126 protein-coding genes, 4 tRNA genes and 1 pseudogene (1 of these 131 running past the window's edge) are annotated in these 109,391 nt (G+C 67.9%); 64 read left to right on the forward strand and 67 right to left on the reverse strand.

Annotation, left to right across the window (positions count from 1 at the left end):
* The coding region (locus ACZYYX_RS21440; RefSeq protein ID WP_463816648.1) for a BatC protein at positions 1–200 on the reverse strand (200 nt) is incomplete at its 3' end.
* A gap of 232 nt (positions 201–432) precedes the next feature.
* On the opposite strand from ACZYYX_RS21440, the gene ACZYYX_RS21445 reads away from it, so the two are divergent.
* Together ACZYYX_RS21445 and ACZYYX_RS21450 are read left to right on the forward strand one after the other, a co-directional pair.
* Positions 433–1,704 carry a L,D-transpeptidase gene (locus ACZYYX_RS21445; protein WP_463816649.1) on the forward strand — a complete coding sequence of 424 codons (1,272 nt, stop codon included), beginning with the start codon at positions 433–435 and terminating at the stop codon, positions 1,702–1,704.
* An 82-nt stretch (positions 1,705–1,786) separates the two neighbouring features.
* Positions 1,787–2,260, forward strand: a complete 474-nt coding sequence (locus ACZYYX_RS21450) for a DinB family protein (RefSeq protein WP_463816650.1) — start codon at positions 1,787–1,789, stop codon at positions 2,258–2,260.
* Positions 2,261–2,280: 20 nt separating this feature from the next.
* Here the strand turns inward: ACZYYX_RS21450 and ACZYYX_RS21455 are convergent, their stop codons facing one another.
* Positions 2,281–2,976 (reverse strand): FadR/GntR family transcriptional regulator, encoded by a 696-nt coding sequence (locus tag ACZYYX_RS21455; protein WP_463816651.1) that lies wholly within the window; start codon positions 2,974–2,976, stop codon positions 2,281–2,283.
* 152 nt (positions 2,977–3,128) lie between these two features.
* Here ACZYYX_RS21455 and ACZYYX_RS21460 point away from each other — a divergent pair, with 152 nt between their 5' ends.
* From ACZYYX_RS21460 to ACZYYX_RS21480, 5 genes and pseudogenes are all read left to right on the forward strand, one after another.
* Entirely contained in the window at positions 3,129–4,505 is a 1,377-nt protein-coding gene (locus ACZYYX_RS21460) for an SLC13 family permease (protein ID WP_463816652.1), read from the forward strand.
* Positions 4,506–4,688: 183 nt separating this feature from the next.
* Positions 4,689–5,900 (forward strand): CaiB/BaiF CoA transferase family protein, encoded by a 1,212-nt coding sequence (locus ACZYYX_RS21465; RefSeq protein WP_463816653.1) that lies wholly within the window; start codon positions 4,689–4,691, stop codon positions 5,898–5,900.
* Positions 5,897–7,408: a carboxyl transferase domain-containing protein gene (locus tag ACZYYX_RS21470; protein ID WP_463816654.1), complete on the forward strand. Its 1,512-nt coding sequence runs from the start codon at positions 5,897–5,899 to the stop codon at positions 7,406–7,408. The genes ACZYYX_RS21465 and ACZYYX_RS21470 overlap by 4 nt, the downstream gene beginning before the upstream one ends.
* A gap of 12 nt (positions 7,409–7,420) precedes the next feature.
* Positions 7,421–8,248, forward strand: a pseudogene (locus tag ACZYYX_RS21475) (citrate/2-methylcitrate synthase); the annotation flags it as partial.
* Positions 8,236–8,619 (forward strand): hypothetical protein, encoded by a 384-nt coding sequence (locus ACZYYX_RS21480; RefSeq protein ID WP_463816655.1) that lies wholly within the window; start codon positions 8,236–8,238, stop codon positions 8,617–8,619. The pseudogene ACZYYX_RS21475 and the gene ACZYYX_RS21480, both read left to right, overlap by 13 nt.
* Before the next feature lie 308 nt (positions 8,620–8,927).
* On the opposite strand, the gene ACZYYX_RS21485 is transcribed toward ACZYYX_RS21480, so the two are convergent.
* A tRNA-Val gene (locus ACZYYX_RS21485) sits at positions 8,928–9,002 on the reverse strand.
* A 558-nt stretch (positions 9,003–9,560) separates the two neighbouring features.
* Here ACZYYX_RS21485 and ACZYYX_RS21490 point away from each other — a divergent pair.
* From ACZYYX_RS21490 to ACZYYX_RS21520, 7 genes are all read left to right on the forward strand, one after another.
* Positions 9,561–9,633 (forward strand) — tRNA-Gly (locus ACZYYX_RS21490).
* Between the two features lie 28 nt (positions 9,634–9,661).
* Positions 9,662–9,735, forward strand: a tRNA-Cys gene (locus ACZYYX_RS21495).
* 11 nt (positions 9,736–9,746) lie between these two features.
* Positions 9,747–9,821 (forward strand) — tRNA-Val (locus tag ACZYYX_RS21500).
* Between the two features lie 104 nt (positions 9,822–9,925).
* Positions 9,926–10,123, forward strand: coding sequence for a zinc finger domain-containing protein (locus ACZYYX_RS21505; protein WP_463816656.1), 198 nt, complete (start codon positions 9,926–9,928; stop codon positions 10,121–10,123).
* Complete coding sequence (locus ACZYYX_RS21510) at positions 10,120–10,596, forward strand: hypothetical protein (protein WP_463816657.1); 477 nt, start codon at positions 10,120–10,122, stop codon at positions 10,594–10,596. Before ACZYYX_RS21505 ends, ACZYYX_RS21510 begins: the two co-directional genes overlap by 4 nt.
* Before the next feature lie 572 nt (positions 10,597–11,168).
* Positions 11,169–11,378, forward strand: a complete 210-nt coding sequence (locus tag ACZYYX_RS21515; protein WP_463816658.1) for a hypothetical protein — start codon at positions 11,169–11,171, stop codon at positions 11,376–11,378.
* Between the two features lie 11 nt (positions 11,379–11,389).
* Entirely contained in the window at positions 11,390–11,668 is a 279-nt protein-coding gene (locus tag ACZYYX_RS21520) for a hypothetical protein (protein WP_463816659.1), read from the forward strand.
* Positions 11,669–11,705: 37 nt separating this feature from the next.
* On the opposite strand, the gene ACZYYX_RS21525 is transcribed toward ACZYYX_RS21520, so the two are convergent.
* Positions 11,706–11,978 carry a hypothetical protein gene (locus ACZYYX_RS21525; protein ID WP_463816660.1) on the reverse strand — a complete coding sequence of 91 codons (273 nt, stop codon included), beginning with the start codon at positions 11,976–11,978 and terminating at the stop codon, positions 11,706–11,708.
* A gap of 122 nt (positions 11,979–12,100) precedes the next feature.
* Positions 12,101–12,301, reverse strand: coding sequence for a hypothetical protein (locus tag ACZYYX_RS21530; RefSeq protein ID WP_463816661.1), 201 nt, complete (start codon positions 12,299–12,301; stop codon positions 12,101–12,103).
* A gap of 426 nt (positions 12,302–12,727) precedes the next feature.
* On the opposite strand from ACZYYX_RS21530, the gene ACZYYX_RS21535 reads away from it, so the two are divergent.
* Both ACZYYX_RS21535 and ACZYYX_RS21540 read left to right on the forward strand, forming a co-directional pair.
* Positions 12,728–12,994: a CDGP domain-containing protein gene (locus ACZYYX_RS21535; protein WP_463816662.1), complete on the forward strand. Its 267-nt coding sequence runs from the start codon at positions 12,728–12,730 to the stop codon at positions 12,992–12,994.
* On the forward strand, positions 12,991–13,434 hold the full coding sequence (locus ACZYYX_RS21540; RefSeq protein WP_463816663.1) for a hypothetical protein: 444 nt from the start codon (positions 12,991–12,993) through the stop codon (positions 13,432–13,434). The genes ACZYYX_RS21535 and ACZYYX_RS21540 overlap by 4 nt, the downstream gene beginning before the upstream one ends.
* Before the next feature lie 92 nt (positions 13,435–13,526).
* Here ACZYYX_RS21540 and ACZYYX_RS21545 read toward each other — a convergent pair whose 3' ends face one another.
* The 14 genes from ACZYYX_RS21545 to ACZYYX_RS21610 all read right to left on the reverse strand — a co-directional run bounded on the left by ACZYYX_RS21545 (position 13,527) and on the right by ACZYYX_RS21610 (position 22,452).
* Positions 13,527–14,144: a DUF732 domain-containing protein gene (locus tag ACZYYX_RS21545; protein WP_463816664.1), complete on the reverse strand. Its 618-nt coding sequence runs from the start codon at positions 14,142–14,144 to the stop codon at positions 13,527–13,529.
* 225 nt (positions 14,145–14,369) lie between these two features.
* Positions 14,370–14,843 (reverse strand): hypothetical protein, encoded by a 474-nt coding sequence (locus ACZYYX_RS21550; RefSeq protein WP_463816665.1) that lies wholly within the window; start codon positions 14,841–14,843, stop codon positions 14,370–14,372.
* An 8-nt stretch (positions 14,844–14,851) separates the two neighbouring features.
* Positions 14,852–15,733, reverse strand: a complete 882-nt coding sequence (locus tag ACZYYX_RS21555; protein WP_463816666.1) for a major capsid protein — start codon at positions 15,731–15,733, stop codon at positions 14,852–14,854.
* A gap of 13 nt (positions 15,734–15,746) precedes the next feature.
* A complete protein-coding gene (locus tag ACZYYX_RS21560; RefSeq protein WP_463816667.1) occupies positions 15,747–16,124 on the reverse strand; it encodes a DUF2190 family protein in 378 nt (125 codons plus the stop codon).
* A gap of 2 nt (positions 16,125–16,126) precedes the next feature.
* The gene (locus ACZYYX_RS21565) at positions 16,127–16,735 is read right to left on the reverse strand and encodes a head maturation protease, ClpP-related (protein WP_463816668.1); all 609 of its coding nucleotides are present in this window, start codon (positions 16,733–16,735) and stop codon (positions 16,127–16,129) included.
* A gap of 2 nt (positions 16,736–16,737) precedes the next feature.
* Positions 16,738–17,133 carry a helix-turn-helix domain-containing protein gene (locus ACZYYX_RS21570; protein ID WP_463816669.1) on the reverse strand — a complete coding sequence of 132 codons (396 nt, stop codon included), beginning with the start codon at positions 17,131–17,133 and terminating at the stop codon, positions 16,738–16,740.
* Complete coding sequence (locus ACZYYX_RS21575; protein WP_463816670.1) at positions 17,130–17,372, reverse strand: hypothetical protein; 243 nt, start codon at positions 17,370–17,372, stop codon at positions 17,130–17,132. The genes ACZYYX_RS21570 and ACZYYX_RS21575 overlap by 4 nt, the downstream gene beginning before the upstream one ends.
* A gap of 485 nt (positions 17,373–17,857) precedes the next feature.
* The gene (locus ACZYYX_RS21580) at positions 17,858–18,262 is read right to left on the reverse strand and encodes a hypothetical protein (RefSeq protein ID WP_463816672.1); all 405 of its coding nucleotides are present in this window, start codon (positions 18,260–18,262) and stop codon (positions 17,858–17,860) included.
* A gap of 112 nt (positions 18,263–18,374) precedes the next feature.
* Positions 18,375–19,403: an AAA family ATPase gene (locus ACZYYX_RS21585; RefSeq protein WP_463816673.1), complete on the reverse strand. Its 1,029-nt coding sequence runs from the start codon at positions 19,401–19,403 to the stop codon at positions 18,375–18,377.
* Positions 19,400–19,954: a hypothetical protein gene (locus ACZYYX_RS21590; RefSeq protein WP_463816674.1), complete on the reverse strand. Its 555-nt coding sequence runs from the start codon at positions 19,952–19,954 to the stop codon at positions 19,400–19,402. Before ACZYYX_RS21590 ends, ACZYYX_RS21585 begins: the two co-directional genes overlap by 4 nt.
* The gene (locus ACZYYX_RS21595) at positions 19,951–20,130 is read right to left on the reverse strand and encodes an excisionase family DNA-binding protein (protein ID WP_463816675.1); all 180 of its coding nucleotides are present in this window, start codon (positions 20,128–20,130) and stop codon (positions 19,951–19,953) included. Before ACZYYX_RS21595 ends, ACZYYX_RS21590 begins: the two co-directional genes overlap by 4 nt.
* Before the next feature lie 114 nt (positions 20,131–20,244).
* Positions 20,245–20,649, reverse strand: coding sequence for a hypothetical protein (locus ACZYYX_RS21600; RefSeq protein WP_463816676.1), 405 nt, complete (start codon positions 20,647–20,649; stop codon positions 20,245–20,247).
* 107 nt (positions 20,650–20,756) lie between these two features.
* A complete protein-coding gene (locus ACZYYX_RS21605; RefSeq protein ID WP_463816677.1) occupies positions 20,757–21,881 on the reverse strand; it encodes a tyrosine-type recombinase/integrase in 1,125 nt (374 codons plus the stop codon).
* A 208-nt stretch (positions 21,882–22,089) separates the two neighbouring features.
* Positions 22,090–22,452: a hypothetical protein gene (locus ACZYYX_RS21610; protein WP_463816678.1), complete on the reverse strand. Its 363-nt coding sequence runs from the start codon at positions 22,450–22,452 to the stop codon at positions 22,090–22,092.
* Between the two features lie 401 nt (positions 22,453–22,853).
* Between ACZYYX_RS21610 and ACZYYX_RS21615 the strand changes: the two genes are divergently transcribed.
* The 4 genes from ACZYYX_RS21615 (at position 22,854) to ACZYYX_RS21630 (ending at position 24,415) form a co-directional block, all read left to right on the forward strand.
* On the forward strand, positions 22,854–23,099 hold the full coding sequence (locus ACZYYX_RS21615; protein WP_463816680.1) for a hypothetical protein: 246 nt from the start codon (positions 22,854–22,856) through the stop codon (positions 23,097–23,099).
* 48 nt (positions 23,100–23,147) lie between these two features.
* Positions 23,148–23,441 (forward strand): hypothetical protein, encoded by a 294-nt coding sequence (locus ACZYYX_RS21620; protein ID WP_463817170.1) that lies wholly within the window; start codon positions 23,148–23,150, stop codon positions 23,439–23,441.
* A gap of 104 nt (positions 23,442–23,545) precedes the next feature.
* Positions 23,546–23,746 (forward strand): three-helix bundle dimerization domain-containing protein, encoded by a 201-nt coding sequence (locus ACZYYX_RS21625; RefSeq protein ID WP_463816681.1) that lies wholly within the window; start codon positions 23,546–23,548, stop codon positions 23,744–23,746.
* Between the two features lie 243 nt (positions 23,747–23,989).
* Positions 23,990–24,415: a hypothetical protein gene (locus tag ACZYYX_RS21630; RefSeq protein ID WP_463816682.1), complete on the forward strand. Its 426-nt coding sequence runs from the start codon at positions 23,990–23,992 to the stop codon at positions 24,413–24,415.
* On the opposite strand, the gene ACZYYX_RS21635 is transcribed toward ACZYYX_RS21630, so the two are convergent.
* The gene (locus ACZYYX_RS21635; RefSeq protein ID WP_335331548.1) at positions 24,408–24,770 is read right to left on the reverse strand and encodes a helix-turn-helix transcriptional regulator; all 363 of its coding nucleotides are present in this window, start codon (positions 24,768–24,770) and stop codon (positions 24,408–24,410) included. The genes ACZYYX_RS21630 and ACZYYX_RS21635 overlap by 8 nt on opposite strands.
* A 76-nt stretch (positions 24,771–24,846) precedes the next feature.
* Here ACZYYX_RS21635 and ACZYYX_RS21640 point away from each other — a divergent pair, with 76 nt between their 5' ends.
* The 4 genes from ACZYYX_RS21640 (at position 24,847) to ACZYYX_RS21655 (ending at position 27,170) form a co-directional block, all read left to right on the forward strand.
* Entirely contained in the window at positions 24,847–25,332 is a 486-nt protein-coding gene (locus ACZYYX_RS21640; RefSeq protein ID WP_463816683.1) for an SRPBCC family protein, read from the forward strand.
* Between the two features lie 31 nt (positions 25,333–25,363).
* Entirely contained in the window at positions 25,364–26,083 is a 720-nt protein-coding gene (locus tag ACZYYX_RS21645) for a Clp protease N-terminal domain-containing protein (protein WP_463816684.1), read from the forward strand.
* Positions 26,084–26,151: 68 nt separating this feature from the next.
* On the forward strand, positions 26,152–26,649 hold the full coding sequence (locus ACZYYX_RS21650; protein WP_463816685.1) for a hypothetical protein: 498 nt from the start codon (positions 26,152–26,154) through the stop codon (positions 26,647–26,649).
* Positions 26,634–27,170, forward strand: a complete 537-nt coding sequence (locus ACZYYX_RS21655; RefSeq protein WP_463816686.1) for a GNAT family N-acetyltransferase — start codon at positions 26,634–26,636, stop codon at positions 27,168–27,170. Before ACZYYX_RS21650 ends, ACZYYX_RS21655 begins: the two co-directional genes overlap by 16 nt.
* Here ACZYYX_RS21655 and zapE read toward each other — a convergent pair.
* Entirely contained in the window at positions 27,146–28,207 is a 1,062-nt protein-coding gene (gene zapE / locus ACZYYX_RS21660) for a cell division protein ZapE (RefSeq protein ID WP_463816687.1), read from the reverse strand. The two genes, ACZYYX_RS21655 and zapE, sit on opposite strands and share 25 nt — an antisense overlap.
* Positions 28,208–28,253: 46 nt before the next feature.
* Here zapE and ACZYYX_RS21665 point away from each other — a divergent pair, with 46 nt between their 5' ends.
* The 4 genes from ACZYYX_RS21665 to msrB are packed head-to-tail and all read left to right on the forward strand — an operon-like array spanning position 28,254 to position 32,316.
* Positions 28,254–29,027, forward strand: a complete 774-nt coding sequence (locus ACZYYX_RS21665; protein ID WP_463816688.1) for a pyrimidine reductase family protein — start codon at positions 28,254–28,256, stop codon at positions 29,025–29,027.
* A 23-nt stretch (positions 29,028–29,050) separates the two neighbouring features.
* Positions 29,051–30,601 (forward strand): alpha/beta fold hydrolase, encoded by a 1,551-nt coding sequence (locus ACZYYX_RS21670; RefSeq protein WP_463817172.1) that lies wholly within the window; start codon positions 29,051–29,053, stop codon positions 30,599–30,601.
* Between the two features lie 37 nt (positions 30,602–30,638).
* The gene (gene aftC, locus ACZYYX_RS21675; RefSeq protein WP_463816689.1) at positions 30,639–31,895 is read left to right on the forward strand and encodes an arabinofuranan 3-O-arabinosyltransferase; all 1,257 of its coding nucleotides are present in this window, start codon (positions 30,639–30,641) and stop codon (positions 31,893–31,895) included.
* Positions 31,896–31,905: 10 nt separating this feature from the next.
* The gene (gene msrB / locus ACZYYX_RS21680; RefSeq protein WP_463816690.1) at positions 31,906–32,316 is read left to right on the forward strand and encodes a peptide-methionine (R)-S-oxide reductase MsrB; all 411 of its coding nucleotides are present in this window, start codon (positions 31,906–31,908) and stop codon (positions 32,314–32,316) included.
* Here msrB and ACZYYX_RS21685 read toward each other — a convergent pair.
* The 4 genes from ACZYYX_RS21685 to hemE all read right to left on the reverse strand — a co-directional run bounded on the left by ACZYYX_RS21685 (position 32,310) and on the right by hemE (position 37,389).
* Complete coding sequence (locus tag ACZYYX_RS21685; RefSeq protein WP_463816691.1) at positions 32,310–34,076, reverse strand: EAL domain-containing protein; 1,767 nt, start codon at positions 34,074–34,076, stop codon at positions 32,310–32,312. The two genes, msrB and ACZYYX_RS21685, sit on opposite strands and share 7 nt — an antisense overlap.
* Positions 34,077–34,260: 184 nt before the next feature.
* Positions 34,261–34,965: a hydrogen peroxide-dependent heme synthase gene (gene hemQ, locus ACZYYX_RS21690; RefSeq protein WP_463816692.1), complete on the reverse strand. Its 705-nt coding sequence runs from the start codon at positions 34,963–34,965 to the stop codon at positions 34,261–34,263.
* 22 nt (positions 34,966–34,987) lie between these two features.
* Positions 34,988–36,328, reverse strand: coding sequence for a protoporphyrinogen oxidase (locus ACZYYX_RS21695; protein WP_463816693.1), 1,341 nt, complete (start codon positions 36,326–36,328; stop codon positions 34,988–34,990).
* Positions 36,325–37,389 carry a uroporphyrinogen decarboxylase gene (gene hemE / locus ACZYYX_RS21700; RefSeq protein ID WP_463817173.1) on the reverse strand — a complete coding sequence of 355 codons (1,065 nt, stop codon included), beginning with the start codon at positions 37,387–37,389 and terminating at the stop codon, positions 36,325–36,327. Before hemE ends, ACZYYX_RS21695 begins: the two co-directional genes overlap by 4 nt.
* 130 nt (positions 37,390–37,519) lie before the next feature.
* Here hemE and ACZYYX_RS21705 point away from each other — a divergent pair, with 130 nt between their 5' ends.
* Entirely contained in the window at positions 37,520–38,056 is a 537-nt protein-coding gene (locus ACZYYX_RS21705; protein WP_463817174.1) for a DUF3000 domain-containing protein, read from the forward strand.
* A 4-nt stretch (positions 38,057–38,060) separates the two neighbouring features.
* Complete coding sequence (locus ACZYYX_RS21710) at positions 38,061–39,344, forward strand: HRDC domain-containing protein (protein ID WP_463816694.1); 1,284 nt, start codon at positions 38,061–38,063, stop codon at positions 39,342–39,344.
* 13 nt (positions 39,345–39,357) lie between these two features.
* On the opposite strand, the gene dxs is transcribed toward ACZYYX_RS21710, so the two are convergent.
* From dxs to ACZYYX_RS21730, 4 genes are all read right to left on the reverse strand, one after another.
* The gene (gene dxs / locus ACZYYX_RS21715) at positions 39,358–41,271 is read right to left on the reverse strand and encodes a 1-deoxy-D-xylulose-5-phosphate synthase (protein ID WP_463816695.1); all 1,914 of its coding nucleotides are present in this window, start codon (positions 41,269–41,271) and stop codon (positions 39,358–39,360) included.
* A gap of 28 nt (positions 41,272–41,299) precedes the next feature.
* On the reverse strand, positions 41,300–42,631 hold the full coding sequence (gene nhaA / locus ACZYYX_RS21720) for a Na+/H+ antiporter NhaA (protein ID WP_463816696.1): 1,332 nt from the start codon (positions 42,629–42,631) through the stop codon (positions 41,300–41,302).
* 67 nt (positions 42,632–42,698) lie between these two features.
* Positions 42,699–43,904 (reverse strand): class I SAM-dependent RNA methyltransferase, encoded by a 1,206-nt coding sequence (locus ACZYYX_RS21725; protein WP_463816697.1) that lies wholly within the window; start codon positions 43,902–43,904, stop codon positions 42,699–42,701.
* A complete protein-coding gene (locus ACZYYX_RS21730) occupies positions 43,901–45,895 on the reverse strand; it encodes an APC family permease (protein ID WP_463816698.1) in 1,995 nt (664 codons plus the stop codon). Before ACZYYX_RS21730 ends, ACZYYX_RS21725 begins: the two co-directional genes overlap by 4 nt.
* Positions 45,896–46,013: 118 nt before the next feature.
* Here ACZYYX_RS21730 and ACZYYX_RS21735 point away from each other — a divergent pair, with 118 nt between their 5' ends.
* Positions 46,014–46,685: a potassium channel family protein gene (locus ACZYYX_RS21735; RefSeq protein WP_463816699.1), complete on the forward strand. Its 672-nt coding sequence runs from the start codon at positions 46,014–46,016 to the stop codon at positions 46,683–46,685.
* Positions 46,686–46,689: 4 nt separating this feature from the next.
* Complete coding sequence (locus ACZYYX_RS21740) at positions 46,690–47,355, forward strand: potassium channel family protein (protein ID WP_463816700.1); 666 nt, start codon at positions 46,690–46,692, stop codon at positions 47,353–47,355.
* A 6-nt stretch (positions 47,356–47,361) separates the two neighbouring features.
* Here the strand turns inward: ACZYYX_RS21740 and ACZYYX_RS21745 are convergent, their stop codons facing one another.
* Positions 47,362–48,111, reverse strand: coding sequence for a DUF3159 domain-containing protein (locus tag ACZYYX_RS21745; protein ID WP_463816701.1), 750 nt, complete (start codon positions 48,109–48,111; stop codon positions 47,362–47,364).
* Positions 48,108–48,479 carry an OB-fold nucleic acid binding domain-containing protein gene (locus ACZYYX_RS21750; protein ID WP_046366313.1) on the reverse strand — a complete coding sequence of 124 codons (372 nt, stop codon included), beginning with the start codon at positions 48,477–48,479 and terminating at the stop codon, positions 48,108–48,110. The genes ACZYYX_RS21745 and ACZYYX_RS21750 overlap by 4 nt, the downstream gene beginning before the upstream one ends.
* Positions 48,480–48,614: 135 nt before the next feature.
* Between ACZYYX_RS21750 and ACZYYX_RS21755 the strand changes: the two genes are divergently transcribed.
* Positions 48,615–49,325 (forward strand): alpha/beta hydrolase, encoded by a 711-nt coding sequence (locus ACZYYX_RS21755; RefSeq protein ID WP_463816702.1) that lies wholly within the window; start codon positions 48,615–48,617, stop codon positions 49,323–49,325.
* 14 nt (positions 49,326–49,339) lie between these two features.
* On the opposite strand, the gene ACZYYX_RS21760 is transcribed toward ACZYYX_RS21755, so the two are convergent.
* Both ACZYYX_RS21760 and dut read right to left on the reverse strand, forming a co-directional pair.
* Positions 49,340–50,080, reverse strand: a complete 741-nt coding sequence (locus ACZYYX_RS21760; RefSeq protein WP_463816703.1) for a DUF3710 domain-containing protein — start codon at positions 50,078–50,080, stop codon at positions 49,340–49,342.
* Between the two features lie 2 nt (positions 50,081–50,082).
* Positions 50,083–50,547 carry a dUTP diphosphatase gene (gene dut / locus ACZYYX_RS21765; RefSeq protein ID WP_463816704.1) on the reverse strand — a complete coding sequence of 155 codons (465 nt, stop codon included), beginning with the start codon at positions 50,545–50,547 and terminating at the stop codon, positions 50,083–50,085.
* A gap of 25 nt (positions 50,548–50,572) precedes the next feature.
* Between dut and ACZYYX_RS21770 the strand changes: the two genes are divergently transcribed.
* Positions 50,573–51,052, forward strand: coding sequence for a DUF3093 domain-containing protein (locus ACZYYX_RS21770; RefSeq protein WP_463816705.1), 480 nt, complete (start codon positions 50,573–50,575; stop codon positions 51,050–51,052).
* Positions 51,053–51,091: 39 nt separating this feature from the next.
* On the opposite strand, the gene ACZYYX_RS21775 is transcribed toward ACZYYX_RS21770, so the two are convergent.
* Positions 51,092–51,394 carry a DUF4193 domain-containing protein gene (locus ACZYYX_RS21775; protein ID WP_043408120.1) on the reverse strand — a complete coding sequence of 101 codons (303 nt, stop codon included), beginning with the start codon at positions 51,392–51,394 and terminating at the stop codon, positions 51,092–51,094.
* A gap of 180 nt (positions 51,395–51,574) precedes the next feature.
* Here ACZYYX_RS21775 and cei point away from each other — a divergent pair, with 180 nt between their 5' ends.
* Positions 51,575–52,231: an envelope integrity protein Cei gene (cei, locus tag ACZYYX_RS21780; RefSeq protein WP_463816706.1), complete on the forward strand. Its 657-nt coding sequence runs from the start codon at positions 51,575–51,577 to the stop codon at positions 52,229–52,231.
* Between the two features lie 2 nt (positions 52,232–52,233).
* Here the strand turns inward: cei and ACZYYX_RS21785 are convergent, their stop codons facing one another.
* Positions 52,234–53,094 carry an inositol monophosphatase family protein gene (locus ACZYYX_RS21785; RefSeq protein ID WP_463816707.1) on the reverse strand — a complete coding sequence of 287 codons (861 nt, stop codon included), beginning with the start codon at positions 53,092–53,094 and terminating at the stop codon, positions 52,234–52,236.
* Positions 53,095–53,219: 125 nt separating this feature from the next.
* On the opposite strand from ACZYYX_RS21785, the gene ppgK reads away from it, so the two are divergent.
* The 3 genes from ppgK to ACZYYX_RS21800 all read left to right on the forward strand — a co-directional run bounded on the left by ppgK (position 53,220) and on the right by ACZYYX_RS21800 (position 56,790).
* On the forward strand, positions 53,220–54,023 hold the full coding sequence (ppgK, locus tag ACZYYX_RS21790; RefSeq protein ID WP_463816708.1) for a polyphosphate--glucose phosphotransferase: 804 nt from the start codon (positions 53,220–53,222) through the stop codon (positions 54,021–54,023).
* Between the two features lie 196 nt (positions 54,024–54,219).
* The gene (locus ACZYYX_RS21795; RefSeq protein ID WP_463816709.1) at positions 54,220–55,647 is read left to right on the forward strand and encodes an RNA polymerase sigma factor; all 1,428 of its coding nucleotides are present in this window, start codon (positions 54,220–54,222) and stop codon (positions 55,645–55,647) included.
* A 57-nt stretch (positions 55,648–55,704) separates the two neighbouring features.
* Positions 55,705–56,790 (forward strand): methyltransferase, encoded by a 1,086-nt coding sequence (locus ACZYYX_RS21800; RefSeq protein ID WP_463816710.1) that lies wholly within the window; start codon positions 55,705–55,707, stop codon positions 56,788–56,790.
* Positions 56,791–56,807: 17 nt separating this feature from the next.
* Here ACZYYX_RS21800 and ACZYYX_RS21805 read toward each other — a convergent pair whose 3' ends face one another.
* A complete protein-coding gene (locus tag ACZYYX_RS21805) occupies positions 56,808–58,484 on the reverse strand; it encodes a hypothetical protein (protein WP_463816711.1) in 1,677 nt (558 codons plus the stop codon).
* A 108-nt stretch (positions 58,485–58,592) separates the two neighbouring features.
* Between ACZYYX_RS21805 and ACZYYX_RS21810 the strand changes: the two genes are divergently transcribed.
* Entirely contained in the window at positions 58,593–58,997 is a 405-nt protein-coding gene (locus ACZYYX_RS21810) for a RidA family protein (RefSeq protein ID WP_463816712.1), read from the forward strand.
* Here the strand turns inward: ACZYYX_RS21810 and ACZYYX_RS21815 are convergent.
* Positions 58,946–59,317, reverse strand: a complete 372-nt coding sequence (locus tag ACZYYX_RS21815; RefSeq protein WP_463816713.1) for a DUF952 domain-containing protein — start codon at positions 59,315–59,317, stop codon at positions 58,946–58,948. The two genes, ACZYYX_RS21810 and ACZYYX_RS21815, sit on opposite strands and share 52 nt — an antisense overlap.
* A 132-nt stretch (positions 59,318–59,449) precedes the next feature.
* Here ACZYYX_RS21815 and ACZYYX_RS21820 point away from each other — a divergent pair, with 132 nt between their 5' ends.
* Both ACZYYX_RS21820 and ACZYYX_RS21825 read left to right on the forward strand, forming a co-directional pair.
* On the forward strand, positions 59,450–59,641 hold the full coding sequence (locus ACZYYX_RS21820) for a DUF7455 domain-containing protein (protein ID WP_221359708.1): 192 nt from the start codon (positions 59,450–59,452) through the stop codon (positions 59,639–59,641).
* Positions 59,642–59,668: 27 nt separating this feature from the next.
* On the forward strand, positions 59,669–60,676 hold the full coding sequence (locus tag ACZYYX_RS21825) for a YihY/virulence factor BrkB family protein (RefSeq protein ID WP_463816714.1): 1,008 nt from the start codon (positions 59,669–59,671) through the stop codon (positions 60,674–60,676).
* Here ACZYYX_RS21825 and ACZYYX_RS21830 read toward each other — a convergent pair.
* On the reverse strand, positions 60,666–60,902 hold the full coding sequence (locus ACZYYX_RS21830; protein ID WP_463816715.1) for a DUF3039 domain-containing protein: 237 nt from the start codon (positions 60,900–60,902) through the stop codon (positions 60,666–60,668). The genes ACZYYX_RS21825 and ACZYYX_RS21830 overlap by 11 nt on opposite strands.
* Before the next feature lie 59 nt (positions 60,903–60,961).
* Here ACZYYX_RS21830 and ACZYYX_RS21835 point away from each other — a divergent pair, with 59 nt between their 5' ends.
* From ACZYYX_RS21835 to ACZYYX_RS21845, 3 genes are all read left to right on the forward strand, one after another.
* Entirely contained in the window at positions 60,962–61,381 is a 420-nt protein-coding gene (locus ACZYYX_RS21835; protein ID WP_463816716.1) for a DUF3099 domain-containing protein, read from the forward strand.
* Positions 61,382–61,528: 147 nt separating this feature from the next.
* On the forward strand, positions 61,529–62,488 hold the full coding sequence (sigB, locus tag ACZYYX_RS21840; RefSeq protein ID WP_463816717.1) for a sigma-70 family RNA polymerase sigma factor SigB: 960 nt from the start codon (positions 61,529–61,531) through the stop codon (positions 62,486–62,488).
* A gap of 140 nt (positions 62,489–62,628) precedes the next feature.
* Complete coding sequence (locus ACZYYX_RS21845; RefSeq protein ID WP_335331584.1) at positions 62,629–63,318, forward strand: metal-dependent transcriptional regulator; 690 nt, start codon at positions 62,629–62,631, stop codon at positions 63,316–63,318.
* 5 nt (positions 63,319–63,323) lie between these two features.
* On the opposite strand, the gene ACZYYX_RS21850 is transcribed toward ACZYYX_RS21845, so the two are convergent.
* Positions 63,324–64,373, reverse strand: a complete 1,050-nt coding sequence (locus tag ACZYYX_RS21850; protein ID WP_463816719.1) for a DUF4192 domain-containing protein — start codon at positions 64,371–64,373, stop codon at positions 63,324–63,326.
* Positions 64,374–64,544: 171 nt separating this feature from the next.
* Between ACZYYX_RS21850 and sthA the strand changes: the two genes are divergently transcribed.
* Positions 64,545–65,951, forward strand: coding sequence for a Si-specific NAD(P)(+) transhydrogenase (gene sthA / locus ACZYYX_RS21855; RefSeq protein WP_463817175.1), 1,407 nt, complete (start codon positions 64,545–64,547; stop codon positions 65,949–65,951).
* A gap of 2 nt (positions 65,952–65,953) precedes the next feature.
* Here the strand turns inward: sthA and ACZYYX_RS21860 are convergent, their stop codons facing one another.
* Positions 65,954–66,754, reverse strand: a complete 801-nt coding sequence (locus ACZYYX_RS21860) for a trypsin-like serine peptidase (protein ID WP_463816720.1) — start codon at positions 66,752–66,754, stop codon at positions 65,954–65,956.
* A 200-nt stretch (positions 66,755–66,954) separates the two neighbouring features.
* Between ACZYYX_RS21860 and ACZYYX_RS21865 the strand changes: the two genes are divergently transcribed.
* The 3 genes from ACZYYX_RS21865 (at position 66,955) to ACZYYX_RS21875 (ending at position 69,771) form a co-directional block, all read left to right on the forward strand.
* The gene (locus ACZYYX_RS21865; protein ID WP_463816721.1) at positions 66,955–67,944 is read left to right on the forward strand and encodes a proteasome assembly chaperone family protein; all 990 of its coding nucleotides are present in this window, start codon (positions 66,955–66,957) and stop codon (positions 67,942–67,944) included.
* 85 nt (positions 67,945–68,029) lie between these two features.
* Positions 68,030–69,052 (forward strand): alpha/beta fold hydrolase, encoded by a 1,023-nt coding sequence (locus ACZYYX_RS21870; RefSeq protein WP_463816722.1) that lies wholly within the window; start codon positions 68,030–68,032, stop codon positions 69,050–69,052.
* A gap of 26 nt (positions 69,053–69,078) precedes the next feature.
* The gene (locus tag ACZYYX_RS21875; protein WP_463816723.1) at positions 69,079–69,771 is read left to right on the forward strand and encodes a PhzF family phenazine biosynthesis protein; all 693 of its coding nucleotides are present in this window, start codon (positions 69,079–69,081) and stop codon (positions 69,769–69,771) included.
* Between the two features lie 6 nt (positions 69,772–69,777).
* On the opposite strand, the gene nrdR is transcribed toward ACZYYX_RS21875, so the two are convergent.
* Positions 69,778–70,242, reverse strand: coding sequence for a transcriptional regulator NrdR (gene nrdR / locus ACZYYX_RS21880; RefSeq protein ID WP_463817176.1), 465 nt, complete (start codon positions 70,240–70,242; stop codon positions 69,778–69,780).
* Between the two features lie 157 nt (positions 70,243–70,399).
* Positions 70,400–70,888: a LysM peptidoglycan-binding domain-containing protein gene (locus ACZYYX_RS21885; protein WP_463816724.1), complete on the reverse strand. Its 489-nt coding sequence runs from the start codon at positions 70,886–70,888 to the stop codon at positions 70,400–70,402.
* A 208-nt stretch (positions 70,889–71,096) separates the two neighbouring features.
* Between ACZYYX_RS21885 and lexA the strand changes: the two genes are divergently transcribed.
* Positions 71,097–71,804: a transcriptional repressor LexA gene (lexA, locus tag ACZYYX_RS21890; protein WP_463816725.1), complete on the forward strand. Its 708-nt coding sequence runs from the start codon at positions 71,097–71,099 to the stop codon at positions 71,802–71,804.
* A 20-nt stretch (positions 71,805–71,824) separates the two neighbouring features.
* On the opposite strand, the gene ACZYYX_RS21895 is transcribed toward lexA, so the two are convergent.
* Positions 71,825–73,996, reverse strand: a complete 2,172-nt coding sequence (locus tag ACZYYX_RS21895) for a sunset domain-containing protein (protein WP_463816726.1) — start codon at positions 73,994–73,996, stop codon at positions 71,825–71,827.
* 137 nt (positions 73,997–74,133) lie between these two features.
* Positions 74,134–75,309 (reverse strand): acyl-CoA dehydrogenase family protein, encoded by a 1,176-nt coding sequence (locus tag ACZYYX_RS21900; protein WP_463816728.1) that lies wholly within the window; start codon positions 75,307–75,309, stop codon positions 74,134–74,136.
* 121 nt (positions 75,310–75,430) lie between these two features.
* Here ACZYYX_RS21900 and ACZYYX_RS21905 point away from each other — a divergent pair, with 121 nt between their 5' ends.
* Complete coding sequence (locus tag ACZYYX_RS21905) at positions 75,431–77,710, forward strand: molybdopterin guanine dinucleotide-containing S/N-oxide reductase (protein WP_463816729.1); 2,280 nt, start codon at positions 75,431–75,433, stop codon at positions 77,708–77,710.
* Here ACZYYX_RS21905 and hflX read toward each other — a convergent pair.
* From hflX to ACZYYX_RS21930, 5 genes are read right to left on the reverse strand one after another with little or no spacing between them, the layout of a single operon-like run.
* Entirely contained in the window at positions 77,700–79,112 is a 1,413-nt protein-coding gene (gene hflX / locus ACZYYX_RS21910; RefSeq protein ID WP_463816730.1) for a GTPase HflX, read from the reverse strand. The two genes, ACZYYX_RS21905 and hflX, sit on opposite strands and share 11 nt — an antisense overlap.
* Before the next feature lie 45 nt (positions 79,113–79,157).
* Entirely contained in the window at positions 79,158–80,033 is an 876-nt protein-coding gene (gene dapF, locus ACZYYX_RS21915) for a diaminopimelate epimerase (RefSeq protein WP_463816731.1), read from the reverse strand.
* Positions 80,034–80,037: 4 nt separating this feature from the next.
* A complete protein-coding gene (miaA, locus tag ACZYYX_RS21920) occupies positions 80,038–80,952 on the reverse strand; it encodes a tRNA (adenosine(37)-N6)-dimethylallyltransferase MiaA (protein ID WP_463816732.1) in 915 nt (304 codons plus the stop codon).
* A complete protein-coding gene (locus tag ACZYYX_RS21925) occupies positions 80,949–81,635 on the reverse strand; it encodes a class III extradiol ring-cleavage dioxygenase family protein (RefSeq protein WP_463816733.1) in 687 nt (228 codons plus the stop codon). The genes miaA and ACZYYX_RS21925 overlap by 4 nt, the downstream gene beginning before the upstream one ends.
* Before the next feature lie 24 nt (positions 81,636–81,659).
* Positions 81,660–82,535: a DMT family transporter gene (locus ACZYYX_RS21930; RefSeq protein WP_463816734.1), complete on the reverse strand. Its 876-nt coding sequence runs from the start codon at positions 82,533–82,535 to the stop codon at positions 81,660–81,662.
* Between the two features lie 172 nt (positions 82,536–82,707).
* Between ACZYYX_RS21930 and ACZYYX_RS21935 the strand changes: the two genes are divergently transcribed.
* Positions 82,708–84,090 (forward strand): DUF349 domain-containing protein, encoded by a 1,383-nt coding sequence (locus ACZYYX_RS21935; protein ID WP_463816735.1) that lies wholly within the window; start codon positions 82,708–82,710, stop codon positions 84,088–84,090.
* Between the two features lie 13 nt (positions 84,091–84,103).
* Here the strand turns inward: ACZYYX_RS21935 and ACZYYX_RS21940 are convergent, their stop codons facing one another.
* A complete protein-coding gene (locus ACZYYX_RS21940; protein ID WP_463816736.1) occupies positions 84,104–84,703 on the reverse strand; it encodes an Rv2732c family membrane protein in 600 nt (199 codons plus the stop codon).
* Positions 84,691–86,235, reverse strand: a complete 1,545-nt coding sequence (gene miaB / locus ACZYYX_RS21945; protein ID WP_463816737.1) for a tRNA (N6-isopentenyl adenosine(37)-C2)-methylthiotransferase MiaB — start codon at positions 86,233–86,235, stop codon at positions 84,691–84,693. Before miaB ends, ACZYYX_RS21940 begins: the two co-directional genes overlap by 13 nt.
* 122 nt (positions 86,236–86,357) lie before the next feature.
* On the opposite strand from miaB, the gene ACZYYX_RS21950 reads away from it, so the two are divergent.
* The 6 genes from ACZYYX_RS21950 to ACZYYX_RS21975 all read left to right on the forward strand — a co-directional run bounded on the left by ACZYYX_RS21950 (position 86,358) and on the right by ACZYYX_RS21975 (position 90,276).
* Complete coding sequence (locus ACZYYX_RS21950; RefSeq protein ID WP_463817178.1) at positions 86,358–87,086, forward strand: amino acid ABC transporter ATP-binding protein; 729 nt, start codon at positions 86,358–86,360, stop codon at positions 87,084–87,086.
* 21 nt (positions 87,087–87,107) lie between these two features.
* Positions 87,108–87,932: a glutamate ABC transporter substrate-binding protein gene (locus ACZYYX_RS21955; protein ID WP_463816738.1), complete on the forward strand. Its 825-nt coding sequence runs from the start codon at positions 87,108–87,110 to the stop codon at positions 87,930–87,932.
* A gap of 20 nt (positions 87,933–87,952) precedes the next feature.
* Positions 87,953–88,633 (forward strand): amino acid ABC transporter permease, encoded by a 681-nt coding sequence (locus ACZYYX_RS21960; protein ID WP_463816739.1) that lies wholly within the window; start codon positions 87,953–87,955, stop codon positions 88,631–88,633.
* A 91-nt stretch (positions 88,634–88,724) separates the two neighbouring features.
* The gene (locus ACZYYX_RS21965) at positions 88,725–89,603 is read left to right on the forward strand and encodes an amino acid ABC transporter permease (protein WP_463816740.1); all 879 of its coding nucleotides are present in this window, start codon (positions 88,725–88,727) and stop codon (positions 89,601–89,603) included.
* Positions 89,600–90,001 carry a DUF1622 domain-containing protein gene (locus tag ACZYYX_RS21970; protein WP_111511110.1) on the forward strand — a complete coding sequence of 134 codons (402 nt, stop codon included), beginning with the start codon at positions 89,600–89,602 and terminating at the stop codon, positions 89,999–90,001. The genes ACZYYX_RS21965 and ACZYYX_RS21970 overlap by 4 nt, the downstream gene beginning before the upstream one ends.
* Complete coding sequence (locus ACZYYX_RS21975) at positions 89,998–90,276, forward strand: hypothetical protein (protein WP_463816741.1); 279 nt, start codon at positions 89,998–90,000, stop codon at positions 90,274–90,276. Before ACZYYX_RS21970 ends, ACZYYX_RS21975 begins: the two co-directional genes overlap by 4 nt.
* Here the strand turns inward: ACZYYX_RS21975 and ACZYYX_RS21980 are convergent.
* From ACZYYX_RS21980 to ACZYYX_RS22005, 6 genes are read right to left on the reverse strand one after another with little or no spacing between them, the layout of a single operon-like run.
* Entirely contained in the window at positions 90,263–91,039 is a 777-nt protein-coding gene (locus ACZYYX_RS21980) for a CbtA family protein (RefSeq protein ID WP_463816742.1), read from the reverse strand. The two genes, ACZYYX_RS21975 and ACZYYX_RS21980, sit on opposite strands and share 14 nt — an antisense overlap.
* The gene (locus ACZYYX_RS21985) at positions 91,030–91,248 is read right to left on the reverse strand and encodes a CbtB domain-containing protein (RefSeq protein ID WP_463816743.1); all 219 of its coding nucleotides are present in this window, start codon (positions 91,246–91,248) and stop codon (positions 91,030–91,032) included. The genes ACZYYX_RS21980 and ACZYYX_RS21985 overlap by 10 nt, the downstream gene beginning before the upstream one ends.
* Before the next feature lie 13 nt (positions 91,249–91,261).
* Positions 91,262–91,567 (reverse strand): nitrile hydratase accessory protein, encoded by a 306-nt coding sequence (locus ACZYYX_RS21990; RefSeq protein ID WP_463816745.1) that lies wholly within the window; start codon positions 91,565–91,567, stop codon positions 91,262–91,264.
* The gene (gene nthA, locus ACZYYX_RS21995) at positions 91,564–92,184 is read right to left on the reverse strand and encodes a nitrile hydratase subunit alpha (protein WP_463816746.1); all 621 of its coding nucleotides are present in this window, start codon (positions 92,182–92,184) and stop codon (positions 91,564–91,566) included. The genes ACZYYX_RS21990 and nthA overlap by 4 nt, the downstream gene beginning before the upstream one ends.
* On the reverse strand, positions 92,181–92,915 hold the full coding sequence (gene nthB, locus ACZYYX_RS22000; protein WP_463816747.1) for a nitrile hydratase subunit beta: 735 nt from the start codon (positions 92,913–92,915) through the stop codon (positions 92,181–92,183). Before nthB ends, nthA begins: the two co-directional genes overlap by 4 nt.
* Complete coding sequence (locus ACZYYX_RS22005) at positions 92,915–93,448, reverse strand: DUF1097 domain-containing protein (protein WP_463816748.1); 534 nt, start codon at positions 93,446–93,448, stop codon at positions 92,915–92,917. Before ACZYYX_RS22005 ends, nthB begins: the two co-directional genes overlap by 1 nt.
* A 377-nt stretch (positions 93,449–93,825) precedes the next feature.
* Between ACZYYX_RS22005 and ACZYYX_RS22010 the strand changes: the two genes are divergently transcribed.
* Complete coding sequence (locus ACZYYX_RS22010) at positions 93,826–94,860, forward strand: GlxA family transcriptional regulator (RefSeq protein ID WP_463816749.1); 1,035 nt, start codon at positions 93,826–93,828, stop codon at positions 94,858–94,860.
* A 9-nt stretch (positions 94,861–94,869) separates the two neighbouring features.
* On the opposite strand, the gene recX is transcribed toward ACZYYX_RS22010, so the two are convergent.
* Positions 94,870–95,400 carry a recombination regulator RecX gene (recX, locus tag ACZYYX_RS22015; protein WP_463816750.1) on the reverse strand — a complete coding sequence of 177 codons (531 nt, stop codon included), beginning with the start codon at positions 95,398–95,400 and terminating at the stop codon, positions 94,870–94,872.
* On the reverse strand, positions 95,366–96,409 hold the full coding sequence (recA, locus tag ACZYYX_RS22020; RefSeq protein WP_463816751.1) for a recombinase RecA: 1,044 nt from the start codon (positions 96,407–96,409) through the stop codon (positions 95,366–95,368). The genes recX and recA overlap by 35 nt, the downstream gene beginning before the upstream one ends.
* A gap of 171 nt (positions 96,410–96,580) precedes the next feature.
* Here recA and ACZYYX_RS22025 point away from each other — a divergent pair, with 171 nt between their 5' ends.
* Positions 96,581–97,471 (forward strand): alpha/beta hydrolase, encoded by an 891-nt coding sequence (locus ACZYYX_RS22025; RefSeq protein ID WP_463816752.1) that lies wholly within the window; start codon positions 96,581–96,583, stop codon positions 97,469–97,471.
* Between the two features lie 22 nt (positions 97,472–97,493).
* On the opposite strand, the gene ACZYYX_RS22030 is transcribed toward ACZYYX_RS22025, so the two are convergent.
* A complete protein-coding gene (locus ACZYYX_RS22030) occupies positions 97,494–97,688 on the reverse strand; it encodes a DUF3046 domain-containing protein (protein WP_335331611.1) in 195 nt (64 codons plus the stop codon).
* A 9-nt stretch (positions 97,689–97,697) separates the two neighbouring features.
* Positions 97,698–98,870, reverse strand: a complete 1,173-nt coding sequence (locus tag ACZYYX_RS22035; RefSeq protein ID WP_463816753.1) for a glycosyltransferase — start codon at positions 98,868–98,870, stop codon at positions 97,698–97,700.
* 43 nt (positions 98,871–98,913) lie between these two features.
* On the opposite strand from ACZYYX_RS22035, the gene ACZYYX_RS22040 reads away from it, so the two are divergent.
* Positions 98,914–99,360 (forward strand): limonene-1,2-epoxide hydrolase family protein, encoded by a 447-nt coding sequence (locus tag ACZYYX_RS22040; protein ID WP_463816754.1) that lies wholly within the window; start codon positions 98,914–98,916, stop codon positions 99,358–99,360.
* Positions 99,361–99,364: 4 nt separating this feature from the next.
* Here the strand turns inward: ACZYYX_RS22040 and pspM are convergent, their stop codons facing one another.
* The 5 genes from pspM to pgsA form a co-directional block, all read right to left on the reverse strand.
* On the reverse strand, positions 99,365–100,180 hold the full coding sequence (pspM, locus tag ACZYYX_RS22045; protein WP_463816755.1) for a phage shock envelope stress response protein PspM: 816 nt from the start codon (positions 100,178–100,180) through the stop codon (positions 99,365–99,367).
* A gap of 18 nt (positions 100,181–100,198) precedes the next feature.
* Positions 100,199–101,020: a phage shock protein PspA gene (gene pspA, locus ACZYYX_RS22050; protein WP_463816756.1), complete on the reverse strand. Its 822-nt coding sequence runs from the start codon at positions 101,018–101,020 to the stop codon at positions 100,199–100,201.
* Between the two features lie 121 nt (positions 101,021–101,141).
* On the reverse strand, positions 101,142–101,462 hold the full coding sequence (clgR, locus tag ACZYYX_RS22055; protein ID WP_463816757.1) for a transcriptional regulator ClgR: 321 nt from the start codon (positions 101,460–101,462) through the stop codon (positions 101,142–101,144).
* Between the two features lie 122 nt (positions 101,463–101,584).
* Positions 101,585–102,103 (reverse strand): CinA family protein, encoded by a 519-nt coding sequence (locus ACZYYX_RS22060; protein WP_463816758.1) that lies wholly within the window; start codon positions 102,101–102,103, stop codon positions 101,585–101,587.
* Entirely contained in the window at positions 102,081–102,677 is a 597-nt protein-coding gene (gene pgsA / locus ACZYYX_RS22065) for a CDP-diacylglycerol--glycerol-3-phosphate 3-phosphatidyltransferase (RefSeq protein ID WP_463816759.1), read from the reverse strand. The genes ACZYYX_RS22060 and pgsA overlap by 23 nt, the downstream gene beginning before the upstream one ends.
* Positions 102,678–102,719: 42 nt before the next feature.
* Between pgsA and ACZYYX_RS22070 the strand changes: the two genes are divergently transcribed.
* Positions 102,720–103,229 carry an amino-acid N-acetyltransferase gene (locus ACZYYX_RS22070; protein WP_463816760.1) on the forward strand — a complete coding sequence of 170 codons (510 nt, stop codon included), beginning with the start codon at positions 102,720–102,722 and terminating at the stop codon, positions 103,227–103,229.
* An 81-nt stretch (positions 103,230–103,310) separates the two neighbouring features.
* On the opposite strand, the gene ACZYYX_RS22075 is transcribed toward ACZYYX_RS22070, so the two are convergent.
* Entirely contained in the window at positions 103,311–105,962 is a 2,652-nt protein-coding gene (locus ACZYYX_RS22075) for an FtsK/SpoIIIE family DNA translocase (RefSeq protein ID WP_463816761.1), read from the reverse strand.
* Positions 105,963–106,048: 86 nt separating this feature from the next.
* Between ACZYYX_RS22075 and ACZYYX_RS22080 the strand changes: the two genes are divergently transcribed.
* The 3 genes from ACZYYX_RS22080 to ACZYYX_RS22090 form a co-directional block, all read left to right on the forward strand.
* Positions 106,049–108,253: a SulP family inorganic anion transporter gene (locus tag ACZYYX_RS22080; protein ID WP_463816762.1), complete on the forward strand. Its 2,205-nt coding sequence runs from the start codon at positions 106,049–106,051 to the stop codon at positions 108,251–108,253.
* A gap of 69 nt (positions 108,254–108,322) precedes the next feature.
* Positions 108,323–108,637, forward strand: a complete 315-nt coding sequence (locus ACZYYX_RS22085; RefSeq protein WP_463816763.1) for a putative quinol monooxygenase — start codon at positions 108,323–108,325, stop codon at positions 108,635–108,637.
* Positions 108,638–108,639: 2 nt separating this feature from the next.
* A protein-coding gene (locus ACZYYX_RS22090) for a mycofactocin-coupled SDR family oxidoreductase (RefSeq protein ID WP_463816764.1) crosses the window boundary here: on the forward strand, positions 108,640–109,391 show its 5' portion. It continues 61 nt past the right edge of the window; 752 of the gene's 813 nt are visible here — the first part of the coding sequence; its start codon is at positions 108,640–108,642; the stop codon falls past the right edge of the window.

The raw sequence follows: 109,391 nt of genomic DNA on the forward strand, positions 1-109,391 counted from the left end.
CCGCCGTCAGCCGGACCTTCGCCGCCCGCGGTGCCGTCAGCGCCGCCGTCGTGACCGCCGGGATTCGAGCCGCCGTCAGCCGGACCTTCGCCGCCCGCGGTGCCGTCAGCGCCGCCGTCGTGACCGCCGGGATTCGAGCCGCCGTCAGCGGGCCCTTCGCCGCCGGATTCTGTGGTGATGTCGTCGTCATCGAGTGCCATTGTCGTCACCTTTCCGCGCCGCTGCGATGAGCCGCAGCCTACCGCGCGAGGCAGAGGTGCCCGCCCTGATCAGGAACCAAACACAGCGGTCGGGCACCGGAGATCACAGAGCGCGGCACACGGGGTAACGATCGGGGCGCGCTGCGCGCAAAGCGTCGGTGGCGCAGTAGGATCGGGCCATCGATCCGACGTGGGATCGCCCGGCCATTCGCCGATAAACACTGGAGAACGCTTGAGGTCTGATCGTCGTGCCCGCATTGCCTGTCTGGCAACTCTGCTCGCGGTGGTCGCCGCGTTCGGCATCGTCTCGTCGAGCTCGCAGCGCTGCAATGACGGATGTCAGGCTCTGGCCGCCGGCAGTTCCTCCGCGTTCGCCCCGCCCGCTCCCCCGTCGCCGACCGAACCGGCACGTCTGATCGTGACGCCCGGCGCCGGAGCCGAGGACGTCAAGCCCGATGCCCGGGTGCTCGTTGCTGCCGTCAGCGGGACGCTGGACAGCGTCACGATGGTCAACGACGCGGACAAAGAGATCCCGGGGGTACTGACCCCCGATGCGAAGGCGTGGAAGCCGACGGTGCAGCTCGGCTACGGCCGCACCTACACGATGACGATCAGCGGGCACGGCCCCGGCGGCATGCCGACCCGGCAGACGTCGAGCTTCAGCACGGTCGACCCCAGCGAGCAGACGTCGGTGTACCTGAACACGCCTGGCTACGCGCCGATCCAGGACGGTGGCACCTACGGGGTGGGGATGGTGATCGTGGCGCACTTCGACGAGAGCGTCGACAAGGCGGCCGCCGAACGGCAGCTGCGGGTGCGCACCGATCCGCCCGTACAGGGCAGCTGGTACTGGGTCGACGACCAGACCGCGCACTGGCGTCCGCAGCGCTACTACGCGCCGGGCACCAAGGTCAGCGTCGAGGCCGACATCTACGGCGACGAGCTGGGCGACGACCTGTACGGCGCGGAGGACCAGAAGGTGAGCTTCGTGATCGGCGACGCGCACGTCTCGATCGCCGACGACACCACCAAGCAGGTGAGTGTGTTCGACAACGGCAAACTGGTGCGCACGATGCCGACGTCGATGGGGATGGGCGGCACGGAGACCATCGGCGGGAACACGCTGTCGTTCTGGACGCCGCCCGGGGTCTACACGGTGATCGACAAGGCCAACCCGGTGATCATGGACTCCTCGACGTTCGGGCTGCCGGTCAACAGCCGGCTGGGCTATCGCGAGACCATCCCATGGGCGACGAAGATCAGCTCCGACGGGATCTACCTCCATCAGCTCAATTCGACGGTGTGGGCGCAGGGCAACACCGACACCAGCCACGGCTGCCTGAACCTCAACAGCGACAACGCGCAGTGGTTCTACTCGTTCTCCCAACCGGGCGATGTGGTCGAGGTGCGCAACACCGGCGGGCCGCCGCTGCGCCTCGATCAGAACGGCGACTGGACGCTGCCGTGGGCCGAATGGGTGAAGGGCAGCGCGCTCAAGCAGTAGCGGCCGGCTGCGCGAGCCTTGTGGGCCTTGCCAGAACAGCACGGTGTCACACGTGCTGGAACACCTGCGCCAGACTGGTTCCGTGCCGGCCCGACGACGCGATACCCCGCCACCGCGAACGGGCGGCGGTGAAATCGAGACGCTGCGCGGGTTCCTCGACTACCTGCGGTCCTCGATGGCGGCCAAGGTCGACGGAGCTCCGGAGCCGCAGGTGCGCACGGCGCTGGTGCCGTCGGGCACGAATCTGCTCGGTCTGCTCAACCACGTCACCTGGGTCGAACGCTGGATCTTCCTCGGCGACAACGTGACCGACTGGCCGTCGACGTTTCGCGCCGCTCCCGAGGACTCCGTGGCCGACGTCGTCGACCGTTACCGAAAGACTGTGCAGGAGGCCAACGCTGCGCTCGACAAGTGCACCGACCTCGCCGACCCGGTGCCGGGACGGGACTCGCCGACCGTGCGGTGGGCGCTCACCCACATGATCGAGGAGACCGGGCGCCACGCCGGTCACGCCGACATCCTGCGCGAGCTGATCGACGGTGCCACCGGGCGCTGACTGCGACCCTCGGCTCTCGGCTACTCGGCGGCGCGCAACAAGGCGACGTCGGACACCATCCTGATGTGATCGGCCATCGCGCGCGCTGCTTCGATGGAGTCCTGGCGCCGCACCGCTTCGGCGATCCGCTTGTGACCCTCGAGGGACGCGCGCGGACGGTCCTGCTGAGACAGCGATTCGATGCGCGTCTCACGCACCAGGCCCGAGATCTCATGCATCAGCTTGGCCAGGAGCGACGAGTGGGCGGCAGCGGTGATCGCCTCGTGGAACATCTCGTCGCCGACGACACCGCGCTCGCCTGAGCGGACCTCCTCGTCCATTCGCGCGATCGCGGCGTCGATAGCCGCCATTTCTTCGGCGGTACGGCGGAGGGCGGCGAGTCCGGCCAACTTCACTTCCAGCGCTTCGCGGGCCTCGATGATGTCGGGGATCCGGTCAGCGTGCTCACGCAGGGCTTTGATCGCCCGCTCCTCGGTGGGCCGACGGATCAGGATCGCCCCGTCACCGTGGCGGACCGACAGGACACCCTGGACCTCCAGGGCGACGAGCGCCTGGCTGAGCGAGGCGCGACTGACTCCGAGCTTGGCAGCGAGCTCGCGCTCCGCGGGCAACCGGTCACCGGGTTCCATGTCGTTGTCGGCCATGTACACACACAGTTGCTCGACGATCACCTCGTACAGTCGCGGCCGCGTGACAGGCCTCAGTTGCTCTACCACTGACTCACCTACTCTCTGGGCCACAGAATACTCCAAGGTGAAAGGGGGTTGGCGTAGGTCAGATCACACCAGGGCTTGACAGTGATCTACCCCACTGGTGTACTGGCTAAGCCAGTGAGCCACTGGTGACCCGTTCACATTCGGAGAGTGCCATGCCACTAGAGCTGATCCCGATCCTCGCCCTCGTCGCGATGTTCGTGGCTGCGACCCTTCTGCCGATCAACATGGGGACCCTCGGCTTCGTGGCCGCGTTCCTGGTCGGCACCATCGCCGTCGGGATGAACACCGACGACATCATTGCCGGTTTCCCCAGCGACCTGTTCCTGACATTGGTCGGCGTGACCTATTTGTTCGCGATCGCGCAGAACAACGGAACGGTCGACCTGATGGTTCGCGGAGCGCTTCAGCTCGTGCGAGGCCGGGTGGCCCTAATACCCTGGGTGATGTTTGGCATCACCGGGGTGCTGACCGCGCTCGGAGCCCTCGGGCCTGCCGCCGTCGCGATCATCGCGCCGATTGCCTTGACGTTCGCCCGGCAGTACAAGATCAACGCCCTGCTGATGGGCATGATGGTGATCCACGGCGCACAGGCAGGTGGCTTCTCCCCCATCAGCATCTACGGCGTGACGGTCAACAACATCGCCGCCAAGGCCGGCCTGGTCAACAGTCCGCTCACGCTGTTTCTCGGAAGCTTGTTCTTCAATGCCGGAATCGGCGTCCTCCTGTTCGTCTTCCTGGGCGGCAGAAAACTGATCGGGCGAACGATCCACGATGCTCACGACGATGACATCGCCCTGGGCAGCGGGACATCGGCGAAGACACCACAGGATCCGTCGAACACCCCGGTCTTCTCCGGGCATGGCACCAGCGCATCGACCAGCACCTTGGTTGCCCCGCCGAACTCCCCGACGAGCACGCTTCCGCGACATTCGGTGTCGTTCAACCAGGTGCTGACGCTGATCGGCCTCGGCGCGCTGGGCGTGTTCTCGCTCGTCCTCGACATCGACCTCGGGTTCGTGTCGATGACCGTCGCCGCGGTGCTCGCACTCGCATCCCCGAAAGCCCAGAAAGGCGCTGTCTCCCAGATCAGTTGGTCCACGGTCCTTCTGATCGGCGGAGTCCTCACCTTCGTCGGCGTGCTGCAGGAAGCGGGCAGCGTCGAATGGGTCGGCAACGGGGTCGCCAGCATCGGAATGCCCCTGCTGGTCGCGCTGCTGCTCTGCTATCTGGGCGCCATCGTGTCCGCCTTCGCATCCTCGGTCGCCATCCTCGGTGCGACGATCCCGCTTGCGGTGCCGCTACTTCTCGCCGGCGAGATCGGGCCCGTCGGAGTCATCGTCGCACTGGCCATCGCCTCGACAATCGTTGACGTCAGCCCGTTTTCGACGAACGGAGCGCTGGTCCTCGCGAACGCCCAGGGCGTCGACAGGGACAAGTTCTACAAACAGATCCTCAAATACAGCGCGATCGTCGTCGCCATCGGCCCACTCATCGCCTGGGCGGTGCTGGTCGTGCCCGGCTGGCTCTGACGTAGCGACATGTAGCGCCTGCGGTCTACGGACCGTGGGCGCTGCTTGTCGTCCGGGGACCGGCTCAGTGCCGTAAGTCACACGGCGCGAACCGAATTCAGCTGTTGACACTTCGCAGTGCCGACTGCTTTGCTCAATTGGCTAGTCCACTAGGACACCATTCCACTAGGCCTGAGGTGAACGATGACGAGAACGCCCTCCACGCAGCACACCGATGACGCAGCCGGACCCTTGCACGGCCTGGTCGTCGTCGACCTCACACGCGCCCTCGCCGGACCGCACGCGGCGATGATGCTCGGCGACCTCGGTGCGGACGTCATCAAGGTCGAACACCCGCAGGGCGGAGACGACACACGCGGCTGGGGGCCACCATTCGTCGAGCCTGACGATGCCGCAAGGGAATCCACCTACTTCCTGTGCGCGAACCGAAACAAGAAGTCCGTGACTCTGGACCTCAAGAACGACGCGGACAAGCTCGTCCTGGCAGACCTGCTGGCCCGAGCGGACGTCCTGATGGAGAACTTCCGCCCGGGAGTCCTGGACCGCCTCGGCTTCTCCCACGAGCGGCTCGAGGAGCTCAACCCTCGCCTCGTGATGCTGTCGATCAGCGGGTTCGGCCATGACGGACCCGAAGCGGGGCGCGCCGGCTACGACCAGATCGCCCAAGGCGAAGCCGGATTGATGTCCGTGACCGGTTCCGGCCCCCACGACAATCAGCGCGTAGGCGTTCCGATCGCGGATCTGCTGGCAGGGATGTACGGCGCCTTCGGCGTCCTCGCGGCACTGCAGGAACGCGAACGCACCGGCCGCGGCCAGGTCGTTCGGTCGTCACTGCTGGCGGCAGTCGTGGGAGTCCATGCTTTCCAGGGCACCAAGTGGACAGTCGAGGGACAGGTGGGAGAGGCGACCGGTAACCACCACCCGTCCATCTGCCCCTACGGCCTGTTCGACACCGCCGACGGGGCGGTTCAGATCGCCGTCGGCAGCGAGGGTCTGTGGCACCGCTTCTGCGCAGGATTCGGCCTCGACCCCACCACCCCAGGGATGGAGTCCAACCCGGACCGCGTCGCGAACCAGAAGAACGTCAATGAGCTTGTGCAGAGTGTGTTTTCACTCCACGCGACCGATGAGCTCCTGGATAAGCTCGACCAGATCGGTGTTCCCGCCGGCCGTATCCGCTCGATCCGCGAAGTCTACGAGTGGGAGCAGACCCGCTCGCAGGGGCTCGTCATCGACGTCGAGCACGCGACACTCGGCCACATCGCGTTGCCGGGCCCCCCGCTGCGGTTCTTCGAACCCGACGGCACGGAACGCACGCGCCGCGTGCACACTGCGCCGCCTGTACTCGGGGCCGACAACCACCTCGTCGATGCGCTGCGGAGGTCGGCATCGTGACCAGGGCGAGCGCGAACCGGCTGATCGAAACCCTCGCCGACACCGGCTCCTGGCTGTCGTGGGACGTCCCGGTGGTGGACCCACCGACCAATCCGGGCTACGCCGCGGAGCTGGCGCGGGCCAGAGCCAAAACCGGGCTGGACGAGGCCGTGCTCACCGGCGAAGCCACCATCCGCGGTCGACGCGTCGCAATGTTGCTGTGCGACTTCGGCTTTCTCGGTGGATCCATAGGCGTCGCCGCGGGCGAGAGACTCACTGCCGCGATCCGCCGCGCCACAGCCGAGCAACTGCCACTCATCGCGCTACCGACGTCGGGTGGCACCCGAATGCAGGAAGGCGCGAGGGCGTTCCTGCAGATGGTCAAGATCACCGCCGCTGTGGTGGACCACAAAGCCGCACATCTCCCCTACCTGGTCTACCTCCGGGATCCGACGACGGGCGGTGTGTTCGCATCCTGGGGCTCGCTCGGTCACGTCACGTTCGCCGAACCCGGTGCACTGGTCGGCTTTCTGGGTCCGCGCGTCTACGAGGCTCTGTACGGCAACCGCTTCCCCGTCGGCGTACAGACATCGGAGAATCTCTTCGCCTGCGGAATCATCGATGCCGTCGTCGCCATCGACGAACTCGGCGACATGGTCGATCGGGCGCTCGACATCATCGCCATCCCGAGCCGTGCCGCCACGCCACCCGCTGCGCCGTGGGCGGCGGCCGTCGACGTACCCGCATGGCAGTCCGTCATTGCGACGCGACGAGCCGACCGGCCGGGGGTTCGCGACCTGTTGCGCACCTCGGCATCGGATGTTCTGCCGCTCAACGGCACCGGACAGGGCGAGAATGATGCCGGATTGATGTTGGCGCTGACCAAGTTCGGCGAGTGGCCGTGTGTCCTGCTCGGTCAGGATCGGGCCGGGCAGACCGCCGAGGAGCCACTGGGTCCGGGGGCTCTGCGTCAGGCTCGCCGAGGGATGAAGCTGGCCGCAGAACTGGGCCTTCCACTGGTGACCGTCATCGACACAGCGGGTGCCGCACTCTCCCGGGAGGCCGAAGAAGGCGGCCTCGCCGGCGAGATCGCGCGGTGCATCGCCGAGATGATCGCCGTGGAGGTGCCCACGATTTCGCTGCTCCTCGGTCAGGGCACCGGAGGTGGCGCGCTGGCACTCCTACCGGCAGATCGTGTCCTCGCCGCGCAGCACGGCTGGTTGTCTCCGCTGCCGCCGGAGGGGGCCAGCGCGATCCTGCATCACGATGTCAGCAAGGCGCCCGAGATGGCGGCGCAGCAAGGAGTGCGGTCGGCGGATCTGTTGCGCTCCGGCATTATCGACCACGTCATCCCCGAATTCCCGGACGCCGCAGCAGAACCCGAGCAGTTCTGCCTCAGGGTCGGGACTGCGCTGCGCCACGAACTGGCGACCCTGTCCGGCGTCGACGACGCACTGCGCAGGTCCGAGCGCGCGCGACGATTCGAGCGGCTCGGCGAGGCCGGACCACTCCTCGCACGCGTCAGCTGACCTCGCACAGACATCGCCGAACCTGACCGCGAGGGCGGCGCGCTACGGTATCGGGGCGTCGACATCGACGAACTCGTTTCTCTCCGAGTCGGATTCGACGATGTGCGGGCGCTGCTCGTGGACGGTGAGTTCGGCAATCCGCTGCCTGCGGCCGACGTACTCGAGCTTCCCTTCTCGAGTTCGAACGTGTGCGCAGACTTCAATCGGGGCTGGCGATGCTGTCCGGGTCGTGGCACTTACGCCCTGTCCTGGATATCGACGATGCCACGGCCCGTGGCCATCTCGCGAGAACGTCGGCATGGCGCTCTCGATCGTCGCGCAGTCCGCGCGCGGGCCGTTCCTGCCGCCGGTGCCCAGCGCCTCCGTCGCCGCCTGTCCCACAGCTGCCGGCCAGTTCATGACGAGATGGCGAGGTGAACCCGACCCCAGGCACATCGAGGCGATCAACGCCTACCGGGTGTCGGCGCCATGTCCGGGCCGCTGCACGGGGGCGCGCCCGCCCGTGTTCTTCCGATGGTCCGCGAGGTCGAGCGGACCGGCGATCCGCGGGCGCTGGTCAGATCGATCCTCGACGGCGGGGATCGACTGATGGGTTTCGGCCATCGCGTGTACCGGGCCGAGGATCCACGCGCGCGAGTGTTGCGCGCAGCAGCTCACCGACTGGGCGCCCCGCGCTACGAGGCCGCTCAAGCCCTGGAACAGGCTGCGCTGCAGGAGCTCCGCGAACGACGTCCCGATCACCCGATCGAGACGAACGTGGAATTCTGGGCGGCGGTGGTCCTCGATTTCGCAGCAGTGCCGGCCCAGATGATGCCCGCGATGTTCACGTGCGCGCGCACTACACCGGACCGACGCCGCGGGCTGTCAGCACCGTCCAGGGATGGCGATCGATCAGGCCAACTGAGTCCAGTGACAACTACCCACGACCTACCCGACCCCGGGGATTCCGGCAGAAGCAGTCTGCAGGCCTGCTCAGTCAGCAGCAGCAGCGCGCCGAGGTACGCGACGCCGACCTGGATGCGCCCGTCGAAGCAGCGTTTCCTGCCGCCACCGCCGATCTGGACGTCATTCTGGTTGCAGATGTGTCGGCGGACGCCGATGAAGCGAGCAACGAGCCGCGCTTCGACGCCGAACTCGGCGACGAGATCGCACCATTCGCCGCGGTACCGCTGTGGTCTGAATCAGGGAGAGCTCCTCTATCGAAAACCTGACCGCGTCGGCGCGAGTCATCGCTGAGGCCGAAGCTCGGGGCGATACCCGTCGGCACAATGCTGCGCTGATCGTGTCCGACACCGAGGCGATGAAGGCAGCCATTGCGTTGTCCGACCTGCTCATCAAGCATCCACTGGTGAACGCAAGTTCCGTCGGCGCGAACTGGGCATAAGGACCGGGAACGCGCGGCGGTCCATCGACTCATTGGTTGAGGTCGGGATCATCGTCACGGGCCGGTCGTCGCCACCGATCCGACCGATAGGAGTGCCCGTGAACGGCCCGGGTCACCGTCTGCTCCGACATCTGGTGGTGGTCCCGGCTGGTTTCGAACCAGCGACCTTCCGCGTGTGAGGCGGACGCTCTCCCACTGAGCTACGAGACCGAAATCCGACGATCCGGACGGGGCAGAAGACTAACACGGGCGCTGGTGGACCCGAGAATCCGCCGGATTCGACGCCCGCGGTTGCAGGCACGTCCCAGCGTTCTCCCAGTTATCTTCGCCCTGGTAACAGTCATTTCCGGAGGGCTGAATGACGTTGTTGTCGACGACGGCGGCCCCGATTGCGGCTGCGACATCCGCGGGCGAGATTGGCCCCCTCCGCCTCGGCCCGCCAATTGCCCGGACTTCACCGACTACGGCCGAGGCATCTCGACAAGGCCCACCGGCCCGGCGTCTTTCGTATGCGCAAGCGACACCACCTTCGGCGGCGGAGCTTCCCTGCCCTGGCCAGTTTCGAAGGCCGGCGGCGGGATGAGTTGCGGCGGCGAGCCCTCGGGCATGCGGTGCTCCAACTCCGGCGGTCATGGATTCACGCCCTCCCGCCAGGGATACACCCTGTTCTGACGCCTGACGCGCCTGGAACGGGAGGGGATTTGTGTACGCCCAACTGCGTGGACTATCGTCGTGCATCGCGACGGGCGACGAAGTTGACCGTGGCACGCGGATGTAGCGCAGTTGGTAGCGCATCACCTTGCCAAGGTGAGGGTCGCGGGTTCGAATCCCGTCATCCGCTCGAAGGTGCACTGGCATCAAAGCCCAGCGGTGGAGTGGCCGAGTGGTGAGGCAACGGCCTGCAAAGCCGTGCACACGGGTTCGATTCCCGTCTCCACCTCCAAGAGGTTCCCGGCGCGATTAGCTCAGCGGGAGAGCGCTTCCCTGACACGGAAGAGGTCACTGGTTCAATCCCAGTATCGCGCACCACACTGACCAGCCTTTTTAGGTCAGATCGCGACCGGCATGCCAGACACATGCCAGACCGGAGCGGGCAGTCTCGTTCGTCGACTCGACGAGGAGAGAGGCTTTCCATGGCCGCGACCGAGCGCCGAGCGCCACTCGGCAACACCACTCCCACTCCAGAACCGGGCGCGCTTGCCGCGACCTGTCCGCTGTGCGACGCCAAACCCGGCGAGCCGTGCCAGGACGCGATCGGTGGATGGGTCCGACCCGTCAACCCCCACCACCCGCGCACCGCGGCGACCGTCGACCCGGCCGGTGACCAATGAGCGCCTCGACCGGAGGCGACGCCGCGAGCTGGCGTGATCTCGCCGACGCGCTGACTTCCCACCAGATCGCTGAGCTCGAGTACTGGGAGGCTCACCCCGAGATCCCACCCCGGACTGACGGCTCCTCGCCCTCGGCCAAAGACCACACACGAGCGCTGCTGTCCTTGGCCCGCGCGTACCTGAGCGAGAACGCGGCCGGCGCACTGTTCGCCGATGTCGCGCCGCCGCCAGATGAAGGCGTGCACTATCCGTGGGAGCACGACGGTGAGGGTCGGTGGTTCCGGTACTTCGCTGGCTCCGACCGGAAGGTCGGCCGCACCACCGTGATGATCAACGGCCTGCAGTACCAAGACGGCACGATCACGCGATCGATCTGCATCGATGGCGAAACGGAAAGCCTCGATGCGGCCACCGCGCGACGGGTGGCCGCCGCGATCGTCGAGGCCGCCGACGAGCTGGAGTGTCTGCAGTGACGCCGCGGCATGGGCGACTGCCCGCGACGGTCATCACCTGGGCGTCACGGATTGACGAGTACTCGACGTGGCAGTGTGGCCGGCGAGGTACTGCAGACTGTCTGTGCACTAGCGGTCTTGGACTGGGCCACGGCGCTATTACGGTGCGTTTGCCATCAGCTCGAGTAACGTGGGAGTCGACAGAGCGCCCATCCGGTAACCGGCCGGGTTCAATGGGCCTCACAGAAAGAGAAGCGCTATGCGCGAACAGTATGACGGTCACGCGGGTGGCCACTGCACGGACTGCGACAACACCGTGTCTCAGGGCATCTGTGATGCCTTTGGGATGGGCTTGTTGAAGTAGTCGGTTGTTGCTGGCCCCCCCTCCACATCGTGGTGGGGGGCCAGTTTCTTTCTGGGGCACCCGATGTCACTGCACCAAGACTGACCGACGAGATCCGAGCCGCGGCGATGGCGGCCGCGTTCTGGCGCCCATGGTGGCGTGTTGCCGACGAGAACTGTCGGTGACCCGTGCTGGACTTGGTACGGACCGACTGCGGATGGCGCGGCGGCCGCAACAGTGAGGAACCCTCATGAGTAGTTCCGGGAAGTTCGTCCCCAACAAAGCCGGCATGGCCAAGCTGCAGCGCGACCTTGAGAAGAAGTTCTCGGCGGGCATTCAGATCCCCTTGGGTGGATCTGAGGCCGACGCCGTGGCCGACGTGAAGAAGCAGATGAAGGGCATGGGCCTGACGCCGAATGACGCCGAGGTGCGCAAGATGGTGCGGAACGCGCGCAGCTAGGGGGCAGGCCAGTGAGCCACCATGACTGCATCGAGGATTGCGGCGGCACCAAGCAAGCAGAGGTCATCACGAAGGGCCGAATCGGACGGTTGATTCTTGCGGCCCTCGACGACGACGACGACGCGACCGGGAACATCGTCGCTGAGTTTGACGGGTGCTCGACATGCCTTCACCAGACGATGTTCGGCCTCGCCTACGCCGCCGCCGCTTCATACGAGACCAGGGTGGGCAAAGAGAACGCGATCCGTGTTGTCGAGAAACTGGTGGGCGAAACGCTCGACGAGTCCTAGCGCGTCGCCGTCTGTGCCGCGGTCGACTCTGTGGCAGTCATTCTGCCGGCGGTCGTCGTCGCTGTAGAAAGCCGTTGATGACCGGCGCGCACGCGCCAAGTCCGAATAGGCCGGCGCCCGACAGTGCCAGCCAAGGCGGGCTGAGGACGAATAAACACACCGCCGCAAGGACCACGCACACGGATGTCAAAAGCATCGCGTAGCGGAGACCCCAGAGATCGACCGAACGCGCGGTATTCACCTCGATCTCGTTGATCGTGCGGTCCGACGCCATGTTAGCGAGCGCGGCATCGGCCAGCTCGCGTGCCAAGCCTGGAACTATGCGGTCGTACTCGCCGAGCTGACTCGCCGGTGGAAGTGGGCCTTCGTGATACGAGAATCCGGGTAGAGCAAGTTGACCGGGGCCGGGCGTTGGCGCTCGCGGCAGGTCTACTACTTCTGCGTCTTGTATTTGCTGGGCGGGTTCTTCGCCATCTGCCCGCGCAGCGAGTTCCCGACTGCGCGCCAGCTGCGGGCCGCTCTCGTGCTGGAGTTGGTCCGAGCCCGCGCCACTGCCCTCTGGGTGCGGCTCGACCCGTTGATCGCTATCGCGTCGAGTCCCCGGCTCACCGCTTCGTTCGGCCGCGTCGTCATGATCCATAACCTACCCGTCCGGCGCCAGCCATAGTCTCTATGACTCTGACAACATTCGACGGGGGCGTGGCTATGCCGCACCCTGGTCGTATGGGGCATAGATTAGCGCCGCCGGCTGGCATCGGCCAGACCCACGCCGTTCGGTGCTTCAAAGCGCCTCGCTGAGCGGGTGCGGGCGTCACCATGCGGTCACTGCGGCACGAGCCCAGCTGTTCGTTGCCGTGCACACGTAGATGTAGCTCGCGTCGGCCGCACACTGGCCGGGTGTTCCAGCCGCGGCCGCGCTGGCGGGCACAGCAACCTTCACGCCGACCGGGTTGCCGTCGGCCTTGCGACGCCGGCGCCCGGGGCGGCGGTGATCCAACGCGGCGCAGGCAAACGGGTTTCGCCGACGTGCGCCATGTCGACGAGGGTAGGCTCCGCGACATGAGGGGGATTCTCAGTTTGCTCGCTGGTGCCTCTGGGGTGGCATCGCTAGGCCTCGCAGTCGCAGCGCCAGCGTCGGCAGGGTGTCAGACGCAACCATTCGCCATGTACTGCGATAGTCCAGCTCGCCCAGACGGGACCTGGGACCGGTGCCAGTCCACCTTCCAGGCCGGGGTGCCGTCGACGTACCGCTGCTACCCGATCGACCCGTCGCAGCCCTGGCCGATGTTTCCGCTCGGTCAGCCGCAGTACCGGATTACGCCGTGACGCAGCCGAAGCCGGTGAACCAACTGTGGACGCCGGAGGAAATTGCGGCCGTGCCGGACGCCCCGCCGCCGATCAGGTGGGCGTCGGTTGGTCGGATCGCTGTCGGCGTGGCGGCTGGGGTCATCGCTGCCGCACTCGTCGTGGTGCCGGCCGCGACGTGGTGGGAAGGGTTCAAGCGGCCCAGTAGTGACGGCCTGGCGTCGAAGGTCGCCGATTCGATCAGCGACAGCATGAACAGCGACGCGACGTATCAGAGCTACGGCGTCACTGTTCCAAACGTCACGCTCGTGCCGACGGGAGAGAACACGTACACCGGACAGGCAACGATCAAGCCGTCGAGCGGGGAATCTCACCAGGTGTCGGTGACGGTCATGTACGACGGCGAGTACTTGATGTGGGAGACCAAGCCTGGCGCGTTCGCGTGGCTGGGAGGCAACTAACCCGCCACTTCTTATGGCCGTTCGCGCGTCGCGGTGTCCATGCGCTGAGAGATGGCCTTGGGGTGACGACGATGTGCGTGCCGCACTGGGCGTCAACCGCAGTCTGGGTAGGTCTGCGTTGCAGCGTTCATGAACTGCATGGACTCCTGCGACGTGAAGCCGAGGTCGATCAGCTTGTAGTAGATCGTCTCGGGCGCCGTGTTCATCAAGAACTCCGCGCAGACTTGGCGTGCGCGCAACGTCATCAATGCCGGATCGCTAATACGCCAACCGGCAGTCGCGAGTCTGCGCAGGAACCGATCATCGAGCGCGGATATATCTGCGGCGGCCGGAGTAGTCGGCGCGAGGGTGCCCGCGGGTGGGACGTCGTTAAGCGCGGGCGGCTGACTGGCAACCGTCGGCACGGGCCGTGAGGTCGGGGTGGTGCGTGCGGATGGAGACGCCGCGATGGACGACGGCGGCGCAGCGACGACGGGACCGGTTGACGGACGCAGAACAAGGAGGGAAATCGCGACGGCCGCCGCCACGACCAGCGTGCTGCCCGCCACGACCAGCGCGGTGATTCGGCCCGGCGTCAGTCGCCGCGGCGGTTCCCAGTCGTCGCCGTCATCGAGCGACCAGGCGGTGTGCGCCTCGGTCTCGTCAACGGTCGCACCTAGTTCGGTGGGCGCTATACCCGTGGGTGCGTCGTCGCCGCCAGCTTCCCCCATGGGCAAATGTTAGGGGCCGGCGCGGGCGCCCATGAGCGATTCCGACTTGGAAAGCAGGCGGCACCGGCAAACAGCACGCCGCATTCGCGGCATCCCGAGCGCGCCTCCTTGCCGCAAGTTTTCACCTCGGGTAAAAAAGCTTCCTGATTGGCGGTCCGACCTGCACGCGGGGGTGGCCGCCGAGAATCTCAGGGCGGCCCCGTACCCGCCCCCGGCTGGAACGGGTCAGTAGAACCATTCCTCGCGCGGCTGCTGGCCTGGGGCCGAGTTGTCGACCCCGTGACCGATCTCCGACATCGGCACTGCGGTCTCAGGTGGCACGTTGGCGAGCACTTCACCCATACCTGCATCGGCGGCGATGAGACTGACCCAGTGGTCCTTGCGGGCGGGGGTGATCTTTCCTTGCGCGACGGCCTCGCTGACCGTGTCCTCAATCCGCTGCCGCTCGACGGCGGCCTTGATCCGACGGCCCTCAGAGGCGTCGGCGCGCAGCGCGGCCGCGGATTCGCTGTCGAGCACCTCGAGGCCAGCCTTCTCGGCCGCTGCGACGATCGCTGACGGCGCGGCGGCCGACAGAGCATCGGCGCCAGCGACGTCGACGACGGTCGCGATGACGGCTGCCGGGTCCACTGTGTCGACAGGGAGGCCGAGCGGAACGAGCAGTGCCGCGGCCTGTTCGTCGTTGAATGTGATTGCCATGGTTCCTCCTACCCGGCCAGGCCGGTGAGCTTCTTGGCGGCGAAGGGTCGATCGACGCCCATCGCCGGGACGACGTAGGCCTGCACCCACCATGAGCGAGTTGCCTTGTCTTCCCAGACGTCGAGTGTCAGCGGCGCCTCAAATCCGACGGTGCCGACGTTGCCCGACTCGATCGCCCAGCCGACGCCGGGAGTGATGCGCGGGTTGACGAACAGCCCGAGGCCGGCGCTGTCAAGCATGGCCTGCAGCTTGTCGCCGTAGGCCACGCGCAGCGAGTGCGCCTCGTTGGGGTGTAGCAGCAGCAGGTCATGTTTGACGCCGAGCTCCTGCAGGTCACTCGCGAGCTGGGCCGCCGAGAAGTCGGCGGTCGGCAGTTCACCCGATGGTGTCAGCGTGGTGGGATCGCCGACGGTGACCAGACCAGACCAGTCGTGCCCAGCCACCTGGTTCGCGCCGCTGATCGCGGCCTCGACAGTGGCCATGGATCGGACGTCGAGCTTGCGCGTGATGGTGTTACTCAGCTGGACGATCTGCTGATCCAAGTAGTTGACGTCGTTGCGGTTGATTTCCTCGACGCCGATCTGGAACTTGCCGCCCCAATCTTCGACCTTGGCCAGTGTGGGCTCCGGATCGACGCCCTCGACGATCTTGTATTCGGCTCGGGCATTGCGCTTTTCGATGTCGCTGGTGAAAAAGTCGCTCGCCTGGATGACCGAATAGAGCATGCCGCCGCCCATGATCGGCGCCCCGAGGTAGCGAAAGAACTTCGGGAGCAGGATCTGCGAGTCGGCGAGCTTGGCGATCCGCGCCCGCATGATGGTCGGCTGCTTGAGCGCGATGTCGACGGTGAGGCGCCGGCCGCTCAGCTCGGGGATGAGTGCGTTAGGCATGTGTGAGTCCTGTTCAGTAGAGCGCGATTTCGGCGACGGTGTTGTTCGACGCCCCGGTCAGTGCGTAGCCGACTGCGACACCGCTGGCTTTGGTGACGGCCCGGCCGGCAGTGCCCACCTCGACCTCGGCGAAGGCGGCGATGGTGCCGCCGGCGTCGACCTTGAGGACTCCGTCGCGGGCGACGGTCACGAGGTCACCGCTGGCGGCGTCGGTGGCCGCGACACCGAACACGCGGCCAGCGGCGGTGGCATGAGCGACGGACAGGTTGCCGCCGCTCGCGCGGTTACCGCTGATGGCGACGAATCGGCGGGCGGTCACCGCGGCGGTTGCCTCGGCGGTGATGTCCGCGCCGGGCGCGTAGACCCGCGGGTTGGGGATGGTGGTCGACATACTCAGCCTTTCTGCTGGGTCAGGATTCGGTGGGTGCGGCGACGTCGAGCACCGGCCACGGCGACGACAAGATCAAGACTGCTGCGCGATGCGCTCACGGACTCTCCACCGGCCTTGCGGCGGTCGAGGTCGACGCGATCGGCCAGGCCGGCGGCTACGGCGTCATCGGCGCTGTACCAGGTTTCGGCGATCATCGTCCGGCGCCAGTGCTCGGCGGTGTTGCCGGCGCGGTCGGCGTACACCTCGGCGATGGTCTGACTCAGCATGTCCAGGGTGCGCATGGCCGCACCCATGTCAGCAGCGTTGCCGATGGTGATGCCGCTGGCGTCGTGGATCATCATCTTGGCGTAGCGGTTGATGACGATCTCGTCGCCGGCCATGGCGATGAAACTCGCTGCCGAGCCGGCGAGCCCGTCGATGTAGACCGTGGTGCGCGCAGGGTGGCGGGCGATTGCGTTGTGGATCGCGATGCCATCGAAGACTGAGCCGCCCGGACTGTTGATGCGGACGTCGAGCTGCAGTACGCCAGCCATCGTGTCGAGCTGGTCAGCGATCGCCGCAGCGGTTACTCCGCCGTAGCCGATGCTGTCGTAGATCCGAAGCTCAGCCATGCTCAGCCCCGCTTGGCGGCCCGCTTTTCTGCCAGGGCGACAACGGAAGCCGCCGGATATACCCGCCGCCCTCCGGCACGATAGGACGGTATTCGGCCCCGGTTCGCGAGGTCACGGACATTGGACTGCGTGCAGCCGAGGATCTCAGCGGCTTCTCGGCTGTCCACCAGGTCATACTGGGCAATGTCGCCTGAATCCTGTTGTGCGTCAACTTTTCTTGCGCATACCGCAGTGTTTTCTTGCGCTATCGCAAGCTTTCCGGCCATTCGGCGTAGTCGCTCGATGAAATCGCTCAGTCGGGGTGTGGGGTGGCGGCCCTGCAGCAGTGCGTCGAGCGCGTCGAGCAGATAGCGCGCGTCATCGGGCGGAAGCAGCACTCCGCTGACACGCTCGATCACGCTGCCACTCCGAGCTTGCGAGCCAGCCGCGCGATCTCGTTGACGAGCCGATACCGCGGCCGCCGGCCGAACTCGTCCCGCACCAGGCGGAACTCATCGAGACTGTCGCCCCTGCTCAAGCCCTCGACACGCATCGCGGCGAGAATCGCCCGCGCCTGGTGGACATCGCCGTCAGACAGCGCTAGGAACCACTGGGCCGTTCGCCAACGAAGCAGCACGAGATCCTGGACGCTTCTCATCGCGGCGCCCCATCAGAATCGTTTGAGCCGCCGAAAAAATAAAATCGCGACCCCCCCGGCCGGGTCATGAGTCCCCCCCGGCCTTGATATTTCGAGCGGGGGGTCATCCGGTCACCACCCGGCAGAACGCACAGAGGCCGTCGGGTCCATCAGGAAGATCACGAACGCACTCCCGGCACAGCGGCCGGATCTCTGGCTCATCACTCATGCTGATCTCCTCGGCCGCCCAACAGGTTTCGGGCGGCTCAGTTGACCCGCCACCACGCCGTGGGGACGCTTGCTGCGGGGCAGGTTGTCGAACCATCGCTCGCAGGATGCGAGCGCGGGGCAGGTGCCGCACAGCGCTAGCGCCTGGCTGTGGCGAAGGGCGGCGTCGTCGGGGTCTTCGCCGCGGCGAGCCTCGTCGAACAGACCGTGTTGACCGCGGCATGCGGCACCGGGCAGCGAGGGCGCCAGTCCGATTGCGTCAAAGAGTGCTTGCGGGTTCATGCGGTTCTCATCACCCGGACATGGATCTCTTGCGTGTCGGGCGTCGTGCTGACCTCGTACAACCCGGGACACGGCTCGCCAGGGTCATGGCGCAGATTCCCCCGCCAGGACGCAGGAGCCTCGACCTCGGGAAGCGGATGCCAGACGTGCACGGTGATGAACCCGCGCTCAATCTCACTCGACGTCACAACCTGTCGGCCATCGCTGTAGCGGTTGAGATCACCGAACTGTGTCGCAAGGAATTCGACCGAATCGAAGATCTGGTCGAGCGCTTCGAGCTCATTGTCATGATCGCCTCCGCAGCCCGCTCCCCCAATGGCATCGGTGGCCCAGTCGGTTCTGTGCTTCAGGAGGGCGGCCGCGTACTTGAGTGCGTCTGCGGCTTTGAGTGGATTGCTCATCGGTTGTGCCTCTCTTCGGTGTTCATGTCTGTCCATGTCCACCCCTTAATAGAGGGGGGTGGACTGAACAATGGACGGGTGCATGTGGACAGTGGTGGACAGTGGACAGTGCTCATTTGCTGGCCGCCCGGTAGAGCGGGTATCGAAGATCGGCGTTGTCGGGCACAAGATCTCCGCATTTGACGAGGTCGTTGAAGGCTCGGACGAACGTGGCGTGTGCCATCCCTGCAACCTTCTCCAACTGGGCCCGAGTTGCTCCGGTCGCCTCGAAATACTGGACAAAGGTGGACATCAGCTTGTCTCCGCGCTCGGATTGTCCACCCCCTCGGTGGACAGATATCACGCAGCTTTCCGTGCCCTCGATAGGGTCGATTCGGAGCTCATGCTCGTCTCGCTTCGGGCCGTCCTTACGCTTCTCGCGATTGAGCGTGATGACCCCGCCATCGGCTGTCACGGAGTACACCGTGTCTGCGCCGGCCTCGAACACCGATGAGCCGCGAAAGGTCTTGCCGTCCTTGCCCGTGTGGTGCACACCGAGCACGACGCCGCGGCCCTCGCGCGTGTGCCGGCGCAGCCGATGCAGGACGTCGACCACCATGCCGCAGTCCTGAGCGCTATTCTCATCGCCACCGACCATGCAGCGCGCGAGCGTGTCGACGATCACGAGGCCATAGCCGTTGGCGGCAACGAGATCCTGCAGCTCGATCACGTCAGCCGATCGGGTCAAGTTGACCGGCTCGGGCAGCACGTCGAGAGCCTTCTGATCGGGAATGGCGGCCCCCCATCCCGTCTCCCATGCGTCGATGCGCTGCTTCATGCCGTGCGCGCCCTCCGCGGCCACGTACAGCACTCTGGCGCGGTCGACCGGGCGCCCCTGCCACCGCCGGCCAGTGGCGACGCTGGCGGCCCAATCGAGCGCGATGAACGACTTGCCGGTCCCCCACCGTCCGTAAAGCAGAGCGATAGTGCCTCGGTCCAACACATTGCCGATCAGCGGCTCAGGGTCGGGCAGATCCCGTAATGCAGCCCTGGACAGCAGCGCGGATTGCAGGCGGCCAGGGGTATCCATCTGGCGGACATCGTCGTAGCCGTCGTCGGGTGGCGGCTCGAATACCCGATCGTCGAACAGCTGCGCGCTCACCCGCTGACACCGCGCAGTCGTTCGAGCCGCGTCGCGCAGTCGCCGATTGTTCGCGCCAGCACCGAGACGTGCGACGAAAGCTCTGCCTCGGACGACTCACGCGCAGCCGTCTGCAGCGCGATTCCAGCCGACTCAATGCGCCGACGCAACGAGCGCGCTACAACGGCGCCGGCGTAGTGCCAGGCGGCCGCAGGATCGGCTCCCGACGTCGTGGCCGCCTGCAGTTGTCCTGCCACGCCGTTGTGCGCGCGCAGTCGGCCAGACCGCTCCAGTTCATCGAGCGTGAGCTGTGGCCCGTGCGGTTTGCGGACATCATTGAGACGACGGATCGCGCTGAGAACCTCTGCCAGCGAGACACTTTCAACGTCGTCGTCGTGCACCAGTGTCAGGACGCCAGCGGCATTGGCCGGTGTCGACCACAACAGCGCGCCGACCAGCAGCGCATCAATATTCACGTGCGGTCCGACCGGCGGAATCTGGCTTATGATGGCGGTATCGGTGATGCTGTGAGAGGGCCGGTCCTGTGGCGGGGCCGGCCTTTCGCCGTTCATGCGGCACCGCCGAAGGGCTTCATGGCCGCATCGATCTCATCGATGCGGAGCCGGACCAACCGCCGGCCAGATCTGTAGCCCCGCAGGCGGCCGTCCGCGATCATCTGGCGGATGGTTCTGTCCGTGCAGCCGAGGTACTCGGCAGCCTCGAGAATGGAAACGTAGCGATGTTGCATCGGTGCTCCCGGGCATAGTTCACTGCCCGGATCCGCATCCGGCTTGAAATGACGGGCGCACTGCGGCAAGCCCCGCGCATGATGATACATGCGGAAGGCGACGGACGCTGCTACCTAATAGTTGAACTTCGCGTTATTGAGAGCGAGGGCTGCCCGCAGACTTCGGAGCGTGAGCGTTGTTCCGCGTTCCGCTTTCGCCGCCGGCAGCTCCGCAAGCAGGTAGACCCATTCCGGCTGACCGGGCTTGATTGCGTTGGCGATAGATCTCTCGATCATCATCAGGATGAACTCAAGACGACGATAATCCGCCGCAACCTTGTTACCACAACGCTTTGTGCCGCAACGTATTTCGTGATGTTCGCGGAGAGCTGGCTTGTCACTGGGGTGATCGGGAGGATGCAGCGCAACGGCGTTGGGGGGTTCAGTTTCACCGCCGGCCAAGAACCACCAATCGTCAACTTCATTGCCCCGCAGGCTTGTTATGGTCACGTTGCGAATGCCGCGAACGGGCACGGGCACCCACACACCTTGGCTCTCCATCCATTGATAGCGCGCGACGAGACGCCCCGGGGGTTCCGCGCAGCTCTCGCAGCGTAGAAAGAAGTCGGTCGATACGTGGTACTCAGTCACGGCGCTCCCCCGTTCTCCGCGATCTTCGACAACAATGCGGCGATCTGCCGATCCCGTCCCTGGGCGGCATGCTGGTAGCGCATCGCGGCCTGCGGCGTCGAATGCCCAAGGCGGGCCATGAGTTCGGCGAGGCTTGCCCCTGTGGCTGCAGCCAGCACAGCACCGGAATGGCGTAGGTCGTGCCAGCGCAGATCCTCGCGGCCAGCGACGGCGCGAGCTCGATACCAGTGCCGATACAGGGTCGATGGCTGCAGGTGCCGGCCACTCTCGTTGGCGAACAAGAGGGCGTCACGCGCCCCGCCGACGAACTCCACGAGGTGACTTTCGATCTGCGGGATGATGTGCGGCGGGATGGCGACGTCGCGGATGCCGGCGTCAGACTTCGGCGTGGTGACGTCGAATGTGCCGCCGTTGGTTCGGACGGCCGCGCGGCGGATGCGGATCACCTCGTCGCTCAAATCGATGTCGTCGCGGCGCAGCTCGACCGTCTCTCCGAAGCGCAGCGCGCACCACGACGCCAGCGTGACCATGAGTTGCAGTCGCTCGGGCATGGCCGCAGTGACCGTCGCGAGCTCGTCGACCGAAGCTGGGCGAATCCTGTGAACTCGCTTGGCGCGGCCGGCGCCGGTGATCCGACAAGGGTTGGCGTCGATCAGCTCGTCATTGACCGCGCTGCCCATGATCGTGCGCAGTAGCGAGTAGGCGTGTGAGCGCAGCGTTGGACGATCCGTCAGTGTCGACCCGTACCACTCGCGCACATCCTTCGGCGTGATCCCGCCGAGCTGTCGGGCCCCGAATGCGTCGAGGAGGTGGTCGTCGAGCAGCGCCTGATAGTGCTCCCGCGTGCGCTGCTTGATCGGGCGCCCGGCGACCTGGCGGCCGGCCAGCCACGCGGCGGCGTACGCGCCGAACGTAATCTTCTCAGGCTTGGCGACGGCTGCCGGATTCCAGAGGCCGGCGTCGATCTCCCGGCGCCGGTCGGTCAGCCAGGCCTCGGCATCGATCCTCGACGCGAACGTCTTCGGCGCCTTGACGTAGCGGCCGTCAGGATCGGTGAATCGGACTTGGTAGCGACCGGACGGCAGCTTCCGGATATTGCCGAACGAGCGCTTCTCTGCCATTTCCAGGGACCACCCAGTATCGCGGTTGGCGTGCCAAATGTATGCCAAGTGAGCTTACGGCATATTCCGCTTGCCTCCGCATGACTCACGCGATACTGTGCGGAGTGTCGCCAGTTCAGAGGCTTTCTGCGCTGGTAAGACAACGAATCGACGAACTGCCAGAACGCCTACTTCAATCCCAGTATCGCGCACCACATTTCACAATCGGTCACAGGCCGATCTTGACCACCTGGACGTCGACAGTCTGATTGGTCTCAGGCTTGAACATCGTGCCGAACATCGTCGCGCCGTCGAACGAGAGCGTCAGGCCCTCCGACGTCACCCCACTCCACGTCCCGTTCTGCAGCCGCATGTCAGCCGTCCAGTCGCCCGCGTTGAACCTGACGCAATCGGGCCCACACGGCGACGTGAACACCCCTTGTTTGGCGCCATCGGCAACGGCGCCGCGACCATTGGTGACCGTGATGGAGTACGGCCCCTCCAACGTGTCGGCCGTCGCCACACCGGCCAGCCCGACGGCCGCGCCGATCACCGTCGCCGCCACGATGGCTCCCCGTGCGTTAGCTCCCATGATTGCCCCCTCGGTTGGACGCCGACGTCGTCGCCGGCGTTTGGCGTCAGTATCACCGCAGCGCAGGGGGATTTGCTGAGATTCGCCATAAATGGCGCGCACGGCCTAGCTCCTCTGTTTTTTGCCAACGGAACAACATGATGAAGGCCGTCGGATGCGTGAACGGCGCCGTAGCCACCGCACCCCCCGCTGCACCAGACATCTGTTGCTGCTAACCGGTGGCGCGGCACTATGCCAACGATTTCTGACACCCCGCTGTGAACTTCCCAAAGCCGATCGCGGCCACCAGTGGATCGACAGGCAATCAGGGTGGTTTCTCGAATGTTGGCTGCACATCATCGACGCCAGCACCTGCCGGGACCTCCGCTCGCCCGGCCGACACCATCGACCAGGAGAACGACATGCCGAACCGACTCATCGCCGCGACTGCCGGACTGCTCACCGGAGCAGCCATGCTCACCGCCTCCTTGAGCGGTGCCGCCATCTCACAAGCGTCCAGCGGCGTCGACCAGCAGGGCACCTACCCCAAGCCCGCCAGCTACGACGGAATCCAAGGCGGCGTAGCGCTGTGCAGCCAGCACGGCATCAAGATGCCGTGTGGGCCGAACTTCACGCCGGGCATCACGAAGTCCAACAACGAGGGCTGATGCCCCTTCTGCAGACCCATTGATCGAACATATGATCGAACGGTGGGTCTGCAACAGATCGGCCACGGCGGGCAGCCCCTGCGGACGGTGTTCCGCCGGGTGCACCCGCCTGTCGCCGTTTTGGTCGACCTCGTCGCGATGTTCCCGCGCGAACCCCACAGCGCCGGCCGCTACCACCCCCACGGACTCCAGATGGACACCATCGTCGAGGGTCGACTCTCCTGCTGGGGCCTCGGCGAACAAGGCGGCTGGTGGGGGCTGGTCACCTACTCCGTCAGCTTCGGCGGAGACAAGCAGACCGTGACCCACTGGGTGCCCGCCTGGGTGCTCAAGATGAAGTAGCCCTTTGATGTTCGCCACACATCCGCCCCGTTGTCCCAGCACAGCCATCTGAGAATGCCGTCGATCGATTGACGGTGGGCTATCCGCAGGACGAAGCTGAGTCGGTGATCGAGTTGAGTGAGCAGCAGATCATCGACCAGGTGGCCCAGCGTCTGGCCGATACCCACGCGTCGGTGGCACCAGACCGTGTGGCCGCGGTGGTGCACGAGGAGTACGCGCGGTTCACCGGTCGCCCCATCCGCGACTTCATCCCGCTGTTCGTCGAACGCAATGCCAAGGCAGAACTGAGCCGTCTCGGCTCCTGACACCCTGATCGTTATCGATTTTGCAGCAGAGATCTACCTTGCTATTAGGTCGCTCTCAGGTTCGGCTTTTACCGTCGTTCTCATCACGTTCTGACAAGACAACCCCGATACGCTCGGCCCGCCACCAACCCCCCTCAGGTGGCGGGCCGAGATCGTGTCCGGGCAGTCGAAACCCTCCGTCGCAGAGGCGCAACCGGATAGTGTTGGCGCTCCAGCAACCAACGGGCGACCAAAGGGTGGGACATGATTCGCGAGATGGCGGCTTCGACGCTGATCGGCCTGGCCACATTGGGCGCGGCACCCGTGGCCGCCGCCGACCCGGGTCCCATCTATTTCGACGAGCCGGGGCATTACGCCAACGACGTTCCCGGCATGCTCTACGACGCGCATCTGACGGCGCCCTGCACCAACATGGAACGCTTCACGTTCGGACGCGGACGCGGTGGCGAGGCAATGCAGTGCCGCTGGATCCCCAACCAGTGGCCGCCGGTGTACACCGGTTTCTGGCAGATCACCTACGACCTCAAGGGTGTGCAGGACATCGGGTCGCCGTGCCCCAATTCACAATCGGCCGCACAGGCCCCCGACGGGCGCCCGCTGGTGTGCATGGGCGCCCAGGGCTGGCAGGCCGGCATCTACAACCGCGCAGGCTTCACGCCGATCAACTAGCGGAACTGCGCAGCGTGCGGCTGGGCTCGGTACCGAAGATCTCCTTGTACGCGCTGCTGAACCGGCCGGGATGGGTGAACCCGCAGCGGCCGGCGATCGAGGTGACCGTGTCGCGGGCCGGGTCCGCCGATTTCAACTCGCGGTGAGCCCGCTCCAGACGAATCCGACGCAGGTATTCCAGCGGCGTCGTGCCCACATGCTCGCGAAACGCGTACTGGATCGCTCGCGGTGTCACATCGGCTGCCGCAGAGATGTCGCGGATCGTGATGTCGTACTGCGCGTTGTCGTGGATGAAGTCCAGGGCGCGGCGCAGCATCCGTGGGTGCTGTGTCTTGATCTTCTCGTCAGGGCGCATCTTCGGACGGGTTCCCGGACTTCCGCCAGAACGAAACTTCCGAGTGATTCACACCACTGCATGCCACGATCGACCCATGACTGACCGCATCGAAGTGTCCCGAACCATCGCCGCAGCTCCCGATGCTGTCTTCGCCGTGCTGTGCGACCCGCAAGGCCACGTCGCGATCGACGCCACCGGAATGCTGCAGGACGCCGACGGCGACCCGGTGCGCGCCGTCGGCGACACCTTCGTCGTGCACATGGACCGTGAGGCCCTCAACGACTTCCCCATGGGCCGCTACGACGTCACCGTCGAGATCGCGCAGTTCGAGCAGGACCGGCTGATCGCCTGGACCATCCTCGGACAGATCCGCCCCCAGATCGGCCACGTCTACGGCTATCGCCTCGAGCCGAACGGCGAGGACACGCTGGTCACCTCGTTCTACGACTGGTCGGCTATCGACCAGCAGTGGCGCGAGGCCGGGATCTTTCCGGTGGTGTCCGAGCTGGCGCTGCGGGGCACGTTGGGCATCCTCGATCGGACGGTCCGACGCGGATACCCCCGGTCAACTCAGGGTTGACGTCAGCCAAACGTCAACCTACGGTTGACGCATGCCCGACGCTCGCATCAACCACCCCGTCCGCCTCGACGACCTCATCGAGGCGATCACCCACGTCCACGACCAACCGCTTGACCAGCTGACCGACGCAGTGCTGGCCGCCGAAGCACTCGGTGAGGTCGCCGACCATCTGATCGGCCACTTCGTCGACCAGGCACGCCGGTCGGGCGCCTCGTGGACCGACATCGGCAAATGCATGGGCGTCACCAAGCAGGCCGCCCAGAAGCGCTTCGTTCCCAAGACCCCGACCGACGCCGCAGCGATGGACCCGAACGCCGGCTTCCAGCGCTTCACCCCACGCGCCCGCGCTGTCATCGTCGAAGCGCAGAACCGCGCCCACGCTGCCCGCAACGCCGAGATCGGTCCCGCGCACCTCGTGCTCGGCCTCGCCGCCGATCCGACCGGGCTCGCGGCCCGTCTGCTCGCCGACCAGGGCATCGACGCCCCGGCCATCACGAACGCGATCACCCTGCCCGAACCCGTCGACGCGGTACCGGCACTGATCCCCTTCGACGCTCGCGCCAAGAAGGCCCTCGAGTTGACGTTCCGGCAGGCACTGCGCCTCGGCCACAACTACATCGGCACCGAACACCTGCTGCTCGCGCTCTACGACGACGAGAGCGACGACGGCGTGCTGCACCGACTCGGCATCGACGTCGAGCGGTTCGAACGCGACCTGCGCGCGGCCCTGGAGGCCTTCACCGAGCCGTGAGCGGCGTATCCCGCCGACGGCCTGTGCCGGTGTGCGATCATGCCAGGACGTCTACGAGGGGATCGGACATGCGACGCTGGCTCGTCATCGTGCTCGCCGCCACCATGGGCATGCTGGGAGGCGTCCTCGCGCCCCCCGCCGGTGCCGCGGTGATCCCGATCGGACGGCTGGGCGACACGCTGCGTGTCGAGTTCGAAGGCCTCGTCGCCGACGTCGCGGTTCTCGGCGTCAACCCCTCACCGGTGCCGCCCGGCTTCGGCTATCCGCCGCGGGCCCCGCGGTACCAGGTGTACCGGGCCGATGTCACGATCACCCCGGTGAAGCTGCCCACCCCCTATGCGATGGGCATCACCTACGCGTTTCGCGGCGTGACCCCGACCGGCGACGCATACGAGCCCCGCAACAGCGACGCCCCCGACGCGCTGCAGTACGGCATGCAGAACGCGCAGGTCGGTCGCACGTTCACCGGTGGCGTGTGGTGGGACTGCTACCGGGACCTGGTGTCCAACGTCGTGCTGATCGACCGCATCACCGGCATCCGCCTGGCTCAGTGGAACGTCGCCTGAGCCTGCACATCGTCGCGGCCGACCCCGCCCGACTCGACGAACTCGTCGACGTCGCGGCACGCACCTTTCCGCTGGCCTGTCCCCCGTCGTGCACCGCAGACGACGTGGCCGCCTTCATCACCGAGAACCTCACCCCCGATCGCTTCGCCGCCTACCTGAGCGACCCCAACCGGACGGTGCTCACCGCCATCGAGGACGACCGGATTGTCGGTTACGCCATGCTGATCGGCGGCGTTCCCGACGATCCCGACGTCGTCGCCGCGGTGACCGCGCGCCCGACGATCGAACTGTCGAAGATGTACGTGCTGCCCGACGCGCACGGGGCCGGCGCCTCTGCAGCCCTGATGTCGGCCGCGCTGCACCACGCCGGCACAGCAGCCTCGGTGTGGCTCGGCGTCAATCAGAAAAACGTTCGCGCACAACGCTTTTACCGCAAGAACGGCTTCGAGGTCACCGGCACCAAGTCGTTCCGGCTGGGTGATCACATCGAAGCGGACTACGTGATGGTGCGCCCCGTCTGACCGGCGGCGGTCAGCGCCAGCAGTCGCGACGTCGCCCGCAGGTACTTCTTGCGGAAGCCGCCGGCCAGCATCTCTTCACTGAAGACGGTGTCGAGCTTGGCGCCGGACGCGACCACCGGGACACCGGCGTCGTAGAGCCGATCGGTCAGCGACACCAACCGCAGCGCGACGTTCTGGTCGTCGAGCGGATGCACACCCGTCAGGAACACCTCGGTGACGCCTTCGATCAGCGTCAGGTACCGCGACGGATGCATCGTCGCCAGATGTGCGCACAGCGCGTCGAAGTCGTCGAGCGTCGCGCCCGGCACCTCCGCGGCACGCTCGGTGACCTCGGCGTCGCTGAGCGGCTCGGGTGCGGGAGGCAGATCACGGTGCCGGTAGTCGGGGCCCTCGATACGCACTGTCGTGAACATCGCTGCGAGCGTGTTGATCTCGCGCAGGAAGTCCTGTGCGGCGAACCGGCCCTCGCCGAGCTGCTCGGGCAGCGTGTTCGACGTCGCCGCCACCGACACCCCCTTCTCGACCAGCGCGGAGAGCAGCCGGGAGATCAGCGTGGTGTTGCCGGGGTCGTCGAGCTCGAACTCGTCGATGCACAGCAGCGTGTAGTCGGCGAGTAACTCGATGCACTCGACGAATCCGAACACGCCCGCCAACTGAGTCAGCTCGCCGAAGGTCGCGAACGCCTTCTGCCCCTCGACCGCGTAATAGGACGAGGCGAGCAGATGGGTCTTGCCGACACCGAAGCCCCCGTCGAGATACACACCGACGCCGGGCAGCACCTCTCGCTTACCGAACAGCTTCTTCTTGCCTGCGCGACGCTGCACCGCCTGCTCGCAGAACTGGCGGCACGTCTGCACCGCGGACGCCTGCGTGGGCTCGCCGGGATCGGGCCGGTAGGTGTCGAAGCTGACGTCGGCGAATGTCGGCGGCGGAACCAGCTGGGCGACCAACCTCTCCGGGGTGACGCTGGGATGGCGGTCGGTCAGGTGCGAGACCTCACCGGAGTCGAGGCTGGACGTGGGGCTGGACCCGTGCATGCAGGCACCCTATCGGCGTGCTGAGATTCTGCGTATGGGCACCTGTATGGGCAATGACGCGGACGGGACACAGTTCACAGTGCTCGGCTCGGTAGACGCGATCGACCGCGCCGAGCTGATCACCCGGTACGCCTACCCCGGCGAGCGGTGGGTGCGGGCCAACATGATCGCCTCGGCCGACGGCGGAGCAACCAGCGCCGGCACGTCCGGGGGTCTCGGCGGCGCCGGAGACAAGGCCGTGTTCTCGGTGCTGCGCGAACTGGCCGACGTGATCCTCGTCGGCGCGGCGACGGTGCGTGCCGAGGACTACTCGGGGGTGTCCGTCACCGCCGAGCAGCGCGCGGCCCGCGAGGCCCGCGGTCAGGCCGCCGTCCCCCCGATCGCGATGCTCACCCGATCCGGCTCGGTCGACCCCGACGCGGCGATCTTCCAGCGCACCGAGGTGCCGCCGATCGTGTTCACCAGCGCGGCCGCCGCGCCCGAGACACAGCGCACGCTGGGCGATCTGGCCGAGGTGATCGACGTGTCCGGATCGGACCCCGAGTCGCTGGAGTTGTCGCAAGCGGTGAGCGTGCTCGCCGACCGCGGCTTGGGGCGAGTGCTCGCCGAGGGCGGGCCCGGGATCCTCGGCAGGCTGATCGCCGCCGACCTGCTCGACGAGTTGTGTCTGACCGTCGCGCCGGTGCTCGTCGGCGGAGCGGCCGGACGCATCGTCACCGGAGACGGCGACGAGCAGACCCCCCTGCGCCTGCTGCAGGTACTCACTGACGACGCCGGATACCTGTTCCTGCGCTACGCCCGCGCCGCCGAGGATCGGTGAGCGCCATCAGTACTGTGGTCGGCATGCGTCGATCGGTGCCGGCAGTGCTTGCGGTGACGGTGTCGTTGCTGACCGCGTGCTCCCCCGGGCTGGCCGCCAACCCGCGCTACGCCACCGATTCTGGGGCGACTCCGCAAGGTGCGGTGACGACCAGCGAGAAGCCGGCGGGGCCGCCTGCTATCGAAGTGCCGAAGAACGAGCTCTCGTGGCGTGACTGCACGTCGCGGGTGTTCAGCGAGGCCGCGGTCCAACCTCCCCCGGGAGTCACGCTGGACTGCGCCAGCTACGACGCCGACCTGGACCCGATCGCCGGGGCCACCGGGTCGGTCAGCATCGGCGTGGTGCGCGCCAAGTCAGCCCAGACTCCCGCCGACGCGGGTCCGCTGGTGATGACGACCGGCTCCGATCTGCCGTCCTCGGTGCAACTCCCGGCCTGGCTGGCGGGCGCAGGCACCGACGTGCTGGCCAAGCATCCCGTCGTCGCAGTCGATCGTCGCGGCATCGGCATGTCGGGCGCGCTGGACTGCCGCGACGTGTTCGACCGCCAGGAGATGTTCGAGCAGACCCAGTTCCAGTCGGGCGACGACCCGGTCGCCAACCTCGGCACGATCACGATGACCGCGACCACGAGCTGCACCGACACCATCGCCCCCGGCGACTCGGCCTACGACAACGCCCATGCCGCTGAGGACCTCGAGCGCCTGCGCACCACGTGGGACGTGCCAGCGCTGGCGCTCCTCGGCGTCGGGAACGGCGCGCAGGTGGCACTGGCCTACGCCGGTTCGCACCCCAACAAGGTCGCCCGCCTGGTGTTGGATTCGCCGCTGCCGCTGGGCATCTCGGCCGAGGCAGCGACAGAGCAGCGCGTCAAAGGTGAGCAGGCCGCGCTGGACGCATGGGCCACGCGGTGCGCGGCCAGCAACTGCCCGCTGCCCGATCCCAAGAACGCCGTCGACACGCTGCTGGCATCGGCCCGCGCCGGCAACGGACCCGGTGGGGCATCAGTGGCCGCGGTCGCCGACGCGATCGCCACGGCACTGGCGTTCCCCCAGGGCAATCGCGTGGACGCGGGCCGCGACCTCGCTCAGGCGATCGCCGACGCCAACGGCGGGGACACCAACGGGCTCAACAACCTGATCAACACCGCCGAGACGCTGCGCCAGACCGACGGGCAGTTCGTCAACTCCTGCAGCGACGCGTTGAACCGGCCCACCCCCGACCGGGTGCGCGAACTCGTCGTCGAATGGGGCAAGCGCTATCCGCAGTTCGGGACCGTCGGTGCGCTGGACATGGTGAAGTGCCTGAACTGGCCGAGTGGTACCGCGCCGAAGGAACCGCAGGGCCTGACCACGCCGACGCTGCTGCTGGGCGTGCAGAACGATCCCGTCGTCGGCAACGAGGGGGTCGCGGCCGTCGCCGCGACCGCGATCAACGCCGGTTCGACCAACAGGCGGGTGATCTGGCAGGGCATCGGTCACGGCGCGACCGTGTACTCGGCGTGCGCGCTGCCCCCGGTGCTCGGCTACCTCGACACCGGGACGCTGCCGGCCACCGACACGTACTGCCCGGCCTGACGCCACCCTCACCTGCCGCTACGGTACGGTGCCTGACGTGCGTGATCTTGTGGTGAAAGCGTTCAGGCCCCGCACCCCTGCACCCACCACCGCTGCCGTTCTGCGTTCGGTCCTCTGGCCGCTGGCGATCCTGTCGGTGATCCACCGCAGCTACGTGTTGGTGTTCAACCGCTACATCACCGACGACTTCGCCCCGGTGTACCGCGCCGTCATCAACTTCAAGTTCGGCTGGGACATCTACAACGAACACTTCGACTACGTCGACCCGCACTACCTGTATCCGCCGGGCGGCACGCTGATCATGGCGCCCTTCGGCTACCTGCCCGAAGTGGCGTCGCGGAACTGGTTCATCTTCTTCAACACCGTGGCCATCATCGCGGCCGGGTACCTTCTGCTGCGCCTGTTCGGCTACACGCTGAGCTCGGTCGCCGCGCCCGCTCTGCTGCTCGCGATGTTCTGCACCGAGTCCGTCACCAACACGCTGGTGTTCGGCAACATCAACGGTGTCATGCTGCTGCTCGAGGTGCTCTTCTTCCGCTGGCTGCTGGACGGCAATCGCAGCCACGAATGGTGGGCCGGGGTGAGCATCGGGCTGACGCTGGTGGTCAAACCACTGCTCGCGCCGGCGCTGCTGCTGCCGGTGCTCAACCGGCAGTGGCGGGTCCTGGTCACCGCGATCGCCGTACCGGTCGCGTTCAATCTCGCTGCCTGGCCGCTGATCTCGGACCCCATGAACTTCGTCACCCGCACGGTGCCGTACATCTTCTCCACCCGCGATTATTTCAACAGCTCGATTCTGGGTAACGGTCTCTATTTCGGGCTGCCGACGTGGCTGATCCTGACTCTGCGCGTCGTCTTCGCCGCACTCGGCGCAGCAGCGCTGTGGCTGTTGTACCGGTACTACCGCACCCGCGACCAGTTCTTCTGGATGCTGACCTCCTCGGGCGTCCTGCTCGTCACCTCGTGGCTGGTGCTCTCCCTCGGTCAGGGCTACTACTCGATCGCGCTGTTCCCGTTCCTGATGACCGTCGTGCTGCCGAACTCGGTACTGCGCAACTGGATCGCCTGGCTCGCTACCTACGGGTTCTTGACCATGGACCGCTGGCTGCTGTGGCAGCTTCCGTCGACCGGACGGGCGCTGGAGTACCTCAAGATCACCTACGGCTGGTCACTAATGGTGATCGTGGTGTTCTGCGTGCTGCTCTTCCGCTACCTGGATGCACGGCGCGACGGGAGGCTGGCCGACGGGATCGACCCGCCCTGGCTGCACCCCACCGCCCGGGCCGCTGAGTAGCCTGGTTCACATGACAGGCCCGAAGCTGCAGCTGACCGACGACCAGTGGCGCGAGCGGCTGAACCCTCAGGAGTTCGCCGTGCTGCGCCGTGCCGGCACCGAGCGTCCGTTCACCGGCGAATACACCGACACCAAGACCGAAGGTGTCTATCAGTGCCGCGCCTGCGGCGCAGAACTGTTCCGCAGCACCGAGAAGTTCGAATCCCATTGCGGCTGGCCGTCGTTCTTCGACCCGGCGGATTCCGACGCGGTGATCCTGCGCTCCGACGACTCGCTGGGCATGCACCGGGTCGAGGTGTTGTGCGCGAACTGCCACAGCCACCTCGGGCACGTCTTCGAAGGCGAGGGGTATCCGACCCCGACCGATCAGCGCTACTGCATCAACTCGGTCTCGCTGCGGCTGGTGCCCACCGATCAGTGATGCTCCGGCGTCAGCGTTCGTTCACGTCGCTGCGCCTCGAGCAGGGCCAACATCTCGGAACCCGGCATCGGCCGGCTGAAGTAGAAACCCTGCGCCACCCGGCAGCCGTACTGGCGTAACCGGTCGGCGATCTCGGCGCTCTCCACTCCCTCGGCCACCGGTGTGTGTCCGAGCGCGTGCGTCATCTCGATCACGGCGCGCACGATGGTCGCCGACGGTCCGTGCGTCAAGATCGGCGCGATGAACTCCCGGTCCAGCTTGACCTGGTCGACCGGAAAATCGCGCAGATACCACAGCGCCGAATATCCGCTGCCGAAGTCGTCGAGCGCGACCTGCACCCCCGCCGCGCGCAGCTTGTTCAGAGCCGTTCGTGTTCCCGGCATGTCGGCGAGCAGCCTGTCCTCGGTGATCTCGATGGTGAGCGCCTCCGGCGCAAGCCCGTGCCGCCGCAGCGCCTCGGAGATGCCAGCACTGATGGCTGGGTCGCTCACGACGGGTGCGAACACGTTCACCGCGACGGGAATCTCGAAGCCCTCGGCGTGCCAGATCGCCGCATCGGCGAGCGCCAGGTCGAGCACCGCCCTGGTCAGCGACGTCATCAGGTCGCACTTGTTCACCAACGGCAGGAACTGGTCGGGGTTGAGCAACCCCCGGCGGGGATGTGGCCAGCGGATGAGCGCCTCGGCGCCGATGATCTCCTCGGTGAATAGGTCGTACTGCGGCTGGTAGACCACGCGCAGTTCGCCGTGCTCGATGGCGTGTTCGAGCTCTACCAGGATCGGCGGCGGGCCGACGTCGCGACGGCCTGCGGCGATGTCGGCACGCAGCTTGCGGTTCTCCCCGAGGATCACGAACTGCCGGATCGTCACGGCGATCACGATGACGGCGACGGCCACGAACACCGGCCCCAACCCGGCGATCAGCACTGGCGTGCACAAAACCGCCGACAACAGCACCGGCACGTACGGCAGCCAGCCCGAGACCGCGGCCGGCTGCGCGCTGGGCACGTCGGAGCCCGTCCGCCGGGCGCGCAGCGCGGCGACCGCGATCAGGAGGAAACCCGTCGCCCAGCCGACCGACAGTTGATGCTGGTTGTCGTAGGTGCCCGTTGCGGTCAGATAGGCGAAAGCGACATCGGAGAACGCGACGCCGATCAAGCCCGCGGTCAGCAGCGCCATCTGCGCTTGCCGCATGCGAGGGGTCCGCATCAGCATCAGCCCCGCGATCGTCACCAACGCGATGTCGGTCACTGGGTACGACAGCGCCACGGCCACCGACAACACGTCGCTCTGCTGGGCGGTGTACACGGTCCGCAACCAGATGACCCAAGCGGCGCCGAAGATCGCGGCCGCGACGATGAGCCCGTCGATCACCACCCGCAGTTGCGTACCGGGCGGCGCCGCGGTCAGCAGGACGATCAGACACAACCCGGCACCCGCCAGGAACAACAGGTACCCGGCGTCGGCCCACGACGGAGTCGGAGCCTCGCCGAGAACGAGGTCGTAGTAGCTCCACACCACCTCGCCGGCGGCCCACCCCATCAGTCCGGCTGCCATGAACGCCCAGGCCGCACGATCAGGACCCCGCAGCGAGACTGCGGCCCATGCGGCACTGACCGCGGCGGTCAACGCGAAGACAGCCAAGCCGACATCGTCCACGGTGCGGATGAGGTCCGGGCCGCCCCACCCGGCCCACAACCACGCGCCGTAGGCGGCACCGACGATCAGCGCGACCGCCGCCACCCCCCTCGTTTTCGGCATGGACGGAATATAGCAATGGAATGCTGCGGGCAAAACCGATTCGCAGCAGTAAAGAGTCGTTTGCTAGGACGGCACTTTCCCGACAAATCGGGGTATAAAGACCCTACGACGTGGTTTTAGACGGATGTCAAGAATTTGCAAATGTCGAAAATACTTGACAGAAGTTTTCGTTGCCAGCAAAAACTCATGGCAAAGCGTTGATCAGCCGCTCGACCGAAACACGTGGCCCGGTGTAGAACGGGGTCTCCTCACGGACGTGGCGGCGAGCGTCGGTGGCGCGCAGATCACGCATCAGGTCGACGATGCGGTGGAGTTCCGGCGCTTCGAACGCGAGCAGCCACTCGTAATCACCCAGCGCGAAGGCCGGCACTGTGTTGGCGCGCACATCCTTGTAGCCACGCGCGGCCATGCCGTGCTCGGCCAGCATCCGTCGGCGCTCGTCGTCGGGCAACAGGTACCACTCCAAGGAGCGGACGAACGGATAGACGCAGATGTAGGCCCCGGGCTCCTCTCCCGCCAGGAACGCCGGAACGTGGCTTTTGTTGAACTCCGCGGGCCGGTGCAGCGCGACGTTGCTCCACACCGGAGTCGACGCCCGGCCCAATGTGGTGGTGCGGCGGAAGTCGGCGTAGGTGGCCTGCAGCGCCTCCACGGTCTCGGCGTGGGTCCACGTCATGAAGTCGGCATCGGCACGCATGCCGGCGACGTCGTAGATTCCGCGTACGACGACGCCCCTGTCCTCCTGGTGCTTCAGGAACGTCTCGGTCTCGTCGACGATCGCCGCCCGCGCGTCGTCACCGTCGGCGAGCACGCCGGGCTTGACGGCGTACACCGAGAACATCAGGTAGCGGACGGTGGAGTTGATCGCGTCGAAGTCGAGCTTGGCCATCGTTCTATCGTGCCATGGGCCCCTACCGCGTCAGGATGGCCGCCACCGCCCTGGTCGCGGCAGCGACGCAGGCCGGAACCCCGATGCCGTCGAGATAGGCCCCGGCCACGGCGAGTCCCTGTGGCACCCCACCGCGCAGCTCGGCGACCAGGTCGGCGTGGCGCGGGCCGTACTGAGGCATCGCGTCGAGCCAGCGCACCACCTTGCTGTCCTCCGGGGTCACGGTGATGCCGAACAACGTCGCCAGATCCTGCTCGGCCCACATCAGCAGGTCGTCGTCGCCTGCCCGCCGGGCCAGGTCGTCTCCGAACCGGCCGTAGGACAGCCGGACCATCTCGACGCTGCTACGCCGACCCCACTTGCGCGACGACAACGTCACCGCCTTGGTGTGCAGACGGCCACGGCCGGCGACCAGCACCCCGGACTGCTCCGGGAGCGGGGTGCCGCCGGGCAGGGCCAGCGCGACCACCGCGGCCGAGGCCACCTCGATGCGCCGGGCGGCCGCGACCGTGCGGGGAGCGAGATCGCCGAGCAGGGCCGGCAGCCGCGGCGCGGGAACCGCCAGCACCACCGCATCGGCGGGCCAGCGCGCACCCTCGTCGTCGATCACCTCCCAGCCGTGAGTCGCCGGAGCGACACTGCGAACGGCGACCTGCGCCCACGTGAGTCCAGAACGCCGCACCAGTTCGTCGATCAGCACGGCGTAACCGCCGTCGATCGCACCGAACACCGACCCCGGCGCAGGTGGCGGCAGCGCGGCGGTGACAGCCTCGGTCAGACTGCGCGCCCCGCGGTCGAGCGCCGCCGCCACCGTGGGGGCGGCCGCGCGCAACCCGATCGTCGCCGCCGACCCGGCGTACACACCGGCCAGCAGCGGGTCGATCGATCGCACCACGACCTGCTCGCCGAAGCGGTCGCCGACGAGGTCGGCCACCGTCGGGTCGGCGCCGGGGGTCCAGGACAGCGGGCGGCGGGGCTCGTCGAGCATCCAGCGGATCGTGGCGTCGTCGACCAGTCCGGTCAGCGAGGCAGGCCGCGTCGGGATGCCGTTGACGGTGTCCTGGGGTAGCGCATGCAGGCGGCCCTCGCTGTAGATCAGCGGACGCACCCCGGTCGTCGTCAGCTGCTTCCCCGACAGACCCAACTCCCCCAGCAGCGCGGGCACCTCCGGGCGGCGGGTGACGAACGCTTCGGCTCCGACGTCGATCGGCTGCCCGCCGATGCGTTCGGTGCGCAACACCCCACCGAGCCGGTCCGCCGGGTCCAGCACGGTGATGGACGCGTCCGGGCCGGCCGCCACCCGCAGTCGGTAGGCTGCCACTAAACCCGAAATGCCGCCGCCGACAACGCAATACGTTGTCACAGCTGGTGCACCAGGGCCACGGCCTTGGTGATGACGTCGGGGTCGGTGGCAGGCAGGACCCCGTGACCGAGGTTGAACACGTGTCCGACGGCGCCCGCGTCGATCGCGCGGCGCCCGTCCTCGACGACGGCCCGCACCGCGCGTTCGACCACCGGCATGCCGGCCAACAGCACCACCGGATCGAGGTTGCCCTGCAGTGCGACTCCCCGCTGCACCCGCGTCGCGGCATCGGCCAGCGACGTCCGCCAGTCCACCCCGACAACCGCGGGGACGTCGTGTCCGACGACGGCTTCCGACATGGCACCCAGCAATTCCGCCGTCCCGACGCCGAAATGCGTCATCGGCACGCCGTAGCCGGCCAGCGCAGCGAACACCCGGGCGCTATGGGGCAACACGTAGCTGCGGTAGTCGGCCAGCGACAGGGTGCCCGCCCAGGAGTCGAACACCTGGATCGCGTCGACGCCCGCCTCGATCTGGGTGCGCAGGAACGCGATCGTGACGTCGGTCAGGGACTCCATCAGCGCATGCCACGTGTCGGTCTCGCCGAGCATCATCGCCTTGGTGTGCTCGTGGTTGCGGCTCGGACCACCCTCCACGAGATAGGACGCCAGCGTGAACGGGGCTCCGGCGAACCCGATCAGCGGCACCTCCCCCAGTTCGCCGGTCAGCCGACTCACCGCTGCCGCCACCGGCGCCACCTGGTCGGGGTCCAGCTCAGTGATGGTGCCGACATCAGCTCGAGTGCGGATCGGATGATCGATGACCGGGCCCACATCGGGCACGATGTCCAACCCGATACCGGCCGCGCGCAGCGGGACGACGATGTCGGAGAACAGGATTGCCGCGTCAACGTCGTGGCGACGCACCGGCTGCAGCGTGATCTCGGTGATCAGGTCGGCGTCGAAGCAGGCCTGCATCATGGTGTTCTTGGCCCGAAGAGCCCGGTACTCGGGCAGCGACCGACCGGCCTGCCGCATCATCCACACCGGCGTGCGGTGGGGCTTGCGGCCGGCGACGGCAGCCAGGTAGGGCGATTCGGGCAGCTCGCGGCGCGTGTTCATCGATGCCCATGCTGCCATGCCTCCTCCGCCCCGAATCGGCGCGCCATGAGCACAGACCTGTGAAAATGGACTACCGTCGATCGGCGTGACCTCCGCCGAACCGGCTCAATTCCGTGAAGCGGTGGCGGCGATGAACGCCACCACCGTACGGCCGGAGATCGAGCTGGGCCCGATCCGGCCGCCGCAGCGCCTCGCCCCCTTCAGTTACGCACTGGGAGCCGAGGTCAAGCATGCCGAAGCCCCGATCGTCCCCGAGCGCTCCGACGGCGACGCGTTCGGGCGGCTGATCCTGCTGCACGACCCCGAGGGCGCCGACGCCTGGGACGGCACGATGCGGCTGGTCGCTTATATCCAGGCCGACCTCGATTCCACCGAGGCCGTCGATCCGCTGCTGCCCGAGGTGGCGTGGAGCTGGCTCGTCGACGCCCTGACCGAACGTGCGCAGCACCTCACCGCCCTCGGCGGCACCGTCACCGCCACCACCTCGGTGCGCTACGGCGACATCTCCGGACCACCGCGAGCCCATCAGCTGGAGCTGCGCGCGTCCTGGACCGCCACCGATCTGGAACTGGGGCCACACGTCGAGGCGTTCTGCGAAGTGCTCGAACACGCCGCAGGCCTGCCCCCCGCCGGGGTGACCGACCTGGGCTCGCGCACCCGCGCCTGATCCGATGACCGAACCCGACACCGGCGGTTCCCCGCCGGACGCCGAACACTCCGACGACGTCGACATCTCCGAGACACCCGCCACGCCGCTGCTGGCCCCGCGCGACGGAGTGCCGAACGTCGCGGTGAGCCGCAGCGAAATCGCCCGCGCCGCAGACTTTCTCGCATCCGGGTCGGGCGCGTTCGCCGTCGACGCCGAACGGGCGTCGGGATTCCGGTACTCCAACCGCGCCTACCTGGTGCAGATTCGGCGTGCCGGCGCGGGCACCGTGCTGATCGACCCCGTCAGCCACGGCGGCGACTCCGTCGAGGTGCTCGCCCCGGTGGCACAGGTGCTGTCGGAGGATCAGTGGATCCTGCACGCCGCCGACCAGGATCTGCCCTGCCTGGCCGAGATCGGCATGCGCCCGCCGTCGCTCTACGACACCGAGCTGGCCGGGCGGCTGGCCGACCTCGACCGCGTGAACCTCGCCTCGATGGTGCAGCAGCTGCTCGGCCTGGCCCTGACCAAGGGGCACGGCGCTGCGGACTGGTCGAAGCGGCCCCTTCCCGACGAATGGCTCAACTACGCGGCGCTCGATGTCGAGGTGCTGATCGAGTTGCGTGACGCGATCGACGCCGTGCTCATCGCCGAGGGCAAAGACGGTTGGGCCAGAGAAGAATTCGAGTACCTCCGGACGGCCGAGAGCACACCGACCCGGCGGGACCGCTGGCGGCGCACCTCCGGAATCCACAAGGTGCGCGACCCGCGGGCGCTGGCCGCCGTACGGGAGTTGTGGCTGACCCGCGACCAGATCGCCCGACGGAGAGACATCGCCCCGGGCCGAATCCTGCCCGACAGCGCAATCGTGAGCGCGGCGACCGCAGACCCGGACACGGTCGAGAAGCTCGTTGCTCTGCCGATTTTCGGCGGAGCCCGGCAACGGCGCAGCGCGAGCGTATGGCTCGACGCGTTGGCGCGGGCCCGCACGGCCGACCCGCCGTCGTCGCAGGAACCGTCCAGCGGTCCGCCGCCGGCATCACGGTGGGCCCGACGCAAGCCCGAGGCCGCCGCCCGGCTGGAGGCGGCGCGAGCCGCGATCAACGAACTGGCGCAACAGGTTTCCGTGCCGCCGGAGAATCTTCTGGCACCCGACATCGTGCGCCGGCTGTGCTGGGACTGGGTTGCCGTGGACGACACGACCGCCGCGGTGGAGGCGTTTCTCGACACCACGGCAGCGCGACGCTGGCAGCGCGAGCTGACGACACCCCTGCTCGCTGCAGCCTTGAAATCAGCTCCCAGCGACTAGCGACCGGCAGTGCTCAGTCGAGCTGCTGGCTGACTTCCTTCTCCGCGACACCGGTACCCAGTGCTGCGACCCAGCCGGTGATCTGCCGGGCGAGATTGCGCTCGGTCAGGCCGACCTCGGTGAGCACCTCACCGCGGGAGGCGTGCGCGAAGAACTCCTGCGGCAACGCGGCGTCCCGGCAGGGCACGTCGATCTCCGCGCGACGCAATGCCGTCGAGACCGCCGAACCGATACCGCCGTGCACCCCGTTGTCCTCGAGCGTGACGACCAGCTTGTGCTGCGCGGCGAGCGTGGTGAGCACCGCGGGCACCGGCAGCACCCACCGGGGATCGACGACGGTGACGCCGATGCCCTGGTTGCGCAGCCGCTCGGCCACTGCCAGCGCCATCGTCGCGAACGGTCCGATTGCGATGACCAGGACGTCGTCGGTGAGACCGTCGGCGGGCTTCGCCAGCACGTCCACCCCGTCGCGGCGTTCGACCGCTGTGATGTCTTGTCCGACATCGCCTTTCGGGAAACGAATAGCGGTGGGGCCGTCACTGATGTCGAGTGCTTCTGCCAGCTCTTCCCGCAGCCGGGCGCCGTCGCGCGGCGCCGCCACCTTCATGCCGGGGACCACGCCGAGGATCGACATGTCCCACATGCCGTTGTGGCTGGCCCCGTCGGGACCGGTGACTCCGGCGCGGTCCAGCACGATCGTCACCGGCAGCTTGTGCAGCGCGACGTCCATCATCACCTGGTCGAACGCCCGGTTCAGGAACGTCGAGTACACGGCGACCACCGGATGCATGCCGCCCATCGCCAAACCGGCAGCAGAGGTGATCGCGTGCTGCTCGGCGATGCCGACGTCGAAGAAACGGTCGGGGTACCGCTGTCGGAACGCGCTCAGACCCGTGGGGCCCGGCATCGCCGCGGTGATCGCGATGACATCGCGCCGCTTGCCGGCCAGCGAGATCAACGACTCGGAGAAGGTCGACGTCCACCCCGGCCCCGGGATCGTCGTCGCCAGCCCCGTCTCCGGGTCGATCACACCGCACGCGTGCATCTGGTCGTCTTCGTCGTTCTCGGCGGGCGCGTAGCCCATGCCCTTGCGGGTGACGACGTGCACCACCACCGGCGCGTTGTAGGCGCGGGCATGCCGCAGCGCGCTCTCGACAGCGTGTTCGTCGTGGCCGTCGATCGGGCCGACGTACTTGAGGCCCAGGTCGGTGAACATCACCTGTGGGGAGAGCGCGTCCTTGATGCCCGCCTTGATGCTGTGCATGCACTGGTAGCAGAACTCGCCGATCATCGGCACGCCCCGCACCGCCTTGCGGCCTTCCTCGAGCACGCGCTCGTAGCCCGGCTGCAGACGCAACCGCGCCAGATGCTCGGCGAATCCGCCGATCGTCGGCGCGTAGCTGCGGCCGTTGTCGTTGACGACGATCACCACGGGGCGCTTGGATGCCGCGATGTTGTTCATCGCCTCCCAGCACATGCCGCCGGTCAGGGCGCCGTCGCCGACGACGGCCACCACGTGGCGGTTGCGGTGCCCGCTGAGCTCGAAGGCCTTCGCCAGACCGTCGGCGTAGGACAGCGCCGAGGACGCATGGCTGGACTCGACCCAGTCGTGGACGCTCTCCTCGCGCGAGGGGTAGCCGGACAGGCCGTCCTTCTTGCGTAGCGTCTCGAAGTCCTGGCAGCGGCCCGTGAGCATCTTGTGCACGTAGGCCTGATGTCCCGTGTCGAACAGGATCGGATCATGGGGCGAGTCGAAGACGCGATGCAGCGCGAGTGTCAGCTCGACAACGCCGAGATTGGGTCCCAGGTGACCGCCGGTTGCCGCGACCTTGTGGATCAGGAAGTGGCGGATTTCCCCGGCCAGCGCATCCACCTGTGCCTGCGACAGGTGCTGCAGATCAGCGGGACCGCGGATCTGTTCAAGCATTGGGTCAGTCTACGCACCGGTAACCAGATCAGTCGTTTCGACGCTGGTACACATCGGGCACGCCGTCGAGGTCCGCGTCCACCGATTCCTCACGACAAATCCGCCGGTAGGCCCTGTTCCTGGTCAGCAGGACGACCGCAGCAAGACATGCCGCCAGCAGTGATCCGCACAACACTCCGATCTTCACGAATTCGTCACGTTCGGAGCCCATGCCGTAAGCCAGGTCCCCGATCAACAGCGACACCGTGAAGCCGATCCCGGCCAGCAGGGAGATGCCGAACACGTCGACCCAGCGCAGCGACGGATCGAGCGTGGCCCGGGTGATGCGCGACAGGACACCGGTGGTCAGCAGGATGCCGATGGGCTTGCCCAGCACCAGCCCGGCGATGATGCCGAGCGTGATCGGGTCGGTCAGCGCCCGGCCCAGACCACTGAGCCCACCGATCCCGACCCCCGCGGCGAAGAACGCGAACACGGGGATCGCGAAACCGGCCGACACCGGCCGCAGCAGATGCTCGAAATGCTCGGCCAGGCCCGGCCCTGCGTCGGGACCCCCTGCGGCTTGGCTGCGCAGCACCGGCACCGTGAAACCGAGCAGCACGCCGGCGACCGTGGCGTGCACGCCCGACTCGTGCATCAGCACCCAGGTCGCCACCGCCAGCGGGATCAGCAGCCACGGGGCACGTATGCGGCGCTGCACGCACAGTGCGAACAACGCGAGCGGGATCAGTGTGGCCGCCAACGCGATCAGGTTGATCTTCTCGGAGTAGAAGACCGCGATCACAGTGATGGCCAGCAGGTCGTCCACCACGGCCAGGGTCAGCAGGAACGTGCGCAACGCCGACGGCAGGTGCGTCGCGATGACGGCGAGCACGGCGACCGCGAACGCGATGTCGGTGGCGGTCGGGATCGCCCAGCCGCGCAGGGCCCCGTTGTCGCTGCCGGTGCCGACGTTGATGGCGACGAAGATCAGCGCCGGCATCACCATGCCGCCGACCGCGGCCGCGATGGGCAGCGCGGCACGGCTCGGGTCGCGCAGATCGCCGGCGACGAATTCCCGTTTGAGCTCCAGCCCGACGACGAAGAAGAAGATTGCCAGTAGCCCGTCGGCCGCCCACGCGCCCAGCGTCAGATCCAGGTGCAGCCCCAGCCAGTGACCGCCGACCTCGAGGTCACGCAATGCGAAGTAGCTGGCCGCCCACGGGGAGTTGGCCCAGACGAGCGCGGCGGCGGCCGCGACGAGGAGGATGACCCCGCCGACGGTCTCCTTGCGAAGGATCTCGGTGGCCCGGCTGGTCTCGGCCCAGGACCCGCGGCTGAACAGCCGTCGCCGCAGCGGAATACGGGGATCGTCGGCCATCAGGTGCCCTCCTCGGTCGTCGAAGTCACGCCGACCAGACTTCCCGGCACACCTGGCGATCACCCTACTACCGGGTGAGCACCGCCACGCACTCCACGTGGTGGGTGAGCGGAAACGAATCGAACACCCGGAGATCCTCGACCTGGTACCCACCTTCGCGGTACAAGCCAATATCGCGCGCGAAAGACGCTGCCTCACAACCGATGTGGACGACCCTCGGCACCTCGGCGGCAGACAGTGCGGCGATCACGTCGCGACCGGCCCCGGTACGCGGTGGGTCGAGCACGGCGACGTCCGCGCGGGTCGTCTGACTTGCCAGTGCGCGGCGCACCGAGTCCGTGACCACGCTGACCGAGCCCAGATCACCCAGCGCAGCCCGGGCGGCGCGGGCCGCTCCGCGTGAGGTGTCGACGGTGAGCACCCGTCCGGTGTCCCCCATGGCCGTCGCCAGCGCCGCCGCGAACACACCCGCGCCGCCGTAGAGGTCCCACGCGGTCATGCCCGGTTCGAGCTGCGCCCACTCCGACACCAGGGCGCTGTAGAGCGCCGGGGCATCACGATGCGCCTGCCAGAAAGCCGTCACCGGCACACGCCACGTCCGACCGGCGACGCGCTGCACTCCCTCGTAATCACCTTCTCGCACTTCAGCTTTGCGACCCTTTGCCGCCACCACGATGTGTCGGCGCCCGTCGTCGTCGACGGCCACGTGCACCGCAGCGTCCGACGGCCACCTCTGCTCGGCCACCCCGGACAGCAGCGCCGCGGGCACCTGCGCACAGTCGAGTCGGTGCACCAGGTCGGCGCTGTGGTATCGGTGGAATCCTGCCCGCCCGTCAGCCGACACATCCAGACGCACCCGGGTGCGCCAGCCGCTGTGCCCGGCCTCTCCCACCGCCTCTGCGGACGCGTCATCCTCGGCCCGCCAGTCGTAATTGCCAAGCCGCGCAAGCTGATTGGCCACCACAGCACCCTTGAGCCGTCGGGCCGCCGTGGGCTCGACGAACGCCAGGTCGCAGCATCCCGACCCACCCACGCCAGCGATCGGACACCAGGAGTCGACGCGATCCGGCGACGGTTCGATCACCTCGACCGCCTCGGCGTTCCAGAACTTCTCGCGCGTCGAACCGGCGTCGACCAGGCGCGCCCGCACGGTCTCCCCGGGAAGGGCGTAGCGCACGAACACCACCCGGCCGTCATGGCGGGCGACGACGCTACCGCCGTTCGCGGGGCGCCCCGTGGTGAGGATCAGCTCCGCGGGCACCTCAGCGGTCAATCGAGGAACCCCTTGCGCGCATCGCCCGGGGCGGACTGCGGAGAGAGCTTCTTGAGCCGCTCGGACGACGACAGCTGCCACGGCACCGACGTCACCATGACGTTGGGTTCGAACAGCAGTCTGCCCTTGAGCCGCAACGCACTCTGGTTGTGCAGCACCTGTTCCCACCAGTGGCCGACCACGTACTCGGGGATGAACACCGTCACCACCGTGCGGGGCGACTCACGGCTGACCCGCTTGACGTACTCGAGGACGGGACGGGTGATCTCGCGGTACGGCGAGGCGATGACCTTGAGCGGCACACTGATGTCACTGGATTCCCACTTGTGCACGAGCTCACGGGTTTCCCCGTCGTCGACGCTGACCGTGATGGCCTCCAGCACGTCAGGGCGGGTGGCGCGGGCGTACGCCAGCGCGCGCAGGGTGGGCATGTGCACGTTGGACACCAGCACGACCGCGTGATTGCGGCTGGGCAGCACGATGTCTTCCATTTCGGCTGCGCGGGCTTCCAGCTCGCGGCTCACCGACGCGTAGTGCTTGTGGATCAGCTTCATGATGAAGAACAGCGCAGCCATCGCGAGGATCGCGATCCACGCCCCCACCAGGAACTTGGTGAGCACCACGATGATGAGCACCGTTCCGGTGCACAGGAAACCGACGGTGTTGATGACCCGCGAACGCATCATTCGTGCCCGCGCGGCCGAATCGGTCTCGGTGCGCAACAACCGCGTCCAGTGCCGCACCATCCCGATCTGGCTGAGCGTGAACGACACGAACACCCCGACGATGTACAGCTGGATCAGCGCCGTCACCTGCGCCTGGAACGCCACGATGAACGCGATCGCGCCGAACGCCAGGAACAGGATCCCATTGGAGAACGCCAGCCGATCACCGCGGGTGTGCAGCTGCCGTGGCAGGAAGCGGTCCTGGGCGAGGATGGAGCCCAGCACCGGAAAGCCGTTGAAGGCGGTGTTGGCGGCGAGCACCAGGATCAGTGCGGTCACCCCGGCGATCAGATAGAGCCCGATGGGGAAATCGTGGAACACCGCGTCGGCCAACTGGGCGATCAGCGTCTTCTGCTGGTAGTCCGGCGGGGCCCCGCCCAGCTGTTCCAGCGGACGCTCGGCGATCTGCGCACCGGTGGCACGGGCCAGCATGATGATGCCCATGAACAGCGTGATCGCGATGCCGCCGAGCAGCAGCAGCGTGGTCGCGGCGTTGCGGGACTTGGGTTTCCGGAACGCCGGGACGCCATTGCTGATCGCCTCGACACCGGTCAGCGCCGCGCTGCCCGAGGAGAAGGCGCGCGCGATCAGGAACACCAGCGCGAATCCCAGGACGTCGCCGTGCTCGGAGTGCATCTCGAACCCCGCCGACTCGGCGCGCAGCTCGTGGCCCAGCACGTAGATCTGGAAGAAGCCCCAGCCCAGCATCAGGTACATGCCGATCATGAACGCGTAGGTGGGAACAGCGAATGCGGTGCCCGATTCCCGGATGCCGCGCAGGTTCAGCGAGGCCAGCACCAGGATCGCGATGATCGCGAACCACACCTTGTGCTGGTCGATGAACGGTATCGCCGACCCGATGTTGGACATCGCCGACGACATCGACACGGCCACGGTGAGCACGTAGTCGACCAGCAGCGCGCTGGCGACGGTCAGGCCGGCGGTCGGGCCGAGGTTGGTGGTCACCACCTCGTAGTCGCCGCCGCCGGACGGGTAGGCGTGCACGTTCTGCCGGTAACTCGCGATCACGATCAGCATGACCGCGGCGACCACGAGACCGATCCAGGGCGCCATCGAGTAGGCCGACAAACCCGCGACCGAGAGCACCAGGAAGATCTCTTCGGGGGCGTAGGCGACCGACGACAGCGCGTCAGAGGCGAAGACCGGGAGCGCGATCCGTTTCGGCAGCAGCGTGTGGGCGAGCTTGTCGCTGCGGAACGGCCGGCCCAGTACGAGCCGTCGGGCGGCCGTCGAAAGCTTGGACACGAGTGCCAAGAGTAAAGCCCGACGGTCGTGAGGTGACGCAAAGCTGTAGCGTTCCTCAGTGCACGGGTGGTAACAGCTCGCCAAACGCCACATTCGGCCCCGCCGGAAAGGACCCGCAGTGCGTGTAGTGGTGATGGGATGCGGCCGCGTCGGCGCGTCGCTGTCCGACAGTCTGGCCAGGATCGGCCACGACGTCTCCGTCATCGACCGTGACGGCACGGCTTTTCACCGCCTGTCCCCCTCGTTCCCGGGCCAACGCGTACTCGGCATGGGGTTCGACCGCGACGTGCTGATCCGCGCGGGCATCGAGAACGCGTCGGCGTTCGCTGCGGTCTCCTCGGGCGACAACTCGAACATCATCTCCGCGCGTGTCGCGCGGGAGACCTTCGGCGTCCAGCGGGTCGTGGCCCGCATCTATGACGCCAAGCGTGCCGCCGTCTACGAACGTCTGGGCATTCCGACCGTCGCGACGGTGCCGTGGACCACCGACCGACTGCTCAACGTCCTCATCCGCGAGACGGAGACCACCAAGTGGCGTGACCCGAGCGGCAACGTCGGTGTCACCGAGCTCGCCCTGCACGAGAGCTGGGCCGGCCGTCGGATGACCGACTTGGAGGCCGCCACGTCGGGCCGCGTCGCGTTCATCATCCGCTTCGGCGCGGGCCTGCTGCCCGACCCCAAGACGGTGATCCAGGCGGGCGATCAGGTGTACCTGGCCGCGATCTCCGGTCATGTCGCCGAGGCGTTGGCGATCGCGGCGCTACCGCCGAGCGAAGACGCGGAGGGCTGAGGACGTGAAAGTTGCGATTGCGGGTGCGGGTGCGGTCGGCCGGTCCATCGCCCGCGAGCTGGTCGAGTCCCATGACGTCACCCTTCTCGAACGCGACTCCGACCACATCGACGTGGAAGCGATTCCGGCGGCGCACTGGCGCCTCGGCGACGCGTGCGAGCTGAGCCTGCTGGAGGCGGTCAAGCTCGAGGAGTTCGACGTGGTGATCGCCGCGACGGGCGACGACAAGGCCAACGTGGTGCTGAGCCTGCTGTCGAAAACCGAGTTCGCGGTGCCGCGCGTGGTGGCCCGCGTCAACGATCCACGCAACGAGTGGTTGTTCGACGAGGCCTGGGGTGTCGATGTCGCGGTGTCGACGCCGCGGATGCTGGCCTCGCTGGTGGAGGAAGCCGTCTCGGTGGGTGACCTGGTGCGGCTGATGGAGTTCCGCAAGGGCCAGGCGAACCTCGTGGAGATCACGCTGCCCGACGACACGCCCTGGGGCGGTAAGCCGGTCAAGCGCCTCGAATTGCCACGCGACGCAACGTTGGTCACGATCCTGCGTGGGCCGCGAGTGATCGTCCCCGAACGGGACGAACCCCTTGAGGGCGGCGACGAGTTGCTCTTCGTGGCCGTGGCCCAGGTCGAGGACGAACTGCGCGAACTGCTCCTACGGCCCCGCCAGCGCTGAGTCCGCTCAGCGCTGCTCGGACACCGAATCGTCGGTCTCGGTCGCGGCAGCCGTCTCGGTCCCGGCAGCCGTCTCGGTCCCGGTAGCCGTCTCGGTCGGGGTCGGAGCCTGCTCACGCACCGCCCGTCGGGCCGCCCGAATCGCGCCGTAGGTCACCAGCGCCGCCACCGCGGTCAGCGGCCAACCCATGGCGATGCGCGCCACTCCCAGCCAGCCGGTCTGGTCCTCGTCGTAGAGGTGCTGCTGGACGAGGAAGCGGGCGGCGAACACAGCGACCCACACGAGCGTGGCGATGTCGAAGGCGTACACCGCGCGCCGCACGTCGCGCCAGCTGCGATCCTGGGTCTGCACCCAGCCCCAGATGTACCCGACGATGGGGCGGCGGATCACCACGGAGATGGCGAACACGACGGCCCAGAGCAGCGACGTCCAGATGCCGAGCAGGAAGTAGCCCTTGGACGCTCCGACGAGGTAGGCGATCAGCGCGCTGATCCCGACACCGAAGAAGCCGGAGATCGCCGGCTGCACGGAATCGCGGCGGACCAGACGCCAGATGAGGATCAGCGTCGCGACGCCGAGCGCCGCCGCGATGGCAGGCAGCAGGCCGAAGGCAGTGGAGACCGGAACGAAGACCACCACTGGCAGCGAGGAGTAGATGAGGCCGCTGATGCCGCCCATCTGCTCCAGGACGGCAGCGCCGCGTGCCGGCGTGTCTGGTGTGGCCTCGGTGCCCGGTTCGTCGCCGGGTGCGCTCACTTCTGGATCTCGTAGTGGGGGTTGTAGATCGCCTTGGCGCCGTTGTCGAGCTTGCCGACGCGGCCGTGCACCTTCAGGGTGCGACCCTGTTCGATACCGGGGATGCGGCGCTGACCGAGCCAAACCAGCACTACGGAATCGGTGCCGTCGAACAGTTCGGCTTTCACCCCGCCGGAGCATCCCTTGCCGTTGCACTCGACGCTGCGCAGCGTCCCGATCATGGTCACCTCTTGACCGCGCTGGCAGTCGATCGCCTTCTGCGCCCCGGTGCTCTCCACGTCGTCGCTGAGTTCCTCGACGTCGAGCTGCTCAGGGTCTTCGGTCAAACGACGGGTGAGCCGCCGTAGGTAACCCTCGGCCGTAGCCATGGCTTCTCCTGACCTCTTACCACTACTTGCTGTGCCTACTCCAACCGAACGCCACGGTAGACCTGTTGGTTCCCAGATGCGAACGCCGCGGCGGGTCGCGGGACAGCTGATTCCACGACCAGGCACGATCGAAACATGACCGTCGATCTCCGCGGTGTCACGACCGTGCTCCTGCCCGGCACCGGGTCGGACGAGAACTTCGTCGACCGGGCGTTTTCGCCGGCGTTGCACCAGCTCGGCGCGGTGGTGGTGACGCCGGCTCCGCAACCGCACCGCCTCATCGACGGCTACCTCGACGCGTTGGCCGACGCCTCCCGCGCCGCCGCCGGGCCGATGGCCGTGGGTGGCGTGTCCATCGGCGCCGCAGTGGCCGCGGCGTGGGCACTGTCACACCCCGGCGATGTGGTCGCGGTGTTCGCCGCACTGCCGGCGTGGACAGGCCCGCCCGATACCGCTCCGGCGTCGCTGGCCGCCCGGGCGTCGGCGGAGATGCTGCGCCGCGACGGGTTGGTGTCGACCACCTCGGCGATGCAGGCGTCGAGCCCAGCGTGGCTGGCCGAGGAGCTGACCCGGTCGTGGGTCGGGCAGTGGCCCGACCTTCCGGAGGCGATGGACGCTGCCGCCCGCTACGTCGCGCCGAGCGTCGGCGAGTTCGAGGCACTCTCCGCACCGATGGGGGTGGTCTCGGCCACCGACGACGCCGTCCACCCACTGGAGGTCGGATTCGAGTGGGTGGCTGCTGCACCACGCGCGGCGTTGCGAACTGTGACATTGGCCGACATCGGCGCCGACCCGTCAGTGCTGGGCACGGCCTGCGTCGCCGCGTTGGCGGAGGCCCAGCGCTGACGCCGTAGCGCTGGTCAGCCGCCGGTGATGGTGCGTAGCTGTTGCATCGCTGATCCCTGCGCTGCGCGGCGCGCCGCACCGTCGGGTGGCTGCGGCGGCTCGGGCTGCTGCTGTTGTTGTTCCGGAGCGGCCTGCGCCTGCTGCGCGGCGGCAGCCTGCTCGGTGGCGGCACGCAGCTGCTCGGCCATCTGCTCAGGAAGGGCGACTGGAAGCGGGGTGCGCACCGGCAACGGGGTGTCGCCGCGGCGGACCACCGTGTCGGCGAGGGCCTCACGGGCCTGCTCGGCCAGCGCTCCGATGCTCTCTTCGGGGCCGTTGACCACGCAGCGGATCATCCAGCGGTAGCCGTCGACACCGATGAAGCGGACCACGGCCGGACCACCCGAGCCCACCACTTCGCGGCCCCACGGGCCGTCCTCGATGCTGACCTTGGGCACGTCCTTGCGCAGCGACTCAGCCAGCTCGGAGGCGACCTCGCGCCACAGGCCCGTCGATTTCGGTGCCGCATAGGCGGCGACGGTGAAACGGCCGTGCTGCGTCACCACCCAGACCGCGCTGGGTACCCCGGTCTCGTTGATCTCGACCTGCACCTGTCCCGCCTCAGGCATCGGGATCAGCACAGATCCCAGATCCAGCCGCGCGACGGCGGCCTGGTCCGGGTCGTCGAAATCGTCGATGTCGAACGGGCCTTCGAGTTCCTCGTCGGCTTCCACTGCTACCACCTCAGGGTCTGTCGGTTCGTCTCTGGAGGCCATCGTCACAGACTGGCATGCCCGCCGGAAGATCCGTGGCCTCCGGCGCCGCGGGTCGTGTCGGCCAACCCTGCCTCGTCGAAAGAAGTGACCTCCACCAGCTCGGGCAACTCCACCCGCTGCACCAGCAGCTGGGCGATGCGGTCCCCCCGGTGTACGACGATGGACGTCTGCGGATCCAGGTTGATCAGCGACACCTTGATCTCGCCGCGGTATCCGGCATCGATCGTCCCCGGGCTGTTGACTATCGAAAGGCCAACACGCGCAGCCAATCCCGACCGCGGGTGGATCAGCCCGACCATTCCGTGCGGGATGGCTACGGCGATTCCGGTGCCCACCAGCGCCCGGTGGCCGGGGGCCAGCTCGATGTCGACGGCACTGAACAGGTCCACTCCCGCGTCCCCGTCGTGGGCCCGTTCGGGCATCGGCAGTTCCGGATCCAGGCGAACGACCGGCAGGGAGGTGGGCACGGCGTCAGAGATTACTCTTGGCCCCGTGTCCGACACGCACACCACCGCCCGCAGCGTTCGCTACCGCGAACGGCTCTGGGTGCCGTGGTGGTGGTGGCTGCCAGGGTTGGGGCTTGCCGCGCTGATCGGCCTCGAGATCAACCAGGGCGTCCCTGCCCTGCCGCTGTGGCTGCCGTATGCCTTGCTTCTTCCTGTGGCTGCCGTGGCCCTGCTGTGGCTCGGCCGGATGGAGATCGCGGTGGTGGACCCCGGCACCGGGAGCGCCGAGCTGTGGGTTGGACGTGCGCACCTTCCCGCCGCGGTGATCACCCGGTCGGCGACGGTGCCCAAGACAGCGAAATCGGCGGCACTGGGTCGACAACTCGACCCGGCCGCCTACGTCGTGCACCGGGCGTGGGTGGGTCCGCTCGTGCTTCTCGTGCTCGACGATCCAGATGATCCGACGCCGTACTGGCTGATCAGCGCTCGCCACCCCGACCGGGTACTCGCGGCCCTGAACTCCTGAGCCACAAGCCGTGCAGAGGTCCTAAGCCGTGCAGAGGTCCTAAGCCGCGCAGTCCGAGCAGATCATCATGCCGTTCTTCTCACTGGCCAGGCGGCTTCGGTGGTGCACCAGAAAGCAGCTCGAGCAGGTGAACTCGTCTGCCTGCTTCGGGATGACCCGCACGGACAGTTCCTCGCCCGACAGATCAGCGCCCGGCAGTTCGAACGATTCGGCGGTCTCGGATTCGTCGACGTCGACGACAGCAGACTGAGCTTCGTTTCGGCGTGCCTTCAGTTCCTCGAGGGAATCCTCGGAAACGTCATCGGTCTCTGTGCGCCGTGGGGCGTCGTAATCGGTAGCCATGGCCTGTCCCCTCCGAAAAAGCTCGTTGCAGCGTTGGTTTTGTACCAGCGTCGAACGCTTCCACCAAATGATTCGTGCCCGGAATGAGCTCGGATCCAATGTGATTTGCATCACATGGCCGACCGTTGGCCTGTCGGTGCCGGTAGGAGGCTCGGCGCGCGGGCCTCTAGAGTCTGTGCCGTGGTCGCGCAAATCACCGAGGGCACTGCGTTCGACAAGAACGGACGCCCGTTCCGGCGACGGAACTTCCTGCCAGGCGCCTTGATGTTCGCAGCATTGGCCGTGGCCGCGCTGCTGGTCTGGGTGATCGCGCTGTCACAACCGCCGGACGTGCGCGAGGTCGCCGTGTGCAACCGCCCGCCCGCCCCCGCCGACCCCAACGCGCCGACCCCCACCCTCGGGGAGCAGGTGTCCCGCTCCGACATGACCGACGTCACCCCCGCCAAGCTCGCCGACACGAGGATCAAAGTCCTCAACGCCAGCGGGCAGGGCGGCCAAGCGGCCGAAGTGGCCGGCGCGTTGCGTGATCTCGGATTCAACGAGCCCGAGGCTGCCAACGATCCCGTCTACGCCAACGGGCGACTGGAGTGCCAGGGCCAGATCCGGTTCGGCCCCGCCGGCCGTGCCGCCGCCGCGTCGCTCTGGCTGGTGGCGCCGTGCACCGAGCTCTTCCAGGATCAGCGCCAGGACGACACCGTCGACCTGGCGATCGGCACCGACTTCACCGAGCTGGCCCACAGTGACGACATCGACGCAGTGCTGGCCAGCCTGATGCCCGACGCCACTGCCCCCGCGGATCCGTCGCTGCTCACCAAGATCCACACGCAGACCTGCTGACCTCAGCGGTCCCCGGCACCGTCGAGATCCACACCACAGCGCCGCAGGACATCGTCGAACGCGCCGGCCACCCCAGGGGCGGCCGCCACCATGAGCCCCGCTCCCGTGGCCCTCGGCGCTCGCACCACAGCGCCCGCCTCCGCGGCGATCAGCCCGCCGGCCGCCCAGTCCCAGACGTGGACGCCGTCTTCGAAGTAGGCGTCGAGCCGGCCCGCAGCCACCATGCACAGATCCAGGGCGCAGGACCCGATACGCCGAAGATCCCGGATCTCGGGCAGCAGCTGCGCCACGACGGCGCCCTGGCGCCGACGATCGTCGGGTTGGTAGGAGAACCCGGTGCCGACGAGCGCCATCGGCAACGACGACGCCGCACTGCAGCGCAGCCGGGTGCTGTGCCCGTCGCGTACCACCCAGGCCCCGTGACCTGCCGCGGCCGCGTAGACGGCATCGTGCGCGACGTCGGCGACCGCACCGGCCACCGGCACGCCGCCCTGGTGCACGCCGATCGACACCGCGAACGCCTCGATGCCGTAGACGAAGTTGACCGTGCCGTCGATCGGGTCGAGCACCCATGTGAGCCTCTCGTCCTGCCCGCCCTCGGGTCCTCCCTCTTCCTCCCCCAAGATCGGCTCCCCCGGCCGCAGCTGCGCCAACCGCTCGCGCAGCAGACGTTCGGTCTCTGTGTCGACGACGGTCACCGGGTCGGTCGGCGTGCTCTTGGATCGGATCGCGGCGTCGGCGTCGGCCTGACTGGCCTGGTCGAACACCTCGGCGCGGCGACGCCTGACGAACGCCGCCGCTTCGGCGGCCAATTGCTGGGCGACTTCCGCGACGGCCAGTGGTTCGGTGTCGATCTCGCTCACACCGACCATCGCAGCACACCGACGCCCGCCGCGGCGGCCCGGGATGGCCGACTGACGCCCCGCGCGATTGGCCAGCCGATAGGGTGGGCACCACCCGGGCCGCCCACCTGTGCAGAGGAGCTTGCATGACTGCCACCGACTCACCTGCGACCGCGCCCGAAAACGGCTCGCAGCGCCGCGGATTCGGCATCGACGTCGGCGGCAGCGGCGTCAAGGGCGGCATCGTCGACCTCGATACCGGGACGTTGATCGGCGACCGGTACAAGCTGCTGACCCCGCAGCCGGCCACTCCGGATGCCGTGGCTGCCACGATCGCGGAGGTGGTCAAGCACTTCGGGTGGGAGGGACCGCTGGGCGTCACCTATCCCGGCGTGGTGTCCGACGGCATCGTGCAGACCGCGGCCAATGTCGACAAGTCCTGGATCGGCGCCAACGCGCGCGAGGTCATCAGCTCAGCGCTGGGCGGCCAGCCCGTGACGGTGCTCAACGACGCCGACGCCGCCGGGCTCGCTGAAGAGAAGTTCGGGGCCGGGCGCGGCCACACCGGGGTGATCGTGCTGTTGACGTTCGGCACCGGTATCGGTTCGGCGGTGATCCACAACGGTGCGCTGCTGCCGAACACCGAGTTCGGCCACATCGAGGTCGAGGGCAAGGAAGCCGAGCACCGCGCTGCGAGCTCGGTGAAAGAGCGCAAGGACTGGAGCTACGAACGCTGGACCAAAGAGGTCACCAAGGTGCTGGTGGCCATCGAGAACGCGATCTGGCCCGACCTGTTCATCGCGGGCGGCGGCATCAGCCGCAAGGCTGACAAGTGGATTCCGCTGCTGGAGAACCGCACCCCGGTGGTCGCCGCGGCCCTGCAGAACAGCGCCGGCATCGTCGGCGCGGCGATGGCCGCCGCGGTCGACGTCACGGCTACTCACAAGTAACCGACGCGGCGCGCCCGTCAAATTTGCCGCTCGGCACGGTACGCACCCACACTGTCGTTACAATGGTCGACGGCGGCCGCCTACACCGAGAGCGGCGGAGCATCCTCACTAGAGATCGTCGCCGACATTCGACATAGCCGACACTTTTGGTGGCGCACGCGTGCGCGCCGAAACCCGCACGATTGGAAGGGTGTACGTGGCAGCGACAAAGGCAAGCCCGGCAACCGATGAGCCGGTGAAGCGCACCGCCGCCAAGACTCCCGCGAAGAAGGCGCCCGCGAAGAAGGCGGTGAAGAGCACCGCCAAGCGACCGGCCAAAGCCGCAGACGCTCCCGCCGGTCGCGGCCGGGCCAAGAAGGCGGCCGGCCCCGACGGCGTCGACGCCGACCTGAACGCCGACGAGCTGGAGACCACTGACGAACTCGAAGCCGAGCCCGGCGAGGATCTCGACGTCGAGGACGCCGAGATCGAGCTCGACGACATCGAGGTCGACGACAGCAGCGACGACGAGGCCGACGAGCCCGCCGCCGACGATGCGACCGACGCCCCGGTAGCGGCCGGAAAGCCTGCTGCAGCCGGCAAGGACGGCGCTGACGATGACATCGCCGAGCCCTCGGACAAGGACAAGGCCTCCGGTGACTTCGTCTGGGACGAAGAGGAATCCGAGGCGCTGCGCCAAGCGCGTAAGGACGCCGAGCTCACCGCCTCCGCCGACTCGGTGCGCGCCTACCTCAAGCAGATCGGCAAGGTCGCGCTGCTCAACGCCGAGGAAGAAGTCGAGCTGGCCAAGCGCATCGAGGCCGGTCTGTACGCCACGCAGCTCATGGCAGAACTCGCCGAGAAGGGCGAGAAACTGCCTGCCGCCCAGCGTCGCGACATGATGTGGATCTGCCGCGACGGCGACCGCGCGAAAAACCATCTGCTCGAAGCCAACCTGCGCCTCGTGGTCTCGCTGGCCAAGCGCTACACCGGTCGCGGGATGGCGTTCCTGGATCTCATCCAGGAGGGCAACCTCGGTCTGATCCGTGCGGTCGAGAAGTTCGACTACACCAAGGGTTACAAGTTCTCGACCTACGCCACCTGGTGGATTCGGCAGGCAATCACGCGCGCAATGGCCGACCAGGCGCGCACGATCCGCATCCCGGTGCACATGGTCGAGGTCATCAACAAGCTCGGCCGCATCCAGCGTGAGCTCCTCCAGGACCTGGGTCGCGAGCCCACTCCCGAAGAGCTCGCCAAGGAAATGGACATCACGCCGGAGAAGGTGCTGGAGATCCAGCAGTACGCGCGTGAGCCCATCTCGCTCGATCAGACCATCGGCGACGAGGGCGACAGTCAGCTCGGCGACTTCATCGAGGACTCCGAGGCCGTCGTGGCCGTGGACGCCGTGAGCTTCACCTTGCTGCAGGACCAGCTCCAGTCGGTGCTCGAGACGCTGTCCGAACGCGAAGCCGGTGTGGTGCGGCTGCGGTTCGGCCTCACCGACGGCCAGCCGCGCACGCTCGACGAGATCGGGCAGGTCTACGGGGTCACCCGTGAGCGCATCCGCCAGATCGAGAGCAAGACGATGAGCAAGCTGCGCCACCCCAGCCGGTCGCAGGTCCTGCGCGACTACCTCGACTAGGTCGTCACCAAGCGTCGTCCAAGAATTGTTCAAGGCGGTTCACTTACTGTCACCGCCATGGGACGACCTCTTCCGCCGGTGGCGGCGATCCGGGCGATCGATCGGATGCGTGCAGCGCTCGCAAAGTGGCATCGTGGCACCGCCCCCGGCAACGTGGCGCTGCTCGAAATCGCCACTGGCGCCTGGACCACCCAGGTGCTCTATGTCGCGGCCAAGCTCGGCATCGCCGACCAGTTGGCCGGCGGTCCACGCCACTCGGCGGACGTCGCGGCGGCCGTGGGAGCCCATCCCGGTGCGGTTCATCGACTGATGCGCGCCATGACCAGTCGCGGCGCCCTGCGCGAGCGTCGTGACGGTCGCTTTGCGTTGACGTCGGTGGGTCAGGCGCTGCGGGCCGACGCCCCGGGTTCGATGCGCGACATGGTGCTGTTCATCGGGCATCCGGCGCGATGGGCGGACTGGGGCAGCCTGGACTACTCGGTGCGCACGGGTGAGCCTGCCGCCGACATGCTGCGTGGGATGCCGTTCTTCGACTACCTCGACACCGACCCCGAGTTCGCCGAGGTGTTCAACAACGCGATGACCGCGGCCAGCGGATTGTCGAATGACGTTGCGCTGCAGGCCTATGACTTCACCGGCAGCCGGCTCACCGTCGACGTCGGCGGTGGGCACGGGGCGGTTCTGGCCACCATCCTGCAGAAAGCACCGGACGCGCGGGGGGTGCTCTTCGATCTGCCTGCGGTCGTCGAGGGTGCCGCTCCGGTCTTCGAGGCCGCCGGCGTCGCCGCACGCGCGAGCGTCGAGAGCGGGTCGTTTCTCGATCGCGTACCCGCCGGCGCGGACCTGTACGTGATGAAGAACGTCATCCACGACTGGGACGACGAGCACGCTGCCACGATCCTGCGGAACATCCGCACCGGCATCGTCGCCGACGGCAAGCTCGTCCTGCTGGAAATGGTGCTCCCCGAACGCGCGTCATCGTTCATCGGACACATGCTGGACCTCGAGATGCTGCTGATGCTGCACGGCCGGGAACGCACTCGAGCCGAGTACTCGGAGTTGTTGCGCCAAGCGGGTTTTCGACTCACCAAGGTGATCCCGACGGTCAGCCCGCTGTCGGTGATCGAGGCGGTGCCCGTCTAGGCCCCGTCTAGGCCCGTCTAGTCAGCGCGGTTGCCCGCCCCGCCGGTACCGCCATCGCCCCCGGCACCGCCGGCCGTTCCGCGTCCCGCGCTTCCGGCACCGCCCGACGATCCCGCCGCTCCGGCGTTGTCACCGCGGGAGCCGCCGCTGCCGCCGCGGCCACCGAACCCGCCCGCACCGCCGCCGCCGGTCGCTCCGCTGACACCATCGCTACCTGCCGAATGCTCCTCTTCGCTGCCCGCGCCGCCTCGTCCACCGGTGCCACCGGCACCGCCGGCACCGCCGGTCCCGCCGCGGCCACCGACACCGCCGTCGCCTCCGTCGCCGTCAGTCACCGTGCCGCGCACCGGGTCGGACAGGTCGATCCCGCCGTCGCCGCCGTCGCCACCCGTGCCGCCTGTCGCGCCGGTGCCACCCTGGCCGCCCGCGCCACCCGCGCCGCCGACACCACCGGTGCCGGTGAGCCGGCCTGCGCGGCCGCCTGCGCCGCCTGCGCCGCCCGTCGCACCAGTGCCGCCCGTCGCGCCGGTCCCGCCGGCGCCGCCGTTACCGCCCGTGCCGCCAAAGCCCACTGTGGAACCGATGTCGACGCTGCCGCCATCGCCTCCGTCACCACCTCGGGCACCGGTGCCACCGGCGCCGCCGTTGCCGCCCCGGCCGCCGAACGCTGCCGCGCCGGGCGCGTTCTGCTGCGCCAGCCCGGCGTTCCCGCCGTCGCCGCCCATCCCGCCGCCGGCTCCGTCACCGCCGTCGCCACCGTTTCCGCTGACCGTGAACAGGTGACGTCCTCCCAGGAGGCCTCTGGCGCCCTGCCCGGTGCCACCCTGTCCGCCGGACTGGTTGCTGCCCGCAGCCCCGTCGGCACCGCGACCACCGTTGGCGCCGGTGATCGCCCCATCGACGATGGTGCCGGCGAACGGCAATCCGGAGGTACCCAGATAGCTGGGGTTGCCTGTCGCGCCCCGGCCGCTGGGAGCCGGGTTGTCCCCGTCGAGGCCTACCCCGCCCTTGCCGCCGGCGCCGCCATTCCCGCCGTTTCCGTGCAGCGATCCGGCCGCCCCACCGGCGCCACCCTTGCCGCCGGCCATGCCCGGCCCGCCATCCGCACCGTTGCCGCCGTCGCCTCCGTTGCCGGTTTCGGCGAAGCGTCCGGCGTTGCCACCGGCTCCGCCGTCCTGGCCCGGATAGCGTCCATCTCCCCCGCGGCCGCCATTTCCGCCAAGGAGTCCGCCGTTGCCACCTTTGCCACCGTTGGCGCCGTCGCCACCATCGCCCCACAGCAGACCGCCGTTGCGGCCGTTGCAGGCCGCGCCCGTGCAGTCCGCCGCAGCATCGGCGCCGTCACCGATCAGCCAGCCGCCCGTGCCGATCATCCGGACACGCGGAACCGTTCCAGGCGCAGCGGCAGACGTCGACCCACCGTCGCCATGAACAGTTCCGGACCGCCCTAGCCACCACACATCCTGTGCGGCAACCTCTTCCGACGAGATGCTCGATTCGGTCGAGGCCAGAGCGACCTCCAGCCGAATCGGATTGCCCGCGCCGGGCTGTAGGGCCATCACGAAGCCGGCCCCGACCATCGCCGCCCCACCGGTACCCGCCACGAACCACTGCCGCGCCGTGACGCGATGACGGCCGGCCGCTGCGCTGCGCCCAACTCCGGACATGTTCGATCCCCCCGCGATTGAGTCCATGAATTGCTGGAATCTAACCGGCAAATTATGACCGCAGTCAATAGGCACGCCGACGCCGCGTGGATTCTCGCACCTCACCGAGGCGATGACGGCGGCTAGGTTGGCAGCGTGCACCAGCGAGTCAACGCCTTTTCCGGTTCACCCTTCGAAGACCAGGTCGGCTATTCCAGGGCGGTGCGTGTCGGGCCGCTCGTCGCCGTCGCAGGAACCACCGCTCCGGGTCCTGATGCGGCCACTCAGACGCGAGAAACGTTGCAGCGCATCGCTATCGCGCTCGGCGAGGTCGGGGCCTCCCTGTCCGATGTCGTGCGGACCCGCATCTTCGTCACCGACATCGCGTCGTGGCGCGAGGTCGGGGCCGTGCACGCCGACGTCTTCGGAGACATCCGCCCGGTGACGACCATGGTCGAGGTGTCGGCCCTGATCGATCCCGGATTGTTCGTCGAGATCGAGGCCGACGCCTATGTCGAGGTCGGCAGCGGAGCGAACAGTCCGTCAGGCCCCGGCTCGTAGGGAGTGACGCGGATCACAGCGTCTATCGGCAGTTCTCCATACAAATGTGGGAACTCCATGCCATCTGGATCGGTCGGGACTCCCGGCTCCCAGCGAACAGGAGAAGACAGACGTGCCCCCTCGACGTGCAACAGCACCAGGTCCGCGCGACCGGCGTACAGCCGGTTGGCGGGCAGATGGACCTGCTGCGGCGCGGACAGGTGTACGAAGCCGACGTCAGACAGCGAGGAGGGCCGGTGCGCGCCGCACGCCACCGCAGCTGCCCACTCGTCAGCGGTGCACAGGTGCACGTAATCCGCAGCAGTTCGGGGATCGGGCATACCAGCCGCCTCTCAGAGTCGTCGATCGGACGGCCGTGAGACACGACACACCCGTAAACCCCCGGGGAACAAGGCCGAAACCCCAAGCGTCTGACACAGTAGAACTACGTCGCTACACCCTATGGAGGTGCCATGACCGCAACGCTCACCAGTCCGGAATTGACCAGGGCTGATCGCTGCGACCGGTGTGGAGCGGCGGCCAAGGTACGCGCCAAGCTTCCGTCGGGCGCTGAGCTACTCTTCTGCCAGCATCACGCCAACGAGCACGAGGCCAAGCTCGTCGAACTTGCAGCGGTGCTCGAGGCGAGCCCGGTGGAGTCGTAGCCAGAAATCAGCCATGCTGTGCTGGTCATGACTGACCAGTCTTCGCGTTCGGGTGACCGAGCGTTCCGGCCGACCCCGTCGCGTCACCACATCAGGCAGATCTCACTGAGAACGCTGTCGAAGAGTTGGGACGATTCGATTTTCTCCGAATCGGCTCAGGCAGCGTTCTGGTGCGCACTCTCGCTCCCGCCGCTGCTGCTCGGCATGCTGGGCAGCTTGGCCTACATCGCGCCACTGTTCGGACCCGACACGCTGCCGGTGATCGAAAGCCAGTTGATCAGCACTGCGGGACGGTTCTTCTCACCGAACGTCGTCAGCGAGATCATCGAGCCGACCGTGCGGGACATCGTGCGGGGCGCGCGGGGTGAGGTCGTGTCGGTCGGCTTCGTGATCTCATTGTGGGCGGGATCGTCGGCCATCTCGGCATTCGTCGACTCGATCACGGAGGCGCACGACCAGACACTGCTCAGACATCCGGTGCGCCAGCGTTTTTACGCGCTCGGGCTCTACGTCGTCATGCTGGTAGGAGCCATCATCACAGCGCCGTTCCTGGCGCTGGGGCCGCGCAAGATTGCCGAGTTCATCCCCGACAGCTGGGACAACGTGCTGCGGTTCGGGTACTACCCGGTGCTGTTCGTGGCAATCACCGTCGCCGTGAACGTCCTGTACCGGGTGTCGCTGCCCAAACCGCTGCCCACGCACCGCCTGCTCGTGGGTTCGGTGCTGGCGACCACGGTGTTCCTCGTCGCCACGTGGGGTCTACGGGTGTACCTGACCTGGATCACCAGCACCGGCTACACCTACGGAGCGCTCGCCACACCTATCGCGTTCCTGCTGTTCGCGTTCTTCCTCGGGTTCGCGATCATGATCGGCGCAGAGTTGAACGCCGCGATCGAGGAGGAATGGCCGGCGCCGGCCACGCACGTCAACCGCGTGCGCGAATGGCTGGAGACCCGATCGGACACGGTGAGCAGCAACGGATCCGCGCCCGCCACCACACCAGCAGCGAAAGACTCGGACGCCGCTACTTCTTGAGCTGGTCGTAGATGCGTTTGCAGTCCGGGCAGACCGGCGATCCCGGCTTGGCCGAACGGGTCACGGGAAACACCTCACCGCACAGCGCCACGACGTGCGTGCCCATGACGGCGCTCTCGGCGATCTTGTCCTTCTTGACGTAGTGAAAAAACTTCGGGGTGTCGTCGCCGGTGCCGTCGTCGACGCGTTCGTCGGTGTCGGGGCGCTCGATGGTCTGGGTTTGCATGACGCCATTCTGCCTGGGAATCAATTGGTAATAAATGCGGCAGGCATTGCCTGCTCCCGATGTGGAACAGTGGAGATATGAAACAAGGCCAAGAGCTGAGTTTCGACGACGAGGGCCGACCCGTACTGATCACCAAGGCCGCCCCCGCCTACGAGGAACAGCACCGTCAGCGGGTGCGGAAGTACCTGGCATTGATGTCCTTCCGCATTCCGTCACTCATCCTTGCCGCCGTCGCCTATGGCATCTGGCACAACGGCCTCGTCTCGCTGGCCATCGTCGTGGTGGCCATCCCGCTTCCGTGGATGGCCGTGCTGATCGCCAACGACAGACCGCCGCGGCGCGCCGAAGAGCCTCGGCGCTACCGGAATCAACCGCGCATTCCGCTGTTCCCGACCGCGGAGCGGCCGGCCCTCGATATCGGCCGTCCCCGAGCACCGCAACCTGATGCGGACAATTCGGGCGACGACTTCCGCAGCTGAGCGCGTTCTTGCTCATTTCTCAGCACATTCTCAGGTCGAGCCCGAATAACCGCTGATCAGAAGGTGTGAAGCGGATCCATCGTGGGAACTCTGAGCGGGTCTGGGGCGTTGTAGCTCTTGAAAGTTCCACCCGATCAGGAGGCCGTCATGGCAAATGCCACCACCAGCCGCATGGACCAAGACCTCGACGCTCAGTCCCCCGCCGCCGACCTGGTGCGGGTGTATCTGAACGGGATCGGGAAGACGGCTCTGCTCAATGCCGCCGACGAGGTCGAACTGGCCAAGCGGATCGAGGCGGGGCTCTACGCGCAGCATCTTCTCGCCACCCGTAAGCGGTTGGGCGAGAACCGCAAGCGTGATCTGGCGGCTGTGGTTCGCGACGGTGAAGCGGCCCGTCGCCACCTGCTGGAGGCGAATCTGCGTCTCGTGGTGTCGCTGGCCAAGCGCTACACGGGCCGTGGGATGCCGCTGCTGGACCTCATCCAGGAGGGCAACCTCGGCTTGATCCGCGCCATGGAGAAGTTCGACTACAGCAAGGGATTCAAGTTCTCCACCTACGCCACCTGGTGGATTCGGCAGGCGATCACCCGAGGCATGGCCGATCAGAGCCGCACCATCCGCCTGCCCGTGCACCTGGTCGAGCAGGTCAACAAGCTGGCCCGCATCAAGCGCGAGATGCACCAGAACCTCGGCCGCGAGGCAACCGACGAGGAACTGGCCGAAGAATCGGGCATCCCCGTGGAGAAGATCACCGACCTTCTGGAGCACAGCCGGGATCCGGTGAGCCTGGACATGCCAGTCGGCAGCGACGAGGAGGCACCGCTGGGTGACTTCATCGAAGATGCCGAGGCGATGTCTGCCGAGAACGCCGTGATTTCCGAACTGCTGCACACCGACATCCGGTACGTGCTGGCCACTCTCGATGAACGCGAGCAGCAGGTGATTCGTCTGCGCTTCGGACTCGACGACGGCCAGCCGCGCACGCTCGACCAGATCGGCAAGCTGTTCGGGCTCTCCCGGGAGCGGGTCCGTCAGATCGAGCGCGAAGTGATGGCCAAGCTGCGTAACGGCGAACGCGCCGACCGGCTCCGGTCGTACGCCAGCTAGACGTGTCCTGCCAGTAGGCCCGTCGGGAACTCCCCGGCGGGCCTCCTGCTGTGTCGTGCCCGTGTGGCCGGTGTCGCCGCAGGAAGAGCCGCTAACCGATCGGGTGGCCGGTAGACTCGCCCCAGACGGAGGGTGTGCGAATGAATGACCTAGTCGATACCACCGAGATGTATCTGCGAACCATCTACGACCTCGAAGAAGAGGGCGTAGTACCGCTGCGCGCACGTATCGCAGAGCGTCTCGAACAGAGCGGTCCCACCGTCAGCCAGACCGTGTCACGGATGGAGCGCGACGGCCTCCTGCGCGTCGCCGGCGACAGGCACCTCGAACTGACCGACAAGGGCCGGGCGCTGGCCGTGGCGGTGATGCGTAAGCACCGGCTCGCTGAACGTCTGCTGGTCGACGTGATCGGTCTGCCGTGGGAAGAAGTACACGCCGAAGCGTGCCGGTGGGAGCACGTGATGAGCGTGGACGTCGAGCGCCGCTTGGTGCAGGTCCTCGACAACCCCACCACATCACCGTTCGGCAACCCGATTCCCGGGCTTGCCGAGCTCGGCGTGGACAGCCGACTCGACGAGACCCACAACCTGGCCCGCCTGACTGAACTGCCCGCCGGTATGCCCGTCGCCGTGGTGGTGCGCCAGCTCACCGAACACGTCCAGGGCGACGTCGATTTGATCGCGCGGCTCAAAGACGCGGGCGTGGTACCCAACGCGCGGGTGACCGTCGAGGTCAACGACCACGGCGGCGTGATGATCGTGATTCCCGGACACGAGCAGGTCGAGCTGCCGCACGAGATGGCCCACGCCGTGAAGGTCGAGAAGGTCTGACCGCATCACCCGGCGCGCCTGCCGAACGTCTGGCGCGGCGGTAAACGGACGCCGAGTTGTGCTGCGAGCCGGTACCCGGTGCGCGCGAGCTCCCGGATCTGCTCCGGCCGTAGACCGGACTGCAGTGCCTGATCGAGCATTCCCGCCATCCGGTGCAGCGGCTGACACCGCAGTGCTGCGTCGAGCGAGATCCCGGCCAACGGCCCATCGCCTCGCGCGTACGCCGAGAAGGCCAGTAGCACAAGCGCTTCCACACGCCACGGCGCGGGAAGCCGGCGCGACAGCTCGGCCCACAACGCCTCGGCCATGCCCGCCCGGTCGCCGACGGCGAGCGCATAGAGCGTGTCGCGAACCCGCGGATCGGTCAGCGACAGCGCCAGCCGGCTGGCCTGTTCGTCGCGGACCGGTTCCCCGGCGGCGAGTTGTTCCGCGCACTGCAGGGCATGCTCGATGTCGCTGCGCGCAAAGGCGCCCGAGCGATCACCCTGCAGCGGCCCCGCGGCCCCGATCATTTCAGCCAGCTCGGCGCAGTGCGCGGGATCGCTGACGGCGACGACGTCGAGCAGCTCATCGCGGCGGGCGTAGAGCCGACGGCCGTCGAGCACCGCCGCCGCCGCGACGGGTGATGCGCTCGGATCCTCGACCGCACCGGCGGCGCCGCACCCGTCGGCGCACCTCCACCGCCCACCGGCAGCAACCGCGTCGACGACGTGCGCGGCGAGCAACTCGATCCCCCACCGCCCCAACTCCCCCTCGAGGTCACCCGCCCACTCTCGATACAGGTCCTTGCACATGGGGCAGCTCGCTCCCTCCGCATCGACGATCACCGCGATCACCGCCTCCGCGCCCGACGCCGCCGCCAGCTCGGCCAGATGCGGCACACACGTCTCCCGCGGCTCAGACAGATCGGCGCGCATCACCGCGCCCATCTCGTCGTCGGCGACGGTGACGAGCACGATCGATTTCTCGGGCGCGAAACCCAGCACGGCAGGCAGCGCCGCGATCAGGGCGCCGGGCCGGTCGAGAGGAGCGTCGGGATGTGGTGTTGAGGACATATCGCCAACCTGGCAACCGACACCGACACCGAGGCGCTGTCGCCATCGCAGCCCCGCCGAACTGGGGATCGATTCGGCTTTGGGGATAACAGTGGGCAGTGTTCACGAGAAGTTGACCTCCGCCGGCATGCGTACCGGCGGCAACCGCGCGAGTCTGTCTGCATGGCTTCGATGGTGGAATACGACCTGGTGGTCATCGGCTCGGGTCCGGGAGGGCAGAAAGCCGCGATCGCCGCCGCCAAACTGGGAAAGTCCGTGGCGGTCATCGAACGCGGGCGCATGCTCGGCGGGGTCTGCGTCAACACCGGAACCATCCCGTCCAAGACGCTGCGCGAGGCCGTCGTCTACCTGACCGGCATGAGCCAGCGCGAGCTCTACGGCGCGAGTTACCGGGTCAAGGAGAAGATCACGCCTGCCGATCTGCTTGCCCGGACCACCCACGTCATCGGCAAGGAACAGGATGTCGTGCGCTCCCAGCTGATGCGCAACCGCATCGACCTGATCTCCGGTCACGGCCGGTTCGTCGATGCGCACACCATCGAAGTGGACGATCCCGACCGCCGCGAGCACACCACGGTGAAGGGCCGATACATCGTGCTGGCCACGGGGACCAAACCCGCCCGCCCCGCGGGCGTGGAGTTCGACGACGAGCGGGTGCTCGACTCCGACGGCATCCTCGATCTCAAGACCCTGCCGACGTCCATGGTGGTCGTCGGCGCCGGCGTGATCGGCATCGAGTACGCGTCGATGTTCGCCGCGCTGGGCACAAAGGTGACGGTCATCGAGAAGCGCGACGCCATGCTGGAGTTCTGCGACCCCGAGATCATCGAGTCGCTGAAGTTCCATCTGCGGGATCTGGCTGTCACGTTCCGGTTCGGTGAGGAGGTCACCGCCGTCGACGTCGGCGCCACCGGCACGGTGACCACTCTGGCCAGCGGCAAGAAGATCCCGGCCGAAACGGTGATGTACTCCGCCGGCCGGCAGGGCCAGACCGAACACCTCGATCTCGCCAACGCAGGCCTGGAAGCCGACGCCCGGGGCCGCATCTTCGTCGACGACAACTTCTGCACCAAGGTCGATCACATCTACGCCGTCGGCGACGTCATCGGGTTCCCCGCACTGGCAGCCACCTCGATGGATCAGGGCCGGCTGGCGGCCTACCACGCCTTCGACGAACCGTGCCGCGGGATGACCGAGCTGCAGCCGATCGGGATCTACTCGATCCCCGAGGTGTCCTACGTCGGAGCGACGGAAGTGCAGCTGACCAAGGACTCCGTGCCCTACGAGGTGGGGATATCGCGATACCGGGAGCTCGCGCGGGGCCAGATCGCCGGCGATTCCTACGGCATGCTCAAGCTGCTGGTGTCGACAGAAGACCTGACCGTGCTCGGGGTGCACATCTTCGGTACCAGCGCAACGGAATTGGTGCACATCGGGCAGGCGGTGATGGGCTGCGGTGGAACCATCGAGTACCTGGTCGACGCGGTGTTCAACTATCCGACGTTCTCCGAGGCCTACAAGGTCGCCGCGCTGGACGTGATGAACAAGTTGCGCGCCCTCAAGCAGTTCCGCGCCTAGGTCTAGGTGCAACCGTCGTCGAAACTCGCCGGCGGATCGTCGGACGGCCCTCCTGATTCCGCACGGGCCACGAGCGTGCGCACGGCGTCTCCGAAGGCCGGCGTGTAGGACACCTCGTCGCGGCATCCCCCGCCGTCGAGTCCACCGATGACCCCCACCACCGTCGACCCCACCATCCACGGTGCGCCGGAGAAGCCGGCAACGATGCCGTCGCAGCGCACCACCGGGAACCCGTCCCGTGGCGGTGCGGTCGCCGCAGAGCACGCAGTCGGCCCTCCGCCGACGCCGGCGCCGTAGCCGACGACCGTGACCGGCGTCCCGGGGGCGGGCGCGACACCCAGGTGCAGACCACCGTCTGCCAGCGACCGCAGGGAATCACCGTCGTTGCGGCTCACCCGCGCGACGGCGACGTCAGCTGCGGGATCCTGGTCGGCTATCCAGCGCGGGTCGAGGTAGATGGCGTCGAGGCGCCACCTGTCATCCGGTGACGCCTCATCGGAGAACCCGGGCACGAACGTGGTGTCCGCTCCGTCGGTGACGCAGTGCGCGGCGGTCAGGATCAGATCGGCGACCGCGGACTCGACGACCGAGGCTGTGCAGAAGTGCAGGTCGTCGCTGGCGTAGAACAGCGCCCCCATTCGGGTATCCGGCGATACCGGGTGGGCGGCGGCAAGCGTCTGCTCGGCGTTCGTCGTCACCGGGGCCTTCGCCGGCGGCGGCTCCGAGTAGGCGGCCCCGCACGAGGTCAGCGAGGCCGTGGTGAGCACGGCCAGCACGGGCCGAGCGCAGGCGAACAGGCGCATACCCTCCGATGATCCTCCATGTGGCGTTTCCATGACGGCCGACGAGGGTAGAACCGGCCCGACGCCGCGGAATGCCACATCGGTCGACCAGTGTTCGAACTCACGGGTGGTGTTGCCGCACACGGATGACTCCGGTGGGGCGCACGATCGCCGGTGAGGGACACTGGTGGAACACCCGACATCGAGAGGAGGCGAGGGCCATGGCTGACGAAACAGAGTCCGGTCAGCACTACCAACCCGAGCAGACAGGCATGTACGAGCTCGAGTTCCCCGCGCCCTCGCTCTCTTCCCCCGACGGTCGCGGACCGGTGTTGATCCACGCACTGGAGGGCTTCTCGGACGCGGGCCGGGCCATCAAGCTGGCCGCCGAGCACCTGAAAAACACCCTCAACACCGAACTGGTGGCCTCCTTCGCGATCGACGAACTGCTCGACTACCGATCACGACGCCCGCTGATGACGTTCAAGACCGACCACTTCACCAGCTACGAGGAGCCCGAACTCAACCTGTACGCGGTGCGCGACAGCGTCGGTACGCCGTTCTTGCTGCTCGCCGGCCTCGAACCGGATCTGCGCTGGGAGCGCTTCATCACCGCGGTCCGGCTGCTGTCGGAGCGACTGGCGGTGCGGCGTGTGATCGGCCTGGGCGCGATCCCCATGGCCGTGCCGCACACCCGTCCGATCACCCTGACCGCCCATGCCAACGACAAGGAGCTGATCACCGAACACCAGCCCTGGGTCGGCGAGGTCGTGGTGCCGGGCAGCGTGTCGAATCTGCTGGAGTTCCGGATGGCCCAGCACGGGCACGAAGTGGTCGGCTTCAGCGTGCACGTGCCGCACTATCTGGCGCAGACCGACTACCCGGCGGCCGCGGAAATACTGCTCGCGGAGGTGGCACGCACCGCATCACTGCAGATCCCGACCGCCGAACTGAGCCGGGCTGCAGCCGAGGTCGCCGAGAAGGTGAACGAGCAGGTGGCCGCGAGCGCGGAGGTCGCTCAGGTGGTGGACGCCCTGGAGAGGCAATACGATGCGTTCGTCGCCGCACAAGAGAACCGGTCTCTTCTCGCGCGCGATGAGGACCTGCCCAGCGGCGACGAACTCGGTGCCGAATTCGAGCGGTTCCTCGCTCAGCAGGCCGGCGAGTACCAGAAGGACAAAGACAAGGACGACCCCCGGGACAGCTCGTAGTCGTACCGGGTCCAGCGGGCCCGCCGGGGTCCGTGCGTAGCTGTCCCGACGACGGAGTGGGCGACATGACATGTGACTTGGGGCGATGACCGAACGCAAGCCGAACCTGCGCACGGTGCGCGAACTGACGCCGACGCTGCAGTTCCGCACGATCCACGGATATCGGCGCGCTTATCGCATCGCCGGCTCCGGGCCCGCGATCCTGCTGATCCACGGAATCGGTGACAACTCCACCACCTGGAGCACGGTGCAGACCGCGCTTGCGCAGCGGTTCACGGTGATCGCGCCCGATCTCCTCGGCCACGGGAAGTCCGACAAACCGCGCGCCGACTATTCGGTGGCCGCCTACGCCAACGGCATGCGGGACCTTCTCAGCGTGCTCGGCATCGACAGTGTCACCGTGGTCGGGCACTCGCTCGGCGGCGGCGTGGCCATGCAGTTCGCCTACCAGTTCCCCCAGCTGGTCGAGAGGCTCATCCTCGTCGGTGCAGGCGGAGTGACCAAAGACGTCAACATCGCGCTGCGGGTGGCGTCGCTTCCGATGGGCACCGAAGCCCTTGCGCTGCTGCGACTGCCGTTGGTGCTCCCGGCCCTGCAGCTCGTGGGCCGCCTCGGAGGTGCGATGTTCGGGTCGACCGGCGTGGGCCGCGACATCCCGGACATGCTGCGAATCCTCGCCGATCTGCCGGAGCCGACGGCCTCGTCGGCATTCGCACGCACGTTGCGGGCCGTCGTGGATTGGCGAGGCCAGGTCGTCACGATGCTCGATCGCTGCTATCTGACGCAGTCCGTACCGGTGCAACTGATCTGGGGCAGCTGCGATTCGGTGATTCCGGTCGACCATGCCGAGATGGCCCATACCGCGATGCCAGGCTCGCGGCTCGAGATCTTCCCGGGCTCCGGGCATTTCCCTTTCCACGACGATCCGGACCGCTTCGTGGAGGTGGTCGAGAAGTTCATCGACGGAACCCAACCTGCGGTGTACGACCAGGAGTATCTGCGCACGCTGTTGCGCACCGGGATCGAAGAGAGCGCGCTGTCGGGTTCGGTGGACACTCGCGTCGCTGTTCTCGATGCGATGGGCGCAGACGAGCGCAGCGCCACCTGAGCGCGCCGACGACGTAGCATCGGCTCATGGCGATCCACGTGACCGTTCTGCGTGTCTTCACCGACGAGAACGGCGACTTCGGTAACCCTCTCGGCGTCATCGACTCCGCTACCGTATCCCCCGCGGATCGGCAGGGCATTGCAGCCGAATTGGGTTACAGCGAAACGATTTTCGTCACCACACCCGAGCTCGGCACGCACACGGCGCATGCTCACATCCACACCCCGACAACCGAGTTGCCCTTCGCCGGGCATCCGACCGTCGGCGCGGCATGGTGGCTCAAACATCAGGGCACGCCGATCCGGACGCTGCAGGTGCCTGCCGGCATCGTCCAGGTCGACTACGCCGATGACCTGACCATGGTGAGCGCGCGTGCCGAATGGGCGCCCGAATTCGCGATCTACGACATCGACAGCGTCGATTCTCTGGCGGCTGCCGACCCCGAGGACTTCGGCGACGGCGACGTCGACGAGCACTATCTGTGGACCTGGCGCGACCGAGAGGCGGGAGCCATTCAGTCACGGATGTTCGCCCCAGGGCTCGGTATTCGCGAGGACGAAGCGACCGGTGCTGCGGCCGTGCGCATCACCGAGTATCTGAGTCGCGACCTCACCATCGTTCAGGGCCGCGGCTCGGTCATTCAGACGGTGTGGAGCCCACAAGGGTGGGTTCAGGTGGCCGGGCGCGTGGTCGAGGACGGACACCGCGAGATCGACTGAGCGATCTCAGCTGCCCGCGGACACCTCGCGGTGCGCGCGTAGCGCCTCGATCTCACGCTCGAAGTCCTCGGCCGACGAGAAGGACCGGTACACCGAGGCGAATCGCAGATAGGCCACTTCGTCGAGATCGCGTAAGGGGCCCAGGATCGCAAGACCGACTTCGTGACTGGGTACCTCAGGAGATCCGGTCGCACGCACGGCATCTTCCACCGTCTGAGCGAGCAGATTGAGCGCGTCGTCGTCGACCTGCCGCCCCTGGCACGCTCGCCGCACGCCCTTGATCACCTTCTCGCGACTGAACGGCTCGGTGACACCGCTGCGCTTCACCACGGCCAGCACCGCGGTTTCCACGGTGGTGAACCGGCGCCCACATTCGGGGCAGGATCGGCGGCGACGAATGGCCTGGCCCTCGTCGGTCTCTCGAGAATCGACAACCCGTGAGTCGGGATGGCGGCAGAACGGACAGTGCACCACTGCTCCTTCACCGCACCGACGGAACACTTCGAACGTCTTCGAGCGTACCTGCGGCAGCAGGGCGGAGCTCAGCACCAGACCCATCGGCGCGTTCCAAGGCGAGATGTCCACGATCGCCACCATGCTGCCTGCCCGCTGGACTACCTGTGTGCGGTCAGGCGACCGGGGCGATCAACGTCTGTCCGGCGGTCAGCGCGACCGTCTCGAGCTGGTTGAGTTCGCGAATCCTGGCGACCACATCAGACACCGGCGCGTGCGGCGCCACGCGTTCGGCGACGTGCTGCAACGACTCCCCCGTGTGCACCTGGACGACGGCCAACCGACCCGGCACCTCGACCTGCGGTCCCACCACACCGCCCGCCTGGGCCACAAGACCCAGCCACAACGTGATGGCGCCGGCGACGAGCGCGAGAACGACCGTCGCGGCGGGAGTGATGGGACGGCGCCGGTGCGACGCACGAGACACCAGCACGCCGCTCCCGCGATAGCTCAGGCGTGCGCCGCCGGGACGCTGGTGATGCCGCTGCCGAGCCGTCCTGGTAGCGCGCCCGCTGGGCGCGACCGCGCTGGCCGGCCCGATCCGCACGGGACGTGCGACGCGGCCTGCGGGCTGACGAACATCGGGGGTGTGGAGAACGGTCATCTGAGTGCCTTTCGCTCCGTGGATTCGCTCTTGTGTTCGAACAGTACTCGATCAAGTGTTCGATCGATAGAACATGTGATCGAACTGTTGCGAACGCTAACGGAGGGCACCGACAAGTCGCCGCGGGCGAACTTTCGGCGCCGGTTGCTCGCGACACGCCTCGAACACATGTTTGATTCCGCGTGCGCTGCGCGTTACATTCGTGGTCATGAGCGACGACAGCAGCGACACCTCGGCCGGTACGGACTCCGCCAACCGACGTGAGCGCGGGGCAGGTCTGACCGACCGTCAACGCACCATCCTCGACGTCATCCGCTCGTCGGTGACCACCCGGGGCTACCCACCGAGCATCCGCGAGATCGGCGACGCCGTCGGTCTGACGTCCACCTCGTCGGTGGCGCACCAACTGCGCACACTCGAACGCAAGGGCTACCTGCGCCGTGACCCGAACCGGCCGAGGGCCGTCGACGTGCGCGGCATCGATGACGCACCCGCCACTCCGGTCGTCGCGACCGAGGTCGCCGGTTCCGACGCCCTACCGGAGCCCACATTCGTGCCGGTCCTCGGGCGGATCGCAGCCGGAGGACCGATCCTCGCCGAGGAGGCCGTCGAGGATGTGTTCCCGCTACCCCGTGAGCTCGTCGGGGAGGGCTCCCTGTTCCTGTTGAAGGTCGTGGGTGAGTCGATGATCGACGCGGCGATCTGTGACGGCGACTGGGTCGTGGTGCGCCAGCAGAACGTCGCCGACAACGGCGACATCGTCGCCGCCATGATCGACGGGGAAGCTACGGTCAAGACGTTCAAACGGACCAAGGGTCAGGTCTGGCTCATGCCGCACAACCCGGCCTTCGACCCCATCCCCGGCAATGACGCTGCCGTGCTCGGCAAGGTCGTGACGGTCATCCGCAAGATCTGACGGGGCACCGACGCGGTTCGTCAGCTTCCGCGGACGAACCCGTTGGTGCGGGCGATCTCCTCAGTGGCGAACCAGATTTCGGCCCGCGCCTCGTCGTACTCGGCGCTGTCGGGACTCCAGTACAGACCTGATCGGGTGTCGGCCTTGATCGGATACCCGTCGGGAATGGTGTCTGGGTCGTCAAGGGGCAGGTGCAACGCGGTGCCCATCGGCGCGATGTCATCGTCATCGATCCGCGCGTGCCTACCGGTGTCGTTGAGGGCGTCCCGCTCGAGAGCGGGCGCTGCCGCAAACGCCGAGGTGACGGCCACGTGGTCCGAATCGGCGTCCTTCTCGTCAGCCTCGTCCTCGTACGACGACTCTTCGTACACCGGTTCTTCGTCGACCGGTTCTTCGTCGACCGGTTCCTCGTCGACCGGTTCCTCGTAGACCGGTTCCTCGTCGACCGGTTCCTCGTCGACAGCGTTGTCGGAACCCGAAGCCACGGCGTAGTCGTGCTGCTCGACGGGGACGTCGGTCGCGGACTGAATCCGGGTCGGTGCGGTGTCGACCGAATCGGGGTCGTCCTGCTCGACGAAAGGATCGGCATCGCGATCGACCGTGGCGGGACGGTCCGTGTCTGCGGACTCGCTGAGCCCCCACAGGTGCAACCCGCTCGGTTCGTGACCTTCGGCGGGCGTACCGGGCCGCGCGGCGGGAGCCACCGACCCGAGACCCTCACGCGCGTAGCGATCGGCGAACAGCGCGTCCTCCCCCACATCCGACGACTCCCGGTCGTAGCCACCGGCGTCGTGATCATCGGCGTCATAGGGAGGCAGCGCGAACGAGTCACCGTCGCGATCGCGACCTCGACGCCGAACAACCGCCAGCCCGACCACCGCGAGGACGAGAAGTACCGGGATGACCGCCAGCAGCCACCACCACGTCCAGCGGACCCCGTCACCCGACCCGGTGTCACCACCCTGCGCCGACGGAATGGGCTGTGTCGCCTCCTGCCCCGGAACGTCCAGGCCGACGAGCTGCGAAGCGAGATTCGCCGGCTCGGTGCTGAATCGCTTGGTGCCGGTGTCATAGGTGATGGCGCCGCCGCTGAACTTCTGGGTGATCGCGTCGCCGCTCTGGATCTGATCGGACACCGGTGCACCGAGCGTGCCGGTGGCGCCGCCCAGCTTCTCCCACGCCGCGTTCATGGCACCGCGCACGATCACCGCGCCGTAGTCGGGCGTCCAGAAGATCACCGGCTTGTCCGCCGCGGCGAAGCTGCTCATTCTGCTGGCCGGGGCGACGCCGCCGTCCACCTCGCCGGTCACCGGGAATCCGAGGTCTCCCTCGGGGCCGCCCACGCTCTCGTACTTGGCCAGCACCTGGCCGGTCACGACGTTCGCGCCGGTCGCGGGGCTGTAGAAGATCTTCCCGTTGACGAAGTCCTGACCCAGACCGTCGGAGCCGATCTTGTAGGGCTCACCCTCGCTGGCACCCAACGGTCCGAGCGGGCCCCCCGCCGCCCGGCGGGCTGCGTTGATCGCAGCCACCGGGTCGTCCGGCACGGAGACATCGGTGAGCTGCCCGACCAGATCTGCCGGGTCGGTGGTGAATTTCTTGGTGCGCCCGTCGTAGGAGACTTGGCCGCCGGTGAACTTCTGCGTCACCGCCGCGCCGTCGTAGGTCTCGTCCTCCGCGGGGACACCCAGGACCCCCGACGAGCCGCCGAGTTTGTCCCAGGCTGCGTTGATCGGACCGCGGACCACGTGTGCGCCGGTGTTCGGAGTCCAGAAGATCACCGGGTTGTCCGACGCGCTGAATGTGCTGTTTCGGCTGTCGGGTGCGCGCCCGGGCCCCTCGTCGATGGTCGGGAACCCGAGATCGCTGTCGGCGGGACCGCCGAGCGACTCGTACTTCTCGAGAATCGCGCCCTGCATGGCGTGCGCGCCGGTCGCGGGCGTGAAAAAGACCTTGCCGGACGCGAAGTTCTGCGCGAATCCCGTTCCGACGGGGTAGACGTCGCCGGAGGGAGGCCCCAGCGGACCGGTGTCACCGCCGGTGGCCTGCCACGTGGCGGTGATCGCGTTGCCGGCGTCGACGTCGGGTTGCGCGGTGGCGACCGGGGAGAGCAGGAGCGCTGCGGCGACCCCCAGCAATCCGACGGCCCAACGACTGGACCCACGTCGACGCGGCATCGGCTGCCGGGTCATTCATCCTCCCCGTGGTCGGCGACTGAGGTAACTCCATCACGGTTCAGCGAAAATTACCGCGTGCGTTCACTCTGCGTCAGTGGACCCTGTTTACCAAGCCACCTCGCCGCACAGTGCCGGAAAATGCCACCGCCCGGCTAGACGCCGAGGCTGCGGCCGATGATCTCCTTCATGATCTCGGTGGTCCCGCCGTAGATGGTCTGCACCCGGGCGTCGAGGTAGGCGCGTGCGACGTCGTACTCGCGCATGTAGCCGTATCCGCCGTGCAGCTGCAGGCAGCGGTCGATGAGGTGGACCTGCTTCTCGGTGGAGTACCACTTGGCCATCGCGGCCTGCTCGACGGTCAGCTTGTCCTCGAGGTGCAGCCGGATGAACTCGTCGACCATCATGCGCACCACGGTGGCTTCGGTGGACAGCTCCGCCAACAGGAATCGGCTGTTCTGCTGGCTGCCGATCGGCCTGCCGAACGCCTTGCGCTCCTTGGCGTACTGCAGCGTGCCTGCCAGAACGGCCTCCATGGCCGCGGCGGCCATGATCGCGATGCTGATGCGCTCCTGCGGCAAGTTCTGCATCAGGTAGATGAAACCCTGCCCCTCCTCGCCGAGCAGGTTCTCGACCGGAACCTTCACGTCGGTGAATGACAGCTCTGCGGTGTCCTGGGCGTCCAGACCCACCTTGTCGAGCTTGCGGCCCCGCTCGAAGCCCTCCATGCCACGCTCGACGACCAACAGCGAGAAGCCCAGCGCACCCTTGTCGGGGTCCGTCTGCGCCACCACGATCACCAGGTCGGACAGGATTCCGTTGGTGATGAAGGTCTTGGACCCGTTGAGTACGTAGTGGTCCCCGTCGCGTACCGCCCGGGTCTTGATGCCCTGCAGGTCACTGCCGGTGCCCGGTTCGGTCATCGCGATCGCGCTGATGTATTCACCGCTGCAGAATTTCGGCAGCCAGCGCTGCTTCTGCTCCTCGGTGCCCAGCCGGATGAAGTACGGCGCGGTGACGTCGTTGTGCAGGCTGAAGCCCAGGCCGCTGTACCGGCCCGCGGTGACCTCTTCGGTGATGACGGTGTTGTAGCGGAAGTCGGTCACCCCGCCGCCGCCGTACTCCTCGGGCACCGCCATACCGAGAAAGCCCTGCTTGCCGGCTTCGACCCAGACGCTGCGGTCAACCAGCTTGGCGGCCTCCCACTGATCGTGGAACGGCGCGACGTGGCGCTCGAGGAAGGTGCGGAAGGAGTCGCGGAACATCTCGTGCTCCGGCTCGAACAGCGTGCGCTCGTAGGCGATGACGGATTTTTCGGCTGCAGAGCCCATGGAGGTTCCTCGCGTCGGTGATCGGATTGCCGCCACGGTACCCCACCCAACCGGATGGTTGGTCGTTCGACGGCGCACGGCGGTGCGTGAGATCCGCGCGGCCGCCCTACACTCGGGCCCCATGGGCACCAGCCTCACGCACTGGGGCGCCTTCAGCGCCACCGTCGAGGCCGGCGACGTCGCGTCCGTCGCCCCGATCGCCGGCGACACCGACCCGTCTCCCGCACTGGGCAATCTGCCCGGTTCGGTGCGCCACTCCTCGCGCATCACCGGCCCTGCGGTGCGGCGCGGCTGGCTCGAGGACGGGCCGGGGCCGAGCACCCGCCGCGGCGCCGACGACTTCGTCGCCGTCAGCTGGGACGAACTCACCGAACTCCTCGCCGCCGAACTGCGCCGCGTCATCGACCGCCACGGCAACGCCGCCGTCTACGGCGGCTCCTATGGCTGGGCGAGCGCCGGCCGATTCCATCACGCGCAGAGCCAGGTTCACCGCTTCCTCAACTGCCTCGGCGGTTACACGTTTTCCCGGCACTCCTACAGCCTGGGCGCCACCGGGGTGATCATGCCGCGGGTGGTGGGCACGCACGACGACCTGTTCAAGCGGTCCACCTCCTGGGACGTCATCGTCGAGAACACCGAGTTGCTGGTGTGCTTCGGCGGGCTGGCGCTGAAGAACACCGGAGTCAATCACGGTGGAACGACGGCACATCCGGCCCGGGATGCGCTGCACCGCTTCCGCGAACGCGGCGGCCGGATCGTGTCGTTCTCCCCGTTGCGCGACGACGTCGACGGACCGTGCGACTGGTTGGCACCCGTGCCCGGCACCGACGTGGCGATCATGCTGGCTCTGGCGCACGTGCTGGCCACCGAGTCGCTGGCCGACCACGAGTTCCTGGCCACCTACTGCACCGGGTACGAGCGGTTCGAGCGCTACCTGCTCGGCACCGACGACGGCGTGCCCAAGTCGCCGCAGTGGGCGGCTGCGCTCTGCGGGCTGGACGCCGAGGACCTGACCACGCTGGCTCGTCAGATGGCCGCACATCGCACGATCGTCACGGTCAGCTGGTCGTTGCAACGCACCAGGTTCGGCGAGCAGGCGCCGTGGATGGGGGTGACGCTGGCCGCGATGCTGGGCCAGATCGGCCTGCCCGGCGGAGGATTCGGCCACGGCTACGGGTCGATGAACGAGCCGGGGCTGCCGCCACTGCGCTGCGCGCTGCCCCGCCTGCCGCAGGGACTCAACCCCGTCACCTCGTTCATCCCCGTCGCGGCGATCAGCGATATGCTGCTCCACCCCGGAGAAATGTTCGATTACAACGGGTTACGGCTCACTTATCCCGACATCCGGCTGGTGTACTGGGCCGGCGGCAACCCGTTCCACCATCATCAGAACATTCCGCGGTTGCGGCGCGCGCTGAGCCGTGTCGACACCGTGGTGGTGCACGACCCGTACTGGACGGCGATGGCCAGGCATGCCGACATCGTCGTGCCGTCGACGACGTTCGCCGAGCGCGACGACTTCTCGGGGTCCCGCAACGATCCGGTGCTGATGGCGATGCCCCGTCTGACCGAGCCCTACGCCGATGCCCGCGACGACTACGACACCTTCGCCGCACTCGCGCACACCCTCGGCGTCGGAGCCGAGTTCACGGAGGGGCGGACTTCTGCGCAGTGGCTGCGCCACCTCTACGAAACATGGTCACAGACACTCGATTTCGAGGTGCCCACGTTCGACGAGTTCTGGTCGGCGGGGCAGGTGAGACTCCCGGTCGAGGACGGCCTGACCCTCCTGGCCGACTTCCGCGCCGACCCGGTCGCACACCGGCTCGGCACGCGCAGCGGGTTGATCGAGATCTTCTCCGAAGACATCGACGGTTTCGGGTATCCGGACTGCGCGGGGCATCCGGCGTGGTTCGAACCCTCCGAATGGCTCGGCGGCTCGCGCGCCCGGCGCTATCCGCTGCACCTGGTCGCCAACCAGCCTGCGGCCCGGCTGCACAGCCAGCTCGACGGAGGAAAGACCAGTCAGGATTCGAAAGTGGCTGGGCGAGAGCCGATCCGGATGCATCCGTCGGACGCGGAGGCGCGGGGAGTGAGCACCGGCGATGTGGTGCGGGTGTTCAACGACCGCGGCGCCTGCCTGGCCGGGGTGCTCGTCGACGATCGGGTGCGGCCACGAGTCGTACAGCTCTCGACCGGGGCGTGGTACGACCCGCTCGACCCCGCCCACCCCGATGCGATGTGCGTCCACGGCAACCCCAACGTGCTCACCGACGACATCGGCACGTCGTCGCTGGCGCGTGGCTGCACGGGCGCACACGTTCTGGTCGAGATCGAGAAGTACACCGCGACACCGCCTCCGGTGCGCGCGCACCAGCCGCCGCGGTTCGTCAGTAGGTAGCGAACTCGGTGAGGCCGGCGGCCAGCGCGACCGGGACCCGTGCTGTGATCCGCGTTCCCGCCTCGGTGTGATCGGTGGCGTCGATGCGACCTTCGGCGTGCACCCGCGCGACCAGATCCCCGCGGTCGTAGGGAATCGTCACGTCGACCGCCATGTCGGTGGGGACGACGAGTTCGGCCATCCTGGCCCGCAGCCGGTCCAGTCCGTCGCCGGTGTGCGCCGAGACGAAGACCGCCTCGGGCAGCGCGCGCCGCAGTGTGGCCAGCATCAACCCACTCGCCGCGTCGGTCTTGTTGACCACCAACAGTTCTCGCGGCGCGGCGATGCCGTACTCGGCGACCACGTCGTTGATCACCGCGCGCACGGCGTTGATCTGGGCCAGCGGATTCACATCGGAGCCGTCGACCACGTGCACGAGCAGTTCCGCGTCGACGACCTCTTCCAGCGTCGAGCGGAAGGCCTCGACCAGCTGGGTGGGCAGGTGCCGCACGAACCCGACCGTGTCGGTCAGGACGAACGGTCTGCCGTCGTCGAACTGGCCGCGGCGCGTGGTGGGCTCGAGGGTCGCGAACAGCGCGTTCTCGACCAGCACGCCCGCACCGGTGAGCGCGTTGAGCAGACTCGACTTGCCAGCGTTGGTGTAGCCGACGATCGCGACCGAGGGCACCTCGCTGCGCCTGCGGCCGCTGCGCTGGGTGTCGCGGATCTTCTTCATGTCCTTGATCTCGCGACGCAGCTTGGCCATCCGCTCGCGAATGCGCCGCCGGTCGGTCTCGATCTTCGTCTCGCCGGGGCCGCGGGTACCCACGCCGCCACCGGCACCGCCGGCGCGGCCACCGGCCTGTCGGGACATCGATTCACCCCAACCGCGCAGCCGGGGCAGCATGTATTCCATCTGCGCCAGCGAGACCTGGGCCTTGCCCTCCCGGCTGGTGGCGTGCTGGGCGAAGATGTCGAGGATCAGCGCGGTGCGGTCGATGACCTTGACCTTGGCGACCTTCTCCAGCGCGTTGAGCTGGGCGGGGCTGAGTTCACCGTCGCAGATCACCGTGTCGGCGCCGGTGGCGACGACGATCTCGCGCAGCTCGGCGGCCTTACCGGAGCCGATGTAGGTGGCGGGGTCGGGCTTGTCGCGGCGTTGGATGAGGCCTTCGAGAACCTCGGAGCCGGCGGTCTCGGCGAGTGCGGCGAGTTCGGCCAGGCTGGCGTCAGCGTCGGCGGCCGAGCCGTCGGTCCAGACCCCGACCAAAACCACGCGTTCGAGGCGCAGCTGGCGGTATTCGACCTCGGAGACATCGGCCAGTTCGGTGGACAGCCCGGCGACGCGGCGAAGCGCCGAGCGCTCTTCGAGGGCGAGTTCACCCGAGCTGGGGATGTCGTTGCGGAATTCGGGATACGTCATAGGCGAATCAAGGTTCGCACGGAAAACACTATTCATGCACTTTCTTTAACGGTCATGCGTGGCCCACCATTCCGCGGCGAGCTCGCCGTGGGCGACCAGGACGGAGGGTCCGCGCAGGTAGCTGGTCGCGTCGGTGACGGTGACGGTGACGGCGCCACCCGGGACGTGCACGCTGACCTCGCCGGTCTGCGTGCCCCGCTGGGCGAGTGCGGCGACCGCTGCGGCAACGGTTCCGGTGCCGCAGGATCGGGTCTCCCCTACGCCGCGTTCGTGCACGCGCATCGAGACGACACGGTCGGCGTCCAGGGCGGTGAGCACCTCGACGTTGACGCCGTCGGGGAACTGTTCGTGGTCGAAGCTCACTGGCGCAGCGACGTCCAACGCCGCCAGCGCCTCGGCCGTCAGCTGTGGGTCGACGCAGGCCAGATGCGGGTTGCCGACGTCGACGGCGAGCCCGTCGAACAACCGTCCGCCCACCGTGGCGGCGCCCGAGCCGAGCACGTTGGCTTTACCCATCTCGACCGTGACCTCGGCGCGCACCGGGTCGACGCTGTGCAACACCACCGGTCGCGGCCCGGCAAGCGAGCCGACGACGAACTCGTCGCGCGCTTCCAGTCCGCTGGCCCGCAGGTAGTGCGCGAAGACCCGCACCCCGTTGCCGCACATCTGGGCGATGGACCCGTCGGCGTTGCGGTAGTCCATGTACCAGTCGTCGGCGGTGAGGCCCTCCGGCAGGCGATCGAACACTCCGGCGGCCTGCGCCGCACCCGCGGTGGTCACCCGCAGCACACCGTCGGCCCCGAGACCCTGCCTGCGATCACACAGCGCGGCGACCGCGGCGGGTGTCAGCGTCAGCTCGGCCGCCACGTCGGGCAGCACGACGAAGTCGTTCTGCGTGCCATGCCCTTTGGCGAACTTCACCAGCTCAGGATACGTCCCGCCAGATGCGCACGGCGCTGACGGCGAGATCGGCGGCCGAACCGTCGAGCCAGGTGATGCGGTGGTCGCGACGGAACCACGACCGTTGCCTGCGCACGTAGCGGCGGGTGCCGATGAAGGTGGGTTCTCGGGCGGCCATGCCGTCGCCGCCGGCATCGAGATCGGCCAGGACCTGCGCGTAGCCGAGAGCCCGGGCGGCTGTCACGCCGTCGCGCAGTCCGCGCGCCTGCAGCACACGCACTTCGTCGATCAGACCCGCGGCGAACATGGCGTCGGTGCGCTGAGCCAGACGGTCATCGAGATGCTCTGTAGGCCAGTCCAATCCGATGATCGCGGTGTTCCACCGCGGTGTCCCGATGGTAGGCGCCGACGCGGCGAACGGCTGTCCCGTCAGCTCGACGACCTCCAGGGCCCGCACGATGCGCCGCCCGTCGCTGGGCAGGATCGACGCCGCAGCGGCGGGGTCGACCTCGGCGAGCTCACGGTGCAGGCCCGCGACGCCGACCTCGGCCAGCCGCGCCTCCCACCGGGCCCGCACGGCGGGATCGGTCGCCGGAAACGACCACTCGTCGAGCAGGGACTGAATGTAGAGCATGGAGCCGCCGACGATCACCGGCACCGCATCGCGCGCCAGGATCGCTTCCACGTCCTCGGACGCGGCCTGCTGATACCGGGCCACCGTCGCGGTCTCGGTGACATCGAGCACGTCGAGCTGGTGGTGCGCTATCCCCCGCCGCTCCTCGGGGCGCAGCTTCGCGGTGCCGATGTCCATCCCGCGGTAGAGCTGCATCGCGTCGGCGTTGACGACCTCGACCGGATGGCCGATCACCTCGGCGACGGCCAGCGCGAGCGCGGACTTGCCGGTGCCGGTCGGGCCGATGATCGCCAGCGGTCGGATCACGGTGTCCAGACACCGACGAAGTACCCGACGCCGTAGGGCGCCCCGCGGTAGAGCTGCTCGGCCGAGCGGGGTCCGGAGTCGGCCAGTCCGGCGAGCACCTGGTGGGCGACCCGGCCGACGATCCCGGTGGGCACACCGGCCAGCGCGGCGGTGTCACCGCCGGCGAGCGCGTCGTCGAGGGCGGTCTGCACCGGAACGGAATCCGGGTCGTGGCCGCCGGGGGCGGCCGCGGTCAGCGTGTTGGCGCCGTCGGCGACGACGAGCACCCCGACAGCCTCGCGCGCGGTGTCGAGCTCGCGGCGCAACGCCCGACCCGCAGCCAGGGCTGCCTCCGGCGAGGTGCGGTCGGCGTAGGTGCGCACCTCGACCACGGCAGGGGCAGCGACAAGACCTCGCAGCCAGCCGGCGATCAGCGCAGCCAGCGGAAGGGAATCGGGAGGGCCGGCGGCCCCGTCGGACAACCGGACCGGCACGTCGACCCCGTATCCGGCGAAGGTGCCGACGGCGTCGGGCCCGATCACCGCGTCGGTGGCCGCGACCCCGACAGCAACCCAGCGGGACGGCAGTCTGCCGGCCGCCGTCGCCGCCGCGGTACGCAGGTCGGCGACCTCGGCGGCCACCGCACCGGCCAGTTCGGGCACCATGACCGGCGGCGACGGAACGATCGCGATGGCCGTCAACACGGACACCAACCTAACGGGCGCACCTCACCCGGGTTCTCGTGTGGCCGCTTCCCCGCGGGCCAAGGCCGCCGTCGCCACGACCATCACGACAACCGCGACGACCAGAACGAAGACCCCGGCCTCCCCGGGACGCAGCGTCTCGCCGAGCACGACGACGCCCAGCACGCTCGCCACGACCGGTTCGGCGACCGTCATCGTGGGCAGCGACGCCGTCAACGCCCCCGACCGGAACGACGCCTGCTGCATCGCGGTGCCCGCGATCGCGACAGCCGCCCAGACATACAGCTCCGGGGTCTTCAGCAGCGTGCCGACCCCCTCCCAGCTGCCCAGATCCAGGCGGGTCACCACGGCTTTGGTCAACACCGCGAACAGTCCCCACAGCGCACCGGACACCACCGCCAGCAGCACAGCGCTGACCGTGGGTGAGGCGATCTGCGCGACCAGCATGCACACCGCCAGGGCCGGCCCGAGCACGGCGGCCACCCACACCCACGTGTGCAGCGATGCCCGCGACGCGCCCTCGGTCGGATCGCCCACCGTCACGATCAGCGCCACCGCCGCAGCCAGCAGCGCCGCCCACAGCCACTGCCAGTTCGTCACGCGGCGGTGCGACAGCCGCGCACTGATCGGCAGCGCGAACAGCAGCGAGGTCACCAGCAGCGCCTGCACCAGCAGCACCGACCCCAGGCCCAGCGCGGCGGCCTGCAACGCGAAGCCGACGGCCGCCACCCCGCTACCCAGCCACCATCGCCCGTCTCTGAGCAACCGGCCGAACAGCTCGACGTGGCCGACGGGTTCGTCGGTGACGTCGTGGGCGCTGCGCTGGTGGATGACGTCGCCGATGGCGATGAACAGGGCGGCAGCCAACGCCAGCACAGCAGCGATCTCCGCCTTGGCCATCGGCCACCTCCCCGCCCGCCCGATCCGATTCCGCACCGAGCGTAAAGACCGCGGACGCCAAGCCGTGGGCGCAGCGCCGGGCGACCTGTTTGAATAGCGGTCACACCATCTTCAGGCGCCGCGCTGCGCGGCAGGTGCGCGGGACCCCGCGCGGAGACACGAGGTAGCTGACATGACGACGACCGAACCGGGCGAATCCGCAGGCACCGGCGTACCCGAGACGGGCGCTGCGACGGCGTCCCCGCCACGCCCCAGCCCGTCGAGCACCAGGCCCAAACCGGGCCCGGCACGTCCCGTTCCGCGCCCGGCGGCACCTGCAGCCGCACCGGTCGTCGCGACGGTGCCGTCGGTCGACCCGCACCGTTTCGGCCGCGTCGACCCGGACGGCACGGTGTGGCTGATCACCGCCGCCGGCGAGCGCCAGATCGGATCGTGGCAGGCGGGCGACGCCGAAGCCGCCTACACGCACTTCGGGCGCCGCTTCGACGATCTGCACACCGAGGTGGTCCTCCTCGAGCGCCGGCTGGCGTCGGGTTCGGGCGATGCCCGCAAGATCCGCACCGCCGCCGTGGCACTGGCCGAGGGCCTGCCCGAGGCTCACGTGCTCGGCGATGTCGATTCGTTGTCGGAGCGGCTGGCGGCGATCGTCACCCAGGCCGACAGCGCCTCGCAGGAGGAGAAGGCCAAGCGCGAGGAGTTCCGCGCACAGCAGACGGCGCGCAAGGAGGCCCTTGCCGTCGAGGCCGAGGAGCTGGCCGCCACGGCGACGCAGTGGAAAGCCGCGGGTGACCGGTTGCGCGCGATCCTCGACGAGTGGAAGACGATCAGCGGGGTCGACCGCAAGACCGACGACGCGCTGTGGAAGCGGTATTCCGCGGCACGCGAGACGTTCAACAGGCGCCGCGGTTCACACTTCGCCGAGTTGGACCGTGAGCGCGCCGGTGCGCGGCAGGCGAAGGAAGCGCTGTGTGTGCGCGCCGAGGAACTCAGCGGCTCCACCGACTGGGGAGCCACGTCGGCAACGTTCCGGGATCTGCTGACCGAGTGGAAGGCGGCGGGCCGGGCCTCCAAAGACGTCGACGACGCGCTGTGGCAGCGGTTCAAGGGCGCCCAGGACACGTTCTTCGCGGCCCGTAACGCCGCCACCGCAGAGCGCGACGCCGAGTTCACGGCCAACGCCGAAGCCAAAGAGGCGTTGCTGGCCGAGGCGGAGCGGATCGACCCCTCCGACCGCGACGCCGCCCGCGCGGCATTGCGCACGATCGGCGACAAATGGGACGCCATCGGCAAGGTCCCCCGGGAGCGTGCGCCCGAACTCGAGCGACGCATGCGTGCGGTGGAGAAGAAGATCCGCGACGCCCCGACCGGTGGCGTGGACCCGGAGGCGCAGGCTCGCGCCGACCAGTTCCGGGAGCGGGCCGAGCAGTTCGAACGCCAGGCCGAGAAAGCCGAAGCTGCGGGTCGCACCAAGGATGCCGAGCAGGCCCGTGCCAGCGCTCAGCAGTGGCGGCAGTGGGCCGAGGCGGCTGCCGAGGCACTCGAGAAGCGGCGCTAGCAGCTACGTCGACCTACGACGCCGACGTGTCGTCGTCGCCGAAGGTGTCGAGCAGGCTCTTGCTCTCACGTTCGGCGAGGAGGCGGCGGCGATGCTCTTCGGTGGCCAGCTGCAGTGCACTGCGCGCCGCGACCACCCGGGCCCAGTGGTAGGCCAGCAGAACCACCGAGAACCACGCGATCAGCAGCCCGATGCCCGGCCCCGGGTAGGGCGCGGCCGCGGTCTGGCGGGACCACACGGCGAGCAGTCCGAGGAACGACGCCACGGTGGAGCCGGCGAGCGCGATCCACGCGAGCGCCCAGCGGCGGGTCAGCAGCGCGAGGATCGAGAACCCCGCCCCGAAGACGATCGCCAGCCAGGCGAACACCTTGTGGGGCAACGCGATCGCGCTGGCGTGCGCGGCATCGGAGCCGGCGAGCACGTCGAGGCCGCGCGCGTCGCCGGCGTGCGGCAGTGCGAGCGTGGCCAGCAGGGCGAACACGAAGATCGCGATGGCCAGCGCGCGAGGGCCCGGGTCGATCTCCCGGGCGATGCGGCGCTCGGCCTCCTCGAGGTCCTCGCGGAGATGGTCGAAATCGTCGGGACGGCCCGAGGGCGCAGTCATCGAGCACATCCCGCGGTGACCGGTGCGGTGTGGGCCGGCGCGCCGATGCCGGGCATGCCCAGGCCGGTTCCGGTGCGGGGCCGTTGCCCGCTCTCGTGTGCGTCTCCGGCGCGGGTGCGGCGGTGCGAGATCAGGCTCGCGTCGGCGATGAGATGGTGGGGCGCGGCGCCGGTGACCGTGGTGACGACGACGTCGCCGGGACGGATGGCCCCCGCGTCGGCTCCCGGCGCGAAGTGCACGAGGCGTCCGTCGCGTGCACGGCCGGACATGCGAGCGGTGGCGGTGTCCTTGCGCCCCTCCCCCGTGGCGACGAGCAACTCGACGGTCCGGCCGATCTGGGCCGCGTTCTCCTCCAGCGAGATCCGCTCCTGCAGGTCGATCAGCCGCTGATAGCGCTGTGAGACAACGTCTTTGGCGATCTGATCGGGCAGCTCGGCGGCCGGGGTGCCGGGCCGCTTGCTGTATTGGAACGTGAAGGCTGTGGAGAAGCGTGCGGCGGCGACCACGTCGAGGGTGGCCTGGAAGTCCTCCTCGGTTTCCCCGGGGAAACCGACGATGATGTCGGTCGTGATCGCGGCGTCCGGGATCGTGGCCCGCACGCGGTCGATGATGCCGAGGTAGCGCTCCGCGCGGTAGGAGCGCCGCATCGCCCGCAGCACCCGGTCGGAACCGGACTGCAGCGGCATGTGCAGGGTGGGGCACACATTAGGGGTCTCGGCCATCGCCTCGATGACGTCGTCGGTGAATTCGGCCGGGTGCGGCGACGTGAAGCGCACTCGCTCCAAGCCGTCAATCCGCCCGCACGCGCGCAGCAGCTTGGCAAACGCCCCACGGTCCCGCGGTTGAGCCGGGTCGGCGAACGACACTCCGTAGGCATTGACGTTCTGGCCGAGCAGCGTGATCTCCAGCACGCCCTGGTCGACCAGCGACTGCACCTCGGCCAGCACATCACCGGCCCTGCGGTCGACTTCTTTGCCACGCAGCGAGGGAACGATGCAGAACGTGCACGTGTTGTTGCACCCGACGGAGATCGAAACCCAAGCGGCATAGGCAGATTCGCGTCGCGCTGGTAACGACGACGGGAATTCTCGCAAGGCTTCGGCGATCTCGACCTGGGCGGTGCGGTTGTGCCGGGCCCGGTCCAACAGTGCGGGCAGCGAGCCGATGTTGTGGGTGCCGAACACGACATCCACCCAGGGCGCCTTGCTCAGGACGGTGTCGCGGTCCTTCTGGGCCAGGCAACCGCCCACGGCGATCTGCATGTCCGGCTCGGCCTGCTTGCGCGGCGCGAGGTGGCTGAGATTTCCGTAGAGCTTGTTGTCGGCGTTCTCCCGCACCGCGCAGGTGTTGAACACCACGATGTCGGCGTCCGCACCGTCGGCGGCGCGCTGGTAGCCGGCCTCTTCGAGCAGGCCGGCGAGGCGCTCGGAGTCGTGCACGTTCATCTGGCAGCCGTAGGTGCGGACCTGGAAAGTGCGTGCCGGGCGCGCGGCTGCCGCCGCATCGCCTCCCCTGGTCACCACCGAAGTCACGGCGCCCATCCTACGGCGGCCGGCTGGGCGGCCCGTCCAGCGGCAGTTTGCGCAAGTTGCGGGGCCATCTGTGCGTTCCCTGGGTAAGGTCACCACCCATGGAGAGCCCCAGGGAGTCCCCTGACGTGCCGATGATCTCGATGAAGGCGGTCAACAAGCACTTCGGCTCCCTGCATGTCCTCCAGGACATCAACCTCGATGTCGGCAAGGGTGAGGTCATCGTGGTGATCGGCCCGTCGGGCTCTGGAAAATCGACGTTGTGCCGCACCATCAATCGACTCGAGACCATCGATTCGGGCACGATCACGATCGACGGGCAGACACTGCCCGCGGAGGGCCGCAAGCTCGCTCAGCTGCGCAGCGACGTCGGCATGGTGTTCCAGTCGTTCAACCTGTTCGCCCATAAGACGATCGTCGAGAACGTCATGCTGGCGCCGGTCAAGGTGCGCAAGAAGGGCAAGGGCGATGCGCGCGCGGCGGCGATGACGCTGCTCGAACGGGTCGGGGTGGCCAACCAGGCCGACAAATATCCCGCGCAGCTCTCGGGCGGCCAGCAGCAGCGGGTGGCGATCGCACGGTCGCTCGCGATGAGCCCGAAGGTGATGCTGTTCGACGAACCCACCAGTGCACTCGATCCGGAGATGATCAACGAGGTCCTCTCCGTGATGACCGACCTGGCGTCCGACGGTATGACGATGCTCGTGGTCACCCACGAGATGGGCTTCGCCCGCCGCGCAGCGCACCGCGTGGTGTTCATGGCCGACGGGGCGATCGTCGAGGACGCCGAACCGGCGCAGTTCTTCGACAATCCGACCTCTGATCGCGCCAAAGACTTCCTCGGCAAAATCCTGCATCACTGATTGCGAAAGGAACCCTTGACCATGAGTTTCTCCACACGCGCGGTGGCCGCTCTCGCGCTGGCTGTCGCCCTTCCGTTCGCCGCGACAGCGTGCGGCGGTGGCGGCAACAGCGGAGGCGGTGGCGGGGGTGGTGACACCATCGTCATCGGCACCAAGTTCGACCAGCCGGGCCTGGGAATGAAGAACCCGGACGGCACGATGAGCGGCTTCGACGTCGACGTCGCGACCTACGTGGCCGGTGAGCTCGGCTACGCCCCGGACAAGATCGAGTGGAAGGAATCCCCGTCGTCGCAGCGGGAGAACCTGATCCAGAACGGTCAGGTGAGCTTCATCGCCGCGACGTACTCGATCACTGACGCACGCAAGGAGAAGGTGTCGTTCGCCGGTCCGTACCTGATCACCGGCCAGAGCCTGCTGGTCCGGGCGGACAACAACGACATCACCGGCAAGGCGTCGCTGGAGAACAAGATCCTGTGCTCGGTGTCGGGTTCGACGCCGGCGCAGAAGATCAAGGACGAGTACCCGAAGGTGCAGCTGCAGCAGTTCGACACCTACTCGGCGTGCATCGAGTCGATCAAGAACGGCGCCGTGGACGCGGTCACCACCGACGAGGTCATCCTCGCCGGCTACGCCGCGCAGAGCCCGGGCACGTTCAAGATCGTCGGTGAGCCGTTCTCCGAGGAGCGTTACGGAATCGGGCTGAAGAAGGACGACACCGAACTGCAGACCAAGATCAACGACGCGCTGAAGAAGATGGAAGACAGCGGGGCGTGGAAGGCGGCGTTCGACAAGAACCTCGGGCCCGCCGGAATCACGGCACCCGCGCCGCCGCCGCTCGACAAGTAGTCTCCAGGTCCGGCTTCGCAGTGGACATCTTCACCGAGTACCGCGCCGAGATATTCACGGCGTTCTGGACGACGATTCAGCTGACGGTGTTCTCGGCGATCGGGGCGCTGGTGTTGGGCACGGTGCTGGCCGCGATGCGGCTGGCGCCGGTCCCGATGCTGAACTGGCTGGGCACCACCTATGTCAACGTCGTACGCAACACGCCGTTGACGCTGATCGTGCTGTTCTGCTCGTTCGGACTGGCACAGACGTTGGGCATCACGCTGGCCGACCGCACGTCGCCGACGTTCATCGCCGACAGCGGGTTCCGTCTGGCGGTCCTCGGATTCATCGTCTACACCGCGTCGTTCGTGTGCGAGACGGTGCGGTCGGGGGTCAACACCGTTCCGCTCGGGCAGGCCGAGGCCGCTCGCTCGCTCGGGTTCACATTCTCCCAGAACCTGCGAATCATCCTGCTGCCGCAGGCCTTTCGCGCGGTGATCGCTCCCCTAGGCTCGGTGCTGATCGCGCTGACCAAGAACACGACGATCGCCTCGGCGATCGGGGTGGCCGAGGCGGCGCTGCTGATGAAGGAGATGATCGAGAACACCGCGGCGGTGCTGGTGGTGGGATCGATCTTCGCGCTGGGCTTCGTGATCCTGACCTTGCCGCTGGGCCTGCTGTTCGGCTGGCTGGGTCGTCGACTGGCGGTGGCCCGATGAAGATCTCTCCCCGCGAGCAGACACGAACTCGCGCGACACGCCGCCAGAACACGCGAGTTCGCGTCTGCTCGCCGAGGGGTGGTGAGTCCTCATGACCGGGTCGTCGGTGCTTTTCGACGCGCCCGGGCCGCGGGCGCGGGTCCGCAACCGGTTGATATCAGCGGTCACCGTGGTCGTGGTGGCGGCGATCGCGTGGGTCGTCTACGCCCGGTTGGACGCCAAGGGGCAGCTGACCGCCGCCAAGTGGGAGCCATTCCTCACCGTTGATCTGTGGCGGACCTACATCCTGCCCGGTATCGAGGGCACCCTGACCGCCGCCGCGGTGTCGATCGCATTGGCGCTGGTGCTGGGCTTCCTGCTCGGCGTGGGCCGGTTGTCGACGAACCGCCCGATCCGCTGGTTGTCCTCGGTCATCGTCGAGTTCTTCCGCGCCGTGCCGGTGCTGATCATGATGATCTTCGCCTACTTCCTCTACGCCAACTACGACGTCTTCGCGTCGAAGTACTTGGCGCTGGCAGGCGTCATCACGGGCCTGACGCTGTACAACGGCGCCGTGATCGCCGAGATCGTCCGCGCCGGTGTGTACGCCCTGCCACGAGGGCAGGCCGAAGCCGCCTCGGCGCTCGGACTGACGTCGGGCCAGACGATGCGGTCGATCCTGCTGCCTCAGGCCGTCACCTCGATGCTGCCGGTGCTGGTGTCCCAGGTCGTGGTCGTCCTCAAAGACACCGCTCTGGGATACCAGATCACATTCGTCGAGCTGGTGCGCCAAGGCACGAACGTCGGCTCGTCCTATGGCAACTACATACCGGCACTGATCGTGATCGCGCTGCTGATGATCTGCCTGAACTTCACGCTGTCGTGGCTGGCCACCCGGCTGGAGGCGCGTCTGCGACGGTCCCGCAAGGGTCCGGCGCCGATGGAGGCGGAGCCTTTGGAATTGCAGGGTGACCGGAGTCGCGGGGTGTGACCCACACGCTCGCGGCCTGGGAGATCCTGCCCGAATCGGCACTGCGCACCCTGGTCGACACCATGGTGCGATTGATCGAAGCGTGCGGCGCGATCGTCATCATGATCGGCGCGCTGGTCGCGATCGTGAAATTCGTTGCCGCGCTGGGCCGCCGCGACATCAACCAGTTCTCGTCGGTGCGGCTGTCACTGGCTCGTTTCCTGGTGCTGGGGCTGGAGTTCCAGCTCGCCGCCGACGTGCTACGCACCGCGATCTCCCCGTCGTTCGCCGAGATCGGCAAGCTCGCCGCGATCGCCGCGATCCGGACACTGCTCAATTACTTTCTCAACCGCGAGATCGCGCAGGAACAGCGGGAGATCGAGGCGCAGAAGCAGCCGCGCCCGGCGCCCCCGCCATGAGCACCGCCCTCTCGAGCGTCGTCGCGGCGTCGTGGTGTCTGGCCATCGCCGGCATCGCGATCGGAGTGGCGTCGCTGCTCGTCTTCCGCCGGCCACTGCCCGCGCTGCGTGCGATGATCGACCTCTTCACCGCAGCCGGCCTTCTGCGTCTCAGTGTGGACATGTCGTGGACGGCGATCCTCGGCGTCGTCACGCTCATCGCGGTACGACGGGTCGTCACCCGGAGTCTGACCGCCGACCTCGGCGTGTCCGACGCGGCGGTCAGCTCGCGCTGAAAGCCATTCCGACGCTCCGAGTTTCGCGCCCGTTCGGACGGCGAGCCGCCAACCACGACCACACGCTACCGATGATCACCCAGAGCACCGCCTGGATCAGCACGGAGTACAGCCGGAAGTCGGCCAGTGTCTCGGCGGGAAAGCCGTCCGGCACCTCGTGGAAGCTCGGCAGCACGGCGGCTGCCACGCACATCACCGCGGCGTAGCCGAGCGTCGCGAGGCCGGTGAGCCGCCACCCCGGCACGCGCCGCGCGGCGGCCACCGCTGCGGCCACCGCGGCGCAGGCGAGCACCACCGACAGGATCGTCATCGTCAGTGACGCCGAGGTCCGTTCCGCGACAGTGTCGTCCAGTCCCACCCCGGGCGGGTTCGCCGGATACTTGAGCGAAGGGACGAGAGCGATCGTCACGAACATCCCGCCGGCCAGCAGCAACGCCAGCGTGGTGGGGTCCGGCGCGACACCGCGGGCGGCGAGGGCGTTGGCCACCACCGTGTGGGCAACGGCGAAGAGGACGCCCATGACGACACCGAAGCCGATGACGCCGACGGCCGCGCCGACGTTCTCCTGGACCGACCGGGTGAACAGCTCCGCAGCGTGTGCATGCCCGCCGCCGGCGGCGTGCTCGAGAGCCGCCTCGGCGTCCACTGCGGCGTCGATCAGCGGTGCGACCATCACCCGGCTGACGAGGAACGTCACCGCACCGGCCACCGCACCCGGCAGCAGGTAGCGCAGGACCGCATACGACGATGCCGTCAGTGGCACGGAAACCCCAGGAGATGGCGTGCGTCGTGCAGGAACTCGTGGATGTGGGTGTCGGACCCGAAGACCGACACCGCACCCTGGTCGTATCCCAGGAAGTAGTAGCCGATCAGCGCCAGCAGCGTGATGGCGCTCAGCCGGGCGGCAGTGGCGAGCCGACGGGCGTCGACATCGAGCCGGGGTACGGCCAGGGCAGGGTTCGCGTGGTTCATCGCCGTTCTCTCTTCAGTGGTCGTGGGCGACAGCGTGATTGCCGTCGTCGGTGTGCACGGGGGCGGTCAGCAGTTCGTGGCGGTCGACGAGCTTCTCCAGGGTGGCCACCCAGTGGTCGTAGTACTCCCACTGTCCGCGTTCGGATTCCGGCGTGCCCTCCCACTCCCCGATCGTCGCGATCAGGGTCTCCTGGAATTCACTCCACGGGTAGTGCCGGAACTCCGACAGGGCGAGCGCCAGACCGAACGCGCGGCGCTGCCAGTCATGGTCGAACTGCGGCGCCGCCTGATCGGTGGTGCAGGTGTCATGCAGCTTCATCGGGCCGACCCCGCCAGCGCCACGCCGATCATGGACTCTGTGGTGACCAGGTCCATCAGCATCTCGTCGGTAAAATCTTGGGTGCCGGAGGGCCTTTCGGGGATCACGAACCACCGCGAATGCCCGCTGGAATCCCAGACCTTGATCTCGGTCTCTGCCGGCAGGTCGACGCCCACCTCGGCCAGTACTGCACGCGGTTCGCGGGCGGCGCGGGCCCGAAACGTCGGATCCTTGTACCAGTAGGGCGGCAGACCCAGCACTGGCCACGGAAAGCACGAGCACAGGGTGCAGATCACCAGATTGTGGACGCCAGCTGTGTTGGCCACCGCCTGCAGATGTTCACCCTCCGCTCCCGCCATGCCGTCGGGCAGATCGAGCTCCGCGATCGCGGCGGGGGTGTCGGTGACCACCTTCTCGGCGAACACCGGGTCGGTCCAAGCTTTCACCACGATCTTCTTGCCGTTGAGCGGGGTCATCTCGGTCTCGAAGTAGGCGAGGACCTTGTCGACCGTCTGCGGGGTGATGACGCCCTTTTCGATCAGCAGCGCTTCCAGTGCGGCAGCCTTCTTGGCGCTGGCCTCTTCCCGGTCGGGCGGGTAGGCGAATTGATCGGTCATGACTCCTCCATCGGTTCCAGATAGGCCTCGAACAGTTCGGCATACAACGACAGCGGACCCGATTCAGCTCGGGCGCCCCAGATCTCGGCGGGATCGAAGGCGACGATGTAGATCGGCATCGGATCACCGATGCCGTCGCCGGTCTGGCAGAAGTAGGCGTAGTCGCCTTCGAAGATGCGTTCCACGGTTCCGACCCGGCCGCGCAGGTATCCCGGAAGTCGGCTGTGCGCATCGGAGCGCGGATTGGCGATCCGCACCGTGTCGCCCACGGCGAATGCCGGGTGCGCGCTGTCACGCCGCGGCGTGTCACCGGACCGCAGGTAGGCGATCACCTGCTCGTCGATCTCCGGGCTCTCGGCCGCCGGTGCGGTCGACGAGGTCTCGGCGATGCGCGCCGCGAGTTCCTCTTCGGTCACGTACCCCTTGTCGACGAAGAACGCGGTGATGCCACCGAGCCACTTCTCGTAGTAGCGGAACTTGAAGTAGTCGAAGGGATTCATTCCCTCGGCCCCGGTCCGCAGGTCCGCCCAGGTCCATTCGTCGGCGAAAGTGGTCGGCACCGCGTCGATGGGATAGCCCGGCACAGCGGAGCCCAGGTGGTTCGACAGTCCCATCATCGCGACGTGGATGCCGAAGATGCGCTTCTCCCACTCCTCGACGAACACGCGTTTCTCGAGCGCCAATGGCGACGGCAAACCTTCCAGTCCACCGAGATAGTGCTGCAGCTTCATCAGGCCGGGTTTCCTTTCGTGGCAGGGGTTCCATCAGGTGCGGTGGCCGACTTCGTGGTCATCGCGGTCGCCAGGTATTCCGACAGAAGGCCGAACGACGCTCCGAGCACGCAGGCGACAGCCGCGACGAGGCCGGGGTGGGAGATCGTGGTGACGGTGACGTCGTTCCCTGTGCCCGCGACGGTCGACACGGTCGAGGCGAAACCGACCACGACGGCCGGCGTGGTGGACAACAACCCGACCCACGACGCCTGGACCATCAGCGCGCTGCCCACGCCGACGGCCACCGCGACCGCGAGCAGGCTGCCGCCGAGCAGGTACGCGGCGAACAAGCTGGCCGAGGCGATGACGACGCCGGTGAGGTTCGACGCGACCGAGCGCACCCATCCGGTGGGGCCTCCGCCGACGAAGAAGAACGATGCCCACGCCAGGAACACCACCCAGATGGGCACGGTGATGACCTCGGCGGTCAGCGCGACCGCGACTCCGCCGAGGACACCGATGCTCAGCGTCAAGGCCGTTCGAGAATCCATGAGCTCACCTTCGCCACAGATGACCGCGTGCCGGGTGGAACGCGTACCGTCAAAAAGAGCCTCACGGCAACAGGTTTCGCGTGCGTAAATCGCGTGTGTCACCAGCCGTCCGGAGCGGACACGATCCCCGCAGTTCCGGACTCGACACCACCGCCGACGCCGCGGATCACCCGCGTCGGCGTGCGCGTCACCGCAGGCCGCGACGATCGGCAATGCCGCTGTAACAGCTGCGCGTTAGCGTCATTCCTTTCTGCAGTCCTGAGCGAACGCGGCGGCACGACGACCACAATCAGCGCGCAGGGGGCGACGAAGGGGCACAGCCGGTGGCCGAGGACAGCAGGGCAGCGCGGTCAGCGCGACTGACCCAGGCACGCACCATGCACACCCGACGGTCCAAGGCACCCAAGACGATCGTGTTCGCCCTGTACGACAAGGTGACGTTGCAGGACGTCGCGGCCCCGTTGGAGATCTTCGCGCGCGCCAACGACTTCGGAGCCGACTACGAGGTCATCCTCGCCTCCCCGACGGGCGCTGCGGTGGAGACCACATCGTTTGTTGCACTCAAGGTGCACCGAGCGCTGAGCGAGGTGCCCGCGCGGTTCGACACGTTGATCGTGCCGGGCGGGGTGCCGCCGGATTTCACCTTCACGCCTGGCGAGCACGACATCCCCGAGGAACGAACGCCCGATGACGTACCTGCCGCGCTGGACATGGTCGATGTCCTGGCGCCCCGGGCGCGTCGTGTCGCGTCGGTCTGCACCGGCGCCTTCGTGCTGGCCGCGCTCGGATTGCTCGACGGCCGCCGCGCGACCACTCATTGGGCGCACTGCCGCCACCTCGCGAGGGTGTACCCGGAGGTCGAGGTCGTCCCCGATTCCCTGTTCGTCCAGGACGGGCGTTTCATCACCGGGGCCGGCATCAGCGCCGGCATCGATCTCGCACTCGCCTTGGTGGAAAGCGACTACGGCCCGGACGTGGCCCGGCGGGTGGCGCGATGGATGGTGGTCTTCCTGCAGCGTCCCGGCGGTCAGGCTCAGTTCAGCGTGTGGACCGAGTCCGCTCCTGCCGTGTCCAGCGGGCTGCGCACCATTCTCGACGCGATCATCACCGACCCGGCCGACGACCATTCGATCGCGGCGCTGGCCGATCGCGCCGCGGTCAGCGAACGGCATCTGGTGCGCATGTTCCGCGTCCACGTCGGCATGACACCGGCGCGCTTTGTCGAGCAGGCTCGTCTGGAGGCGGCCAAAGTCCTGTTGGCCACCGGCGACCACGGCCAAGAGGCAGTGGCGCGCCGAGCCGGATTCGGTTCCGCCGACACCATGCGGCGGACTTTTCGCCGGGCTCTCGGGGTCACGCCGAGCATGTACCGCAGCCGATTTCGCACCACGGGTATTCAGCAGCCGCTGTAGCGCGAGCCGCTAGACCCGTCGACGCTCGCGTTCGTTGGCCAATTCCGTGGTGACGACCTCGAGTGCCATCGTCTGGCTGTAGCCGCGCCGTGCCAGCATTCCGACCAGGCGACGTGCCACCTTGTTCTCGGCATCCCGGTCCCCCGGATCGCCGAGCTTCTCCCGACGCAGCCGGTCGCGGACCAACTGCTCGGCGCGGGTCCGTTCAGCATCCGCGTCGATGCCGGACAGCGCCGCGCTGATCACCTCGTTGTCGACGCCCTTGTTACGGAGCTCGGCAGCCAACGCGCGCTTGCCTTTTCCCGCATGCATCCGCCGTGACCGCACCCACTGTTCGGCGAAGTCCTCGTCGTCGATCAGGCCGACCTGGGTGAGCCGATCGAGCACCGCAGCACCGACGTCCTCGGGATAGCCGCGCTTGGCCAGCTGCGTCTCCAACTCGGCACGGGTACGTGCCCGTGTGGTGAGCAGGCGCAGGCACAGGGCCCGCGCCTGCTCGGCACGATCAGAAGTCGACGGGAGCGGGGAGGACATCGTCATCCGTCATGACGGCGCCGATACCGAGCTTCTCCTTGATCTTCTTCTCGATCTCGTTGGCGGTGTCGGCGTTTTCGAGCAGGAAGTTGCGGGCGTTCTCCTTGCCCTGCCCCAGCTGCTCCCCCTCGTAGGTGAACCAGGAGCCGGACTTGCGGATGAAGCCGTGTTCGACGCCCATGTCGATGAGCGACCCTTCCTTGCTGATGCCCTTGCCGTAGAGGATGTCGAACTCGGCCTGCTTGAACGGCGGCGAGACCTTGTTCTTCACGACCTTGACCCGGGTGCGGTTGCCCACCGCATCGGTGCCGTCTTTGAGAGTCTCGATCCGGCGGACGTCCAGGCGCACCGAGGCGTAGAACTTCAGTGCCTTACCGCCCGTGGTGGTCTCGGGCGAGCCGAACATCACGCCGATCTTCTCGCGGAGCTGGTTGATGAAGATCGCGGTGGTGCCCGAGTTGTTCAGCGCACCGGTCATCTTGCGCAGGGCCTGGCTCATCAGGCGGGCCTGCAGACCGACGTGGCTGTCCCCCATCTCACCCTCGATCTCGGCGCGCGGCACCAGGGCGGCCACCGAGTCGATGACGATGAGGTCGATGGCGCCGGACCGCACCAGCATGTCGGCGATCTCCAGCGCCTGCTCACCGGTGTCGGGCTGGCTGACCAGTAGGGCGTCGGTGTCCACGCCGAGCTTCTTGGCGTAGTCCGGGTCCAGTGCGTGCTCGGCGTCGATGAACGCGGCGATGCCGCCGGCGGCCTGCGCATTCGCGACGGCGTGCAGGGCCACCGTGGTCTTACCGGAGGACTCCGGGCCGTAGATCTCGACGACGCGGCCACGGGGCAGTCCACCGATGCCGAGCGCGACATCCAGGGCGATGGAGCCTGTCGGGATGACCGAGATCGGCTGGCGGACCTCGTCGCCCAGCCGCATCACCGAGCCCTTGCCGAAGTTCTTGTCGATCTGCGCGAGCGCGAGTTCGAGGGCCTTTTCGCGATCAGGTGCCTGCGGAGCCATGGTGATACCTCTTCTGAGTAGTCGTTGTTGACCGGTTCTCGGTCGGTTGGCCGTGACGCTAGGCGAGACCACCGACAAGTGTGTTCCGATGACTGCGGTCGAACTACACCCACAGTAGACGAACACCTGTTCGATTCAAGCGGACACGCCGACGTACTAGCGTTTCCGCCCATGACCACCCCACAGGACGTGCGCATCCCGGCCGGTGCCGAGCAGCTCGCCGCCTATCTCTACACCCCGGACCCCACGCAGGACCCCACCGCATGCATCGTGATGGCCCATGGCCTGTCGGGCACCCGGGACGACGCCCTGCCCGGCTACGCCGAGGCGTTCTGCGCCGCCGGTCACACCGTGGTGCTGTTCGACTACCGGCACTTCGGCGCCTCCACCGGCGAGCCGCGGCAACTGATCGACATCGGCGGCCAGCAGCAGGACTACCGCACCGTCATCGCCTGGGCGCGCAGTCTCCCCGGCGTCGACCCCGACCGCATCGTGGCCTGGGGGTCGTCCTACAGCGGAGGCCACGTCCTCGCGGTCGCCGCCGACGACCCCCGACTGGCCGCCGTCATCTCCCAGGCCCCGTTCACCGATGCAGTGGCCTCGATGCTCGCCGTGCCCACCCGAATCGTCCCCGCGGTCATGCTGGCCGCGGTCCGCGACCAACTACGCGCCTGGCGCAACGCACAGCCGGTGATGCTGCCCGCGGTCGGCGATCCCGGCGAGGTCGCCGCGATGACGTCACCGGACGCCAAACCGGGCCTGGAAGCGATCCAGGGCCCGAATTCGTTGTGGCGCAATGAATTGGCAGCACGCCTGATGCTGCGGTTCCCGTTCTACCGGCCCCGCTCCGCGACCGCCCGGCTGGCCATGCCGCTGCTGATCTGCGTCTGCGACGACGACAAGGTCACCCCGCCCGGCCCGACCGTGAAGGCCGCTGGGCGCGCCCCCCGAGGGGAACTACGGCACTATCCGTACGGCCATTTCGACATCTATCACGACCCCCAGGTCAAGGCCGACCAGGTCGCGTTCCTGCAGAGAGTGTTCGCCAGCGCCCAGGTGTAGCCCCGGTGTAGTAGGGGGTGGCTCACCACTGCTCGCGCGGCACGTCGAAATCCGCGCACAGCGCCCGCCACACGTCGCGGGGTTCGACACCGTCCTCGATGGCCTGGGCGGCGGTCCGCCCACCCAGCGTCATCAGTACGTGGTCCACCAGCATCGACGACGCCCGCACCGCCCCGAACTGCCGCTCGACCAGCTCTCGGAATTCCGTCAGCCGCACACGGCCAACCTACGCGGAGGCCCGCAGTGCGTCGTGACAGACTCCGATCGGGTCGGCGACCGCACCGGCGGTGGCGCCGGCGCGTCGCGCGGCGTCACGGTAACGGGGCGAGCCCAGTACCGTCGCGGTGGCCGCGCCCAGGGTTCCGGCGTTCGGCGGTCGGACCAGTTCTGCACTACCTTGGCGCACAAGGCGATTGGCGATTTCCCACTGGTCGCCACCGCCGGGCACCACAACCATCGGCACACCGGCGAGCAGCGCCTTGGACACGATGCCGTGCCCGGCCCCGCACACCAGCAGATCCGCCCGGGACAGCAGCTCGTCCTGACGACCAAGTCCCACCACGGCCCATGGCGGCACCTCGCCGTCGGGCCCCTGCAGCTGTGACACGGCAACACGTGCGCCCTTGGGCAACACCTGCCCCGGAATCAGTGTCTGCAGCGCCAGATCGGCGAGCGCGACCGCCCCGGTGCTCGCCGTCGACGGCGCCACCATCACCACGGGTCCGTCCCCGGGTGGCAGGTCCAGCACCGCCGTGGTCGGCTCGTAGTGCAGGGGGCCGACGACGACGGCCTCGGCGGGCCAGTCGGGGCGCGGCACCTCCAGCGCGGGCAGCGTGGCGATCAGGCGGCGCAGAGGGCCCGGGTCGGCGGCGGGCAGTCCGATCTCGACGCGCACAGCGGCGCGCTGGCGCAGGCCGGCCCGCCAGGATCGTGCACTCAGCGCCCGCAGCATCGCATCCCGCGCCCGGCCCCGCAGCCCCACACCCGGGGCCAGCCCACTGCCCAGCGGCGGCAGGCCTGTCGACGGCCGGTACAAGGGGTGGGTGTTCAGCTCGATCCACGGCACCCCGATCAGGTCGGCGACCAGGCCCCCGCACGTGGTGATCGAATCCGACACCACCACATCGGGATTCAGCGCGTCGATGCGGTCGGTGTTGAGCACCGCCATCCGCGCCGCGCGCTCGTGGATCTTCGCGCCCGCGTCGGAGTCGTCGTCACCGGCCATGACCCGAAGCCCGTCGAGTTCGACGGCGTCGATCCCCTCCCCCCGCGCCGTGTCCAGCCACCGGGTGCCGGTCAGCAGCGTCGGCTCGTCGCCGGCGGCGAGGAAACGCTGACACAGGGCGATGGCGGGGAACGCGTGGCCGGGGTCCGGTCCGGCAACCACCGCGACACGCATGCGGGCTACCCTGCCACAGCACCTGCCGTTAGGGTCGATCGGTATGACCGACGACGCCCGCCCCACCCTGTTGCCGATCACCGACAACGCCGCGCTGGTGCAGAAGTTCCTGGTAGCCCTACAGGACGAGGACTTCGACACCGTCGAATCGCTGGCCGCCCCGGATCTGGTATGGCAGAACGTGGGGCTGCCGTCCATCCGGGGGCGCGCGCGCATCATGGGCTTGTTGCGGCGCGGCGAAGGCAAGGTGGGCTTCGCGGTGGCCTTTCACCGCGTGGCCGCAGAGGGCGGCACCGTCCTGACCGAACGAACCGACGCGATCATCCTGGGCCCGCTACGGCTGCAGTTCTGGGTGTGCGGGGCATTCGAGATCCGCGACGGACAGATCACGCTGTGGCGGGACTACTTCGACATCGTCGACGTCATGGTGAAGGCGCCGCTCAAAGCCCTCGCCGGACTGGTCATCCCGGCGCTACGACCCCGCTTCTAGGCTTTCACGCCCGCAGCCGGCCCAGCTCGTCGAACGCCTGCGCCCATCCGGTCAGCCGATCGGTGGCCGAGGTGAGCTCGTCGCGGTAGCGCCTTTGCACCATCGGCGAGCTCGACATCGAACCCGAGTTGGCGGCCGAGACCAATTGCGCTGCCGCCGAGACCATGTCGCTGTACTGGCGGGCGCCGCGGTCGAGCTGTGCGGAGAACGCCGCGATCGTGGGCGCAAGGTGCGGACGCGCCTGCGGGGCCGAGCTGACCGTGCGCTCCATCGACACCACCTCGGCGGCCGTCGCGGACATCGTGGCCGCCGTTCGCTCGGCGGCGGCGCGCAACTCGCGCAGCTCTGCCTCGGGCAGCAGACGACCGCGTTCCATCACCCCGAGCAGGGACACGAGCCCACGTTCGGACGACGTCAGCGCCGCCATCGGGGCCCGGGCGGCCGAACCCCACGGCGGCAACCGTCGCGAAGCCCCGCTGCGGGCCGGGGGCAACGGCTCAGCGCGCAGCCAGCGGTACCGCAGGAACGCCAGGGTGGCCAGGAACGCGGCGCCGACGGCAATCGGCGAGGGGATGAACAGCGCCCACACCGGGGTGTTCCACGAGGCGAGCAACGCGGTCACACCCACCCAGAACACCGACGACAGCGCGAAGAACACGCCGAGGCGCAGCGCCCAGCGCCGTTTCCGCAGCAGCTTGGCGCGCGGGTCCGCGGCAGCGTTCAGCTTGTCGGCGAGCGTGCCCGACCACTCCGCGGCGGTGTCGATGCCGCGCTGGGCCAGCGAACGCCAGGCGTCGGGTCGTCGGGTCCGAGTGCTCACCACATGCTCCCGTGAATGTTATTGCGACAGCGGATTTTCCGGTGTCGGGTTGGCGGCCGGGGTGGCCGGGGTCTGGGTGGGGGTCGCAGGGGCCTGGGCGGAACCGGCGGGCAGCTGCTCACCGCGCATGGACGCCCGGATCTGCTCGAGCCGCGAATGGCCCGCCATCTGAACGCTGGCCTGCTGGACCTCCATCATGCGGCCCTGCACCGAGTTCTGGGCCAGCTCCGCCGCCCCCATCGCGTTGGCGTAGCGGCGTTCGATCTTGTCGCGCACCTCGTCCAGGCTCGGGGTGGACCCGGGGGCGGCGATCTCGCTCATCGACCGAAGTGACGCGCTGACCTGCTCCTGCATCTTTGCCTGCTCGAGCTGGCTGAGCAGCTTCGTGCGCTCGGCGATCTTCTGCTGCAGCACCATCGCGTTCTGCTCGACGGCCTTCTTGGCCTGCCCCGCCGCCTGCAGCGCCTGATCGTGCAGACCCTTGAGGTCCTCGACGCTCTGCTCAGCGGTCACCAGCTGTGCCGCGAACGCCTCGGCCGCGTTGTTGTACTCGGTGGCCTTGGCGGCGTCCCCGGAGGCAACGGCCTGATCGGCGAGCGTGAGGGCCTGGCGCACGTTGACCTGGAGCTTCTCGATGTCGGCGAGCTGGCGGTTGAGCCGCATCTCCAGCTGGCGCTGGTTGCCGATCACCTGGGCCGCCTGCTGGGTCAGCGCCTGGTGCTGACGCTGCGCCTCCTCGATGGCCTGCTGGATCTGCACCTTGGGGTCGGCGTACTCGTCGACCTTGGAGCTGAACAGCGCCATCAGGTACTTCCACGCCTTGCTGAACGGGTTGGCCATGAGAACGTTTCCGCCTTCTCGAAGTCTCGGGTCAGTGGAACAGGGTCACCGACGCGGGTCGCCTGTCATCGCAGGTACCCAACTTATCGGTTCTGCACATCTCGCCACACCCCTGTGGGGATCAGGCGACCGCCATCGACACGACCTGCGGGATGACGACCTTGGTGCTGGCGTCGATACGCGACGTGTTCACCTCGGTGCGAGCCTCTTCGAGCGCCATGTCGTCGCCGGCTTCGGACAACACCCGCGACAGCGGGACGTCGAGAGCTCCGCAGATGGCGCTGAGCAGTTCGCTGGAGGCCTCCTTGCGGCCGCGTTCCACCTCGGAGAGGTAGCCCAGGCTGACCCGTGCGGTGTCGGAGACTTCACGCAGGGTCCGACCCTGCTCGACCCGCACGCGCCGCAACACGTCGCCGATCACTTCGCGCAGCAGTGTCGTCATCGCGCTCTCCTCACCTCAGCAGTCGGCCGCAATACCCGCAACACCATGGTGGCGTGCTATTCGACCCAACGCACGACGGACCCCGGATGGTTCCCGGGACTCCTGCTGATCGGTTCTCGGCATCATTGGTTCTCGATGAGGATGCGCAGCCGGCGCAGGGCGGCGTGCACCGCGGCGAGGCGGATCTGCCAGCGTGTGCCGCCGAGGTGCAGGGCGAGCACCTGGGTGTCGACGGGTCCGGCGAGCCCGACGAACACGGTGCCGACCGGATGGCCGCCGTGCGGTTGGGGGCCCGCGACCCCGGTCAGCCCCACCCCCCAGGTGGCGCCGCAGCGCTGCTTGGCGCCGACTGCCATCGCCCGCGCGGTGGGCTCGGCCACCGGCCCGACGTCGGCGAGGAGTTCGGGGGCGACGCCGGCGAGCGCGATCTTGGTCTCGACGGTGTAGGTGATGAGCCCGCCTCGCAGCACCGCGCTCGCACCGGGCACTCCGGCGAGCGTCGCCGCGACCAGACCGGCGGTCAGCGACTCCGCGGTCGCCACGGTCTGGCCGCGCACGGTCAGATCGGCGACCAGCGCGCGAGCGTCCTCGCTGTCGAGGGGGTCGCTCTCGAAAGGATCACTGTCGAGCGGGTCGGCCACGAGAGTCCCTCACCGCCGAGATGAAATAGTCGGCCCCGGTCAGGATGGTGAGCACCACGGCGGCGAGCATGACGATCCACGCACCGGTGGCCCATGCGCCGGTCAGCGGCAGGACGAACAGCCCGATCGCGACGGCCTGCACCAACGTCTTCAACTTGCCGCCGCGACTGGCCGGGATCACCCCGTGCCGCAGCACCACCAGGCGCAGCAGCGTCACTCCGAGCTCACGGGCCAGGATCACCACGGTCACCCACCACGGCAGGTCGCCGAGCATCGAGAGCCCGATCAATGCTGCGCCGATGAGGGCTTTGTCGGCCAGCGGGTCGATCAGCGTGCCGAACTCGGTCACCATGCCGTAGCTGCGAGCCAGGGCCCCGTCGAGCCGGTCGGTGATGACGGCCACGGTGAACACGGTGAATGCCATTGTCCGCCAGAATGTTTCGTGACCGTCCCCGACGAACAGAAAGGCCAGGAACACCGGGACCAGGATCAGTCGCACACCGGTCAGCGCGTTGGCCAGATTCGCCACCCGAGCGCGCGGGACCACCGGATCGGTCTGTGGTTGGCCCGGCACCGACACAGAATACTGGTTGCCCGAACCGATACCCTTCCCCGTGTGAGCTCAGATCCTGGTGAGGTGGTCGTCCGTCGGGCCAGGACGTCCGACGTGCCTGCCATCAAGGCTCTCGTCGACGTCTACGCGGGCCGCATCCTGCTCGAGAAGAACCTGGTGACCCTGTACGAGTCGGTGCAGGAGTTCTGGGTGGCCGAAGCCGAGGGTGAGGTGATCGGGTGCGGTGCGCTGCACGTGCTGTGGTCCGATCTGGGTGAGGTGCGCACGGTGGCGGTGCATCCGAAGGTGCGGGGCCGCGGCGTGGGGCACGCGATCGTCGATCAGTTGCTGGCCGTTGCCACGGAGTTGCGGCTGCAGCGGATCTTCGTGCTGACCTTCGAGACCGAGTTCTTCGGCAGGCACGGATTCCGCGAGATCGAGGGCACGCCGGTGACCGCGGAGGTCTACGAAGAGATGTGCCGGTCCTACGACACAGGTGTGGCTGAGTTCCTGGACCTCAGCTACGTCAAGCCCAACATTCTCGGCAACACCCGCATGCTGCTGACGCTCTGACCCCCTTCGCGCCCAAACCGACGTTTGGGCGCGAAAGTGCGAGACAAGCGCGCCTTTTCGTCGATCTCGCCGCGGCCGGACTCAGTCCGCGTCCCCGCCGACGGCGTCACTGCCCCCACGGATCAGGGCCAGTGTGCCCGCCAGTTCGTCGGGCTTGACCAGCACCTCGCGCGCCTTGGATCCTTCGGAGGGCCCGACGATCCCGCGCGTTTCCATCAGGTCCATGAGCCGGCCCGCCTTGGCGAAGCCGACTCGCAGTTTGCGCTGCAGCATCGAGGTGGAGCCGAACTGCGACGACACCACGAGTTCGACCGCCTGCAGGAACACGTCCATGTCGTCGCCGATGTCGGGGTCGACGTCCTTGCGCTCGCCGGCCTTCACCGCGGTGACACCCTCGATGAACTCCGGCTCGGCCTGATCCTTGGTGGCGTTGACGACGCCCGAGATCTCCTCGTCGGTGATGAACGCGCCCTGCAGTCGGATCGGCTTGTTGGAGCCCATCGGCAGGAAGAGCCCGTCGCCCATACCGATCAGCTTCTCGGCGCCGGGCTGGTCCAGGATGACGCGACTGTCGGTCAGCGACGACGTGGCGAACGCGAGCCGCGACGGCACGTTGGTCTTGATCAGACCGGTGACGACGTCGACGGACGGCCGCTGGGTGGCCAGAACGAGATGGATGCCGGCAGCGCGGGCCTTCTGGGTGATCCGCACGATCGCGTCCTCGACGTCGCGGGGCGCGGTCATCATCAGATCGGCGAGCTCGTCGACGATCGCGAGGATGTAGGGGTAGGGCTTGTATTCGCGATTGCTACCGAGCGGGGCGGTGATCTCCCCGGAGCGGACCTTGTCGTTGAACACGTCGATGTGACGCACCCGGGAGGCCTGCATGTCCTGGTAGCGCTGTTCCATCTCCTCGACCAGCCAGGCCAGCGCGGCGGCAGCCTTCTTGGGTTCGGTGATGATCGGCGTGATCAGGTGCGGGATGCCCTCGTACGGCGTCAGTTCCACCATCTTCGGGTCGATCAGGATCATCCTGACCTCGTCGGGGGTGGCCCGCGCGAGCAGCGACACCAGCATGGAGTTGACGAAGCTCGACTTGCCGGACCCGGTGGAGCCCGCGACCAGCAGGTGCGGCATCTTGGCCAGGTTGGCCGAGATCATCTCGCCCTCGATGTCCTTGCCGAGGCCGATCACCAGCGGGTGGTGATCCGAGCGCACCACCGGATCGGTGAGCACGTCAGCCAGGCGCACCATTTCACGGTCGGTGTTGGGCACCTCGATGCCGACGGCAGACTTGCCGGGGATCGGCGCGAGCATGCGCACACTCTCGGTGGCCACGGCGTAGGCGATGTTGCGGTGCAGCGCGGTGATCTTCTCGACCTTCACGCCCGGCCCGAGTTCGACCTCGTAGCGGGTCACCGTCGGGCCGCGCGTGCAACCGGTCACCGCGGCGTCGACCTTGAACTGCTCCAGCACCGAGGTGATCGCATCGGTCATGTGCTGGTTCGCCGCGGTCAGCCGCTTGGGCGGGTCGCCGGCGATGAGCAGGTCCAGCGAGGGCAGCGCATAGGGCCCGTCGACCACGCGGTCCAGGCTCAGCGCGGGCTCTGCGCGCTGCTTCTTGCGGGTCTTCGCCGGAGGCGGCGGGTCGGCCACGTCCTCGTCGAGCGGGTAATTGTCCATCGGGGTGCCCGCGGGCCTGGTCAGCGGCACGGTCGGCTGGGTCGACGACGACGACGGAGACGTCGGCCAGGCCTCCTCGTCGACGGACACGTCGGCGTCGTAGTAGCCGTCGGAGAAGTCGTCGGCCACGCCGGCCCGTCGGGATTCAGCGACGTCGTCGATCTCGTCGGAGTCGTCGTACCACTCCTCGTCCTCGTCGAAGTCGTCGTCCTCGCCGCGCCACCGCGTGGAGAACATGTGATGCAGCGTCGCGGGCACTTCGCGGATGGTGGTCCCGGTGACCAGGAGAACACCGAAGAGCGCGCCGATCACGAGCAGAGGCGCGGCGATCCAGGCCGTCAGGCCGTCGGCCAGTGGGCCGCCGATCGCGAAGCCGATGAAGCCGGCCGCGTGCTGGCGCGCCGCCGGGTCCTGCGGCGCACCCGACCACAGGTGCAGCAGGCCGAGTGCGGGCAGCGCGATCATCGCCGAGCCGAGGATGAAGCGGGGGCGCGACTCGGGGTCGGGCTCCGAGCGCATCAGCGTGACACCGAGGACCGCCAGCGCCAGGGGCACCAGCACGACGGCGTCGCCGACGAGAACCCGCAGGAAGGTGTCGATCCACTCGCCGACCGGACGGGCCGCGTCGAACCAGGAGCTGGCAGCGACCACGACCGCGAGCGCGAGCAGGCCGAGCGCGATGCCGTCGCGGCGGTGACCGGGGTCGAGGTCTCGGGCGCGACCGACCGAGCGGGCGGTGCCGCCCGCCCCTTTGGCGAGCATCAGCCATCCGGCGCGTACACCCCGGCCCACGGCGGTTCCGGCAGCGGACACCGGCGACGGGCCTCGGCGTGCCGGCTTGCGCTTGGGTGGTGCCGGGCGCGATGACCGCGCAGAGCCCCGAGAACTGGGCTTCGACCTGGTCGAACGGGCGCCAGCGCGGGACGCGGTCTTACTCGCCATGACTCTCAGCCTAGTCGCACAAGCCCCAGTTACACCATCTGCCACACAGGTCACAGGTTGGTATCGGGTCGCCCTATGGAGCCCACGAAATCCGTAGCCCTCATTCATTCCCGTGAGCTGCAGTCACACAAACGTAACGCCTGTCACCCCATCTCGCGGCGACGGAATCCGCAACCGTCGGTACCGTGGATTCGGTGACCTCGACAAGCGCCACGCAATCCGACGTTAAAGCTCTGTTACACACCGTCTTTCGCTACGACATCCCGGCGTCGCTCGTGGTGTTCCTGGTGGCGTTGCCGCTGTCGATCGGCATCGCGGTGGCCTCGGGCGCACCCGTGGTCGCCGGTCTGATCGCCGCGATCGTCGGGGGCATCGTCTGCGCGGTGGCCGGCGGCTCCGCGTTGCAGGTCAGCGGTCCGGCCGCCGGTCTGACCGTCGTGGTGGCCGAGCTCGTGGCGACGTTCGGGTGGAAGGCCACCTGCGCGATCACCGCAGCCGCCGGGGTCTTGCAGATCCTGTTCGGCCTGAGCCGCATCGCGCGCGCCGCGCTCGCCATCGCACCGATAGTCGTGCACGCGATGCTGGCCGGCATCGGTATCACGATCGCACTGCAGCAGGTGCACGTCCTGCTCGGCGGGGGTCCGCGCCCGAACGCCTGGCAGAACCTGAGCGAGCTGCCCGCCCAACTGGGTTCCCCCGACGTCGCCTCCTTGACCATCGGCCTCATCGTCATCGCACTCATGCTGGGGTGGAAATACCTGCCCAAGGCCGCCCGCACCGTTCCCGGGGCGCTGGTCGCCGTGGTGACCGCCACCGTCGTGTCCTATCTCTGGTTCCCCTCGGTGGACCGCATCCGGCTCGACGGCTCCGTGATCGATGCGATCGCGCTGCCGGCCCTACCGACAGGCAGCTGGACTTCGGTCACCGTCGCGGTGCTCACCGTCGCGCTGATCGCCAGCGTGGAGAGCTTGCTCTCCGCCTCCGCGGTGGACAAGATGCACACCGGCCCGGGCACAGACTTCAACCGTGAGCTGGTCGGACAGGGCACCGCGAACGTCTCGTCGGGCCTTCTCGGCGGTCTGCCTGTCACCGGGGTCATCGTGCGCAGCACCGCCAACGTCAGCGCGGGTGCCAAGACCCGTGCGTCGGCTGCCCTGCACGGCGTCTGGCTGCTGTTGTTCTCGGTCTTCTTCGTCAACGTCGTCGAGATGATTCCGCTGGCCGCGCTGGCCGGGCTGCTCATCGTCATCGGTATCCAACTGGTCAAGCTCGCCCACATCGACCTCGCACGGCGCACCGGGGAACTCCTGATCTACCTCGTCACACTGACGTCGGTGGTGTTCCTCAACCTGCTCGAGGGCGTCGCGATCGGCCTCGCGTTGGCCATCGGCTTCGCCGCCTGGCGCATCATTCGCGTCACCATCGACGCGGTCCCGCTCGACACTCTCGACGGGGAGCGTCCGCGCTGGCAGGTCGCGATCAGCGGCTCCTGCAGCTTCCTGGCGCTCCCCCGGCTGTCGGCCGCGCTGAACAGTGTGCCGCCGGCGGCCGATGTGCACGTCGATCTCAATGTCGATTACATCGACCATGCCGCGGTGGAGACCCTGCGCGAGTGGATTCGCCAGCAGCGCACCAGCGGCGCCGACGTGCAGATCACCGAAACCGGCACCGCCCGCATGGATCTGACGACCACAGAGCCGCCGCGCCGACGCACCGAGGGGCGTCGGACCGTTCCCGCCCTCCGATCGATCTGGCCGCCACAATTGGCCGGCGGCATCCACAGGTTCCGGCACGGCATCGCTCCGCTGATCCGCGGGCAGCTCGCCAGCGAACACCGACCCCATTCGATGCTGTTGAGCTGTTCAGATGCCCGGATCCTGCCGAACCTCATCGTCGATGGCGGCCCGGGCGAAGTGCTCAACGTACGCAACATCGGCAATCTCGTGCCCGTCAGCCACGGCAGTCTGTCCGTCGAGTCTGCCCTGGAGTACGCGGTCGGTTCACTCAAGGTCAGCTCCATTGCCGTGTGCGGACATTCGGGCTGTGAGGCCATGCACGACCTGCTGACCGGCGACAGCGTCGGGTCGATCCGCCAGTGGCTCACGGAGGCCGATGCCAGTCTGGCGGCGCTGTACGAGGGTCACCCGGTGGCCGCGGCGGCCCGAGCCGCGGGATTCGAGGAGGCCGACGCACTCAGCGCGGTCAACGTCGCCGTCCAACTGGAACGTCTACGCAGCCATCCCGTCGCCGGACCGGTCATCGCCGACGGCACCGTCACGGTGATCGGCCTGTTCCTCGATCTCTCGACGGCCCGCCTGTTCTCGGTGTCGGCCGAGGCGTTCACAGAGTTGGGGTCGATGGACACCACGGCGGAGCCCGCGACCGCCGAGCCGGCATGACCCGACGACACCGTCGGCGCCAGACAGTACGGTGAGGCCTGTTCACTCACGCTCGAAGAGGAGTCACCTATGCCTGTCGTCGTCGTCGCGACCATGACCGCCAAGCCCGATTCGGTGGACGCCGTCCGCGAAGCCTGCAAGAAGGCGATCGAGGCCGTGCACGACGAACCGGGCTGCGAGCTGTACGCCCTGCACGAGGCAGACGGCACCTTCGTGTTCGTCGAGCAGTGGGCCGACGCGGACGCACTCAAGACCCATGGCACCGCGCCGGCGGTCGGCACCCTGTTCGGCACGATCGGCGAGCATCTCGACGGCGCGCCCGACATCAAGATGCTCGCGCCCGTGGTCGCCGGCGACCCCGCCAAGGGACAGCTTCGGCCCTAGCCATGGGTGAACTCAGCGGCAAGGTCGCGTTGATCACCGGCGCCGCGCGCGGGCAGGGCCGGGCGCATGCGGTGAAGCTCGCCTCGGCGGGCGCCGACATCATCGCCCTCGACCTGTGCGCACAGATCGAGTCGGTGCCCTATCCGCTGGCCACCCCCGACGATCTGGCGGAGACGGTGGCGCTCGTCGAGAAGACGGGTGCGCAAATCGTGGCCTCGGAGACCGACGTCCGGGATCGCGACGCGCTCAAGGCAGCCGTGCGCGAGGGCACCGAGCGCCTCGGTGAGCGGCTCGACATCGTGGTCGCCAACGCCGGTATCGCGCCGATGACCGCAGCGCAGGCGTGGCAGGACGTCATCGATGTCAACCTCACCGGCGCCTATCACACTGTCGACGTCGCGATGAAGCCGATGATCAAGTACGGCAACGGCGGCTCGATCGTGCTCACCAGTTCGGTGGCCGGGCTCGTCGGTGTCGGCGCGCCGATCGCGGGAGCAGTCGGCTACACCGCGGCCAAGCACGGCATGGTGGGCCTGATGCGGGCATACGCCAATTTCCTTGCCGCATACAGCATTCGGGTCAATTCGATCCATCCTGCCGGCGTGAACACCCCGATGATCGACAACGAGTTCACCAAGTCATGGCTCGACGGCCTGGCCGGCGAGGACGGTCCGGACATGGGTAACGCCCTGCCGGTGCGGGCACTGGAGGCCGAGGACATCGCCAACGCGGTGTACTGGCTTGTCTCCGATGC

The organism is Mycobacterium sp. IDUB_1 (assembly GCF_055419625.1).

Bases quoted from the DNA above. Each gene is read 5' to 3' on its own strand.
- sthA (WP_463817175.1), top strand. From the start codon at position 64,545: ATGGTGGAATACGACCTGGTGGTCATCGGCTCGGGTCCGGGAGGGCAG.
- ACZYYX_RS21940 (WP_463816736.1), bottom strand. From the start codon at position 84,703: ATGTGCTCGATGACTGCGCCCTCGGGCCGTCCCGACGATTTCGACCAT.
- ACZYYX_RS21865 (WP_463816721.1), top strand. From the start codon at position 66,955: ATGGCTGACGAAACAGAGTCCGGTCAGCACTACCAACCCGAGCAGACA.
- ppgK (WP_463816708.1), top strand. From the start codon at position 53,220: ATGACTGCCACCGACTCACCTGCGACCGCGCCCGAAAACGGCTCGCAG.
- ACZYYX_RS21930 (WP_463816734.1), bottom strand. From the start codon at position 82,535: ATGGCCAAGGCGGAGATCGCTGCTGTGCTGGCGTTGGCTGCCGCCCTG.
- ACZYYX_RS21685 (WP_463816691.1), bottom strand. From the start codon at position 34,076: ATGCCGAAAACGAGGGGGGTGGCGGCGGTCGCGCTGATCGTCGGTGCC.
- sigB (WP_463816717.1), top strand. From the start codon at position 61,529: ATGGCAAATGCCACCACCAGCCGCATGGACCAAGACCTCGACGCTCAG.
- ACZYYX_RS21710 (WP_463816694.1), top strand. From the start codon at position 38,061: ATGACCGAACCCGACACCGGCGGTTCCCCGCCGGACGCCGAACACTCC.
- ACZYYX_RS21615 (WP_463816680.1), top strand. From the start codon at position 22,854: ATGCCGAACCGACTCATCGCCGCGACTGCCGGACTGCTCACCGGAGCA.
- ACZYYX_RS21900 (WP_463816728.1), bottom strand. From the start codon at position 75,309: ATGGGCTCTGCAGCCGAAAAATCCGTCATCGCCTACGAGCGCACGCTG.
- ACZYYX_RS21805 (WP_463816711.1), bottom strand. From the start codon at position 58,484: ATGGACTCAATCGCGGGGGGATCGAACATGTCCGGAGTTGGGCGCAGC.
- pspA (WP_463816756.1), bottom strand. From the start codon at position 101,020: ATGGCCAACCCGTTCAGCAAGGCGTGGAAGTACCTGATGGCGCTGTTC.
- nthB (WP_463816747.1), bottom strand. From the start codon at position 92,915: ATGAAGCTGCAGCACTATCTCGGTGGACTGGAAGGTTTGCCGTCGCCA.
- ACZYYX_RS21665 (WP_463816688.1), top strand. From the start codon at position 28,254: ATGGGCAATGACGCGGACGGGACACAGTTCACAGTGCTCGGCTCGGTA.
- ACZYYX_RS21850 (WP_463816719.1), bottom strand. From the start codon at position 64,373: ATGTCCTCAACACCACATCCCGACGCTCCTCTCGACCGGCCCGGCGCC.
- ACZYYX_RS22005 (WP_463816748.1), bottom strand. From the start codon at position 93,448: ATGGATTCTCGAACGGCCTTGACGCTGAGCATCGGTGTCCTCGGCGGA.
- hemE (WP_463817173.1), bottom strand. From the start codon at position 37,389: ATGAACACGCGCCGCGAGCTGCCCGAATCGCCCTACCTGGCTGCCGTC.
- ACZYYX_RS21870 (WP_463816722.1), top strand. From the start codon at position 68,030: ATGACCGAACGCAAGCCGAACCTGCGCACGGTGCGCGAACTGACGCCG.
- zapE (WP_463816687.1), bottom strand. From the start codon at position 28,207: ATGCACGGGTCCAGCCCCACGTCCAGCCTCGACTCCGGTGAGGTCTCG.
- ACZYYX_RS21965 (WP_463816740.1), top strand. From the start codon at position 88,725: ATGACCGGGTCGTCGGTGCTTTTCGACGCGCCCGGGCCGCGGGCGCGG.
- ACZYYX_RS21990 (WP_463816745.1), bottom strand. From the start codon at position 91,567: ATGAAGCTGCATGACACCTGCACCACCGATCAGGCGGCGCCGCAGTTC.
- ACZYYX_RS21635 (WP_335331548.1), bottom strand. From the start codon at position 24,770: ATGCGCCCTGACGAGAAGATCAAGACACAGCACCCACGGATGCTGCGC.
- ACZYYX_RS21595 (WP_463816675.1), bottom strand. From the start codon at position 20,130: ATGCAACATCGCTACGTTTCCATTCTCGAGGCTGCCGAGTACCTCGGC.
- ACZYYX_RS21580 (WP_463816672.1), bottom strand. From the start codon at position 18,262: ATGAGCAATCCACTCAAAGCCGCAGACGCACTCAAGTACGCGGCCGCC.
- ACZYYX_RS21590 (WP_463816674.1), bottom strand. From the start codon at position 19,954: ATGAACGGCGAAAGGCCGGCCCCGCCACAGGACCGGCCCTCTCACAGC.
- nthA (WP_463816746.1), bottom strand. From the start codon at position 92,184: ATGACCGATCAATTCGCCTACCCGCCCGACCGGGAAGAGGCCAGCGCC.
- ACZYYX_RS21935 (WP_463816735.1), top strand. From the start codon at position 82,708: ATGACGACGACCGAACCGGGCGAATCCGCAGGCACCGGCGTACCCGAG.
- ACZYYX_RS21895 (WP_463816726.1), bottom strand. From the start codon at position 73,996: ATGACCCGGCAGCCGATGCCGCGTCGACGTGGGTCCAGTCGTTGGGCC.
- ACZYYX_RS22025 (WP_463816752.1), top strand. From the start codon at position 96,581: ATGACCACCCCACAGGACGTGCGCATCCCGGCCGGTGCCGAGCAGCTC.
- ACZYYX_RS21610 (WP_463816678.1), bottom strand. From the start codon at position 22,452: ATGGGAGCTAACGCACGGGGAGCCATCGTGGCGGCGACGGTGATCGGC.
- hemQ (WP_463816692.1), bottom strand. From the start codon at position 34,965: ATGGCCAAGCTCGACTTCGACGCGATCAACTCCACCGTCCGCTACCTG.
- ACZYYX_RS21460 (WP_463816652.1), top strand. From the start codon at position 3,129: ATGCCACTAGAGCTGATCCCGATCCTCGCCCTCGTCGCGATGTTCGTG.
- ACZYYX_RS21755 (WP_463816702.1), top strand. From the start codon at position 48,615: ATGACCGTCGATCTCCGCGGTGTCACGACCGTGCTCCTGCCCGGCACC.
- ACZYYX_RS21760 (WP_463816703.1), bottom strand. From the start codon at position 50,080: ATGGCCTCCAGAGACGAACCGACAGACCCTGAGGTGGTAGCAGTGGAA.
- recA (WP_463816751.1), bottom strand. From the start codon at position 96,409: ATGGCTCCGCAGGCACCTGATCGCGAAAAGGCCCTCGAACTCGCGCTC.
- nhaA (WP_463816696.1), bottom strand. From the start codon at position 42,631: ATGGCCGACGATCCCCGTATTCCGCTGCGGCGACGGCTGTTCAGCCGC.
- ACZYYX_RS21605 (WP_463816677.1), bottom strand. From the start codon at position 21,881: ATGGCAGAGAAGCGCTCGTTCGGCAATATCCGGAAGCTGCCGTCCGGT.
- ACZYYX_RS21630 (WP_463816682.1), top strand. From the start codon at position 23,990: ATGATTCGCGAGATGGCGGCTTCGACGCTGATCGGCCTGGCCACATTG.
- ACZYYX_RS21575 (WP_463816670.1), bottom strand. From the start codon at position 17,372: ATGAGAAGCGTCCAGGATCTCGTGCTGCTTCGTTGGCGAACGGCCCAG.
- ACZYYX_RS21555 (WP_463816666.1), bottom strand. From the start codon at position 15,733: ATGCCTAACGCACTCATCCCCGAGCTGAGCGGCCGGCGCCTCACCGTC.
- ACZYYX_RS21815 (WP_463816713.1), bottom strand. From the start codon at position 59,317: ATGCCCGATCCCCGAACTGCTGCGGATTACGTGCACCTGTGCACCGCT.
- dxs (WP_463816695.1), bottom strand. From the start codon at position 41,271: ATGCTTGAACAGATCCGCGGTCCCGCTGATCTGCAGCACCTGTCGCAG.
- ACZYYX_RS21510 (WP_463816657.1), top strand. From the start codon at position 10,120: ATGAGCGCCTCGACCGGAGGCGACGCCGCGAGCTGGCGTGATCTCGCC.
- ACZYYX_RS21645 (WP_463816684.1), top strand. From the start codon at position 25,364: ATGCCCGACGCTCGCATCAACCACCCCGTCCGCCTCGACGACCTCATC.
- ACZYYX_RS21670 (WP_463817172.1), top strand. From the start codon at position 29,051: ATGCGTCGATCGGTGCCGGCAGTGCTTGCGGTGACGGTGTCGTTGCTG.
- ACZYYX_RS21705 (WP_463817174.1), top strand. From the start codon at position 37,520: ATGAACGCCACCACCGTACGGCCGGAGATCGAGCTGGGCCCGATCCGG.
- ACZYYX_RS21845 (WP_335331584.1), top strand. From the start codon at position 62,629: ATGAATGACCTAGTCGATACCACCGAGATGTATCTGCGAACCATCTAC.
- ACZYYX_RS22085 (WP_463816763.1), top strand. From the start codon at position 108,323: ATGCCTGTCGTCGTCGTCGCGACCATGACCGCCAAGCCCGATTCGGTG.
- ACZYYX_RS22040 (WP_463816754.1), top strand. From the start codon at position 98,914: ATGACCGACGACGCCCGCCCCACCCTGTTGCCGATCACCGACAACGCC.
- ACZYYX_RS22010 (WP_463816749.1), top strand. From the start codon at position 93,826: ATGCACACCCGACGGTCCAAGGCACCCAAGACGATCGTGTTCGCCCTG.
- ACZYYX_RS21545 (WP_463816664.1), bottom strand. From the start codon at position 14,144: ATGGGGGAAGCTGGCGGCGACGACGCACCCACGGGTATAGCGCCCACC.
- ACZYYX_RS21885 (WP_463816724.1), bottom strand. From the start codon at position 70,888: ATGACCGTTCTCCACACCCCCGATGTTCGTCAGCCCGCAGGCCGCGTC.
- ACZYYX_RS21650 (WP_463816685.1), top strand. From the start codon at position 26,152: ATGCGACGCTGGCTCGTCATCGTGCTCGCCGCCACCATGGGCATGCTG.
- ACZYYX_RS21800 (WP_463816710.1), top strand. From the start codon at position 55,705: ATGGGACGACCTCTTCCGCCGGTGGCGGCGATCCGGGCGATCGATCGG.
- ACZYYX_RS21835 (WP_463816716.1), top strand. From the start codon at position 60,962: ATGTGGAACAGTGGAGATATGAAACAAGGCCAAGAGCTGAGTTTCGAC.
- ACZYYX_RS21875 (WP_463816723.1), top strand. From the start codon at position 69,079: ATGGCGATCCACGTGACCGTTCTGCGTGTCTTCACCGACGAGAACGGC.
- ACZYYX_RS21775 (WP_043408120.1), bottom strand. From the start codon at position 51,394: ATGGCTACCGATTACGACGCCCCACGGCGCACAGAGACCGATGACGTT.
- ACZYYX_RS21820 (WP_221359708.1), top strand. From the start codon at position 59,450: ATGACCGCAACGCTCACCAGTCCGGAATTGACCAGGGCTGATCGCTGC.
- miaB (WP_463816737.1), bottom strand. From the start codon at position 86,235: ATGGGCGCCGTGACTTCGGTGGTGACCAGGGGAGGCGATGCGGCGGCA.
- msrB (WP_463816690.1), top strand. From the start codon at position 31,906: ATGACAGGCCCGAAGCTGCAGCTGACCGACGACCAGTGGCGCGAGCGG.
- ACZYYX_RS21955 (WP_463816738.1), top strand. From the start codon at position 87,108: ATGAGTTTCTCCACACGCGCGGTGGCCGCTCTCGCGCTGGCTGTCGCC.
- ACZYYX_RS21860 (WP_463816720.1), bottom strand. From the start codon at position 66,754: ATGCGCCTGTTCGCCTGCGCTCGGCCCGTGCTGGCCGTGCTCACCACG.
- ACZYYX_RS21565 (WP_463816668.1), bottom strand. From the start codon at position 16,735: ATGGCTGAGCTTCGGATCTACGACAGCATCGGCTACGGCGGAGTAACC.
- ACZYYX_RS21905 (WP_463816729.1), top strand. From the start codon at position 75,431: ATGGGCACCAGCCTCACGCACTGGGGCGCCTTCAGCGCCACCGTCGAG.
- ACZYYX_RS21535 (WP_463816662.1), top strand. From the start codon at position 12,728: ATGAGGGGGATTCTCAGTTTGCTCGCTGGTGCCTCTGGGGTGGCATCG.
- ACZYYX_RS21750 (WP_046366313.1), bottom strand. From the start codon at position 48,479: ATGGCTACGGCCGAGGGTTACCTACGGCGGCTCACCCGTCGTTTGACC.
- ACZYYX_RS21530 (WP_463816661.1), bottom strand. From the start codon at position 12,301: ATGACGACGCGGCCGAACGAAGCGGTGAGCCGGGGACTCGACGCGATA.
- ACZYYX_RS21560 (WP_463816667.1), bottom strand. From the start codon at position 16,124: ATGTCGACCACCATCCCCAACCCGCGGGTCTACGCGCCCGGCGCGGAC.
- ACZYYX_RS21975 (WP_463816741.1), top strand. From the start codon at position 89,998: ATGAGCACCGCCCTCTCGAGCGTCGTCGCGGCGTCGTGGTGTCTGGCC.
- ACZYYX_RS21640 (WP_463816683.1), top strand. From the start codon at position 24,847: ATGACTGACCGCATCGAAGTGTCCCGAACCATCGCCGCAGCTCCCGAT.
- ACZYYX_RS21465 (WP_463816653.1), top strand. From the start codon at position 4,689: ATGACGAGAACGCCCTCCACGCAGCACACCGATGACGCAGCCGGACCC.
- ACZYYX_RS21825 (WP_463816714.1), top strand. From the start codon at position 59,669: ATGACTGACCAGTCTTCGCGTTCGGGTGACCGAGCGTTCCGGCCGACC.
- recX (WP_463816750.1), bottom strand. From the start codon at position 95,400: ATGACGATGTCCTCCCCGCTCCCGTCGACTTCTGATCGTGCCGAGCAG.
- ACZYYX_RS21950 (WP_463817178.1), top strand. From the start codon at position 86,358: ATGATCTCGATGAAGGCGGTCAACAAGCACTTCGGCTCCCTGCATGTC.
- ACZYYX_RS21830 (WP_463816715.1), bottom strand. From the start codon at position 60,902: ATGCAAACCCAGACCATCGAGCGCCCCGACACCGACGAACGCGTCGAC.
- hflX (WP_463816730.1), bottom strand. From the start codon at position 79,112: ATGACGTATCCCGAATTCCGCAACGACATCCCCAGCTCGGGTGAACTC.
- ACZYYX_RS22075 (WP_463816761.1), bottom strand. From the start codon at position 105,962: ATGAATGAGGGCTACGGATTTCGTGGGCTCCATAGGGCGACCCGATAC.
- lexA (WP_463816725.1), top strand. From the start codon at position 71,097: ATGAGCGACGACAGCAGCGACACCTCGGCCGGTACGGACTCCGCCAAC.
- ACZYYX_RS21985 (WP_463816743.1), bottom strand. From the start codon at position 91,248: ATGAACCACGCGAACCCTGCCCTGGCCGTACCCCGGCTCGATGTCGAC.
- ACZYYX_RS21515 (WP_463816658.1), top strand. From the start codon at position 11,169: ATGAGTAGTTCCGGGAAGTTCGTCCCCAACAAAGCCGGCATGGCCAAG.
- clgR (WP_463816757.1), bottom strand. From the start codon at position 101,462: ATGACGACACTGCTGCGCGAAGTGATCGGCGACGTGTTGCGGCGCGTG.
- ACZYYX_RS22035 (WP_463816753.1), bottom strand. From the start codon at position 98,870: ATGCGTGTCGCGGTGGTTGCCGGACCGGACCCCGGCCACGCGTTCCCC.
- ACZYYX_RS21550 (WP_463816665.1), bottom strand. From the start codon at position 14,843: ATGGCAATCACATTCAACGACGAACAGGCCGCGGCACTGCTCGTTCCG.
- ACZYYX_RS21505 (WP_463816656.1), top strand. From the start codon at position 9,926: ATGGCCGCGACCGAGCGCCGAGCGCCACTCGGCAACACCACTCCCACT.